This is a genomic window from Mycobacterium szulgai, from assembly GCF_002116635.1.
Lineage (GTDB): Bacteria > Actinomycetota > Actinomycetes > Mycobacteriales > Mycobacteriaceae > Mycobacterium > Mycobacterium szulgai.
Genome location: NZ_LQPW01000165.1, coordinates 57,672 through 171,392, shown reverse-complemented (window position 1 = coordinate 171,392; position 113,721 = coordinate 57,672). Strand labels below are relative to the sequence as shown.

At 65.8% G+C, this 113,721-nt stretch carries 111 protein-coding genes and 1 pseudogene (2 of these 112 running past the window's edge); 40 read left to right on the top strand and 72 right to left on the bottom strand.

Annotation, left to right across the window (positions count from 1 at the left end; all coding sequences use genetic code 11):
* The 3 genes in view from ilvD to AWC27_RS25665 are tightly spaced (at most 49 nt apart) and all read left to right on the top strand, a layout consistent with a single transcriptional unit that may run on beyond the window.
* Positions 1-1,010 carry the 3' portion of a dihydroxy-acid dehydratase gene (gene ilvD / locus AWC27_RS25675; protein ID WP_085673131.1) on the top strand. 685 nt of this gene lie to the left of the window's left edge, so only the last 1,010 of its 1,695 coding nucleotides appear in the window; the start codon falls outside the window, past its left edge; its stop codon occupies positions 1,008-1,010.
* Positions 1,011-1,059: 49 nt separating this feature from the next.
* Positions 1,060-4,422: a PE family protein gene (locus AWC27_RS25670; RefSeq protein WP_085673130.1), complete on the top strand. Its 3,363-nt coding sequence runs from the start codon at positions 1,060-1,062 to the stop codon at positions 4,420-4,422.
* Between the two features lie 11 nt (positions 4,423-4,433).
* Complete coding sequence (locus AWC27_RS25665) at positions 4,434-5,450, top strand: NAD(P)H-dependent flavin oxidoreductase (protein ID WP_085673128.1); 1,017 nt, start codon at positions 4,434-4,436, stop codon at positions 5,448-5,450.
* Here the strand turns inward: AWC27_RS25665 and AWC27_RS25660 are convergent.
* Entirely contained in the window at positions 5,410-6,102 is a 693-nt protein-coding gene (locus AWC27_RS25660; RefSeq protein WP_085673126.1) for an O-methyltransferase, read from the bottom strand. The two genes, AWC27_RS25665 and AWC27_RS25660, sit on opposite strands and share 41 nt — an antisense overlap.
* A 130-nt stretch (positions 6,103-6,232) precedes the next feature.
* On the opposite strand from AWC27_RS25660, the gene mymT reads away from it, so the two are divergent.
* The gene (mymT, locus tag AWC27_RS25655) at positions 6,233-6,379 is read left to right on the top strand and encodes a copper-binding metallothionein MymT (protein ID WP_085673207.1); all 147 of its coding nucleotides are present in this window, start codon (positions 6,233-6,235) and stop codon (positions 6,377-6,379) included.
* A 21-nt stretch (positions 6,380-6,400) separates the two neighbouring features.
* Here mymT and AWC27_RS25650 read toward each other — a convergent pair whose 3' ends face one another.
* The 4 genes from AWC27_RS25650 to AWC27_RS25635 are packed head-to-tail and all read right to left on the bottom strand — an operon-like array spanning position 6,401 to position 10,651.
* Positions 6,401-8,452 (bottom strand): glycoside hydrolase family 3 protein, encoded by a 2,052-nt coding sequence (locus tag AWC27_RS25650; RefSeq protein WP_085673205.1) that lies wholly within the window; start codon positions 8,450-8,452, stop codon positions 6,401-6,403.
* 59 nt (positions 8,453-8,511) lie between these two features.
* Positions 8,512-9,030 carry a TIGR04338 family metallohydrolase gene (locus AWC27_RS25645; RefSeq protein WP_085673124.1) on the bottom strand — a complete coding sequence of 173 codons (519 nt, stop codon included), beginning with the start codon at positions 9,028-9,030 and terminating at the stop codon, positions 8,512-8,514.
* A complete protein-coding gene (locus AWC27_RS25640) occupies positions 9,027-9,776 on the bottom strand; it encodes a DUF2786 domain-containing protein (RefSeq protein WP_085673122.1) in 750 nt (249 codons plus the stop codon). Before AWC27_RS25640 ends, AWC27_RS25645 begins: the two co-directional genes overlap by 4 nt.
* Before the next feature lie 35 nt (positions 9,777-9,811).
* Positions 9,812-10,651, bottom strand: a complete 840-nt coding sequence (locus tag AWC27_RS25635; RefSeq protein WP_083115295.1) for an alpha/beta hydrolase — start codon at positions 10,649-10,651, stop codon at positions 9,812-9,814.
* On the opposite strand from AWC27_RS25635, the gene AWC27_RS25630 reads away from it, so the two are divergent.
* Both AWC27_RS25630 and AWC27_RS25625 read left to right on the top strand, forming a co-directional pair.
* Positions 10,599-11,699 (top strand): sigma-70 family RNA polymerase sigma factor, encoded by a 1,101-nt coding sequence (locus AWC27_RS25630; RefSeq protein WP_085673120.1) that lies wholly within the window; start codon positions 10,599-10,601, stop codon positions 11,697-11,699. The two genes, AWC27_RS25635 and AWC27_RS25630, sit on opposite strands and share 53 nt — an antisense overlap.
* On the top strand, positions 11,696-13,042 hold the full coding sequence (locus tag AWC27_RS25625; protein WP_085673118.1) for an alpha/beta hydrolase domain-containing protein: 1,347 nt from the start codon (positions 11,696-11,698) through the stop codon (positions 13,040-13,042). The genes AWC27_RS25630 and AWC27_RS25625 overlap by 4 nt, the downstream gene beginning before the upstream one ends.
* 6 nt (positions 13,043-13,048) lie before the next feature.
* On the opposite strand, the gene AWC27_RS25620 is transcribed toward AWC27_RS25625, so the two are convergent.
* The 3 genes from AWC27_RS25620 to AWC27_RS25610 all read right to left on the bottom strand — a co-directional run bounded on the left by AWC27_RS25620 (position 13,049) and on the right by AWC27_RS25610 (position 15,094).
* Positions 13,049-13,525, bottom strand: coding sequence for a hypothetical protein (locus AWC27_RS25620; RefSeq protein ID WP_083115290.1), 477 nt, complete (start codon positions 13,523-13,525; stop codon positions 13,049-13,051).
* A gap of 65 nt (positions 13,526-13,590) precedes the next feature.
* Positions 13,591-13,890: an ESX-1 secretion-associated protein gene (locus AWC27_RS25615; RefSeq protein WP_245847518.1), complete on the bottom strand. Its 300-nt coding sequence runs from the start codon at positions 13,888-13,890 to the stop codon at positions 13,591-13,593.
* 55 nt (positions 13,891-13,945) lie between these two features.
* Positions 13,946-15,094, bottom strand: coding sequence for an EspA/EspE family type VII secretion system effector (locus AWC27_RS25610; protein ID WP_085673116.1), 1,149 nt, complete (start codon positions 15,092-15,094; stop codon positions 13,946-13,948).
* A 460-nt stretch (positions 15,095-15,554) separates the two neighbouring features.
* Here AWC27_RS25610 and AWC27_RS25605 point away from each other — a divergent pair, with 460 nt between their 5' ends.
* From AWC27_RS25605 to AWC27_RS25595, 3 genes are all read left to right on the top strand, one after another.
* Entirely contained in the window at positions 15,555-16,289 is a 735-nt protein-coding gene (locus AWC27_RS25605; RefSeq protein WP_085673114.1) for a pirin family protein, read from the top strand.
* Between the two features lie 27 nt (positions 16,290-16,316).
* Positions 16,317-17,783, top strand: a complete 1,467-nt coding sequence (locus AWC27_RS25600; RefSeq protein WP_083115283.1) for a YhgE/Pip domain-containing protein — start codon at positions 16,317-16,319, stop codon at positions 17,781-17,783.
* Positions 17,784-17,886: 103 nt separating this feature from the next.
* On the top strand, positions 17,887-18,984 hold the full coding sequence (locus AWC27_RS25595) for a phosphodiester glycosidase family protein (protein WP_139801824.1): 1,098 nt from the start codon (positions 17,887-17,889) through the stop codon (positions 18,982-18,984).
* Position 18,985: 1 nt separating this feature from the next.
* Here AWC27_RS25595 and AWC27_RS25590 read toward each other — a convergent pair whose 3' ends face one another.
* The 14 genes from AWC27_RS25590 to fadD5 all read right to left on the bottom strand — a co-directional run bounded on the left by AWC27_RS25590 (position 18,986) and on the right by fadD5 (position 34,512).
* Positions 18,986-19,684, bottom strand: coding sequence for a YoaK family protein (locus AWC27_RS25590; protein ID WP_083115280.1), 699 nt, complete (start codon positions 19,682-19,684; stop codon positions 18,986-18,988).
* A 13-nt stretch (positions 19,685-19,697) separates the two neighbouring features.
* Positions 19,698-20,462 (bottom strand): mammalian cell entry protein, encoded by a 765-nt coding sequence (locus AWC27_RS25585; protein WP_085673112.1) that lies wholly within the window; start codon positions 20,460-20,462, stop codon positions 19,698-19,700.
* Positions 20,429-20,980, bottom strand: a complete 552-nt coding sequence (locus AWC27_RS25580; RefSeq protein WP_083115305.1) for a mammalian cell entry protein — start codon at positions 20,978-20,980, stop codon at positions 20,429-20,431. The genes AWC27_RS25585 and AWC27_RS25580 overlap by 34 nt, the downstream gene beginning before the upstream one ends.
* A complete protein-coding gene (locus AWC27_RS25575; RefSeq protein WP_083115276.1) occupies positions 20,977-21,969 on the bottom strand; it encodes an RDD family protein in 993 nt (330 codons plus the stop codon). The genes AWC27_RS25580 and AWC27_RS25575 overlap by 4 nt, the downstream gene beginning before the upstream one ends.
* Positions 21,966-22,715 (bottom strand): Mce protein, encoded by a 750-nt coding sequence (locus AWC27_RS25570; RefSeq protein ID WP_085673110.1) that lies wholly within the window; start codon positions 22,713-22,715, stop codon positions 21,966-21,968. The genes AWC27_RS25575 and AWC27_RS25570 overlap by 4 nt, the downstream gene beginning before the upstream one ends.
* Positions 22,685-24,262, bottom strand: a complete 1,578-nt coding sequence (locus AWC27_RS25565; protein ID WP_085673108.1) for a virulence factor Mce family protein — start codon at positions 24,260-24,262, stop codon at positions 22,685-22,687. Before AWC27_RS25565 ends, AWC27_RS25570 begins: the two co-directional genes overlap by 31 nt.
* Positions 24,256-25,419 carry a virulence factor Mce family protein gene (locus tag AWC27_RS25560; protein ID WP_085673106.1) on the bottom strand — a complete coding sequence of 388 codons (1,164 nt, stop codon included), beginning with the start codon at positions 25,417-25,419 and terminating at the stop codon, positions 24,256-24,258. Before AWC27_RS25560 ends, AWC27_RS25565 begins: the two co-directional genes overlap by 7 nt.
* On the bottom strand, positions 25,419-27,026 hold the full coding sequence (locus AWC27_RS25555; protein ID WP_085673104.1) for a virulence factor Mce family protein: 1,608 nt from the start codon (positions 27,024-27,026) through the stop codon (positions 25,419-25,421). Before AWC27_RS25555 ends, AWC27_RS25560 begins: the two co-directional genes overlap by 1 nt.
* Positions 27,023-28,585 (bottom strand): virulence factor Mce family protein, encoded by a 1,563-nt coding sequence (locus AWC27_RS25550; RefSeq protein WP_085673102.1) that lies wholly within the window; start codon positions 28,583-28,585, stop codon positions 27,023-27,025. The genes AWC27_RS25555 and AWC27_RS25550 overlap by 4 nt, the downstream gene beginning before the upstream one ends.
* On the bottom strand, positions 28,582-29,622 hold the full coding sequence (locus AWC27_RS25545) for a virulence factor Mce family protein (protein ID WP_085673100.1): 1,041 nt from the start codon (positions 29,620-29,622) through the stop codon (positions 28,582-28,584). The genes AWC27_RS25550 and AWC27_RS25545 overlap by 4 nt, the downstream gene beginning before the upstream one ends.
* Complete coding sequence (locus tag AWC27_RS25540) at positions 29,619-30,935, bottom strand: MCE family protein (protein WP_085673098.1); 1,317 nt, start codon at positions 30,933-30,935, stop codon at positions 29,619-29,621. Before AWC27_RS25540 ends, AWC27_RS25545 begins: the two co-directional genes overlap by 4 nt.
* Before the next feature lie 4 nt (positions 30,936-30,939).
* Complete coding sequence (locus AWC27_RS25535; protein WP_085673096.1) at positions 30,940-31,809, bottom strand: MlaE family ABC transporter permease; 870 nt, start codon at positions 31,807-31,809, stop codon at positions 30,940-30,942.
* Between the two features lies 1 nt (position 31,810).
* Positions 31,811-32,614: an MlaE family ABC transporter permease gene (locus AWC27_RS25530; RefSeq protein ID WP_083115262.1), complete on the bottom strand. Its 804-nt coding sequence runs from the start codon at positions 32,612-32,614 to the stop codon at positions 31,811-31,813.
* A 257-nt stretch (positions 32,615-32,871) separates the two neighbouring features.
* The gene (fadD5, locus tag AWC27_RS25525; protein ID WP_085673094.1) at positions 32,872-34,512 is read right to left on the bottom strand and encodes a fatty-acid--CoA ligase FadD5; all 1,641 of its coding nucleotides are present in this window, start codon (positions 34,510-34,512) and stop codon (positions 32,872-32,874) included.
* A 159-nt stretch (positions 34,513-34,671) separates the two neighbouring features.
* On the opposite strand from fadD5, the gene AWC27_RS25520 reads away from it, so the two are divergent.
* Entirely contained in the window at positions 34,672-35,364 is a 693-nt protein-coding gene (locus AWC27_RS25520; protein WP_085673093.1) for a GntR family transcriptional regulator, read from the top strand.
* On the opposite strand, the gene AWC27_RS25515 is transcribed toward AWC27_RS25520, so the two are convergent.
* Both AWC27_RS25515 and AWC27_RS25510 read right to left on the bottom strand, forming a co-directional pair.
* Positions 35,357-35,794, bottom strand: coding sequence for an SRPBCC family protein (locus AWC27_RS25515; RefSeq protein WP_085673091.1), 438 nt, complete (start codon positions 35,792-35,794; stop codon positions 35,357-35,359). The genes AWC27_RS25520 and AWC27_RS25515 overlap by 8 nt on opposite strands.
* 23 nt (positions 35,795-35,817) lie before the next feature.
* Positions 35,818-36,282 (bottom strand): acyl-CoA thioesterase, encoded by a 465-nt coding sequence (locus tag AWC27_RS25510; protein ID WP_085673089.1) that lies wholly within the window; start codon positions 36,280-36,282, stop codon positions 35,818-35,820.
* Between the two features lie 14 nt (positions 36,283-36,296).
* Between AWC27_RS25510 and AWC27_RS25505 the strand changes: the two genes are divergently transcribed.
* Positions 36,297-37,409 carry an alcohol dehydrogenase catalytic domain-containing protein gene (locus tag AWC27_RS25505; RefSeq protein WP_085673087.1) on the top strand — a complete coding sequence of 371 codons (1,113 nt, stop codon included), beginning with the start codon at positions 36,297-36,299 and terminating at the stop codon, positions 37,407-37,409.
* Positions 37,410-37,422: 13 nt separating this feature from the next.
* On the opposite strand, the gene AWC27_RS25500 is transcribed toward AWC27_RS25505, so the two are convergent.
* The gene (locus tag AWC27_RS25500; RefSeq protein ID WP_169726865.1) at positions 37,423-38,616 is read right to left on the bottom strand and encodes an enolase C-terminal domain-like protein; all 1,194 of its coding nucleotides are present in this window, start codon (positions 38,614-38,616) and stop codon (positions 37,423-37,425) included.
* A gap of 399 nt (positions 38,617-39,015) precedes the next feature.
* Between AWC27_RS25500 and AWC27_RS25495 the strand changes: the two genes are divergently transcribed.
* Both AWC27_RS25495 and AWC27_RS33065 read left to right on the top strand, forming a co-directional pair.
* Positions 39,016-40,269: a YcaO-like family protein gene (locus tag AWC27_RS25495; RefSeq protein WP_085673083.1), complete on the top strand. Its 1,254-nt coding sequence runs from the start codon at positions 39,016-39,018 to the stop codon at positions 40,267-40,269.
* Positions 40,266-41,708 (top strand): annotated as a pseudogene (locus AWC27_RS33065) (TfuA-like protein); the annotation flags it as partial. The gene AWC27_RS25495 and the pseudogene AWC27_RS33065, both read left to right, overlap by 4 nt.
* Here the strand turns inward: AWC27_RS33065 and AWC27_RS25485 are convergent.
* The 11 genes from AWC27_RS25485 to AWC27_RS25435 are packed head-to-tail and all read right to left on the bottom strand — an operon-like array spanning position 41,700 to position 52,106.
* The gene (locus AWC27_RS25485) at positions 41,700-42,623 is read right to left on the bottom strand and encodes an alpha/beta hydrolase (protein WP_085673081.1); all 924 of its coding nucleotides are present in this window, start codon (positions 42,621-42,623) and stop codon (positions 41,700-41,702) included. The pseudogene AWC27_RS33065 and the gene AWC27_RS25485 overlap by 9 nt on opposite strands.
* On the bottom strand, positions 42,620-43,330 hold the full coding sequence (locus AWC27_RS25480; protein WP_085673079.1) for an SDR family NAD(P)-dependent oxidoreductase: 711 nt from the start codon (positions 43,328-43,330) through the stop codon (positions 42,620-42,622). Before AWC27_RS25480 ends, AWC27_RS25485 begins: the two co-directional genes overlap by 4 nt.
* 2 nt (positions 43,331-43,332) lie before the next feature.
* Positions 43,333-43,719, bottom strand: coding sequence for a nuclear transport factor 2 family protein (locus AWC27_RS25475; RefSeq protein ID WP_085673077.1), 387 nt, complete (start codon positions 43,717-43,719; stop codon positions 43,333-43,335).
* Complete coding sequence (locus tag AWC27_RS25470; RefSeq protein ID WP_085673075.1) at positions 43,716-44,450, bottom strand: HpcH/HpaI aldolase family protein; 735 nt, start codon at positions 44,448-44,450, stop codon at positions 43,716-43,718. Before AWC27_RS25470 ends, AWC27_RS25475 begins: the two co-directional genes overlap by 4 nt.
* Positions 44,447-45,415, bottom strand: a complete 969-nt coding sequence (locus AWC27_RS25465) for a zinc-binding dehydrogenase (protein WP_085673073.1) — start codon at positions 45,413-45,415, stop codon at positions 44,447-44,449. Before AWC27_RS25465 ends, AWC27_RS25470 begins: the two co-directional genes overlap by 4 nt.
* 1 nt (position 45,416) lies before the next feature.
* The gene (locus AWC27_RS25460; RefSeq protein WP_085673203.1) at positions 45,417-46,589 is read right to left on the bottom strand and encodes a cytochrome P450; all 1,173 of its coding nucleotides are present in this window, start codon (positions 46,587-46,589) and stop codon (positions 45,417-45,419) included.
* Between the two features lie 47 nt (positions 46,590-46,636).
* Positions 46,637-47,341, bottom strand: coding sequence for an NIPSNAP family protein (locus AWC27_RS25455; protein WP_085673071.1), 705 nt, complete (start codon positions 47,339-47,341; stop codon positions 46,637-46,639).
* On the bottom strand, positions 47,338-47,853 hold the full coding sequence (locus tag AWC27_RS25450; protein ID WP_085673069.1) for a hypothetical protein: 516 nt from the start codon (positions 47,851-47,853) through the stop codon (positions 47,338-47,340). Before AWC27_RS25450 ends, AWC27_RS25455 begins: the two co-directional genes overlap by 4 nt.
* A gap of 51 nt (positions 47,854-47,904) precedes the next feature.
* Positions 47,905-49,074 (bottom strand): CoA transferase, encoded by a 1,170-nt coding sequence (locus AWC27_RS25445; RefSeq protein ID WP_085673067.1) that lies wholly within the window; start codon positions 49,072-49,074, stop codon positions 47,905-47,907.
* A gap of 10 nt (positions 49,075-49,084) precedes the next feature.
* The gene (locus tag AWC27_RS25440; RefSeq protein ID WP_085673065.1) at positions 49,085-50,668 is read right to left on the bottom strand and encodes an HNH endonuclease signature motif containing protein; all 1,584 of its coding nucleotides are present in this window, start codon (positions 50,666-50,668) and stop codon (positions 49,085-49,087) included.
* Positions 50,669-50,720: 52 nt separating this feature from the next.
* Positions 50,721-52,106 carry an OFA family MFS transporter gene (locus AWC27_RS25435; RefSeq protein ID WP_085673201.1) on the bottom strand — a complete coding sequence of 462 codons (1,386 nt, stop codon included), beginning with the start codon at positions 52,104-52,106 and terminating at the stop codon, positions 50,721-50,723.
* Between the two features lie 159 nt (positions 52,107-52,265).
* Here AWC27_RS25435 and AWC27_RS25430 point away from each other — a divergent pair, with 159 nt between their 5' ends.
* Both AWC27_RS25430 and AWC27_RS25425 read left to right on the top strand, forming a co-directional pair.
* On the top strand, positions 52,266-53,399 hold the full coding sequence (locus AWC27_RS25430) for a phosphotransferase (protein WP_425437519.1): 1,134 nt from the start codon (positions 52,266-52,268) through the stop codon (positions 53,397-53,399).
* Positions 53,400-53,402: 3 nt separating this feature from the next.
* Positions 53,403-54,068 carry a DUF427 domain-containing protein gene (locus tag AWC27_RS25425; RefSeq protein WP_085673061.1) on the top strand — a complete coding sequence of 222 codons (666 nt, stop codon included), beginning with the start codon at positions 53,403-53,405 and terminating at the stop codon, positions 54,066-54,068.
* On the opposite strand, the gene AWC27_RS25420 is transcribed toward AWC27_RS25425, so the two are convergent.
* From AWC27_RS25420 to AWC27_RS25410, 3 genes are read right to left on the bottom strand one after another with little or no spacing between them, the layout of a single operon-like run.
* Entirely contained in the window at positions 54,044-55,207 is a 1,164-nt protein-coding gene (locus AWC27_RS25420; RefSeq protein WP_085673059.1) for an acyl-CoA dehydrogenase family protein, read from the bottom strand. The two genes, AWC27_RS25425 and AWC27_RS25420, sit on opposite strands and share 25 nt — an antisense overlap.
* The gene (locus AWC27_RS25415; protein WP_085673057.1) at positions 55,208-56,128 is read right to left on the bottom strand and encodes an LLM class F420-dependent oxidoreductase; all 921 of its coding nucleotides are present in this window, start codon (positions 56,126-56,128) and stop codon (positions 55,208-55,210) included. It abuts the gene before it with no gap.
* Positions 56,129-56,138: 10 nt separating this feature from the next.
* A complete protein-coding gene (locus AWC27_RS25410) occupies positions 56,139-57,020 on the bottom strand; it encodes an acyl-CoA thioesterase (protein WP_372516924.1) in 882 nt (293 codons plus the stop codon).
* A gap of 113 nt (positions 57,021-57,133) precedes the next feature.
* Between AWC27_RS25410 and AWC27_RS25405 the strand changes: the two genes are divergently transcribed.
* The 3 genes from AWC27_RS25405 to AWC27_RS25395 are packed head-to-tail and all read left to right on the top strand — an operon-like array spanning position 57,134 to position 59,318.
* Positions 57,134-57,952, top strand: coding sequence for an SMP-30/gluconolactonase/LRE family protein (locus AWC27_RS25405; RefSeq protein WP_085673055.1), 819 nt, complete (start codon positions 57,134-57,136; stop codon positions 57,950-57,952).
* The gene (locus tag AWC27_RS25400) at positions 57,952-58,776 is read left to right on the top strand and encodes a thioesterase family protein (protein ID WP_085673053.1); all 825 of its coding nucleotides are present in this window, start codon (positions 57,952-57,954) and stop codon (positions 58,774-58,776) included. Before AWC27_RS25405 ends, AWC27_RS25400 begins: the two co-directional genes overlap by 1 nt.
* A complete protein-coding gene (locus AWC27_RS25395; protein ID WP_085673051.1) occupies positions 58,773-59,318 on the top strand; it encodes a TetR/AcrR family transcriptional regulator in 546 nt (181 codons plus the stop codon). The genes AWC27_RS25400 and AWC27_RS25395 overlap by 4 nt, the downstream gene beginning before the upstream one ends.
* Here AWC27_RS25395 and AWC27_RS25390 read toward each other — a convergent pair.
* The 3 genes from AWC27_RS25390 to AWC27_RS25380 are packed head-to-tail and all read right to left on the bottom strand — an operon-like array spanning position 59,302 to position 62,505.
* The gene (locus tag AWC27_RS25390; RefSeq protein WP_085673049.1) at positions 59,302-60,636 is read right to left on the bottom strand and encodes an FAD-binding oxidoreductase; all 1,335 of its coding nucleotides are present in this window, start codon (positions 60,634-60,636) and stop codon (positions 59,302-59,304) included. The two genes, AWC27_RS25395 and AWC27_RS25390, sit on opposite strands and share 17 nt — an antisense overlap.
* A 21-nt stretch (positions 60,637-60,657) precedes the next feature.
* Positions 60,658-61,398, bottom strand: a complete 741-nt coding sequence (locus tag AWC27_RS25385) for a glucose 1-dehydrogenase (protein ID WP_085673047.1) — start codon at positions 61,396-61,398, stop codon at positions 60,658-60,660.
* Between the two features lie 18 nt (positions 61,399-61,416).
* On the bottom strand, positions 61,417-62,505 hold the full coding sequence (locus AWC27_RS25380) for an NAD(P)H-dependent amine dehydrogenase family protein (RefSeq protein ID WP_085673045.1): 1,089 nt from the start codon (positions 62,503-62,505) through the stop codon (positions 61,417-61,419).
* Positions 62,506-62,596: 91 nt separating this feature from the next.
* Here AWC27_RS25380 and AWC27_RS25375 point away from each other — a divergent pair, with 91 nt between their 5' ends.
* The 3 genes from AWC27_RS25375 (at position 62,597) to AWC27_RS25365 (ending at position 66,584) form a co-directional block, all read left to right on the top strand.
* A complete protein-coding gene (locus tag AWC27_RS25375) occupies positions 62,597-63,514 on the top strand; it encodes an alpha/beta hydrolase (protein ID WP_085673043.1) in 918 nt (305 codons plus the stop codon).
* 96 nt (positions 63,515-63,610) lie between these two features.
* Entirely contained in the window at positions 63,611-65,071 is a 1,461-nt protein-coding gene (locus tag AWC27_RS25370; RefSeq protein WP_085673041.1) for a PE family protein, read from the top strand.
* Positions 65,072-65,153: 82 nt separating this feature from the next.
* A complete protein-coding gene (locus tag AWC27_RS25365) occupies positions 65,154-66,584 on the top strand; it encodes a PE family protein (protein ID WP_085673039.1) in 1,431 nt (476 codons plus the stop codon).
* Positions 66,585-66,596: 12 nt separating this feature from the next.
* Here AWC27_RS25365 and AWC27_RS25360 read toward each other — a convergent pair whose 3' ends face one another.
* Positions 66,597-67,220 carry a TetR/AcrR family transcriptional regulator gene (locus tag AWC27_RS25360; RefSeq protein ID WP_085673037.1) on the bottom strand — a complete coding sequence of 208 codons (624 nt, stop codon included), beginning with the start codon at positions 67,218-67,220 and terminating at the stop codon, positions 66,597-66,599.
* A gap of 123 nt (positions 67,221-67,343) precedes the next feature.
* Here AWC27_RS25360 and AWC27_RS30555 point away from each other — a divergent pair, with 123 nt between their 5' ends.
* Positions 67,344-67,472, top strand: coding sequence for a hypothetical protein (locus tag AWC27_RS30555; RefSeq protein WP_211281713.1), 129 nt, complete (start codon positions 67,344-67,346; stop codon positions 67,470-67,472).
* Positions 67,473-67,489: 17 nt separating this feature from the next.
* Here AWC27_RS30555 and AWC27_RS25355 read toward each other — a convergent pair whose 3' ends face one another.
* Genes AWC27_RS25355 through AWC27_RS25340 form a run of 4 tightly spaced genes read right to left on the bottom strand, consistent with a single transcriptional unit; the run spans position 67,490 to position 70,853 of the window.
* The gene (locus AWC27_RS25355; protein WP_085673035.1) at positions 67,490-68,914 is read right to left on the bottom strand and encodes an NAD(P)(+) transhydrogenase (Re/Si-specific) subunit beta; all 1,425 of its coding nucleotides are present in this window, start codon (positions 68,912-68,914) and stop codon (positions 67,490-67,492) included.
* Positions 68,911-69,243 (bottom strand): NAD(P) transhydrogenase subunit alpha part 2, encoded by a 333-nt coding sequence (locus AWC27_RS25350; protein ID WP_085673033.1) that lies wholly within the window; start codon positions 69,241-69,243, stop codon positions 68,911-68,913. Before AWC27_RS25350 ends, AWC27_RS25355 begins: the two co-directional genes overlap by 4 nt.
* 2 nt (positions 69,244-69,245) lie before the next feature.
* Positions 69,246-70,346, bottom strand: a complete 1,101-nt coding sequence (locus AWC27_RS25345; RefSeq protein ID WP_085673031.1) for a Re/Si-specific NAD(P)(+) transhydrogenase subunit alpha — start codon at positions 70,344-70,346, stop codon at positions 69,246-69,248.
* 45 nt (positions 70,347-70,391) lie between these two features.
* On the bottom strand, positions 70,392-70,853 hold the full coding sequence (locus tag AWC27_RS25340) for a nuclear transport factor 2 family protein (protein WP_085673197.1): 462 nt from the start codon (positions 70,851-70,853) through the stop codon (positions 70,392-70,394).
* Positions 70,854-70,932: 79 nt separating this feature from the next.
* Between AWC27_RS25340 and AWC27_RS25335 the strand changes: the two genes are divergently transcribed.
* The 5 genes from AWC27_RS25335 to AWC27_RS25315 all read left to right on the top strand — a co-directional run bounded on the left by AWC27_RS25335 (position 70,933) and on the right by AWC27_RS25315 (position 77,989).
* The gene (locus AWC27_RS25335) at positions 70,933-72,144 is read left to right on the top strand and encodes an acyl-CoA dehydrogenase family protein (protein ID WP_139837213.1); all 1,212 of its coding nucleotides are present in this window, start codon (positions 70,933-70,935) and stop codon (positions 72,142-72,144) included.
* 1 nt (position 72,145) lies between these two features.
* Positions 72,146-72,979 carry a tyrosine-protein phosphatase gene (locus AWC27_RS25330; RefSeq protein WP_085673027.1) on the top strand — a complete coding sequence of 278 codons (834 nt, stop codon included), beginning with the start codon at positions 72,146-72,148 and terminating at the stop codon, positions 72,977-72,979.
* Between the two features lie 206 nt (positions 72,980-73,185).
* Positions 73,186-74,364, top strand: coding sequence for an acyl-CoA dehydrogenase family protein (locus tag AWC27_RS25325; RefSeq protein WP_085673025.1), 1,179 nt, complete (start codon positions 73,186-73,188; stop codon positions 74,362-74,364).
* Positions 74,365-74,486: 122 nt separating this feature from the next.
* Positions 74,487-76,130: a PE family protein gene (locus AWC27_RS25320; protein WP_264079378.1), complete on the top strand. Its 1,644-nt coding sequence runs from the start codon at positions 74,487-74,489 to the stop codon at positions 76,128-76,130.
* A gap of 173 nt (positions 76,131-76,303) precedes the next feature.
* Entirely contained in the window at positions 76,304-77,989 is a 1,686-nt protein-coding gene (locus AWC27_RS25315; RefSeq protein ID WP_085673021.1) for a PE-PPE domain-containing protein, read from the top strand.
* Between the two features lie 3 nt (positions 77,990-77,992).
* On the opposite strand, the gene AWC27_RS25310 is transcribed toward AWC27_RS25315, so the two are convergent.
* The 10 genes from AWC27_RS25310 to AWC27_RS25265 form a co-directional block, all read right to left on the bottom strand.
* On the bottom strand, positions 77,993-78,961 hold the full coding sequence (locus tag AWC27_RS25310) for an NADPH:quinone oxidoreductase family protein (RefSeq protein WP_085673019.1): 969 nt from the start codon (positions 78,959-78,961) through the stop codon (positions 77,993-77,995).
* Between the two features lie 4 nt (positions 78,962-78,965).
* Positions 78,966-79,826 (bottom strand): SDR family NAD(P)-dependent oxidoreductase, encoded by an 861-nt coding sequence (locus AWC27_RS25305; RefSeq protein ID WP_085673017.1) that lies wholly within the window; start codon positions 79,824-79,826, stop codon positions 78,966-78,968.
* A gap of 55 nt (positions 79,827-79,881) precedes the next feature.
* A complete protein-coding gene (locus tag AWC27_RS25300; RefSeq protein WP_085673015.1) occupies positions 79,882-81,315 on the bottom strand; it encodes an aldehyde dehydrogenase family protein in 1,434 nt (477 codons plus the stop codon).
* A gap of 87 nt (positions 81,316-81,402) precedes the next feature.
* The gene (locus AWC27_RS25295; protein WP_245847516.1) at positions 81,403-82,701 is read right to left on the bottom strand and encodes an MFS transporter; all 1,299 of its coding nucleotides are present in this window, start codon (positions 82,699-82,701) and stop codon (positions 81,403-81,405) included.
* Between the two features lie 51 nt (positions 82,702-82,752).
* Complete coding sequence (locus AWC27_RS25290) at positions 82,753-83,961, bottom strand: MFS transporter (protein WP_211281711.1); 1,209 nt, start codon at positions 83,959-83,961, stop codon at positions 82,753-82,755.
* Entirely contained in the window at positions 83,961-84,725 is a 765-nt protein-coding gene (locus tag AWC27_RS25285; protein WP_085673013.1) for a maleate cis-trans isomerase family protein, read from the bottom strand. Before AWC27_RS25285 ends, AWC27_RS25290 begins: the two co-directional genes overlap by 1 nt.
* 56 nt (positions 84,726-84,781) lie before the next feature.
* The gene (locus AWC27_RS25280; RefSeq protein WP_085673011.1) at positions 84,782-85,750 is read right to left on the bottom strand and encodes an SAM-dependent methyltransferase; all 969 of its coding nucleotides are present in this window, start codon (positions 85,748-85,750) and stop codon (positions 84,782-84,784) included.
* Entirely contained in the window at positions 85,750-86,682 is a 933-nt protein-coding gene (locus AWC27_RS25275; RefSeq protein ID WP_139837211.1) for a class I SAM-dependent methyltransferase, read from the bottom strand. The genes AWC27_RS25280 and AWC27_RS25275 overlap by 1 nt, the downstream gene beginning before the upstream one ends.
* Positions 86,683-86,857: 175 nt before the next feature.
* On the bottom strand, positions 86,858-87,487 hold the full coding sequence (locus tag AWC27_RS25270) for a TetR/AcrR family transcriptional regulator (protein ID WP_085673007.1): 630 nt from the start codon (positions 87,485-87,487) through the stop codon (positions 86,858-86,860).
* A gap of 2 nt (positions 87,488-87,489) precedes the next feature.
* Complete coding sequence (locus AWC27_RS25265; protein ID WP_085673005.1) at positions 87,490-88,452, bottom strand: pirin family protein; 963 nt, start codon at positions 88,450-88,452, stop codon at positions 87,490-87,492.
* 98 nt (positions 88,453-88,550) lie between these two features.
* On the opposite strand from AWC27_RS25265, the gene AWC27_RS25260 reads away from it, so the two are divergent.
* The gene (locus AWC27_RS25260; RefSeq protein WP_139837205.1) at positions 88,551-89,972 is read left to right on the top strand and encodes a chloride channel protein; all 1,422 of its coding nucleotides are present in this window, start codon (positions 88,551-88,553) and stop codon (positions 89,970-89,972) included.
* Here the strand turns inward: AWC27_RS25260 and AWC27_RS25255 are convergent.
* Positions 89,969-90,517: a Dps family protein gene (locus AWC27_RS25255; protein WP_085673001.1), complete on the bottom strand. Its 549-nt coding sequence runs from the start codon at positions 90,515-90,517 to the stop codon at positions 89,969-89,971. The genes AWC27_RS25260 and AWC27_RS25255 overlap by 4 nt on opposite strands.
* A gap of 41 nt (positions 90,518-90,558) precedes the next feature.
* Entirely contained in the window at positions 90,559-91,470 is a 912-nt protein-coding gene (locus AWC27_RS25250) for a DNA-3-methyladenine glycosylase family protein (RefSeq protein WP_085672999.1), read from the bottom strand.
* Between the two features lie 38 nt (positions 91,471-91,508).
* Here AWC27_RS25250 and AWC27_RS25245 point away from each other — a divergent pair, with 38 nt between their 5' ends.
* A complete protein-coding gene (locus AWC27_RS25245; RefSeq protein ID WP_085672997.1) occupies positions 91,509-91,892 on the top strand; it encodes a nuclear transport factor 2 family protein in 384 nt (127 codons plus the stop codon).
* A 4-nt stretch (positions 91,893-91,896) separates the two neighbouring features.
* On the opposite strand, the gene AWC27_RS25240 is transcribed toward AWC27_RS25245, so the two are convergent.
* Genes AWC27_RS25240 through AWC27_RS25225 form a run of 4 tightly spaced genes read right to left on the bottom strand, consistent with a single transcriptional unit; the run spans position 91,897 to position 94,627 of the window.
* Complete coding sequence (locus AWC27_RS25240; protein ID WP_085672995.1) at positions 91,897-92,277, bottom strand: DUF427 domain-containing protein; 381 nt, start codon at positions 92,275-92,277, stop codon at positions 91,897-91,899.
* Positions 92,278-92,305: 28 nt separating this feature from the next.
* Positions 92,306-93,088, bottom strand: a complete 783-nt coding sequence (locus AWC27_RS25235) for a class I SAM-dependent methyltransferase (RefSeq protein WP_085672993.1) — start codon at positions 93,086-93,088, stop codon at positions 92,306-92,308.
* 22 nt (positions 93,089-93,110) lie between these two features.
* Entirely contained in the window at positions 93,111-94,124 is a 1,014-nt protein-coding gene (locus AWC27_RS25230) for an NAD-dependent epimerase/dehydratase family protein (protein ID WP_085672991.1), read from the bottom strand.
* Positions 94,121-94,627, bottom strand: coding sequence for a nuclear transport factor 2 family protein (locus AWC27_RS25225; RefSeq protein ID WP_085672989.1), 507 nt, complete (start codon positions 94,625-94,627; stop codon positions 94,121-94,123). Before AWC27_RS25225 ends, AWC27_RS25230 begins: the two co-directional genes overlap by 4 nt.
* A 39-nt stretch (positions 94,628-94,666) precedes the next feature.
* On the opposite strand from AWC27_RS25225, the gene msrA reads away from it, so the two are divergent.
* Positions 94,667-95,182 carry a peptide-methionine (S)-S-oxide reductase MsrA gene (gene msrA / locus AWC27_RS25220; protein WP_085672987.1) on the top strand — a complete coding sequence of 172 codons (516 nt, stop codon included), beginning with the start codon at positions 94,667-94,669 and terminating at the stop codon, positions 95,180-95,182.
* A gap of 90 nt (positions 95,183-95,272) precedes the next feature.
* Here msrA and AWC27_RS25215 read toward each other — a convergent pair whose 3' ends face one another.
* Positions 95,273-96,601 carry a cytochrome P450 gene (locus AWC27_RS25215; protein ID WP_085672985.1) on the bottom strand — a complete coding sequence of 443 codons (1,329 nt, stop codon included), beginning with the start codon at positions 96,599-96,601 and terminating at the stop codon, positions 95,273-95,275.
* A 120-nt stretch (positions 96,602-96,721) separates the two neighbouring features.
* Here AWC27_RS25215 and AWC27_RS25210 point away from each other — a divergent pair, with 120 nt between their 5' ends.
* The 6 genes from AWC27_RS25210 (at position 96,722) to AWC27_RS25190 (ending at position 101,766) form a co-directional block, all read left to right on the top strand.
* On the top strand, positions 96,722-97,327 hold the full coding sequence (locus tag AWC27_RS25210) for a TetR/AcrR family transcriptional regulator (RefSeq protein ID WP_139837204.1): 606 nt from the start codon (positions 96,722-96,724) through the stop codon (positions 97,325-97,327).
* A gap of 44 nt (positions 97,328-97,371) precedes the next feature.
* Positions 97,372-97,584 (top strand): TOBE domain-containing protein, encoded by a 213-nt coding sequence (locus AWC27_RS25205; protein WP_085672981.1) that lies wholly within the window; start codon positions 97,372-97,374, stop codon positions 97,582-97,584.
* 3 nt (positions 97,585-97,587) lie between these two features.
* Entirely contained in the window at positions 97,588-98,631 is a 1,044-nt protein-coding gene (locus AWC27_RS25200; RefSeq protein WP_085672979.1) for a zinc-binding dehydrogenase, read from the top strand.
* Between the two features lie 177 nt (positions 98,632-98,808).
* Entirely contained in the window at positions 98,809-98,931 is a 123-nt protein-coding gene (locus AWC27_RS32935; protein WP_264079376.1) for a hypothetical protein, read from the top strand.
* Between the two features lie 53 nt (positions 98,932-98,984).
* Complete coding sequence (locus tag AWC27_RS25195; RefSeq protein ID WP_085672977.1) at positions 98,985-100,310, top strand: YcaO-like family protein; 1,326 nt, start codon at positions 98,985-98,987, stop codon at positions 100,308-100,310.
* A 226-nt stretch (positions 100,311-100,536) separates the two neighbouring features.
* On the top strand, positions 100,537-101,766 hold the full coding sequence (locus AWC27_RS25190) for a YcaO-like family protein (protein WP_139837203.1): 1,230 nt from the start codon (positions 100,537-100,539) through the stop codon (positions 101,764-101,766).
* A 1-nt stretch (position 101,767) separates the two neighbouring features.
* Here AWC27_RS25190 and AWC27_RS25185 read toward each other — a convergent pair whose 3' ends face one another.
* Positions 101,768-102,937 carry a sulfotransferase family protein gene (locus tag AWC27_RS25185; protein ID WP_211281712.1) on the bottom strand — a complete coding sequence of 390 codons (1,170 nt, stop codon included), beginning with the start codon at positions 102,935-102,937 and terminating at the stop codon, positions 101,768-101,770.
* A 97-nt stretch (positions 102,938-103,034) separates the two neighbouring features.
* Between AWC27_RS25185 and AWC27_RS25180 the strand changes: the two genes are divergently transcribed.
* The gene (locus AWC27_RS25180; RefSeq protein WP_085672970.1) at positions 103,035-103,610 is read left to right on the top strand and encodes a TetR/AcrR family transcriptional regulator; all 576 of its coding nucleotides are present in this window, start codon (positions 103,035-103,037) and stop codon (positions 103,608-103,610) included.
* Positions 103,607-104,749 (top strand): DUF1214 domain-containing protein, encoded by a 1,143-nt coding sequence (locus tag AWC27_RS25175; RefSeq protein ID WP_085672969.1) that lies wholly within the window; start codon positions 103,607-103,609, stop codon positions 104,747-104,749. The genes AWC27_RS25180 and AWC27_RS25175 overlap by 4 nt, the downstream gene beginning before the upstream one ends.
* On the opposite strand, the gene AWC27_RS25170 is transcribed toward AWC27_RS25175, so the two are convergent.
* From AWC27_RS25170 to AWC27_RS25155, 4 genes are all read right to left on the bottom strand, one after another.
* Positions 104,693-105,733, bottom strand: coding sequence for an LLM class flavin-dependent oxidoreductase (locus AWC27_RS25170; RefSeq protein WP_085672968.1), 1,041 nt, complete (start codon positions 105,731-105,733; stop codon positions 104,693-104,695). The two genes, AWC27_RS25175 and AWC27_RS25170, sit on opposite strands and share 57 nt — an antisense overlap.
* Positions 105,734-106,249, bottom strand: a complete 516-nt coding sequence (locus AWC27_RS25165; RefSeq protein WP_085672967.1) for an SRPBCC family protein — start codon at positions 106,247-106,249, stop codon at positions 105,734-105,736.
* A 43-nt stretch (positions 106,250-106,292) separates the two neighbouring features.
* On the bottom strand, positions 106,293-107,417 hold the full coding sequence (locus tag AWC27_RS25160; protein ID WP_085673189.1) for a fatty acid desaturase family protein: 1,125 nt from the start codon (positions 107,415-107,417) through the stop codon (positions 106,293-106,295).
* 87 nt (positions 107,418-107,504) lie between these two features.
* On the bottom strand, positions 107,505-108,581 hold the full coding sequence (locus AWC27_RS25155; RefSeq protein WP_085672966.1) for a flavin reductase family protein: 1,077 nt from the start codon (positions 108,579-108,581) through the stop codon (positions 107,505-107,507).
* 70 nt (positions 108,582-108,651) lie between these two features.
* Here AWC27_RS25155 and AWC27_RS25150 point away from each other — a divergent pair, with 70 nt between their 5' ends.
* A complete protein-coding gene (locus tag AWC27_RS25150; RefSeq protein ID WP_085673187.1) occupies positions 108,652-109,326 on the top strand; it encodes a TetR family transcriptional regulator in 675 nt (224 codons plus the stop codon).
* Positions 109,327-109,333: 7 nt separating this feature from the next.
* On the opposite strand, the gene AWC27_RS25145 is transcribed toward AWC27_RS25150, so the two are convergent.
* From AWC27_RS25145 to AWC27_RS25135, 3 genes are read right to left on the bottom strand one after another with little or no spacing between them, the layout of a single operon-like run.
* Positions 109,334-111,442: a catalase gene (locus tag AWC27_RS25145; protein ID WP_085672965.1), complete on the bottom strand. Its 2,109-nt coding sequence runs from the start codon at positions 111,440-111,442 to the stop codon at positions 109,334-109,336.
* A gap of 31 nt (positions 111,443-111,473) precedes the next feature.
* On the bottom strand, positions 111,474-111,839 hold the full coding sequence (locus tag AWC27_RS25140) for a hypothetical protein (RefSeq protein ID WP_085672964.1): 366 nt from the start codon (positions 111,837-111,839) through the stop codon (positions 111,474-111,476).
* Between the two features lie 49 nt (positions 111,840-111,888).
* The gene (locus tag AWC27_RS25135; RefSeq protein ID WP_085672963.1) at positions 111,889-112,494 is read right to left on the bottom strand and encodes a GNAT family N-acetyltransferase; all 606 of its coding nucleotides are present in this window, start codon (positions 112,492-112,494) and stop codon (positions 111,889-111,891) included.
* Positions 112,495-112,747: 253 nt separating this feature from the next.
* Here AWC27_RS25135 and AWC27_RS25125 point away from each other — a divergent pair, with 253 nt between their 5' ends.
* Positions 112,748-113,721, top strand: partial view of a F420-dependent hydroxymycolic acid dehydrogenase gene (locus AWC27_RS25125; protein ID WP_085672962.1) — the 5' portion only. 97 nt of this gene lie beyond the right edge of the window; 974 of the gene's 1,071 nt are visible here — the first part of the coding sequence; it begins with the start codon at positions 112,748-112,750; its stop codon lies off the right edge, out of view.

The following is a 113,721-nucleotide window of genomic DNA, read 5'->3' as shown; positions in this document are numbered from 1 at the left end:
CCCCGGCCACCGACCGCCGCCGCGACGGCTTCGCCCGCCGCAGCGGCCAGGCCGTCGTCGAGTTGCTGCGCCGCGGCATCACCGCCCGCGACATCCTCACCCGCGAGGCATTCGAGAACGCGATCGCGGTGGTGATGGCATTCGGCGGCTCGACCAACGCGGTGCTGCACCTACTGGCCATCGCCCACGAGGCCGACGTCGCGCTGACCCTCGACGACTTCAGCCGAATCGGCTCCAAGGTCCCACACCTGGCCGATGTCAAACCGTTCGGCCGCCACGTGATGTCGCACGTCGACCACATCGGCGGTGTCCCGGTGGTAATGAAGGCGCTGCTGGACGCGGGCCTGCTTCACGGCGACTGCCTGACGGTGACCGGCCAGACCGTCGGGCAGAACCTGGCGTCAATCGCACCGCCGGACCCGGACGGCAAGGTGCTGCGAGCGCTGGACAATCCCATTCATCCGACCGGGGGGATCACCATCCTGCGCGGCTCGCTGGCGCCCGAAGGTGCGGTGGTCAAGACGGCCGGTTTCGATTCCGAGGTGTTCGAAGGAACCGCAAGGGTTTTCGACGGCGAACGCGCCGCGCTGGACGCCCTCGAAGACGGCACGATCACCAACGGCGACGCGGTGGTCATCCGCTATGAGGGCCCCAAGGGCGGCCCGGGGATGCGCGAGATGCTGGCCATCACAGGCGCGATCAAAGGCGCCGGGCTGGGCAAGGATGTGCTGCTGCTGACCGACGGCCGGTTCTCCGGTGGAACGACCGGTTTGTGCGTGGGACACATCGCGCCCGAAGCCGTCGATGCCGGCCCGATCGCGTTCCTGCGCGACGGCGACCGGATCCGCCTCGACGTCAGCACCCGCACCCTCGACGTGCTCACCGATCCGGCCGAATTCGAGTCGCGGAAAAAGGATTTCACTCCCCCACCGCCGCGCTATAAGACCGGCGTGCTGGCCAAGTACGTCAAGCTGGTCGGCTCGGCCGCGATCGGGGCGGTCTGCGGCTAGCTAGCTGATTTCCAACCACGCCGTCAATTTCCGGCGATACCATCCCCGGGTGACTCATGTATTGGTCTCACCCGAGAGTATGGCCGCGGTGGCCGCCGACGTGCGTGGCATCGGCGCGCTGCTGACCAACGGGAACGCCGCGGCGGCCCGCACCACCACGAACCTCGCCAGCGCGGCGGCCGACGAGATATCCACCGCGGTTGCGGCCCTGTTCTCCCAGCACGCGACCAACTACCAGGCGCTGGCCGGCCAGGCCGCGGCCTTCCATGACCAATTCACGAATGCCCTACTGTCCGGAGCGAATTCGTATGCTTCCGCAGAGGCCACCAACGCCGCGGACGGATTGCTGGCGGTGATCAACGCACCCACCCAGGCTCTGCTGGGCCGCCCGCTGATCGGCAACGGTGCCAACGGCACCACCGTCAACGGTGTCGGGACGGCCGGTGGCGCGGGCGGCATCTTGTACGGCAACGGCGGTAATGGCGGGGCCAGCACCAACACCGGAGCCGTCGGCGGCGCCGGCGGGTCCGCCGGCCTGATCGGTAACGGTGGCATCGGCGGGCAGGGCGGGGGCGGCGCGACCGGCGGGGCCGGCGGCAACGCCGGGTTCTTGTGGGGAACCGGCGGTGCCGGTGGCGTCGGCGGCACCGGTGTCACCGGCGCGGCGGGCACCGTCGGCGGCACCGGCGGCGCTGGCGGCGCCGGTGGGGCCGCCAGCTGGTTGGGTGGGGCCGCCGGAGCCGGCGGGGCCGGCGGCGCCGGGGGCGCCGGCGGACAGGGCCTGGCCGGCCAGGCAGGCGGCACCGGTGGAGCCGGCGGCCAGGGCGGCGTCGGCGGCAGCGCCGGGCCGTTCGGCCACGCCGGCATCGGCGGTAACGGTGGCACGGGCGGCGCCGGCGGCGACGGCGGCGACGGCTTGCCCGGCGGCTTCAACAATCCGGCCCCCCGCGGCGGCGACGGCGGCACCGGTGGCGCCGCCGGGGCAGGTGGCAACGGGGGTGCCTTCGGCTTCAACGGCAACGGTGGCAGCGGCGGCGACGGCGGCGCCGGCGGTACCGGTGGAACCGGCGCCGCCCAGCTCGAAATCGGCCCTGGCAAGGGCGCCGGCCTGGGTGGGCACGGCGGCAACGGCGGCAACGCCGGCGCGGGCGCGGCCGCCGGCACCGGCGGGTTCGGCGGATCGGCCGGCGGCTACGGCGACGGCGGCCGCGGCGGCACCGGCGGCACCGGCGGGGCCGGGCTCAGTGGCGGGGCCGGCACCGGCGCCAACGGGACCGTGGCCGGGTCCGGGGGCCAGGGCGGAAACGGCGGCAATAGTGGTGCCGGTGGCACCAACGGCAACGGCGGCGACGGCGGCGCCGGTGGCGTGGGTGGCGACGGCGGCTCCGGCACCGCGGACACCGGCAGCGGCGGCGGTAACGGCGGCGACGGCGGGAAGGGCGGCCTCGGCGGCTTCACCGGCGCCGCCGGAACCGGCGGTAGCGGCGGGACCAACGGCACCGGCGGCACGGGCGGCGCCGGTGGGGCCGGCGGTGCCGGAGCCGTCGGCGCCGCCGAAACCGGACGCTCGGGCGGATCCGGCGGCCTGGGCGGCGACGGCGGCAACGGCGGCCCAGGCATCGCCGGTGGCACCAATGGCAATGGCGGGGCGGGTGGCGCCGGCGGCGCCGGCGGCGCCGGTGGTTCCGGCACGCCCGACATCGGCTCCGGTGGTGGTAGTGGCGGCCTCGGCGGCACCGGCGGCAGCGGCGGCAACGGCGGCTGGCCGGGCCAACGCGATGAACCGGCCAGTGGCATCGCGGGCATCGGCGGCGCGGGCGGGGCCGGCGGGGCCGGCGGGGCCGGCGCCGACGCCATCTCCGGGTCCGGCAATTCCGCCGGCTACGGCGGTGACGGCGGCTATGGCGGCTATGGCGGGTACGGCGGCAACGGCTGGAACGGCATCGGCGGCAATGGCGGTGCCGGCGGCGCGGGCGGTGTGGCAGGCCAGGGCGGCGTGTCCGGTTCCGGCGTCCGGGTTAGTTCCGGCTACGGCGGCACCGGTGGCGACGGCGGCGGCGGGGGCTACGGCGGGGCCGGCGGCATCGCCCAGCCGGGCTACATCGGCGGCGTCGGCGGCACCGGCGGCACCGGCGGTGATTCGGCCGGTGGTGTCGCCGGCAACGGCGGCAACGGCGGCACCGGCGGCGGTGGCGGTTATGGCGGTCCGGGCAGCGCATCCGCCGGCTACGCCGGCGGGATGGGCGGCACCGGCGGCACCGGCGGAGCCCCAGGCGCGGGTGCGACCCCGGGCGTCGGCGGCAATGGCGGCACCGGCGGCCAGGGTGGCGGTGGCGGCCAGGGCGACACGGGCGACGGCGGTGCGGGTTTTGCCGGCGGAATCGGCGGCACCGGCGGCAACGGCGGCGCCCCTGGTGCCGGCGGCACCGGCGGCAACGGCGGCACCGGCGGTTACGGCGGGCCCGGCGGCTATGGCGACGACGGCAACAACTCGGCCGGCTACGCGGGCGGAATGGGCGGTGCCGGCGGCACCGGCGGGACCGCCGCACCGGGCGGCATCGGCGGCAACGGCGGCGGAGGCGGCTTCGGCGGCACCGGCGGCGTCGGCGATGACGGCGACAACGCGGCCGGCTACGCCGGCGGGGCCGGCGGTGTGGGTGGTACCGGCGGTGTGGCCGGCCCCGGCGGCGCTGCCGCCGGTGGCGGTGGCCCCGGGGGTCTGGGGGGTAACGGCGGCTACGGCGGTACCGGTGGCACCGACCAAACCGGCTACCAGGGCGGAACCGGCGGGGCGGGCGGCGCCGGCGGCGCCGGCGGCGCGGCCGGCGCGGGCGCGGCCAACGGTGGTGGTGGCACCGGCGGCCAAGGCGGCGTGGGCGGCGGCGGCGGTGACGGCGGAACCAACGGCACCACCTACGACGGCTTGGCCGGCGGCCAGGGCGGCACGGGCGGCGCCGGCGGCGCGGCCGGACAAGCCGGCTCCGGCGCGGGCACCGCGGGAGCCGTCGGCGCCGGCGGCATCGGCGGCATGGGCGGCACCGGCGGCGTCGGCGGCACCGGTGACGATGCCGGCAACGGCGGCACCGGCGGCCAGGGTGGCACCGGCGGCGCGGGCGGCAACGGCGGCACCGGCATCGTCAACGGCCAGGCCGGCGGGGCCGGCGGGAAGGCCGGCAACGGCGGCACCGGCGGCACCGGTGGCAGCGCGTCAGGCTCCGGCAACGGCGGCAACGGCGGCACCGGTGGCGACGGCGGCGCGGGCGGCGTCGGCGGCAACGGCGTCGGCGCGTCCGGCGGCAAGGGCGGCACCGGCGGCCAGCCAGGCGGCGGCGGCCAGGGCACCGCACCCGGCGGCGTCGGCGGCGGCCCCGGAAACCTCGGCGCCGACGGCCTGGACGGACATACCGTCTAGCCTCGACAGCGATGGACCTTCTCGACCGGCTGCGGCTCGACGTTCCGGTCGGCCAAGCAGGTATGGGCGGTGGCCTGGCCGGCGCGCCGCTGGCGGCCGCCGTCGCCAACGCCGGCGGCTTGGGCACACTCGGGCTGGTCACGCCGCGCCAACTGCGCGCCGCGATCGACCAAATGCGCGCCGAGGCGCCCGGTCGCGCGGTTGCGGTGAACCTGCTGCTGCCCTTCACCACTCGCCGGCATGTCGCGGTCTGCGTGCAAGCCCGGGTCGACGTCGTCGTGCTGGCGTTCGGCGAGCCGCGCGGACTGGCCGAACGGCTGCGCGAGGCCGGGGCATTCGTCTTCGTGATGGTCGGGACCGCAGAGCAGGCGCGCGGTGCCATCGACGCCGGCGCCGACGGTTTGATCGCCCAGGGCCGGGAGGCGGGTGGGCATCTCGTCGGAACCGCGGCGGCCCTGGACTTTCTGCCCCGGGCCCTGGCCGTCGCGGGCAATCGGCCGGTGTTGCTCGCCGGTGGCATCGCCACCGCCGCCGACACCGAGGCCGCACTGGCCGCCGGGGCCAGCGGTGTCATCGCCGGAACTCGTTTCCTGCTCACCCACGAGGCCAACGCAAACCGTGCTTACCAGCGACGAGTTACGCAGGCGGACAAGACGATTGAGACCAATCTGTTCGGCGTCAGCTGGCCGCTGCGGCATCGGGTGCTGCCCAACGACGCCACCCGCCGGTGGTGCCGCGACGACGGGTGGGCCAAGGCGGTGCCCGGCGCGGTGAATGTGGCCAGCGGGCCCCTGTCGGCGCTGGGCTACCTGGATCCGGGCAAACTGGTCGGGCTGCAGTCTTCGCGGCTACCGATATTCACCCCGGCCGCGCTGCTTGCGACCATGCCCGATTCCTGGGTGGAGCGCGCGGCGTTGTATGCCGGTGAAACCGCGCTGCGTCTGCACGAGATCACGTCTGCCGCCCAGGCCGTCGCGGACCTGAGCCCTACTTCACCCTCGCGATCGCGAACCCGTCCCAGCCCTTGACCCCGACCGTCTGAATCGCCGCAGTGTCCAGGCGGGGATGTGAACCCATCGCGTGCAGCGTCTGCCGCGTCGCGGCGACCTTTGCTTTGTCGGTCTGCAGGTCGGTCTGCAGGTCGGTCTCCAGGAGCACCCGGCCGTTGCGGATGACGTTGTCCACCACGATCACCCCACCGGGCCGAGCCAGCCGGACCGCCCACTCCAGGTAGGCGAGGTTGTTCTCCTTGTCGGCATCGATGAATACCAGATCGAACGGGCCACCGGTCAGGGTCGGCAGTGTGTCCAGCGCCGCGCCGACCACCACCTGCACCCGCTCGGCCAGCCCAGCACGCTGCAGGTTCACCCGCGCGACCTCGGCGTGCGTGGGCTCGTACTCCAGCGTCACCACATGGCCCTGCGGTCCCGCGCCGCGGGCCAGCCAGATGGTGGAAAAGCCGCCCAGTGTGCCGATTTCGAGGATGCGGCGCGCCTGCATCGCCCCGGCCAGCAGACTCAGGAACTTGCCTTGCTGCGCCGAAACGGCGATGCGCGGCAATCCGGCTTCGTCGCTGGACTGCAACGCCGCGAACAACGCGGGATCCTCGCCCAGCAGGGTGGCGTCCAGAAACTCGTCGACATCCTTCGGGGAAGGTACGGAAGCTGAATCGCCCGACATGCCCGAAACGCTACGCCGCGGGCGATATCCGGTCCGGCCAGCCCTTTTACCAGATACCCGTATGGGGTATGGTGGGAAGTGGAATTGCCAACCGGGACTTGCTTCCCACGCAGAGATGAAGGTGACAAACATGGCGAACTACGAGGCCGGAACCCTGCTGACCTGCGGCCACGAAGGCTGCGGGTGTCGCGTTCGCATCGAGCACGAATGCCACTGCCCCTCAGAGGGGCAAACCTACCAATGCGCCTGCGGCGAGGAGCTCGTCCCGGTCGAGTGAGCCCGAGGCCGGTCGTGCGTGTCACCGCCCGAACGCACGACCGGCCAGCTCGGCCTCGGCCGTCAATTGGAGCGCGGCCGCCGATCCGCCCACCGCAACCCGATAAGTACCCGGCTCGATCCGCCAGCTTCCGTCGTAGTAGCGGGCGAGCAGTCGCGGATCGGCCTCGATCGCGACGCGACGGGTCTCACCGGGATCCAGCTCGACCCGCTCGAATCCCAGCAAGCGCGACCGGGGTTCGGTCAGATAGAGCTGTGGGACATCGCCGCCGGCCCGGTCGCCGGTGTTGACCACGGTGAAGCTGGCGGTGACGGTGTCGCCGCCACGCACGGTCAGGTCGCGGTACTCGAAGCTGGTGTAGGACAGGCCGTGACCGAATGCGAACATCGGATCCTGGCCCGTTCGCGCGAACCAGCGGTATCCGACTTCCGCGCCTTCGGAGTAGTCGATGCTGATCTCGGTGCCCCACGGGGCACCGAGATCGGGCAGCTCCGGCCGCGGCGTCTGCGCGAGATGAACCGGGAAGGTTATCGGTAGCCGCCCGGATGGATTGACCTGTCCGGCAAGGATTTCCGCGATAGCCTGGCCCCCGGCCTGGCCCGGATACCACGCCTGCACGATCGCGTTCACCGTGTCCCGCCAGGGCATGTCGGCGGGGTTGCCGGTCTCGAGCACGACTACGGTATTCGGATTGGCCGCGGCCACGGCGGCAACCACCGCATCCTGGCCCCACGGTAACGAGAGGTCGGGAATGTCGGCGCCCTCGGCTTCCACGCGTATCACGAAGACGATCACCAGGTCCGCCCGTCGCGCCGCCAGCACCGCCTCGGCTGGATTGACCCCTGGGTCGAACTCGATTTGGTTGTGGGGAAACAGCTTGCGCAATTCATCTAGCGGACTCGACGGCAGCAGGTAGAGGTTGCGCAGTCCGCCCGCCAGACCGGTTCCGCCGATGGGGATCACGTCTGCATAGCCGCCGGGGGGAACGACGGCGCTGGATCCACAGCCGATCGGCACCCCGCGTTGTGCATAGCCGCCGATGACCGCGATCCGTGCGCCGGGATCCAGCGGCAATGCACCGCGGTTCTGCAGCAGCACGATTCCCTGCCGTGCGATCTGTAGGGCAATGTCATTGTGCGCGGCCATATCCGGTGCCGGGGCGGCATCCCAGCGGTCGATTCCGATCGCGAACATCGAACGCAGGATTCGCCGGACCATATCGGACAGGCGCTCTTTGGATAGCCCGCCGTCGCGGTAGGCGGTCCGCAGCGCATCGCCGAATGCCTCCGACTGCCACAACAGGGCGTCGATCTGGGCACCGCATTCCTGGTCCAGGCCGGCGACCGCACACTCCCAGCCTGGCGTCCCGCCCCAATCGGACATGGTCCAGCCTCGGTATCCCCAGGCGCCTTTCAGGACGCCACCGATCAGCCCGGCGTTCGCGGCGGCGTACTCGCCGTTGATCTTGTTGTATGCCGTCATCACCGCGCCCGGTTGCGCTCGCTCGATGGCGATCTCGAAGGCCAACAGGTCGGATTCGCGGTGCGCATCTGAATCGATGATCGCGTCCAGCCAGTGCCGGTTAGTCTCGTTGCAGTTCAGCGAGTAGTGCTTGGTCGTCGATATGACACCTTCCTGCTGAATCCCGATGATCGATTCGGCAGCCATGGTCGCGCTCAAAAGCGGGTCCTCGGAAAGGTATTCGAAGTTGCGCCCATTGCGCGGGTCGCGGGCCAGATTGATGCCGCCCGCCAACAGCACGTTGAATCCGCGGCTGCGCGCCTCCCTGCCGATGGCCCGGCCAGAGGCGCGCGCGAGTTCGGGGTTGAAGCTGGCGGCCAGTGCCAGGCTGGCCGGCAGGGCGGTGGCGGTGTCGCCCGGCCGGAAACCGGGGTTGGTAACGCCGAGGCTGGCGTCGCTCATCAACAGTGCCGGCACGCCGAGCCGGGGCACCCCGGGTACGTACGCGGCGCTCATCGGGGTCCCCTGCGGAATGCGCTCGTCGTGTAGCCGCCACAGTTCGCCGACTCCCATCACGCCGACCAGTAGTGTGAATCGCTCGTCGTCGGTCATTTGAGCTTCGACTTCGCGGGCCCGGGCATCAGCGTCTAGGTCGGCGTCTAGGTCGGCGTCTAGGTCCTCCACCGCACCCCCTCTTTCGCATATACGACACGCAACACGTGGCCCAGCTCGGGTCCCATCACCAACTCCGTCAACGTACAGATCGTCGCCACGAACTGCGGCCCGTGCGGCGGCGGGACCTGGCACAGATGATGCGCCACTTCGTGCAGTACCACCAGCTCTCGCATCGCCCAATCGGCGGTGTCCCGGTCGGGAACCGCGATAATGCCAGTGCCATCACGGTTTTCGTAGTGCGCGGCGGTGGCGGCGCGGCGCGCCCGCACCCGCAGTGGCGCCACCTGCGGCCATTCCTCCCGCACGGCCGGCAGGGCAAGCACGTCGTCAACGTAGCGCTGCACGGAGGCCACCGACGCGAACCGCCCCTCAGGAGGCAACGTCAACTGAGTGCCGAAGAACTCCACCGCCGGCGTGCCGTGTTCGGCGGCGCGATCGAACAGGGTGCGCACAAATTCCTCGGCCGCATACACCCTGGCGCGCTGGGCATCCCGAGGCGTCTCGGCCTGCGTCACCGGCGCAGCGCGGTCCGCGCCCCGGGCAGCTCGGCACTGTTACCGAGCCGCGCTTGCTTACCGGCCCGGTCGCCCGCGCGCCGCGCCGCCGACGAATACCCCGCGGTGGCCCGATTAGCTTGCCAGGTACCGCGTGCCTTGGACGCGCTGCGATAGTGGTCACGCAGCTCGACCTCTTTGTCCCGCAACGCAATAGCGGTGCCCGGCGCGCGGCCGCGGTCCTTGGTGACCTCGCGCCGGGTCTGCTCGCGGGCTTCGGCCAGCCGCTGGCCCACCCGAACCCCGAACGCCAGCTGGAAATTGAGCCGGGCGGTGATCGTCGGCGTCGGCCGATGCGCACCCGAAGCCAGGTAGGCGTCCGACGCCCGCACCATCTGCACCACCAGGCTGGCGTACAGCGCGTGGCTGGCGTCGATGTCCTCGCCGAACCCGTAGGCATAGACGAACGTCGAGTTCGACGCCACGTCGCAGCGCACATCGTTGGCCGATGCGATGAGCACGAAAAGCTGTACGTAGGTCCGCAACCCGCGGGTGCCCGCCGCGCCGATGGTGATGGTGCGCTGCGTTGGGGCTTGGGCCGCTGAGCGTTGGGCGGAGTGGGAGCGGGCCACGGCCAGATCTATGGACGCCGCCGTGGCCAACCGTTGCGCCGCGCTCAGGAACGCATCGGACTCGTGCTGGTTGTCGGTGCCTTCGGCCTGACGCAGCAGCGCGGCAATGCGGGACAGCATCTTGTCGTCGGTCATGGCGCCAAAGTACCCAAGGGATACGACATCGGAAGTTACAGCCGCTTGCCGATCCACCCCACCACGTCGTCGAGCACCAGGTCGCGCTCCGGCTCGTTGAAGACCTCGTGGTACAGCTCGGGATATTCCTTCAGCGTGACGTCGGTGGATCCCACGCACTCGACCAGCTTGCGGCTGCCACCGATCGGGATCAGCCGGTCGGCGGTACCGTGCACCACCAGCAGCGGCGCCGTCAGGGCCGGTGCGCGTCGCGGCATGGTCTCGCCGACCTGCAGCAGCGCGCGACCCAGTCCGGCCGGCACGCGGCCGTGGTAGACCAGCGGGTCGTTGTTGTAGGCCTCCACCACCTCGGGGTCACGCGATATGGCGGTCAATTCGAGTTCCTGCACCGGTAAGCCAGGCACGACGACGCCCAGAACCTTGGCGGCCAGCGCCACCACCGGATTCACCAGGTCCTGTGCGGCCACCGCCGGCGCCGACAGCACCATCAGGTCATAGTTGTCCGGGCGTTCCACGCCGTAGGCGAAGACGATGCCGCCACCCATGCTGTGCCCGAGCACGATGCGCTTCAGACCGGGGTGGGCGCGCGAGGCGATCCCGACCAGGGTGTCGAAGTCGCCGGTGAACTCGGTGATGTCGCGCACCACCACTCGTTTACCGCCGGACCGGCCGTGGCCGCGGTGGTCGAGTGCGTAGGTCACCAGCCCGGCCTCGGCCAACCGTGCAACGACGTGGTCGTAGCGGCGCGCGTGCTCGCCCAGACCGTGTGCCAGCACGACTACCGCCTTCGGCGGCGTATCGGGTGTCCAGACGTCGTAGACGATGTCCACCCCGCCGACACCGTCGAACGTTCCTTCCGTGCGGGTGGTACTCATTACCGGCAGCGTAATGGCTCCTGCGCGGGGAATTTCAGAGACTCTGCGTAGGCTCGCTTGGGTGAGTGTGCTCGCACAAGATTCCCAAGATGAGCTGGGCGGCGACTTCTCCGCCCACGCCGAGCCCTACCGGCGTGAACTGCTCGCACACTGCTACCGGATGACCGGGTCCCTGCACGACGCCGAGGACCTGGTGCAGGAAACACTGCTGCGCGCATGGAAGGCCTACGACCGCTTCGAGGGCAAGTCGTCGGTACGGACCTGGCTGCACCGCATCGCCACCAACACCTGCCTGACCGCGCTGGAAGGCCGGCAGCGCCGGCCGTTGCCGACGGGGCTGGGGGCGCCCAGTTCCGACCCGACGGGCGAGCTGGTAGAGCGCGCCGAAGTGCCCTGGCTGGAGCCGCTACCGGACGTCTCGGGCGATCCCGCTGATCCCTCTGTGATCGTCGGGTCGCGGGAATCGGTGCGGCTGGCGTTCGTGGCCGCGCTGCAGCACCTCTCACCACGGCAGCGCGCAGTGCTGATACTGCGCGACGTGCTGCAGTGGAAGGCCGCCGAGGTGGCCGAGGCGATCGGCACCACCACGGTCGCCGTCAACAGCCTGCTGCAGCGGGCCCGGTCCCAGCTGGAGTCCGTCGGCCCCAGCAGCGAGGATCGGCTGGCCGCCCCGGAGTCACCCGAAGCCCAAGACCTGCTGGCCCGCTACATCGCGGCCTTCGAGAGCTACGACATCGACCGGCTGGTGGAGCTGTTCACCGCCGAGGCCATCTGGGAGATGCCACCCTTCACCGGCTGGTACGAAGGGGCGCACAACATCATCACCCTCATTCACCAGCAGTGCCCCGCCGAAACTGCCGGCGATATGCGGATGCTCCCGTTGATCGCCAACGGCCAGCCCGCAGCCGCCATGTACATGCGCCAGGGCGACCGGCATGTGCCCTTCCAGTTGCACGTGCTGGATATGTGCAACGGCCGGGTCTCGCATGTGGTCGCATTCCTCGACGGCGCACTGTTCGCTAAGTTCGGGCTGCCCGAGTCACTGTGACCCACGTCAGTCGCCCCGGCAAACCGCTTTTGTTGTTGGGCGCGTTCGACATTGACGACGTCGGTTACGTCGCCGAGGAGTTCTTCGTCTCGGGAACCGCCTCCTCCTTCGGCTCGGTCCCCGGCACCGCTGAGTACACCACCCGGATGGTGGTGCTGACGCCGTCCGACCCGGCGCGGTTCAACGGCACGGTACTCGTCGAATGGCTCAATGTCAGTGGCGGTATCGACGCTCCGGCCGTGTGGATGATGGCTCACCGCGAGATCATTCGCGCCGGGTACGCCTACGTCGCGGTCTCGGCGCAAAAGGTTGGCGTGGACGGCGGCGTCAACCTGCTCGGCATGGACATGTCGCTCAAGAGTCAGGATCCGGCCCGCTACGAGTCGCTCAGCCACCCGGGCGACGCGTTTTCCTACGACATCTTTACGCAGATCGGCGACCTTGTCCGAACCGGCCTGGACGGCCTGAGCCCGCACCGGGTGATCGCGCTGGGCGAGTCCCAATCAGCGATGTTTCTGACCACCTACGTCAACGACGTGGACCCGCACGCACAAAGCTACGACGGTTTCCTGGTGCACTCGCGATTCGCCGGCGCCGCGCCGCTGGACGGCGATTCGATTTTCTCCGACTCGCAGTCACCGGAGGCGGTGACTTATCGGCACGATCTGCGCGTCCCGGTGCTCACGCTGATCACCGAAACCGACCTGCTGGGCGGGGTGCGGCATGGCTATTACTTCGCCAGGCAGCCCGATAGCGAGCGGCTGCGAGTGTGGGAGATTCCCGGCGCCGCCCATGCCGACAACTACACGATCCAAGTCGCGCCAATAGATTCCGGACTCGCCCCGCTAGAGGCCATCGTCGCCGCCTACGCGCCGACCAACACCCTGATGGGTCAGCAGCTCGGGCACTACATCAATTTCGCGCCACAACACCATTACGTGGTGCAGGCGGCCATCTCCGCACTCAACAACTGGGTCACCAGCGGCGAGCCGGCGCCGTCGGCCACACCCATCAAAGTCGGCGACCCTGACCATTCACAGCTCCCGCCCGAGCCAATTCTCGACGGGAACGGAATCGCCCAAGCGGGGGTTCGGACTCCGTGGGTGGACGTCCCGGTGGCCCGAACGTCCGGCATCGGCGCGCACGACAGCGTGATGACCATGATCTTCGGCTCCGGCGAACCCTTCGACGCCGCCACCGTGGCCCGGCTCTACCCCGGCGGAGTCGCGGAATATCTCGACAGCTTCACCGCCGCGCTCGACAGCGCGATCGGGTCGGGGTTCATCCTGGCGGCCGACCGTGGGGAGATCCTTGAGCTCGCCGCCGCGACGTACCCCAATTAGGACTTGTCACCCTGCTGGGCACCCGTCGTCACGGCTGTATCGGGACCTGTAGTCAACGCCGTAGCGGGTGGTGAACACTTCTTCCCGGGTAGCGGCCGCCTCTTGGGGCGACGGCAACCGGAACGCCGTGCTCATGAACTCACGCAGCATGGCACTGCCTTTCGCGTCCGCGCCCGCCATTTTCTCCGCAATGAAGTTGTACTGGGCCGACTGTGCCTTTTGACGGGCAAGATCGGCGATCACTCGTATTTCTTCGGCAAGCCCCGCTTCACTCATGCTGCAGGCGCTATCGCGAAGCTGGACGTGATACACGCTGCCGTCCAGCATCGTTGACACCGACACCGAACCAGGCGGGTTGGTCACCACAAAAATCTCCACCTCGGCTTCTTCGTGCTGGTCGATTTCAGCGCCCTGAGATGTGGCGCCGATGATGCCCAGTGCCGCGAAATCGTCTCGGTCGTAATCATATTGGCGCGAATCCACGCGAGGGCCCCCTTTCGGGCACACTGGGATCTAGTCGCGGGCTGCAGCGAATGGGGCCGGCCAGATCAGGGCATCGTCTGGCCTACCGTGCCGGCCCATTGTTGGTCGGTGTCGAGATACAAACTGGCGGCGCTACGGAGATTTTCGGCGATTTGCGTAGCCAGCCCTTGCAGCGAGGCACCCGCGTTACTGCGGGTCGACTCAAACATTTGCAGGGCGCTGTTGAATTTCGAGCAATACGAACCGTGGGTGATCGAAACCGACTCACTCGTGCCGGCGGCCGCCTGAGTTGCGGTTTCCACATTCGTCGCGGCGTTGTCGTACCGCGTCGCCAGCGTATTGAGATATTCCGGCTGGACCTTCAAGCAGCCTGTCATGGATTGCTCCTTTCCTCGCTTGCCGCGTTATTGCGTTGACCGACTAGAGCTTTGGCTCACGTACGACTGCAACGGGCGCGCTCCGCATGGACCTTGGGCTCTCTGCACCAACACCGACGGGCGCTCGCTCGAGATCGTCACCTCCCGCGGCCGCGCCGTCGTCGTACTTTTTCGTCGTCCCTTTTCCGCCCGTCGACGACGGTTGCATGCCATTCATGCCCGGGGCCTGCGGCGCGCCCGGCTGCGGCGATCCGCCCAGCGGACCCGGACTACCGGCACCACCGACTTCCGGTGACACCGGACTCAGCCGGCCCAGAGCCGAACTCAGCTGCCCCAGACTCGGAATGCCAACCGCACCAGACCCGCGGCCGAATTCGGCCAACCCCGTCATTTGTGCCAACCGGCTCAAGTCCGGCGAACCAGGCGCGCCCGACGAGCCCGGCGAGTCCTCTGAGCCGGAGGGCCCGCCCGATTTGGCCATGCTGCCCAATTGCGACAACCCGCCCATGCCGAGCATTCCAGCCATGCCGGACAGGCCGCCCGCGCCGAACATGCTGCCGAATAAAGACTCCAGCTCCGCCAACCAGGCAGACAATTCGTTCCACAGATTGGAGATGACGTCCCAAATTACGTCGACGATGTCCGATATGACGTCTGAGACGATGGATGCCAGCAATTCGGCTAGCTGCGCAAGCAATTCGAGCAGCCGAATCGTGTCTTCCACCGTCTTCACTGTCAGGTACAGGAGCGCACCTCCGACGACCGCCATCGCGACTGCGCATGTTGCCGCCTGGAAATTTATCGACATGATCCAGCCGACGACCGGGACGTAGCTCATGTCGATGGCGATCTTCCGGGCGACTTTGAGCCCGGACAAAACGTCCGACAAGACGTCGCGCGTTCTGCTGACGGCTTCAGCCTGCGCCGCGATGAGCGACTCAATCTCGCTGTCCAGCTTGGCTAATTCGCCCAAGAAACTCTGTTGACGCTGGTTCTGGCCGGCGTAGCTGTCCGCGGCGGAACCTTGCCAATGGTTTCCGGGGCCGGCTGAGTTCAACTCGTTAGCTGTTTGACTGAAAAGGGAGGACGTGAAACTGAATACGCTTCCCCCGTCGGGGATGCCACTACCGAGCAATAATTCGAGGCTCTCGATGGTCCCGATCGCCGAATCGATGATGAGCGTTATACCCATGCGATGCATCCCTACGGTCGCCGTTTCCGTGTACCGGGAGCCTGCCGCTTTGGTCGTTACGCGGTAGGACTTTACCGTTGTAATACGCTAGGTCAACAATGTCAACAAGCAACAGTTGTCAAGATCACCAGAAGCAAAGCCCTTGTCGCACAACACCTCTGTGCGCTAGCGTATTGCCCCTTCGCGTCCGCCCCATAGCTTGACGAAAGAGGTTGCCGCTCGGCGGATCTTCGGATTCGGCACGAACGGCTGGGTCCGCGCGGCTTACCATCTCCCCACAATGCCGGCTGAATCGATCACGTTGGTACCGAACAGAATTGGCCAGGTAATTTACAAATGCCCGGGATTTGTCGGCACAATACTAAATCGCTTCGCCCGTCGCTATGCAGGCGTAGTTTGAAGGGCTCGCCACGAGAGCGCCGGCGCTCACGCCGCCAAATGCCGCGTTACCCTGAAATCCATGCCGGCCCACGTAGATATCAGGCGAGCCGACGAGCGTTCTGTCACCATCACGTCCTGGCTGAAGTCCAGACACTCGTTCTCGTTCGGCGACCACTACGATCCCGACAACACCCATCACGGTTTACTGCTGGTCAATAACGACGACATCGTCGCGCCGGGGGCGGGGTTCGATACTCACCCGCACCGGGACATGGAGATCGTGACCTGGGTGCTGGATGGCGTGTTGATGCACCAGGACTCGGCGGGCAATCACGGAGTGATCTACCCCGGACTGGCGCAACGCATGTCGGCCGGCAGCGGAATTCTGCACTCCGAGAAGAACGACTCCGCGACGGAGCCGGTGCATTTCGTGCAGATGTGGGTGATCCCCGACCAGACCGCCATCGCGCCCAGCTACCACCAACACGAGATCGATGACGAGCTGTTGAGCGGCGGCCTGGTGACCGTCGCGTCGGGCCTGCCCGGGCAGGATGCGGCCATCACCCTGCACAACCGCGGCGCAGCCTTGTACGCCGCACGGCTGCACCCCGGCGACACGACAACCCTGCCGGCGGCGCCCTATCTGCACCTATTCGTCCCACGCGGGCGGGTCACGCTGGAAGATGCGGGCGAACTCGGCGAAGGAGACGCGGTCCGGTTCACCGAGACCGATGCCCTGCGGCTGACCGCCCTCGACGCGTCGGAAGTCCTCGTCTGGGAGATGCACAGCAAGCTTGGAGGCGCCGCAACATAGAGTGGCCACGACAAGACAGGAGCCGGCATGTCTCAATCGCGGCCGCGCCACGCGGCACCCAACCCCAAGCGGAACATAAGGGCGGTTCGCACCGTGCGGTTCTGGGCGGCGCCCATCGTCATCACGCTGGCCCTGATGTCAGCGCTGGCTGCGCTGTACCTGGGCGGGATCTTGAACCCCACCACGAACCTGCGGCACTTCCCCATCGCCATCGTCAACCAGGACGCGGGGCCCGCGGGTAAGCAGATTGTCGACGGCCTGGTCGCCGGACTGGACAACAACAAGTACGACGTGCGGGTGGTGTCCAGGGACGAGGCGAAGAAGCTGCTTGACCGGGCCCAGGTGTATGGCCAAGCCGTAATTCCCCCGGGCTTCTCGTCGAGCCTGCGAGAGTTCGGGGCCAGCGCGGTGACGGCCAATCGGGTGGACCGCCCCGCCATCACCATCTCGACCAATCCGCGGGCGGGAACCCTAGGCTCCAGCATCGCCGGCCAGACCCTCACCCAAGCCCTGGCCGTGGTGAATACCAAAGTGGGCGAACGGCTTTCGGCGGAGGTAGCGGCGCAGACGGGTGGCGCACCGCTGGCCGGTGCGTCGGCGCTCGGGCTGGCCAGCCCTATCGACGTCAAGTCGACCATCTACAACCCATTACCCAACGGCACCGGCAACGGCCTGTCGGCGTTCTACTACGCGCTGCTGTTGCTATTGGCCGGCTTCACCGGCAGCATCGTGGTCAGCACGCTCGTCGACTCGATGCTCGGTTATGTACCAGCCGAATTCGGCCCCGTCTATCGCTTCGCCGAACAGGTCAACATTTCGCGGTTCCGCACCCTGTTGGTCAAGTGGGGCGTGATGGTGATACTGGCGTTGCTCACCTCGGGTGTCTACATGGCGATCGCGCACGGACTCGGCATGCCCATCCAGCTCGGCTGGCAACTGTGGGGTTACGGGGTGTTCGCGATCAGCGCGGTGGGCATCACGTCGAGTTCCCTCATTGCGGTGCTGGGGTCGATGGGATTGCTGTTCAGCATGCTGGTTTTCGTGATCCTCGGGTTGCCGTCGGCGGGTGCCACGGTGCCACTGGAGGCCGTGCCACCGTTCTTCCGGTGGCTGGCCGAGTTCGAGCCGATGCACCAGGTGTTCCTCGGAGTGCGGTCGCTGCTTTATCTCAACGGCCATGGCGACGCCGGCCTGTCCCAGGCGTTGCTGATGACTGCCATCGGTCTGGTGATCGGGGTGTTGGTGGGCGGCATCATCACACATCTATACGACCGCAAGGGATTTCACCGAATCCCGGGCGCGGTCGAGATGGCGATCGCCATGGAGCACCAAGCCCAGCACCAGGCGCGCGAAAAGGCCCGCGAAACGGCCCCGGAATCGGCAGCCGAGTCGGCCCCGGAATCGGCGACCGAGTCGGTGCCCGCGTCGACCCCGGAAGCCGCCGCGGAGCCCTACCCTGAGTCGGAGCCCGAAACTCCAAGCGAGAAAACGTAATTCCGGCGCGGCCTAACTGTCACGAGGCTGTTACTCAAATTGACAGTGTTATTGGTGTGGCTAATGTTGTGATAGTTGCACCGGGAGTCAGGCCGAAAGGGCTATCGTGCTGTCACCATCTGCCAGCCTCACCAAATTGGCGGGTCGGCTGACGGCTGGCTGCACGACGCTAGCCGCCTGCGCCACGCTCGCCTTCACGACGGGAGAGCCGGTGGCTCGCGCCGCCGATGCACGCGAGATGCTCGAGCAGGCCATCGCCACCACCAAGGGCTCTTACCTGGTTTACAACTTCGGCGGCGGCCATGCCATGCCGCTGCTCAACGGCGCCGGCAGCTGGTACGAGATGAACAACGGCGGCCATCTGATGGTCATCAAGAACGCCTCGCAACGGCTGCAACCACACCTACTGGTCGATAGCCACCAAGGAGATCAGGCACGCTGCGAGAACAACCCGGGCGCCCGTACCGGTGAAGGACTGTGGCAGGCATCGGAGATCTATCCGCCGCTGCAGGCCTGGCAACGGATGGGGCAACCGACCATCGCGATCAACGCCAACTTCTTCGACGTACGCCCACAGAAGGGCGGCAGTTGGCGAACGACCGGCTGTAGCTCACCGCTGGGCGCCTTCGTGGATAACACTCACGGCCAGGGGCGGGCCAACCAGGCGGTCACGGGGACCGTCGCCTATCCGGGCAAGCAGGGCCTGTCCGGCGGGGGTGAAAGCTGGAGCTCGCTGACCACCATGATAATTCCCGTCGGCGCAGCCCCATATGTGTTGCGGCCCAACGGCAGAGAGGATTACGACCAAGCCACCCCGGTAATCCAGGACCTGCTGAACAAGAACGCGAAGTTCGTCGCCGTGGCCGGGATCGGATTGTTGTCGCCCGGCAAGACCGGCCAGCTGCATGACGGCGGCCCCAGCGCGGCACGCACGGCGCTGGCCTACGTGAAGCAGCGCGACGAGATGTACATCTTCGAGGGTGGCAACTACACGCCGGACAACATGCAAGACCTGTTCCGGGGGCTGGGTAGCGATACGGCGGTCCTGCTCGACGGCGGTGGCTCGTCGGCGATCGTGCTGCGCCGCGACACCGGGGGCATGTGGGCCGGCGCGGGATCCCCGAAGGGATCGTGTGACACCCGCGAGGTGTTGTGCGATTCGCATGAGCGGGCGCTGCCCAGCTGGCTGGCCTTCAACTAGCTCAACTGGTCAGGGCCTCAGGCGTTTTGCGATCGGCCGGTCCGAACCGGAAGATCAGCAGACTGATCGCGATGACGGCGGCGGCCAGCGCCAGCACCGGGGCCACGATCACCTTGGACAGCGTCGCCCCGAGTATGGCGCCGCCACACATCGAAAGAATCACGCTGTACCGCAGGCCTTCTCGGTGACCGGAGCCGCCGGCAAGCCGGCTGTCGGCACCTATGGCAACGATGGTCGAGGTCAGGACCGTGGTGCTCAGTTCCTGAATGCCGAATTCGCGTGCCGAGGCGTTCTGCATGCCGAAGGTCACCGCAAGTCCGCCCAGCAGAAAGAGTTTGGTGTTGTCGTTGTAGTGCAGGATGCCGGCACCGGCCAGGCTGGACAGCACCACCAGGTTGATGACTTCGATGCCCAGCACCGTAGTGATCCAGCGCCGCGGCCGATGGCCGAGCGTGCGCAACAGCCGGCCGCCGATCACCGCGCCGGTGAGAAAGCCGGAGAAGGCCACCAGGCCGGCCGTCAGGTCGATATTCGACTTCACGAACCAGAAGCCGAGGAAGACCACGTTGCCCGTCATGTTGGCGACGAAGACGTGTCCCAGCACCAGCACACTGATCGCATCGGCCAATCCTGTTGCGAAGGTCAGCAGCAGGAGCGCGACGATCGTCAGGCGGTGGAATACCGGCGAACTGACTGCCATGGGACCCGGGTCGCTACAGGTGCGGCGTCACATCCAGCGAGGTTATGGTCGTCATCCTGGTCACCAACCAGCGACCGTTGTCGCGCTTCATGATCAGCCGGTAGGACAGGTACTTCATCGCCGGGATGTTCTTGGTCAGCGGGCTGGTGGTGGTGGTGTTCGTGTACACAATTGCAACGGCATTGGGACCCTCGAGCGATTCGACTGCGACGCCGGTGACCTCGGTGGTGTTGGTCACCTTGGCCTGTTTGTTGGGCGCCACGATGGCGTCGACGAACTTGCGGTACTGGGCACCGAAGTCTCCGCTGAGGTAGGCCGCCGCACGATCGGCAAGGCTGTCCATGTTCTCGGGCGTGTAGGTCCACAACGTCGTGATCGCGTTTGCCGCCGTCCGGGCCACCTTCAGTTTGACCGCTACGGTGGCGCGATCGGCCAGATAGGGCTGCACGGCCGCGCCCGCGAAGGCCGCCGAACCGATGAACAACGCGGCAATTAGCGCGGCCACTACCGGTACCAGCAGACGCCTCGACTTCTTCGTGGGCGCAGCTGTCTTGTCCTCGGCGGCTTCGGTGGCTTCGGTCTCGTCGGAGTCAGCGGCCCCGGTCTCTTCAGCGGCCCCGGTCTCTTCAGCGGCCCCGGTCTCTTCAGCGGCGTCGGTCTCCTCAGCGGCCTCGGTCTCCTCAGCGGCCTCGGTCTCCTCAGCGGCGTCAGTCTCCTCAGCGGCCGCTGTTTCCTCTTCCGCGGTCAGATCACCTGCATCAGGTTGCTGATCTTCCACTGATTCCCTTCCTGCTTGACCGTCGCCGTCCAGCGATTCGTGCTTTCAAACACCTGCTTCTCATCCGCGGACTTGGAGGTGACTTCGGTAGCCACCAGCACACTGGCGGTGCCGTCGTCGTTCCACCGTTCCACGCCGGCGTCAATGACGGTCCCGGTGGCCGGTTCCGCCCTGGCGACCTGGAGCAGGATCTCGTTCGCCCTATCGTGGTACTGCTTGGCGAAATCGCCTGTCGCCTGCGCCAATACCCGTTCTACATACGCGTTGGCGTGATACGGGTCCAGGGTGGTGAAGCCGGTCATGAACCATTTGACGTAGTTGACCACCTCGTGGTCGCGGCTGGCCGCACGTTCCCGAGATTCGTGGCCGATCAGCGACAGCGTGCACACCGTGAGCGCCGCCGCGATGACGGCGACGGTGACCGCCACCGCCAGTGCCAGCCCTGACGACCTCGGCGGAATCGCCTGTGCGACAAACAGTTGCCCCTCTCCGGGCCGAAACTTGCGGCGCGGACTCATTTTCCATTCCCAGGTGCTTTGGGCTTGGTCAGTACAGTGAGATCGTCAACGCGCCAGTGCTTGTCGCGGCCTTTCGCGAAGGTCACCCGAACGGTGGCGCTGATGTAGCGCTGCTCTGGCGGTACACCGCGCCGGCCCTGCATGAACAACAGCATGGTGGCGCGATCCGGCGACGCCGACTGGATCGAGCTGCCCGTCACCCAATACTCGTTGATGACCGGGTGGCCCTTCTCCACCGCCTCCTGCTGAGCCGCCAGCTGACCGCGATACCTGTCCGTGGTCAGCGACTGGGCACGGGCGAAGTCCTGCCGCAATGTCTGCGGGTCGTACGTCAGCATGTCAGCCGCGATTTTCGGCCCCTGTATCGCGATCTCGGCACGGGTCTGATCGGTGGCGCGATCGGGCGCGTACACCAAGGCGTAGCTCACGCCGGCACCGTCTAGACACAGCAGCGCCGCGAACAACAAGGCCGCCGCGGTCCACTGCCGTACCTTGACCGGCCGCGCGTGCGGTTCGACACGCCGTACTTCGGTGCGCAGCAGCAGATCGGCAAAAGTCCGGTGGCGAGAATCCCACAGCGGCCACAGCCAGCCCAGCAACACCGGCAACGTGTCGAGCAGGTGGGCCAGATCGCGCAGCAGTAGACCCCAGGTTCCGATCGCTTCGCCGTCGCGCCGCGTCACCGCGATGCCGTACAGCGCGCGTCCCAACGTCCAGCCGGTGATGGCCGGAAGCAGCAAGCGGTTGACCAGCACCAGCAGCACCGCGACCCCAAGCACGGACAGCGACACCCACCACCACGCGCTGCCCGACCTGACCGATAACGAGACCAACGCCATCGTCGCGATTACGGACATCCCGGGCAGGACGTCGATGGCGAATGCGCCGGCGCGGAAATGCCATGGCGCCAAGTCGTTTTCGGGTGAGACCCGGGTGGCCGCCGGGATGGTTCGGGTCTCTTCGACAGTCGGCTGGACCGCCACCGTCACTTCGTCACCTGGTCGAGCTTGGAAATCTTGTACTGGCCATCGGTCAGCACCATCCGCACGCGCAGACGGTAGCCGGTTTCCTGGCCCTGTACCTGATCGCTGTTGACCTTGACGCGCATCGCCACCAAGATGTCGACCGAACCGTCGGGGTTGTTGCGCTCGACGGCAGCCCGCATATCGGACACCTGAACGTGCACATTCGAAGCCTGATAGGCCTGCACCAGCATGCTGCTGTAGAGCAGGGCCTGAGTGCGGTAGGCATCGGTGCCACATTCGATGATCTTCTGCTCGCTGGCCTGCATCGAGTTGGTGTCGGGTGCCTGCGTCGCGGCCACGCAATCCTTCGCCGCCTGCAGCGCCTTTTCGTTGTACCGCGCGATTTCCTGCCGGTCCTGATGCGCCTTCAATGCGAAGTAACCGCCGGCGCCGATACCGCCGGCAAGCAGTAGCAGGATCACGCTGATGCCTGCCAGCCAGCCGCGGCCCAGCCGCGACGGGCGCCGCTCGACACCGGGCTCCGCGGCCTCGGGTTCTGGCGAATCCTCGGTGCTGGTCTGGTCGGCTCCGTCCTCGGATTCTTTCGAATCCTCGGTCGTCGCCTCCGGCGCCACCTCGGTGCTGGTCTGGTCGGCTCCGTCCTCGGATTCTTTCGAATCCTCGGCCGTCACCTCCGAAACCGCGTCGGGGTTTAGCGAATCATCCGCGTCGATGGGGTTCAGCCGGCTGGCGCCAGCATCTCCTTCCATCCGTCGTCTCCTGTTTTGGTCGAGTTTTCGACGGAATATTTGACCCCGTCGGGCCCTACCAGTTCACCGCTCTGGGGACTGTACACCGCAGTGGGAGGCCCGTTGGGAGTGTAAACGCAGGGGTTGGGCTGTTGTCCGTTGCACTGCACGCTACCTGAACCGGGTCGCTGCAATGGATCGCTGATCGGTGGTGGCGTCCCGCCGGGCGGCAGCCGGTCGGCCGGTGCCGGGTTCATGCCGTTGTTCACCGAAGGTGCCGGGATGACCATGCCCGGCCGCACCGACTGGTCACAGCGCGCCGCCGGCGCGGGGCAGGTCAGCAGCTGGTTCGGGTCGCCGTACCAGGGGTTGGTGCCCGCGGGTTCATACGGCTGGGTGGAACGGCACTCCCGCGGCGTCGCCGCCCTCTTTCCGGGAACGTCGACACATGGGATGTTGCGCGAACCGCGCACGCTGTTGGCCGGCGTTTCCATCGGGATCTTGCAGTACGTGCCGGTCGGCAACGGCACCACGCTGGTGTCGGCGGGCGAACGCCATTCCGACGCCGGAATGAAGCCGGTCAGACACGGCGGCGGCTGGTTGATCGACAGCGCAAGGTCCAGTGCGGCCATGTTCGGGAACGGCGCGGCCACCGTCTGCGCAATCGACGCGCCCTGCGGCAGGAACACCAGCACCTGCTCGAGGCCGGCGTGGTAGCGCTTCAGCAAGTCGAACACGACCTCGAGGTTCGCCAGCGTCTGCGGCAACGAATCCCGAACGTCGGTGAACACCTCGTTGACCTGGTCTGCGGTCGGTGCCGCCTGGGTCAGAATACTTTTCAGATTCTGGTCGTGCGCCGCGGTCTGGGCCGCCAGGGTGTTGAGGTTGTGTGCCCAGCGCTCAATCGCGTCACCCGACTTGACCTGGCTGTCCAGAATCGGCCCCGAGTTCTGGATGAGGTCGTCGATGTCTTTGATCTGGGTACGGAAATCCCCGACGATCGCCTGGGTGGCATCGGTCAGCCGTTGCAGGGCCGGCCCCAACCCGCCGACGGATTGGGCGGTCTCGTCGAGCAGCTTGCCGATCTTCTCTTTCGGCAACGCCTCGAGACCCCGGTTGGCGGTGTCCAGCGCCGGGCCGATCTCACTTGGCACCGTGTTCTTGCACTGGGGCCCCGGACCGCAGGTGATGGTCTGTCCGGACGCGTAGTACTTGCCGGGATTACCCGTCGAGACCAGGTCCAGGTACTGCTCACCGACTGCTGAAACCGAGTGCACATTCGCCGTCGCATCGATAGGGATCTTGTAGTGGCTATCGATGCTCATCGTTGCCCGGATGCCGCGCTCGGTCGGCTCGACGTCGGTGACCTTGCCGATCGTGATGCCGCGGTAGGTCACGTTGGCCGTCGGGTACAGCCCGCCGGATGCGGGCAGCTCAGCCGTCAGCGTGTACCGGCCGACGCCCATCAGGCTCGGGATCTGCAGGTAGTAGATGCCCAGGACCAGTAGCGCGATGACGGTCAGCGCCCCGAACAGGTACAACTGGCGCCTGATGAAGGGAGTCAGCATTGGCCTCGCTCCGCCCTCTCGACCAGCGGTCCACCGGGTGCGTCGTTGGGGTTCGACGTGTAGCGGACGTCGGGGATCATCGTCTCGGGGTCACGCCCGAATGACTGCTCGAGCGCGCGCAGCGCGCCGGACAATCCGGTACCTGTGAGGAACGCGTTGTCGATGGCGCTGTACGTGACGTCCAGAGTCAGCGACACATTCTGATAGTCACCGCGGAAGATCTTCGGCACGGTGTCGATGTCGAACGGCTGGGTGAGGATCAGCTTCAGCGCCCCGATCAGGTACGGCGAACCGCGGCCCAGCTCACGTAATGGACATTGCAGCGATTCGAGCGAGGTGTGCAGGCCGCTGCGCGCCTCGGAGAGGTACTGCCCGGCTTGCTGGCTGAGCCCGCCCACCGCCTGAATGGCGTTGATCAGCAGGTTCTGCGTCTCGGCGAAATGTTTGATCAGCGGCGGGAAGTCGGTCAGCACCCGGTCCAGCACGTCGGCGCGCTGCCCCACATAGACCAGCAGCCGGTTGGTGGAGTCGATCGCGTGGGTGATGTCGTCACGCTGCTCGTTGAGTTGCCTGGTGAACGTGTCCAGCTTGGCCAGGAATGCGTGGATCTGGTCGGCGCGCCCGTGGAAGATGTTGTAGACCTCGTTCTGCAGCACTTCCAGGTTCGGGATGCCGCCGCCGCGCAGGATCATCGCCAGGCTGGCCAGCGTCTGCTCGGTGTTGGGGAACGCCGACGAGTTCTTCAGCGGTATCGTGTCGCCGTTCTTGAGCAGCTGCGGCGACGGGTCGGGCGGCGCGGCCAGCTCGACATGCTGGGAACCCAGCAGACTGGTCTGTCCGATCTTGGCGGTGGCGTTCTTCGGCAGCTTGACGCCCTTGTCGATGCCCAGGGTCAGGGTGGCGACCCAGTTCTTCAACTCGATGCCGCGGATCGAGCCGACCGTCACGTCGGCGACCATCACCTTGCTGTTGCCGTTGATCGCCAGGGTGTCGGGCACCTGCACATAAATGACGTAGGAGCCCTCGCCACTGCCCGGGCCGCCCGGGATCGTCACGTTCGAAATACCGCGCCAGCCACAGGAACTCACCACCATCGCGACCACCAGCAGCACCAGCGCCTGCCAGCTGCGGTAGCGGACCATTCTCGCGATGCCCATCACTGCCCTCCTGCCTCAGCGGGCAATGGTGCACCTACCGGCGCCGGCGCCGGCCCGGGTGCGGGCGTCGGAGCCACGGGACCCGGCCTTACCTCGGGGCCCGGCGGCGGTGGCGGTATCGGCACCTGCGGAGCCTGCAAGCCGATCGGCGGCAGCACCGGGTACTCGTCGTACGCGTTCGGCGGCCCCGGCGGAGTCTGCAGGGTCGACTGGACGGGCTCGATGTCGGGCCCACCCATCAGCTCAGCCAGCGACTCCGGGGTCATCAGACCGGCGGTGATCGGTCCCACCTGGGTTCCCTGCATGCCCGGAGCCACGATCCAGCCCTGCTGGGTGTTGCGGTGCGACAACGGCGTGTCCGGCACCCAGATGCCCGGGACGGTCGTGTCCTTATATCCGTTCGGCGGCTGGAGCCGTGGCTCGGAGTAGGCGACCTGCTTGGGCAGCACCTCGGCGGTGCTGAACAGGTTCAGCCCGAACGGGAAGTAGTTGAACTTGATCGAATCCAGGATCGGTGCCAGGTACTGCGCACACAGCTCGGCGGACTCCTGATACCCCAGCCGGCTGCCGGCCTGGATCGAGCTGCAGATGAACTGCATCGGGTTGGCGAAGCTGGTGATCGCCGGGATGGCGACGACGGAGCCGTGCGCCGGGTGATAGATCTGGTTAACGTTCGCCGCGGCCGTCGGAAGGATGTGCAGCGCTGTCTCCAGCCCGTTCAGCGGTTCGGGCTGCAGCAGGGTGTTGGTCACCGTCGCCAGGTTGTTGACGTCCTGGGAGAGCACCTCGCGGTTCTTGTCCAGGAACGGGCGAACCGTAGTCAGCAGGCTGTCGAACTGCTGCAGCGCGTTGGAAAGATCCTGATCCGAATGCGTGAGCCGGGTGGTGAAGCTGGCCAGGTTCTCGTTGAGCGCCACGAACTGCTTGTCGTCCTGATGCAGCGCGTTAACGAACAGCGCCAGGCTGCGCACCACGGCGAAGAAGTCGCCTCGGCCCTCGTTCAGCGCTGTCAACGCCCGGGACAGGCTGTCCAGCGTGGTGTTGATCTGCTTGCCCTTGCCCTCCAGGCCATCCGCAAAGGATTCGATGACCTCACCGAACGGCCCCTTCGGCTGCTCCGGGGTGGGGCCGAGTTTGGAGATGATGTTGGTGATGCTGTTGCGCAGTTCGTCCCATTCCACCGGCACCCGGGTGCGGTCCAGCGGGATCACCGCGTTGTTGGCCAGCACCGGCCCGCCCTTGTAGGGCGGCTCTAGCTGAATGGTCCGCGAAGCCACCAGCGTTGGGTTGAGGATCACGGCCTGCGCGTTGGCCGGGACCTTGTACTTGTTCTGGTAGTGGAAAACCACCTTCATCTTGTCGCCGGCGGGTTCGATGCTGTCGATCTTGCCCACCTGCAAGCCCATGATCTGGACCTTGTCGCCCGGGTAGAGCGCGTTGGCGGCGGGGAAGTAGGCCGTGACGGTGTTGTTGGTGAGCTTCTGGTAAAGCTGCCAACCGACGAACGCGGCGACGAGGCCCAGAACCACCACCAGCGATCCGATGATCACCGCTGCCCGCGACATCCTGGGCAACTTGATGTTGCGGATGTCAAAGATGGTGCTCAATTCTGGCTACCTCCTTCCACACCGCTACCGCCGGTTCCACCCGGGTTGATGAACGGTCCGGGCAGCTGCGGGCCTGGCCCAGGGGGTGCGGGTGGCCCGGGCGGCAGGCCCGGTGCGAACGTCGACGGTGGTGCGGTCGGGCCTGCCGGCCCCAGCGGCTCGGTGCGAGCACCCGGCGGCGCGTTCGGCGGCAGCGGAACCGGCGTGCCCGGGGCGTCCGGTGCCGGGTCGCCCGGCCGGCCGGCGATCGGGATGCCCGGTGTCGGCGGCAGCCCGTTCGGGTTCGGCGGTGATGCCGCGACGTCCAGCGGCGCCGGGAATGCGGGACCACCGAACGGTCCGATGGCCGCGCCGGCACAGGGCAGCGGGTCCTCCGGCCGGGGCAGCGCACCCGCCGCCGGCGTGTACGAGCACGGCGATCCGGGCGGCACGGCCGGGCCGGGGTGCTCCGGGGTGCCTTCGAGTACCAGCGGTCCCGGCGGCGGCGCGCCATTGGGGAAGCGGGTGCCGTTGGGGTCGGGGAACCGGTATTCCGGCAGGCCGGCGTGGCGCCAGAATTCTTCGGGGTCCAGGCCGCGCTTCTTGAACGCGGCGTCGACGAACGGTTGCAGGATCTGGCCCGGAACCAGGTTGTGCAGAACGACTTTGAAGAACGGCCCGGAAGCGATGGACTCGTTCAGCGACGGCAGGAAGCCGCCGACCTGGACCAACCCCTTGGCCAGGTCGTCCTTGCGCTCCACGAGGATGCCGCTGACGGTGCGCAGCTGCTCGAGCACGTGGTTCAGGTTCGGGTTGTCGTTGATCAGCCCCTGCACCTGCGCCGAGAACGAGGCGACGTTGGCCAGCAATGCGTCGATGGCGCGCCCGCGCTCTTCGAAAGCGGCCAGCAGCGTCTTGGCATTGACCAACAGCCGGTCCACCTGGGCGCTGCGGTCGCCGAGAACGCTGGCGACCTGGTTGGCCTGGGCGAGGAGGTGCTTGATCTCCTCGTCACGCTTGCCGATCGTGTCGGAGAACTTGGCCACGCCGTCCAGTGCGGCGCTCAGGTGTGGGTAGGTCTGGTCGATGGTCTGCGACAACACGTGCAACGACTGCTTCACGGTGTCGATGTCCCAGCCGGTCGCCGCCTTGGTCACGTCGAAGAACGCGTCGTAGATCTGGTAGGGAGTGGTGCTCTGTCCCAGCGGCAAGGTGCCCCCGGGCCGCAGCGGCTGGTTCCCGCGCGCTTCGATCTCGAGGACCTTCTTGCCGAGGATGGTGTCGGTTCGGATCGCCAGCCGGCTCTCGGTGCCGATCGATTGGGTGCCGATCGAGAACTTCAGCAGGATGTGGTCGCCGTCGATGGAAATGCCTTCGACCTTGCCGACCTCCATGCCGGCGATGCGCACCTTGTCGCCCTTGTTGAGGCCGCCGGAGTCGGTGAACTGGCCGTAGTAGCTGGGCCGGGCCATCAGCATCGGCACGCTGGTGAAGCTCTGGCCGACGCCGATGACCAGGAGCGTCACCAGGATGCCCATGACGCCGATCTTGAGCCGGTTGGGGGGTTCCAGCGTTCTCATTGCGGCGTGCACCTACCCGTCGGCTGGTTGAAGAGCCGGACCGTGCGCACCGGGCCACCGGCCTGCAGCCCGTTGAGCTTGATCGTGATGTCGCAGGCGTAGAAGTTCACGAAGTCGCCGTAGGAACCGATGCCGCGCCCGATCATGTTCAGGGCGGTCGGGACCTTGTGCAGGAAGTCGTTGAGCTGCTCGCGCTGGTCGATGAGCGGCTGCTGAACAGCGTCGAGGTAGTTGATGGCCTTGTGCAGCGAAGCTCGGTCCTCGGCCAGCAGATCGGCTACCGTCCCGGCGGCGTTGCTGATGCGCGCCGTACCGCCGGCCAGCGTGTCGTCGTGGTTGCGCAGACCGGTGATCAGGACCTCGAGGTTGTTGACGGTCTGATCAAAGTCCTTGCGGTGCCGGACCGTTGTGTCCAGGACGGTGTTCAGGTTCTTGACCACCTCGCCGATCGCCTGGTCGCGCTCGGCGAGCTGTGACGTCAGCTGCGAGGTCTGGTCGAGGATGTTGTTGATCGTGCCGCCCTGACCCTGGAACACCGTGATCAGCGCCGAGGCGATGGTGTTGATCTTGTCCGGGTCCAGCGCCCGGAACAGCGGCTTGAAACCACCGATCAGCGCGTCGAGGTCCAGCGCTGGCGAGGTGCGGGACAGCGGGATCAGCCCACCGGGCGGCAGCAGCTTGTCCGCGCCGTCGCCGGTGCCGCGCTTGAGCTCGACGTAGCGGTTGCCGATCAGGTCGAGGTAGCGGATCTGCGCGGTCGTCGATTGGAACAACGGCACCGAGCGGTCGACGTCGAAGTTCACCCGGACCCGCTTGCCGCCGTCGATCAGCTCGACGTCCTTGACCTTGCCGATCTCGACGCCCGAGGCGCGGACGAATTGGCCCTGCCGCAGCCCGCTGACGTTGCTGAACTCCGCGGAGTAACTGTTGGTGCGGTCGAAGCGGAGCTGACCGAACACGATGATGATCATCACGCTGAAGAGCAGCAGCACCAGCGAGAAGATGCCGAGTTTGACGAGTGTGCCGGTGATTTTCATGGGTTGATCGTGTTATCCCCTACTTGACGGCCCCAGACGTACTCGATTGCGTACGGAGAACCGGTGTCCAAGTGGTTGTACGGCGCAATGCTGTTGCCGGAGTCCATCACCAATTCCGGCGCGGGCCACAGATCGCGGGTGATGGTCTGCCAACAGCCAGGCGCACCCCCGGGCCCACCGCGAGCGTTCACTCGGGGCAGATTGTCGGGATAGATATAGGGGTTCGGCGCACCGCCGACGACCCCGGCCAGCCCGCCGACCTGGGTGGCGAGCAGGGTGATCAAAGACAGCGGGTTGAGCATGAGCCCCAGCCCCGAGGTCAGGGCGGTGTGGCTGTTCAGCGAGTAACCGTTGCCGCCGAGGAACGAGGCGGCCTTGGGCTCGATGTCGTGGTAGTTGCGCAGCGTGCAGTACAGCTCCGGGCTGTAGGTGTCCAGCAGCTGGGCGGTGGGCACCAGGTCGTTGGCTCCCCGGGCCAGGTAGGGACCGCCGCGGGCGAAGATGTCCTCGCCGGTGTTGCCGAAGCCGGCCGCAGCCAACAGCGCTTCGTCCAGATTATGTTGCTGCTGGTTGATGGTGCGTGCCGCGGGAACCGAATTGTTAAGGAAGTCAAACAGATCCGGCGACGCGTTCGCGTAGACGTCGCCCAGGGCGGCCAGCTGCTGGATGTCCCGGCGCGCCTGCGGCATCTGCGGGTTGACCTCGTCGAGGATGGCGTTGCCGTTGACGACCGACTGTCCGAACCGGTCACCCAGCCCGGCCAGCGCTTGGGCGGCGGCGCTCAAGGTCAGGTTCAGCTTGACCGGATCCACCTTCTCCGAGATCGAGGTGATGGTTTGGAAAAGCGTGTTGATCTCCGTCGTCACCGCCGTTGCGTCGATCACGCTCTTGGGGGTGAGGTGGCCCTTGGAGACGATGTTTCCCTGCGCATCTCTGGGCGTCGTCAGGGAGACGTACTTGCCGCCGAAGACCGTGGTCGCCTTGATCTGGGCATCGACGTTCTCTGGAATCAGCGAAAGATATTGGGGATACACGTCGAGAGTGAACTTGGCCGCGGGCTTGCCGTTGCGGTCGATCTCGGTGATCTTGTCGACCCGGCCGATCTGAACCCCGTTGTAGGTGACCTTCGAGCCGGGATCCATTACCAGGCCGGCCCGATCCGACACCATCGTCAACTTGGTCTTGGCGGTGAAGTCCCCTTTGAACTGGAAGTACACCAACGCGAGTACCAGTACAGCCACCACGAACGAGGCGATTCCCACGACCTTGTACGGCGGCTTGCGAACCTTGTTGACCTTGCCTGGACTTGTCATGGCGCTACACCGTCAGGGCGAAGTTGGGGTTGACGCCGTACAGCGCCAACGCGGCACACAACACGACAACCTGAACCGAAACCAGCGAGAACCGCATCGATCTGCCGACCGCCTCACCGACGCCGACCGGTCCACCGCCGGCGTTGTATCCGTAGTAGCAGTGCGTGACCATCACGATGCCCGCGATGATGATCGCCTCCAGGAAGGACCAGAACACGTCGTCGGGACGCAGGAACGTCCGGAAGTAGTGCTCGTAGGTACCCGTCGACTGGCCGTACAGCACCGTCGTAACGATCTGCGGGGAAAGGAAAGACATGATCATCGCGAGCGCATACAGCGGGATGATCACCACCAGCCCGGCGATGATCCGGGTGGAGGTCAGGTAGGAGACCGACTTGATCCCCATCACCTCCAGGGCGTCGATCTCCTCGCTGATCCGCATGGCTCCCAGCTCGGCGGTGGCGCCGGCCCCGACCGTCGCCGCCAGCGAAATTCCGGTGACCACGGGACCTGCGATACGTACGTTGATCAGCGCGGAGAAGAACCCGGTGAAGGCCTCCACACCGATGTTGCCCAGTGAGGCGAAACCCTGGATGGCGACCAGCGAGCTACCGGACAAGGTCACGAAGCCGACGATCGCGGCGGTGCCGCCGACGACGGCCATCGCGCCGGTGCCCATACCGATCTGGGCGACCAGCCGCAGCGTTTCCTTGCGGTAGTAGTGCAGCGCGTGCGGAATCTGGCCGATGCTGGTGAGCATGAACCAGGCCAGCTGCCCGGTCTCGTCCAGACCCCGGGTGACGCTGCCCGCGTAACGATTGACGTTGGCGATTGCCCGCGGGAAGCGGGCGCGTACTACGGCGGCTGTCGACATGTCAGTGCCCCGTCCCGAATCGCACGCCGATCGTGGTCAAGATGACGTTGACCGCGTACAACGCGACCACGCACAGCACCACGGTCTCGTTGACGGCGGTGCCCAAACCTTTCGAGCCGCCGCGCACGGTCAGCCCGCGGTAGCAGCCGACCAGTCCGGCGATCAGGCCGAACGTCGCCGCCTTGACCATCGCGATGATCACCTCGGGCAGGCCGGTGATCGTGGTCAGCGTCGCCAGATAGGCGCCACCCGAGACGTTTTGCAGATAGACACCGAAGAGGTAACCGCCGACCAGGCCGACGGTGATCACCAAGGCGTTCAGCAGCGTCGCGACCAGAGTCGCCGCGATCACCCGGGGCACCACCAAGCGGTGAATGGGGTCGATGCCGAGCACTTCCATGGCGTCGATCTCTTCACGGATGGTGCGCGCGCCGAGGTCGGCGCAGATCGCGGTGGAGCCGGCGCCGGCCACCACCAGCACGGTCGTCAGCGGGCCGAGCTGGGTGACTGCACCGATCGCCGCACCCGCGCCCGAAAGGTCGGCGGCACCGAACTGGGCGAGCAAGACGTTGAGGGTGAAGATCAGCAGCACTGTCAGCGGGATCGAGACCATGATCGTCGGCAGCAGAGCGACTTTCATGATGAACCAGCACTGCAGGATGAACTCTCGCCATTGGAACGGCCTGCGGAAGAGTGCCCGTCCGGTGAGGACGCACATCCGGAAGAAGCCGCCGACCATCGTCAGCGGCGTCTCCAATTGATCGCGGAGATATCCGACCAGGTGCGGACGTGTAGACGTGGTCACCGGTACCCCTTCACGCCGATATCACAGGTCTCGTTCGTGTCTCGGAGTCGCGGCCGATCATGTCGCACGCCTCGCCCCCTCGCCGCTATGCGGCTGGGGGAACCCCCACCTTGCCGCGACCCAATATGTGTGACTATCGGCTCCCTACCCGCAGGTAGTAACGGAGACCACAGGAATGTACCTGATGGCCCGTCAGGTGTGAACCGCATCCTCACAATTAACCCTTCGTCAATAGCTGGCAAACGTTACGGGTCCGGTCAGCTCTCCTTAATCGGCGATAAATCGGTTGGAGCAGAAGGTCTTTGAGCTTCCTTTGAGCTTCCATAGCGCATCCGCAGTTCAGTCTTGAGCACCTTCCCGGCCGGGTTGCGGGGCAGCGCTTCCACAATCTCGAGCGCCTTGGGATGCTTATACCGCGCGAGCCGCTCGGTCAGGTACTCATCCAGCTCTTCGATTTGCAGGTGCCCTTCCGTTACAGCCGCGACGGCGATCGGCACCTCGCCCCACTTCTGGTCCGACCGGCCGATGACCGCGACCTCGACGATGCGGGGGTGACCGGCCAGAACGTTCTCCACCTCGGCGCAGTAGATGTTCTCGCCACCGGAGATGATCATGTCCTTCTTGCGGTCCACCACCCAGACGTAGCCCTCGGAGTCCATCCGCACCAAGTCTCCGGAATGGAACCAGCCGCCCGCGAACGCCTCCGCCGTGGCCTGCTCGTTGTTCCAGTAACCGCTCATCAATGTCGGTGCGCGATAGACGATCTCGCCGACTTCGCCGACGGGCACGTCATTCATGTCGTCGTCGACGACGCGGGCCGACACGGTCGGGATCACCTTGCCGACCGATCCGCGTTTGCGGATCGCGTCTTCACCGAGCAGCATGCAGGTCACCGGCGACATCTCGGTCTGGCCGAACGCCGCCAGTATCTGAGTTCCCGGAAAGACTTCCGACATCTGCCGCAGCAACTCGTCAGGCGCCGGGGCGGCACCCCACGACATCACCCGCAGCTTGAGGTCGCGGGGCCGTGCTTGCTGCTCGGCGCATACCGCCTGCCACTGTGCGGGCACCAGAAAGATGCCGGTGACCTTCTCGGCTTCCAGTACGTCGAGCAGCTGGCCGGGTTCGAATGCGCCCAGCGGATAGATCACCGTGGGCACTCCGAGCAGCATGCCGGTGAACAGGTTGCCGATCCCGGCGATGTGGAAGAACGGCACCCCGATGAAACCGACGTCGCTGTTGATGTTGGCGCCGCTGGTGTAGAGCGCCGTCATCGTCTGGCCGGTCAGGTTGGTGTGTGTCAGCACCGCACCTTTGGGGCGCCCGGTGGTGCCGGAGGTGTACATGATCAGGGCCGGCGAATCATTCGGGATGTCGACGAGTTCGGCGGCAGGGCCGGGCTCAGTGATGAGGTCCTCGTACCCGAGCACGTTATCGTCGGTTGAGCCCCCGGCTACCGCGATCGTGTCCACCAGCGGCTGGATGTCGCGGACGGCGATGGCCACCGGAGCCAGCACCGGCTCGGTGATCAGCACCCGCGCCCCGCAGTCCTCGACCAGGAAAGCGATTTCTGTTGGCGTGAGCCGGAAGTTCAACGGGACCGCGATGGCCCCGATCATGTTGGCGGCCAGCACCGACTCGACGAACTCGGTCCGGTTGAGCATCAGGACCATGACCCGATCGCCAAAGCCGACCCCGCGGCGGCTCAGCGCGCCGGCCAGCGCCGCCACGCGGCGCCGCAACTCGGCCCATGTCACTGTGTTGCCCAGGAACCTCAGCGCGGTCGCGTGCGGCTGCATCATCGCGTGCCGCTCGAGCTGGTTGACCCAGTTCTGCCGCCGAGCAAGGTAAGGCTGCTCGGTCAGCTGCGTCAGGTTGCTGGCCAGTTGCGCGGTCAACTATGCCTTCCCTTCACTTGCGCACCGCTTGCGCCACATTGATATTTGATAAAACATAGTGTTGTCTGGGTCACATTATGGCCTGGACGGCGCAAAGACAAGAGTTCGAAGTCGACCTGTTATGCACCCGCTAAGCCCCTGAAAGCCCTGGCAGGCCACGTGAACGCTCCCCTCTCCGCGCAGCCGCGCAGCCGCCGTCCGCTGCGCCGGGCGCAGTTGTCCGACGAGGTCGCCGGGCACCTGCGGGCAGCGATCATGTCGGGGAAACTGCGGCCGGGCACGTTCATCCGCCTCGACGAGACGGCGGCCGAGCTCGGGGTCAGTGTCACCCCGGTGCGCGAAGCCCTGCTGAAGTTGCGCGGTGAAGGCATGGTGCAACTGGAGCCGCACCGCGGCCACGTCGTGCTGCCACTGACCCGGCAGGACATCGCAGACATCTTCTGGCTGCAGGCCACCATCGCCCGGGAATTGGCCGTCACCGCCACCGGTCGGATCACCGACCTGGAGATCGCCGAGCTGGACCGGATCAACGATGCGATGGATCGGGCCGTGGGCTCAGGCGATGCCGAAACCATCGCGGCGCTGGAGTTTTCCTTCCATCGCGTCTTCAACCAGGCCAGCGGGCGGATCAAGCTGGCCTGGTTCCTACTCAACGCCGCGCGTTACATGCCAGCCCAGGTCTATGCCGCCGACCCGCAATGGGGTGCCGACGCGGTCGAAAATCACCGACGGTTGATCGCCGCGCTGCGCCGCCGGGACGCCGACGAAGTGGTTGAGCACACGGTCTGGCAGTTCACCGACGCCGCGGCGCGGTTGACCGAGACGCTGGACCGGAACGGGATCTTCAGCTAGCGAGCTGCTCGGCGCGCACCTTGACGGCCTCGGCGAGTTGCTCCAGCACAGTATTGAGGAGCATCTTCACCATCGGCGCCGGCACCGGCATGCTGGGCTCGACGTCGATGTCCACGGTCAGCAGGCTGTTGACGCCGCTTTCCACCACGCTGAACAACTGCTCCTGCTTGGCGAACAGGTCGCCCTGCTGCATGACGGTCTGAATCTGGTTCTCACCGGGGTAGTACACCGCGTGGATATAGACGCCTTCAAAACCTTGAATAGAGGTGTCGAGGCGCACCTGGCTGGGACGGCCGTCGTCGTAGCGGGCGAGCACCCAGGCGCCCTTGATTCCTTCATTCCATTCCGGGTACCGCTCGATGTCGCCGACGATGCCCATGATCGCCTCGGCCTGCGCGCTGACCTCGACTGTCTTGCTCAAAACTGGCATTGGCGAAGCATACTGGTGCCGTTTCAGCCGGCTACACAGGCGGTTGCGAGCAGTGTTCGGATCCCATCCGGGATCGGTACCGGTCGACGGGTGACCCGGTCGACATAGACATGCACCCAATGTCCGAGGGCGGTGATCGGTTGCGCCTGCTCGCTGGATTGATCGACCCGGAACACGCCCAGCCGATAGGTCACACTGCTGCGTCCCAGCCGCGTCACCGCCAAGCCCACCGCCAGGCTTTCCGGAAAATGCAGCTCCGCGAAGTAGCGGCACCCCGATTCGGCGACGATGCCCAGCTCCGCAGAGCTGAGCGGGTCCAGGCCGGTCGTGGTGTTGATCCACGCGTTGATCGCGGTGTCGAACAGTTGGTAGTAGACGGCGTTGTTGAGGTGACCGAACATGTCGTTGTCGGCCCAGCGGGTGAGCACCGGCCACAGCACCGGGAAGTCGCTGCTGGTGAGCTGCTCCGGGGCTGGTCCTGAAGTCATGGTTGTATTCGAACATGATCCACATCCGGGGTGCGGTGCTGGATCGGATCGGATCGCCCCGGCCGTACGCGCGGTCAAAACCGATCAGCGTGGTCGACCTCGAACTTGATCCACCCGGCAGCGACGAAGTGCTGGTCCGTATCGAGGCCGCCGGCGTCTGCCACTCCGACCTCTCGGTAGTGGACGGCAACAGGGTCCGGCCGGTGCCGATGCTGCTCGGTCATGAAGCCGCCGGAATCGTCGAAGTGGTCGGCGACGGGGTCAACGACTTAGCCGTCGGCCAGCGCGTAGTGCTGGTGTTCTTGCCCCGCTGCGGCCACTGCACGGCGTGTGCGACCGAGGGGCTGACGCCCTGCGAACCCGGCAGCGCCGCCAATGGGGCGGGGACCTTGCTCGGCGGCGGAATCCGACTGCACCACAACGGAAATCGCGTGTTCCACCACCTCGGCGTGTCGGGCTTCGCGACGCATGCCGTCGTCAACCGGGCCAGCGCCGTCCCGGTACCCGACGATGTTGGGCCCCAAGTCGCGGCCCTGCTCGGCTGCGCGGTATTGACCGGTGGCGGTGCAGTACTCAACGTGGGCAATCCGCGACCGGGCCAGTCGGTGGCTGTCGTCGGCCTGGGCGGTGTCGGCATGGCCGCGGTGCTTACCGCCCTGACCTATGCCGGGGTTCGCGTCGTCGGCGTCGACCGGTTGCCGGAGAAGCTGGCCGCGGCGCGCGCCCTGGGCGCCCACGAGACCTATACACCCGAACAAGCCGCCGAGGGCGGCATCAAGGCGGCCGTGGTCGTGGAGGCCGTCGGACATCCCGCGGCGTTGCAGAGCGCAATCGGCCTGACCGCGCCGGGCGGTCGCACGATCACCGTCGGCTTGCCACCGCCGGATGCCCGGATCACCTTGTCGCCGTTGGGATTTGTGGCCGAAGGGCGCTCACTGATCGGCAGCTATCTCGGCTCGGCGGTGCCCAGCCGCGATATCCCCCGGTTCGTGACGCTGTGGCGCTCGGGCCGGCTGCCGGTGGAGTCGCTGGTGTCCTCGACGATCCGGCTCGACGACATCAACACGGCGATGGATCACCTGGCCGACGGCACCGCCGTGCGTCAGCTCATCAGCTTTGACTCGTAATAGCGTTCGGGCGCTAGCGCGGGTGCAGTGGCGCGACCGGTTCCACCGGCGTCTCGGGTAGGCGGTGATCGTCGATATAGCCCCACCGGATTTGGTAGCCCAGGCCGGGCGCTTTCGGCAGGTCGACGAATCCATCCTGGCCAAGCGGGTCACCGGCGCTCCCGAGATAGCACGGCGCGGCGTCATAGCGGACGCCCGGCCCCAGCAGGCCACGCTCGTAGTACTCGCACACGTCTTCGCTCGTCGCGCCCAGGACTTGCAGGTTGCCAAATCCGCTCATGTGGATCTCGCAGCGCATTCCGACCGCCTCGCACATCCCGGCCAGTTTCATCACGCCGGTGATGCCGCCGCGCAGGACGTCGATGCGGCTGATGTCGGACGCGGTCCGCAGGATCCAGTCCGCCCGTGTGTAGATACCGCCGTCGGCGATTTCGGGTGAGCAGATTGGTATTTCGAGTTCGCGAGCCAGCTTCACATATGACTGCACCCGAAACTCTGGCATCGGATGCTCATACCAATAGAAGCCGAGCCGTTCGAGTTCCCTGCCGACCCGCAGCGCGTCTGCGTAGGTGTGGTAGGTACCCCACGGGTCGAACATCAGCACCATCTCGTCGCCGACCGCGGATCGAACAGCTCGGCACACCTCGATGTCGTCGTCCACATAGGACGGTCGTGGCAAGGCGGGCTGACGTGTCGCGGGGTTCCAGTAGTGATACGGATGGATTTTGTAGGCGCGATAGCCCTGGCGCTGGCACTCGACGGCGTGCGCGGCGTACTCGCCGGGACTCCCAAGATTGTTGAAACTGCTGGCATAGGCCTTGACTCTGTCCCGAGCGCCGCCCAGCAGCTTGTACACGGGCAGACCGGCAACTCGACCCGCCAAGTCCCACAGGGCCAGATCAATTACGCTGCAGACGTTTTCAGGCAGCTTGGCCGCCCAGAGCTGCCGCCAGATCTCGGCCCGGTCGAAAGGATCCTGGCCGGCTAGAAGTGGGCTCAAGAATTGAGCTATCAGTGCTCGGTCCCCGGGCAGCAGCCCGTCCTGGTCGCCGTGGAAGTGACCACCGAAGTAGTAGCCCTCCGCGCCCTCATCGGTGAGCACCTTGGTGACGGTCTGCACCACGCGGTAGTCCGTAAGCAACTGACCGAACGAGATTCGGTCGACGAACGTCTCGAACGGTATGACCTCGAGACCGGTGATCTTCACAACGGGATCCTCTCCAAAGAGCAGATTGTTCCGCGAAGGAGGCCGCTCGCAGTAGAGGCGAAGGTCATGTAGCCGCTGCAACAAGGGGTTGCAATGTTATCAATCAGTCGATAATATTTGCCGGACATAGTTGCACTAGGCAATCATCGTTATAGCCAGCCGCTTCACCCCGTATGGAAAGCAAGAGGGGAGGTGACATGACCCACGAACTTCTGTTCGGTGAGAAGGAGGCCGCATACTCCGCGGCGCTTCTGAACTACTCGGCCCACGACATCGCCGAGTAAGCAAACGCATCCACGGGAAGACACCGGCGGGGATCTCGTCATCACCGAATCCGAGTCTGAGATCCCCGCTGAATCCCCTCCCCACGTCCCCTGAGCAGCACGAAGCAGGTCAGAATTGCCTCACCCCGGCCGCAGACAACCGAATAGCGCGCCAGTCGGGCCGGATTGGTCTTATTGGCCGACAAGGGTTTTGGGGCACTGCGACCCCGCGACCCTCGGTCATCGGGCGAGCACCCATCGGGTCATCTCCCCCGCTGAAACGTGGGTGGCAGTACAACCGATGCTGGAAACGGCGGGCATTACCCGCGTCGCCGATCTGACCTGGCTCGACGATCTCGGAATTCCCACCTTCCAGGCGGTGCGGCCGGCCTCGCTGACGCTTTCGGTCAGCCAGGGTAAAGCCCCCACCCACCGTGCCGCCCAAGTCTCGGCCGTCATGGAATCCCTCGAGACCTGGCACGCCGAAAACGTCGCCCCCGACTTACTATTCGCGACTACCGCAGATCTTGGCCCCACCTTGACCTATGATCCCACGCGACTTCGCCAGCAGCCCGGCAGCCTTTACCACCCCGGCGCCAAGTTGGACTGGATGGTGGCGACGACGTTGCTGACCGGTCGCCGAACCTGGCTACCGTGGGCGGCCGTCGCGGTCAACATCGCCGTCGGCCAGCACTGGGGAGCGCCCATGTTCACGATGGATACCAGCGGATTGGCCTCGGGCAACAGCTATTACGAGGCCGCTCTGCACGCGTTGTACGAAATCATGGAACGCCACTGCCTGGCTACCGCCAAGCCTGGAATGACGCTCTTCGAGGTACCGCTCGACGACGTCGCCGACTCGGCCAGCGCCGAACTGGTCGAGAGGATTCTCCGGGCCGGAAGCCAACTGCAGATCGCCCGGATCGACACCTGGGACGATTTCTATTGCTTTGCCGCTGAACTGACTTCAGAGATGGCCGACGTCCCGTTCTGCGGCTTCGGGCTGCATCACGATCCCAACGTGGCGCTGTCGCGCGCCATCACCGAAGCCGCGCAATCGCGTCTGACGGCCATCAGCGGCGCCCGCGAGGATCTCTCGCCGGCGATCTATCACCGCTTCGCCCGGTTGCACACCTATGGCCCGGCCGCCAGACCTATGCAATCGATACCCGCCGCCCAGCCCACCCCGTGGCACATCGACTGCACTGACTCGCTGATTGACCTCATCGCTGCCGCGGCCACTGCCGTGGCCACTCGTTCAGGCACCGAACCGCTCGCGGCCGTATGCGACCTCGCCGACAGCTGCGTTCCGGTGGTCAAGGTCGTTGCCCCCGGCTTGACAGCGTCGGCACGCTCGCCCATCCGCACACCCTTACCGGAGTCCGCATGACCATCCCAGGCAGGGTCGTCGTCACCGCCGGCCCCACGATCGGAGCCGACGACATCCGCGCGATCGTCTCCAATGCCGAAGTGGTACCGCCGATTTCGTTTGGCGACGCCTTTCGCTACGGGCTAGGACCGGGCGATACGCTGCTGATCGTCGACGGACTATTCTTCCAGCATCCCTCGGTGCGGCACAAAGAACTGCTGACCCTGATAGCCACTGGGGTACGGGTGGTCGGCTCGTCGAGCATGGGAGCCCTGCGCGCAGCGGAGCTACACCCGTTCGGGATGGAAGGCTACGGCTGGGTCTTCGAAAGCTACCGCGACGGGGTCCTAGAGGCTGATGACGAAGTCGGCATGGTGCACGGCGATCCGGACGACGGCTACCCGATCTTCGTCGACGCATTGGTCAACATTCGCCAAACGCTGGCACGGTGTGTCGAATCCCGGTTATTGACAACCACATTGGCCAACCAGCTGATCGACGTGGCGCGCTCTCTGCCCTTTACCATGCGCACCTGGAATCGACTGCTCGACGAGGCCGGCGTATCCGAAATCCGGGGTCTGGCACGCCGATTGCGGTCACTGCGCGTCGACATCAAACATGCCGACGCCGTGCTCGCGCTGCAGCAGATCGCCGGTGGCCGCGCAAGCGCTGCCGTGCGGCCCGCGCCGCCGCCCACCATTTGGTCCCAGCACTGGCAGCGACTCTGGGCACCCGCGGCACCGGAGGCCGTAGCAACCGAACACAGCCACGAGACCGTGATCGAAGTTCGCGACTGGGACATCCTCTCGCTCCTGAGCGTGTGCGCGACCGACCGATGGGCCTATCTACCCGCCCTGGAACAAGTTGCCGCCTGGTACTGGACCTTGACCCACCCCTGGTACAACGGCAACGTCCGCCAACTAGCCGCGCTGGCCATCGCCGAGATATCCGCCGACAGCCCGGAAGCGGCGCTCGAGGCGATTGCCCACCGCTACGCCCTGGCGACCGGCATCATCGGTGAGTCCGGTTTTCCCAAGTCGGTCAGCTCCGCTTGGCTCACCGCCGAAGAGAACCGGACTCTGGGTGACGACCCGATCGCCGTATCGGCCCGAGTGGTAACCCGAACACTGTTTCTGCCACCTTCCCTACCCGCCGTCGACCACTTTCTCGACCTGCTTCGTGGTGACCCGCGGCTGCCGCAATGGCGCGCAATTGCCGCCCAAGCCTTGGCGATGCGCGACGAATTGGCTCGCCGTAAACCGCAATTGAACCTGCACCGGCCCAATCCCGAACATCTCAAGCACCTCTTTGCCCAGCGCTGGGGCACCGAGGTGAACCGCATTGAACTGGCCCGCCGGGGACTGATGACCGACGACGCGTTCTATGCCGCCGCCACCCGATTCGCCGTCGCGGCGGTCGATGATCAACTGCCCGCCATCACCGTGGGCACCCTAGGTCCGCAACGCCCTGGCCAGCGCGTCACCCTGCAGCGCGAAAAGGCGTTGGCTGGTAGCCCAGTCGGGCAGCAGCGAATCGAATCCGTGGCACACGCCTGGGAATACGTGCAACTCGGCGGACACCCCGGCGCCAAGTAGGCGCACCGCGTAATCCACCGCTTCGTCGCGGAACGGGTCGATCTCGTTGCAGGTGATCAAAGCCGGTGGCAAACCACCCAATTGGCGGCGCCTACCCGGGGCTGCGTCGGCTGATCCGGATTGGCCGGCCAGGTAGTGGCCCCACATCAGCTCTGCCCCCTCACCGTCGAACGCGGGGGTGGCCCGGAATTCCATCATGGATGCGCTGGGGCGGTCGTCGAGCACCGGCTGGTGCAGCATCTGGAACACGACCGGCGGCAGCGATCGGTCGGCGGCGCGCTGCGCCAGGCATGCGGCCAGGGTGGCGCCGGCGCTGCTGCCCGCGACGGCCAGGCGGGCTGGATCGATGCCGAGTTGCGCCGCATTGCCGGCCACCCAGTTCAGCACTGCCGTGGCGTCGTCCAGGGCAGCCGGATAGGGATGCTCCGGAGCCAGCCGATAGTCGACGGATACCACGGTGCACGGTACGCGGCGGGCCAGCTCCAGACACTGCCGGTGGTCGGTGTCGAGGTTGCCGAGCGCGAAACCCCCTGCATGGCAGTAGATCACGGCCGGCGCAGGTGATGTCTCGGCGCCGCGGTAGATACGCACCGGAACCGAGCCGGGTTCGGCGGCCGCGTGCCCGATGGCCACCCCGGTCGTTTCCTCGATGGTGTTACGACGGCGCTGGTTCATCGATTCGCGGATGAGCGGGATCGCCTCAGCCGTGAAGAGTGTTCGCGTCGTCGCAACGGCGTGCAGTGCCGGATCCAGCCGATTTACGGCGTCCAACTCGGTCATCGGATCTGCAGAGATTGGCCGCCGTCGACCACGAGTTCTGCACCGGTGATCAGCGACGCTTGTTCGGAGACCAGGAATGCGACGGCATCGGCGACCTCGCCCGGCTTCCCCAGCCGGCCGAACGTCGATACCGCGGCCAGCCGCGCCTGGGTGGCGTCGTCCAGCATCGGTGTCGCTATCGGCCCGGGGAATACGGCGTTGACACGTATGCCATCCGGGGCGAGTTCGGCCGCGGCGGTTTGCGTCAAGCCCCGAAGTGCCCATTTCGCCGATCCGTAGGCGCAGTGCTGCGGGAACGGCCGGATCGCCCCGGTGCTGCAGATATTGACGATCGCCGCGTGCTCGGCCTCCCGTAGCCGGCCCAGCACCGCGCGCATACCGAGGAAGGCGCCGAGACAGTTGACCCGCCAGGACTCCTCGAAATCCGCGGCGGTCTCGTCGGCCAACGCAGCCCGGTGCAGCACCCCGGCGTTGTTGACCAGGGTGGTCAGAGCCCCGAATCGGGCGACGACGTGGTCGACGGCTTGCGCCCACTGTGCCGCGTCGGTGACATCAAGCGTGATCTCGAGCACGTGGTCGTCGTCGAACCCACCGGCTCGCAGGTCGCAGGCGGCCACTGAGACGCCCTCGGCGCGTAGCCGTTTCACGATGGCGCCGCCCTGCCCGCCGGCGGCGCCGGTGACGAGTGCGACCCGGGGCGCGGCCATGGTCAGTGCACCTCGGGAGTATCGCTGAGGCCGTGGCTGGTGACGAATCGGCAGCGGCGCCGCCGAAACAGCCATTTCCCGTCTCGGCGGATCAGCTCGTCGTCGTAGAGCGCGGGGCGCAGGGCAAGGTCTCCAGCCCGGACGAATAGCACTTGGGAACGCGCGGTCGCGGTATCCCCGCGCATGTCGATCTTGGATACGCCGGTGAGATGCAGTCCGCGCGGTGCGTCCCGGAACATCCGGCCGATACCGTCATGGCCGGCAAAAGTCCGCCCGTAAACCAGAAATTCCGCGTCAGACGCGAAGAGCTGCACGCACGCGGCCACGTCGCCGCCGTCCAGCGCGAGCGCATATGCGGCGAGCAGCTCGCGGATTGCGGCGTCGGTCATGGTGCGGTCGCCTCCCGCAGGTAATCCGCCGCGCCGCGCCGCAACGCCTGCGATTCGGCGGCCAGGGTGATCATCCGAAAACCCAACCGTGCCATGTCGCGTCCCATCTTCCCGTCGCCGGCATGGATTCCGGTGATCAACCCGGCATCGGTGGCCGCACGATGAATTCGGCCTATCGCGTCCAAGACCTTGGCGTCTCGCAGGGCGCCGGCCACGCCCACCCCCATGGACAGGGCCAGATCCGCTGGGCCGACATATATTCCGGCAAGGCCGTCGACGGCGCAGATCTCGTCGATGCCGGACAGCGCCGCGGCCGTCTCGATCATGGCGAAGACGCCGGCCCGGGCTTCCAGGACGGCCGGATCGTGCCCGAGGCCGGTACGCAGCGGGCCGAAGCTGCGCACACCCGCCGGCGGGTAACGGGTGGCGGCCACCGCGGCGGCGGCCTCATCGGCCGACTCGATCATCGCAATGATCACCGCGTCGGCCCCCGCGTCGAGCACCCGCCCGATCGGTGCCGCGTCGGCGTTGGGTAACCGCACGGCGGTGGCGATCGGAACATGTTCGAGACGCCGCAGCAGGCCGGCGACGTCGGCGTCGTCGAGATAGCCGTGCTGGGTATCGAAACCCACGTAACCGTAACCGGCCCTGGCGAATTCCTCGGGGCCGAGCAACGTCGGCCCGGTGATCCAGCCTCCCCAGATCGGCATGTCGCGGTCGAAGACCCTCATCGCGTGATCGCGATCTTGACCCGTTCGGGAACCGGCCGGCAAGCCAGATCGAACGCGGCTTGTACGTAATCGACACCGAAGGTATGCGTGAGATAGACCTCGAGCAGGTCGGGGTGTGCGGCGGCGAACTCGCCGGCCAGCTCCAGCATTCGCCGCCGGTCCAGTGTCACACCGGATTTCAGCGTCAGGTTCTTGCGCAGCATGCTTCGCATGTCGATCGGATACGCATCGTCGTCGGCCACACCGCAGTAGAATACGGTCCCGCCCGGTGCGGCAGCGTCGATGGCATGCCGCAAAGTCGCCACTTGATGTCCGACGGCCTCGATGACGACGTCGGCGCGGTCGGCGGGGTGTAGTTGACTGACCCACCGATCGCTGGTGGCGCAGACGGCGTCGTCGACTCCGTATGCACGCGACAGGTTCTGCCGGTCAACGGGATCGACGCCGGTGACGTGCTGGGCGCCGGCCGCGTTGGCGACGTAGGAGAACAGCAGCCCGATCGATCCCTGGCCGATGATCGCCACGTGCCGCCCGGCCAGATCGGGCAGCTGTTCGCACGCGTAGAGCACACACGCCAGCGGTTGTAGGCCGATCGCCTGCGTCGGCGTCAACGCGGGATCGTAGGACGCCACACCGTCACCGTCGGTCACCACGCGTTCCATCAGCCCGTCGAATCCGGAGGCCCAGCCCACCACGAGATCGCCCGCACAATGATCGGGATGCCGGCTGGCGATGACCTCGCCGGCCACCTCGTGGATCGGAAAGCCGTCCTTCTCCGCGGCGCTACGACCGTCGTCGCCGGGGAGCCGGCCGCGGGCCCCACGGAAGGCCGGTAGGTCGCTACCACAGACGCCGGCGGCCGAAAACCTCAGCAGCACTTGGCCATCGGCCAACTCGTCCGGCTCCTTGTCCGGGATCGACGTCCGCTCGAACCGGTAGGGGGCAACGATCCGGTATGACCACACGTCAGACCTCCACCGGGATCTTGTTCCATCCCCATTGAAAGCTGGACGGCAATCGGGTGGCGTCTTGGCTTCGGATCGCGAAGTCGGGGACGCGCCGCAGCCATTCCTGCACCAGCACAGCCACTTCCAGCCTGGCCAGGTGGTAGCCGATGCAGAAGTGCTGGCCGCGCCCGAATGCCAGTGAGCGCCGGATGGGCCGGTTCCAGATGAACTCATCGGGCTCCGGATACTCCCGCTCGTCGCGACTGGCCGAAGCCAGCAGCGTGATAATGCGCTGGCCGGGCCGGATGGTTTCGCCGTGAATAGTGAAGGGTTTGCGGGCCGTTCGAGCGAACCATTGCGCGGGCGCGCAGTAGCGGATCATCTCTTCGCGCGCGACCGCGACATTGCCGGCCGGGTCCGCGCGCACGGCGGCCAGCTGGTCGGGCCGCTGGCTGAGCTCCCACAGCCCGTGCGCCACGATCTTTGGCACGGTTTCGGTGCCGCCGATGAAGATGCAGAGCATCTGGGTGGCGACCTCGACGTCGTCGAGGGCGCTGCCGTCGGGCAAGCGGTAGCCGAGCAGGCCGTCGACGACGGGAAGGTCCCCCTTGGGTTGAGCTCGCCGGCCCTGCACCACCGGCACCAGGAACTCCAGGTAGTTGGGCCGCGCCGCCGCGGTATCGACTCCGACGCCGGCCTCGGCCAGGCTGCCGGCGTTGACCGCGGCCAGCACTTGTGGCGCGAGATCTGGTGATATGCCTAGTAATTCGCATACGATGGCGGCGACGACGATGCCGCCGTAATCCTGAGTCAGGTCGAACGATCCTTGGGGCAGCAACATGTCGAGTCGCTCGTTGGCCAGCACGCGAATCCGGGATTCCAGCGCGGTAACCGACTTCGGCCGCAACGGCTGCGAGTGCGCGCGGCGGATCTCCCCGTAGAGGTCGACGTCGAAGACCGCGTGGAATGGCAACGGGTGCAGGGGCGGATCCTCGACCGGTCCGTCGTTGTGCCGGGCCAGCACCGACGCCGGTGGCAACGTTCCCTCCGAGGCGACGAAGGTTCCGTCGTTGACCTCGAGCACCTGCCAGATGTCGGCAAATCGGGCGAGCGCGTAGGTATCCCACTGCGGCAGGTAATACAGCGGATACTCGTCGCGCAAGACGCGGTAGTACGGCAGCGGGTTCGCCATCACCTGCGCGTCGAACGGGTCGTACGAGAATTCCGTCTCGGCCGCGTTCACTGCAGTGGCGACGGCGGTAGAGCCTGCAGGATCGAGTCTTCCCAGCCGTCGCGCAAAGCCGGCGCCACACTCATCCAGGTGACGATCTCGGCGGGCGGGCTCTCCTTCCAGGAGGGGTAGTGGTTGGCGAAGCACTCCCAGCCGCCTTCGAGCGCCCAGTAGTGAATAACCTCGTTGAAACGGAAGGTCGTGGTGAAAGAGCCGAGCCAGTGCTTGCCGGTGCGCTCCGACCACGGTACGTAGAGACGTTCCAGCTCGCGGATGTAGTCGTCCTGGCGACCGGGCTTGGTCTGCATGATTTCTTGAATCACCAGCGGTGCAGCGAAATCGGCTTCTTTGAGTTGGGCCAGGGTCTTGTTGCTGGGGCCGGGATACATGATGCGCCCCTCGCCCGAGGCGCCGATACCGGCCAGGAACGCGGCCCATTTGCCGGCCGCGGCCTCATGGCTGCCGCCGCGCGCCTGGGCGGCCCCGATCCTGGCGTAGTCGGCGAAGGCGTCGATCTCCCAGATGATCGTCACTTGCGGCCAGTGGCCGTTGTAGGAGGTGCACTCCCAGACGGCGAACAGCCGGGCGCCGAGCTCGGTCATCATCGGTTGATAGGTGCCGACGAAAACCTCGGTGAAGCGGTCACTTCGCCCCGACCCCAGCGCAATCGTCTCGTGCAGATACAGCAGCGTGTGGCCGTAGTACCTCTTCATGGCGTGTCGGTCAGCAGCGTCTCGGTGGGAGCGATTGACGGACAATGCATTCCGGCCGCTGCGAGCGCTTGCCCCTTGAAGGCGCGTGCGGCGCTGCTGAGCACGTGCTGCACGGCGGTCATCCGGCGATCCATGCCCAGCGGCCAGCCGTCGCCCCATAGGGCGACTTCGGTAAGCGGGTGATCGAGCGCCATCCGCACGCGTTCGCGAACACGATCGTCGGCCGCGAAGGCCGCGGCACTGACGGCCAGGGTTTGACTCGACGCGCCCAGCCCCGACTCCAGATCGCCCATCCGGACCCCGAGGATGCGCAGTGGCCGGCTGTCACAGTCATGTGGCAGTAGCACGGTGACTTCCCAGCCGGCCATCGCCCGGTCGTACAGCCACCCGCCGGCGGTATGCACGACGTCGATGGCATCAGCGGCGACGACGTCGAGTCGATAGCGCAGACACTCCCCGTCTGCGCGTCCTGGGCACGCAGCATTGACCCGGTAAGTCTGAAGACCGACCATCCGGACAGCGTGACACTTTTGCTGAAATTTGTAAAGCTTGGGTGGTGGTGGTCAGGGCTCGCGGCGTGCGACGAGCTCGGCCAGCACTTCTTCTGTGTGCTGGCCGAGTCCCGGTGCTGTAGAGCGCGGCGCAGATGGCGTGCCGTGGAAATCGGCGGGCGTGGCCACCATCAGGACGCTCGAGTCACCATCGGGCACGTCAACGAATCCGCCCGCGGCGTGAAACTGCTCGTCAGCCACGACGTCCTCGACCGTATTGATCGGCGACCAGAAGAAGTCGGGTTCGGAGGCGAAGGTTTCGGCCCATTCGTCGAGCGGCTTGGTCGCGAAGATCTCGTCCAATGCCGCGATGAGTCCCACCGCGTTGATGGCTCGGGTGCGGGCGTCGCTGTAGCGAGGATCGGTCAACCATTCGGGGTGACCGACCACGCGGCACAGCGGGGGCCAGTGCCGATCGCCCTCGAGGCCGACGATCCAGAAACGTCGCCCGTCGCCCGCGGTGTAGTTGTTCATGCACGGGTTGAACATCGATTCGCGCTGTCCGAGCATGATGGGCTGCCCGGTCATCAGATAGGTGTTGAGGTCGAAGCTGACCGTGTAGGCGCCCTGGCGATAGAGCGAGGTGCTGACCAGTTGACCGGTTCCGGTGCGCTCGCGGGCAAGTAGTGCCGCACACACCGCCGCGGCCAGCGTCATACCGGCCGAGTGGTCACCCATGCCACCCCGCTGGAAGGGGGGCGGGTGGCCAGGCTGGGTGAGCAAATCGGCAATACCGGCCCGCGACCAGAACGCGGCCACGTCGTAAGCGGCACGGTCGGCGTCGGGTCCGGTTTCGCCGTAGCCGGTGATCAGGCCGTAGACCAGGCGAGGGTTGCGCACCGCCACCGAGCCGAAGTCCAGACCGAGCCGGTCCAGCGCCCCCGGTCGTAGGTTGGTGACGAAAACGTCTGCATCGGAGAGCAATTCGAGGGCGGTGTCGCGGCCAGCGTCCGTGCTGAGGTCCAAGACGATGCTGCGCTTGGACCGGTTGTCCATTTCGAACGGGGGATTGACCCCCGGCTCGCACCCCAGCATCGGCCCGAACAACCGTCCCGGGTCGCCGGTGGGTGGTTCGATCTTGACGACATCGGCACCCCAGTCGGCCAGGATGGCCGCCGTCGCCGGAGCGGCCACCCAGACTCCCAACTCGACGACTCTGATGCCTGCTACCGGTCCACCCATGACTGGGACTCTAGAACGGCGGGTCGTCGGGTAGGGGAGCTGGCATGGGTTCGTTGGGTGTCCAGTCCGGTGGGAGTTCCTCGGGCTCGCGTGGATCGTTGACCCAGCGGCAGAATGGGCTGGTGCTCGGTGTGCGCTTGAACAGAAAGAGCATGTCGCGCATGTGGTTTCGGAACCGCCGGTCGGCGAGTTCGCGCTCGCGGGCGCGGGCCAGCCAGCGCTCGTAGGCGTTGACCGGGCGCTGTTCGCGGTTGTGCTTGCGCGCGCGGGTGATTCGGCTAGCGCGCTGCCGTGATCTGTTGCGCCGATTGGGTGTGGGCGGCGCGCACGGGGGTTTTCGCATCGGCCCGAACAAATCCACCCCGGCCGGGGCGGTGCGGTAGGTGTGCCCGGCCGGGGAGGTCCAGATCACGGTGCCATCGGCGAGTTGTTCGTCACGCCAACCACCGAAGGTTTTCAGCCGATGATGCTGACGGCACAGGCATTTGAGGTTTTCAAACACCGTCAAGCCACCGCCGGCGGGATCGGCATGGTTGAACGCGATGCTGTGGTCGAGATCGCAGATTGCCGCGGGCCGGGCACAGCCGGGGAAGCGACACGTCAAATCCCGACACCGCACCGCGCGTTCCAGCGCCGCCGAAGGTTGATAGCGCACAGCTTGCAGCGGGCTGGTCTCGGGGTTGATCACCTGCAGCGCGGCGGCGGCCACCAACTCACGCACCTGCCCGGCATCGATGACCCCGTAGCCCTCCAGGTAGCCCGGCTGGGTGCTGGTGCCATAGACGGTGTCGGCGCTGGCGACCACATTGATCACCACTTTGGCTCCCTGCCCAGCGCGCTCGGTGTCGCTGCGATGCGGACACTCCGGCCGCCCACACGCGCAACCCAGCCCTCGACTATCGCTGAGACAACCCAACGCATCGGCGCGCCGCTGATCCAGCGTCCGCGGATCACCGCGGCATACCTGCTTCGCCAACTGCGCCAGGCGCCGATCAAAAGCGGTGGCCACAGCGGCCTCCACCGTGCCGTACACCTCGGCCATCCCGTTGTCCAGCGCACGGATCCCAATATGGCGATCGGCGTGGGCGGCGGCCTGGCGCTCGCGGGCAGCATCGGGATCCAGGGTGCGCACCGCGGCATCCACCGCGTTGATGATGCGCTGGCGCGACCACCCCTGCCAGGCACCGATACGCTCGGCCAGCGACGCATCCAGACGCGCAACCAACTCCGCAGTGACCAACTCGGTGCGCCCAATGATCAAGCGCACCGTGCGCCAATCGGTACGCCCCTGCGCCAACAACGCCGCAATCGCCGGCAACCGCACATCCAACGCCTCAGCATCAGACACCAGATAACTGGCCGCCAGCGGCGACAGATTCATCGCCGCAGCCACCTCGGCCCTGGTCTGGTCAAACCCATCGATCTCGGCATGCTCCACCCGGCCCGCAACCCGCTCGGCCGCAGCCACCCGATCCCGCAGCAAGGCCGCCACCGCCGCCATCCGCCGCGCCACCAACATCGACTCCTGCCGATACGTCGCTTCAACCTCGGCCACCAACGCGGCGGGGCTCAGCCCCCCCAAGGATTCGAACATACATTCGACTGTAGCCGTGCCCACCGACACGCCACCAACTACCGCCAAATGGCTAGGTCGCGGCCCGCGTCGGCCACATGATGCGAGGAAATACGAAGGCGCGTTTCGGCTGCCGCAGATCGGGCCGACGCAGGAAAATCGACAAGACGGCAGCGCAGAGACCGACGGTTCCGGCGATGCAGAACGCCGCGCGGTACCCCCAGGTCTCGACCAGCACCGACCCCAGGCCGGCACCGATCAATCCGGACACCATCTTGGAGCTGTAGACCAGGCCGTAGTTGGCGGCATTGTTGTTCTCGCCGAAGTAGTCCGCGGTCATCGCCGCAAACAGCGGATAAACCGCCCCGCCGCCGAAGCCGGAGACCATCGACGCAAGCAGGAACAGCGGCAGATTGTCGATGGAGCCGGCAAGGTAGACCGCATACTGGGCCAGCCCGAGCACCACGCACACGAAGACCAGCGTCTCCCGGCGCCCGTAGCGATCGGAGATCCAGCCGATCACGCCGCGTCCGGTGCCATTGATGAACGCGTTGAGGCTCATGGCAAGCGCTACCACTCCACCAGCGAAACCGACGTCCTTACCGAACGGCACCTGCATGGCGATCCCGAAAATATTGATGCCCGCGGTGCACAGCAGGACGACCCACATGAGCGGCAGGATGCCCGTCTTGATCGCCTCCATGGGCGTGTACTGGGTGAGCGCTGGTGGATTCTTGCGCAGGCAACGGCCTATCCGCGCGTCATCGGCCACCCCAAGCGGATCGATATGCGGTGGCCACCAGTTCTTCGGCGGGTCCTTGAAGAAGAAGCCGCTCATCGCAACGGATCCGGCCAGGAAAATCCCGACCACCAGCAGCACGCCCCGGTAATTGCTCAGGTCGAGGAAGTTGGCGAATAGAAAGATGAAAGGCATTGATCCGTAAGCGAATCCGCTGTCGACAAAGCCCGTTTTGCCACCCTTGCGTTCGGGATACCACTTACCGACCATGGTGATGCAGGTGGCGTAGACCAGACCGGCTCCGCCGCCCCCGAACAACCCGAAGCCCACATAGGCCAGGACGACGTGTGGGGCGTACGCCAGCGATAGGTAACCCGATAGCGCGCCCACCGCGCCGAGCATCATGGCCGTGCGAGCCGGCAACCGTCCGCTTTCGCGCAGCCGGCCTGCCGGGAAAGCCACCGCGGCCTGGAAGAGGACCCACACCCCCAGCAGCCAGAAAATGTGAGCGCCGCGCCAACCGTGTGCTGCCGACAGCGTGTCCCGTGCCGAGGTAAAGGCATATTCGGACGAGCTGATGGCCATCATGGCGATCCACGGAAGCCATACCATCCACACGCGGGACCGCCCCAGGATGTCGCGATCGGTCTCCCCGATCCGATACACCCGGCCGTTCCCGTCTACCACCTCGTGATAGCTCGCTTGCGCTGGCGCATTCATGCGTGCCGGAACCCCTTCGAATAAGTGGAGGTTGACGACTTTTGCGCTCACGCCGGTGTGATCAATTAGTTGCGATTGCAATAGTAGCGTTAGGAACCTTTTTTTGCGAATTTGACTTCCTTTACACTATTTCGACGATTTGTAATGCAGAGGGGACCGGTGTCAGAGCAGCCCGCTAGCCGCGCCGTCGCGCTGACTCGCTTGACCACACATCTGGGCCGTGGCCTGCGACGAGTCGCAACGGATGCCGCCCTGGGCGGCGCCAGATCATTTCCGCGCCGAATTCAGGATCTCGACGCGGCCACGCTGTCGCGAATCATGGGGCGCACGGTGTCGTCCGTGAAGATCATCGGCGACACCAGCGGCACCACAACCCGCGCCCGGCTGGCGCTCTGCGCCGACGACGTGCCCGGTTCGGTATTCGTCAAAATGGCAGCGCAGACGACGGCAACGCGACTGATCGGTGAGCTGGGCCGGCTGGGCGAGACTGAAATCCGGTTCTACCGGCAGCTGTCGCCGCAGCTGGCCGCCGGGGTGCCAACCCACCTCGGTTCGGCGTTCGACACGCCCACCGGACGTTTCGTGCTGGTCCTCGAAGACTTAGCGGCCCAGCGGTGCGAGTTCCCGGATACCCTGCACCCCTTCAATAAAGACCAAGCCTGCCTACTAGTGGAGCTGCTCGCCCAACTGCACGCCGGTTTCTTCGGCCGGCTGAGCGACCGACCATACACATGGCTTTACTCGGGTTCCACCGATCCCAGCGTCCCGCTGGTACCGGCCATGCTGCGAACGTCGTTGCGCCGCTTGGTAACCCGCACCGACATCCCCGTTCACGAAGGCGACTTCATCGTCGAGCAGTACCCCACGGTCGCCCGCATCATCGACACACCACCGCATACGGTGCTGCACGGCGATGCACACCCGGGCAACACTTATTTCCGTGCCGGGACGGCGGGCCTGTTGGACTGGCAAGCCGTCCGGCGCGGTCACCCCATGCGCGACATCGCATACACCCTCGTCACCAGCATGACCACCAGCGACCGGCAAGCCTGCCAGCGCGACTTGCTGGAGACCTATCGGCGCGCCCTGGCCGCGTGCGGCGGTCCCGAGCTTGAATCCGAACAACTATGGCTGCGCTACCGGCAAGCCGCTGCCTACACGTACGTCGCCGCAGCGGTCACCGCCGGACTTGGCGGCATGCAGACCGAAGATATCGCGCAGGCGGGGTTGCGGCTGGCGGTCGCGGCGCTGGGCGACCTGGAGACCGAGGCGGCCCTGCGAAAGGGGTTGTGACACATGAGTTTGGTAGCCGGACGCGGTCCACTCAGCAACGATCCCGCCGGGTGGTTCACTCCCCCGATATCCGGCGAGGTGGTCTATATCGAGCCGCATCCGCGCCGCATCCAGGCGTTTCGGAACGGCCGGCTGATGATCGACACCGAGCGGGCGCTGTTGATACACAGGCGAAATCAGCCACTTGGCTATGTATTTCCCGACGGCACGGTCGTCGGCTTACCGGCCGAGCCTGAACCAAATGCGCCCGGATACGTCCGGGTGCCATGGGACGCCGTCGACACCTGGTTCGAGGAAGGGCGCAAGCTCGTACACTATCCACCGAACCCGTATCACCGCGTGGACTGCCGCCCGACCAAGCGGCGGCTACGGGTCAGCATCGGCACCACCGTGCTCGTCGACACCGACGACACCGTCATCGTTTTCGAAACCGCGCTAGCACCAAGGCTTTACGTAAATCCCGCGCACGTGCGCACCGACCTACTACGACGCAGCGACACCGAGAGCTACTGCAACTACAAAGGTGTGGCGACGTATTGGTCTGCGACTCTGGCAGATATCGAGGACATCGCCTGGAGCTACGACGATCCGCTACCGGAAAGCGTTGTCATCAAAGGGTTTCTGAGTTTCGACACCGACCGCGTTCAGGTGGCCGCCGAGCTGCCATAGCTCGGGCGTCCCAACCCGAGCGCGTGCTGGGCGATCATGTTACGGAATACCTCCAGGGTGCCGCCGTATATCCCCATCGGCAGCGCCAGCCGGAAGAGGTATTCCGCCGCGCCTTCTCCGACGGATCCAGCGGCATCGGAAGGCAGAGCGGCTTGCAGCCCAACGATATCCATCAATTCTCCGGAGATATCGCGCATCGTCTGCCCGATCGCTACCCGGCCGAACATCCCGGGAGTCGACAGCGCCGCCTCCATCCGCGCGAAGCTGCGCCCCAGCCGGTACTTGACCGACTCGTCGGCCACCTCCCCCACCAGTCCGGCAACCGTGTCCACTGCCTCAGCCATCAACATGCCGTGGCCGGCCATCGCCGCGACATCGCGCAGGCCATGGTCTTCGGCGTCGACGAGGCCGTGTTCGGCATCCAGCGCGGCGCGCATCACGGTCCACCCCTCGTTCACCTCCCCGATCCGGTACAGATCGTCGACTCGCACGTCGCTGTAGTAGACGATGTTGGTGCGGTCGCCGTCCAGCGTCCGGATTGGCCGTATTTCGATGCCCGCCGAATCCAGTGGCACCAGAAACATGGTCAAGTTGCGGTGTTTGCGCCCTTGGGGATCGGTGTTGGTAAGCAGAAAGACGTACTGGGCATTCTGCGCATTCGAGGTGAACATCTTGGAGCCGTTGATAATCCACACCGAACCATCCCGAACGGCCCGCGTCTTACAGGTGGCCACATCCGAGCCACCCTCCGGCTCGGTGTAACCCAGGCACAGCCGGATCTCCCCGGACAGCACTCCCGGCAGCACTGCGCTCACCAACTCCGCAGCCGCGAACTGTGCTACCAGGCGCGCCACCACAGAGGTGGTTCCCCAGTGATACCAAGGCGTATGGGCCCGGGCGATCTCCAGGGCGAAGATACGCCGGCGCACCGCGTCGAACCCGCCTTCGGACTCGAGTTTCCAGTCTCCGGCCAGATATCCTGCTGCGCCCAGCGCCGCATGCACGCCTTCGTCGAAGTTCTCACCGGACTCCCGATCCCGGCGGCGCACCTCGTCGGTGACATGTTCGGTCACGAACGCACGGATCTGTTCGAGGAATTCCTTGTCCTCGGTGCAGAGTTCGACTCGTGCGAAGTCCATCTAGATCATGTCCAACACCGACGCGCGGAACCTGTCGATGCTCTCCAGCGCGTGTACCAGGCTGTCTCCGGGCAGGCTGACCTGTACCCAGGTAACCCCCACCGCCGCAAGCTTTTCCAGCCCGCAAAGGTAGGCGTCGGCGTTGAACGCGTCGCCGGCCGGGCTGCCGCCCTTGAAGTTGGTGAAGGTGACGTCGACGCCCGACCAATCCTTGCCGGCCGCGTCACATCGACGTCGCAAGTCGTCGATGCCCGCTACCAGACCATCCACCGAATCGATGACGGCGGTGCCCGCGGTGCGTGCCAGACCAGCCGGTGCCGGGAACGGGCACCAGCCGTCGCCGTATTCAGCGACCCGCTGGCGCGCGGCCCCGGTATTGCCCCCTATCCAAATCGGCGGATGCGGCCGCGAAACGGGCAGCGGGTGTGCGGTGATACCGCGAGCGCTGAAATGCCGCCCCTCATAAGTGATGTCGTCGGTGGTCCACACCGCGCGAATGACCGCCAAAGCTTCCTCGAACAACTCGGCACGCTCGTCATAGTTGACGCCCAACGCGGCGAATTCCCGCTTGAGATATCCCACGCCCACCGCAAGGGTGAAGCGCCCGCCGGACAGCAGGTCCAAGGTTGCACCGGACTTGGCCACCACGAACGGATTTCGATAGGGCAGCACCACGATGTTGGGAATCAACCGCAAAGATGTGGTCCGTGCCGCCGCAAAGCCAAGCGCCACAAACGGATCCAGTGCGTCATGCCCGCCGGCTTCCAGCCACCGCTGCGACGGGGCGGGATGGTCGGTGAAGCCGAACCCGTCGAACCCGGCCGCCTCGGCCGCCGCCGCTACCGTCGCTATGCCGGATCCACTCGCCATTTCCGGGTTGTAGGGATGGGTGTGCATGGGATGAGTAATGGTGAAGCGCATGGCATTTGGCCTAGAACCGCGACCGGGCGTCGATCGTCGAGTCGGTGCTGCGCAGTGGCCGGATGAGCGCCTCTTGGGCGAACGATGCCAGCAGCTCGCCCTCTTGCGTGTGCACAGTGCCGCGCACGTACGACATGCCGGCGCCCACCTGAGTGCTTTCATGGGTGTAGAGCAGCCAACCGTCCCAGCGCACCGGCTCATGGAAGGCGACCGAGATCGTCATCGGCGCGGTCGACACCGTTAAATGCGCCTGACTGGTGCCGATGCCGGCATGTGCGCGCATAGTAGTGGAAATCCCAAGGTGCCCAGTGAAATACGCCACCAGCGCCTTGGCCAAGTCGTCACGGACGGGAATGGGATCGTAATGCAGCCACGCGTACAGCTCCGGCGGCCCCACCTCGTCGGGGCTATTGACATCGACCACGTCGACGAGGCGCAGCTCCCGGCCCCGCATCGGCATCTCCGACGGGTGGGCCTGCTCGGGTGGGGCTACGTCCGGGCGCGGCAGATGATGGCGGATCACGTCACCCGACGGGACGTCGGCCAGCACCGTCACACTCAAGCAGCGACGGCCGTTCTGCTGCACGCCGACAACAGCCGTGGCCGTCGACCGCCCTTCGTGCACCACATCGATCACGAACTCCACCGGCGGCCCGACGGTAACGGCGCGGGAGAACACCGCGTGCGCCGAGCGCACCGACTTGCCCTGGAACCGCTGGGCCACGGCGACAATCGCCTGTGCCAGAACCTGGGTGCCTTCCACAACCTGCCGCTCGTCCTGGCCCGCCAGGCCGGTGCCGGCGGTAAACCGATCGGGCCCGTCGGCCTGCACTTCGAACAGTTCGAGTAGGCCCTCGACAGACCACTGGGCCTGCTCAGATTCCGTGGTCACACGGCCCAGCGTGACATTTTGCACAACATTTGTAAAGCGAGCGGGCAACCGCGCCCGCGTTGACAGCAACGCCTGAGATGCATGACACTTTTGCGGTGATTTGTAAAGGCACGATGACCCCGACGCCGTTGGCCGACGACTTCTGCTTCGGCGAGGGTCCGCGCTGGTTCGAAGGACTGCTCTGGTTCTCCGACATGCTCGGCGAAGCCGTGCACACCTCAGACATGCGTGGGTCCCTGACCACCCTGCCGCTGCCCGGCCACTCCCCGTCCGGCCTTGGCTTTCGGCCCGACGGGTCGCTGTTGATCGCCTCGGCCGAAGACCGGCTGGTACTGCGCTACGACGGCGAAAGCGTGGTCACCATCGCCGACCTGCACACGCTGGCGCCGGCGAACCTCGGTGACATGGTCATCGACCACGCCGGGCGCGCCTACATCGGCGCCCAGGCATTCAGTGGTGGTGTCATCATCCGCCTCGATCCCGATGACACCGCCACAGTGGTCGCCGAGGATCTCGACTTTCCCAACGGGATGGCGATCACACCGGATCACCGGACCTTGATCGTCGCCGAGTCCATGGCCCGGCGGCTGACCGCCTTCACCATCGCGGACAACGGCGCGCTCACCGATCGCCGCGTCTTCGCCGACGGCCTGGACGGCCCGCCCGACGGCATCGCGCTGGACGCCGAGGGCGGCGTGTGGACGTCGATGACGCTGGCTCACCAGTTCGAGCGGATCACCGAGGGCGGCGAAGTCACTGACCGGATCGACATGGGTGACCGGGTCGCCATCGCCTGCACCCTGGGTGGGCCCGAGCGCCGCACGCTGTTTTTGCTGTCCAGCACCGACGCCTACCCCAAGCGCCTGATCGGCACCAAGCTCTCCCGGCTGGACGCCGTGCTCGTCGAAGCCCCGGGCGCGGGGCTGCCGTAATGACCGACTCTTACTACGAATTGATCGATAACGCGGACACACGCGGCGAGAAGTTCTTGGCGACCGATCTGGCGCGCGGCACCTGGTCGGCCGCGATACAACACGGTGGGCCGGTGTCGGCGCTGCTGGTCCGCGCCCTGGAACGCTGCGAGCAGCGCAACGACACCCGGCTCAGCCGGGTGGTGGTCGATCTCTTGGGCCCGGTGCCCGTCGAGGGTGACCTCTGGGTGCGCCCGCGATCCGAACGCAGCGGCAAACAGATCGAGCTGGTGACCGCCGAAATGCTGGCACTGGGTCCCGACGGGCAACCACGGCCGGTGGCCCGGGCCAGCGGATGGCGGTTGCAGCAGCTGGACACCGCGGCCATCGCGCATGCGGCCGCACCACCACCGCGGCCGCTGGCTGAAGCGCGTGACCGCAACCTCAAGGCCCGAATGTGGGACCGCAACTATGTGCACAGCCTGGAGTGGCTCTGGCTGACCGAACCGCTGACACCAGGTCCGGGCGAATCCTGGATCAAGCCGACGGTCGACCTGGTCAGCGGCGAGGGCATGACCCAGCTGGAACGGCTGTTCGCGGTGGCCGACTGCGCCAACGGCATCGGCAGCAAGCTGGACATCACCAAGTGGACCTTCCTCAACACCGACCTGGCCGTGCACGTGTTCCGAATTCCCGAAGGTGATTGGATCGGTATTCGAGCAGAAACCAGCTACGGCCCGGACGGCATCGGAACGACAGTTGGCACGCTTTACGACGAGCAGGGGGCGGTCGGCGCCATCCAGCAATCCGTGCTGGTGCGCCCCCGTCCGGGGAGACAGACATGAGCCAGCCGGTGCAGGCGACCGACGCAGCCGACGACACCTCGACTCGCCAGCGGATCCTCGCGGCCACCGCGGAGGTGTTGGCCCGCAGCGGCAAGACCAAGCTCAGCCTCTCGGAGGTCGCCACCCAGGCCGGTGTGTCCCGCCCCACGCTCTACCGCTGGTTCGCCTCCAAAGAGGAGTTGCTGTCGGCGTTTTCCAGCTATGAGCGCCAGGTCTTCGAAATCGGATTGGCGAAGGCAACCGCGGGCCTCAAGGGTGTGGACCGCCTCGATGCGGCACTGCGGTTCATCGTCGACTACCAGTACTCGTACTCGGGCGTGCGGATGGTCGACATCGAACCAGAACATGTCCTGGCGCAGATGTCCGGAGCCATCCCGGAGATGCGCGAGGGTCTGCAGCGGCTGCTGCCCGGGCCCAATGCCGCGGTCAAAGCGGCGACGGTGATCCGAATTGCGATCTCGCACTACGTGGTTCGAAGCGACGACGCCGAGCAGTTCCTGGCCCAGTTGCGGCACGCGGTCGGGATCAAGGGGACGGACTGAACAGCACCGCGGGATTCAGGAACCCTGTCGGATCCAGCGCCGCCTTGATTGTCCGCATCGCGGCAATATCGGCCGGATCCCGGGACATGCCCAGGTAAGGCCGTTTCAGGGTGCCGACGCCGTGCTCGGAGCTGACATTGCCGCCGGCGCCGGCGATCAGCGCCATCATCTCGGGGTATAGATCGGCTTCCCGCTCCAGCGGGAAGCGCAACACGTTGAGGTGTAGGTTCCCCTCACCGACGTGGCCGAACAGTACCGGCAGCGCGTCCTCGCCGTGCGCCAGCACCAATTCGACCGCGTCCCTGGCGAATTCGGCAACAGCAGCCAGCGGCAGGCAAACGTCGAACTTCAGCGGCGGACCATAGCGGCCCAGCGTCTCGGCCAGCGATTCGCGTACCCGCCAAAGCCGTTGCTGCGCGGCAACATCCATTCCCACCGCAGGCTCCCCGCACAACTCCACACCGTCGAGTAGCTCCGCCAGCCGTTCGGTCTGATCGTGATCGGCGGCAAGTTCCACCAACAGCAGCCAGTCACCCGGCACGGGGCGCTCTCCGGTCAGCAACGCGGCACGGCCGTCGATCAGCTCCAGCGCGGCGATGCCATCCACGTCACGGAACACCCGGCCGGCGTCGACCAGCGCGGAGAGATCGGCGAAGCCGCACACCGCCGTCAGCCGATGCGACGGCGCCCGGTGCAGCCGCAGATCCAGCGCGGTGATGACACCCAGGGTGCCCTCGGCGCCGACGAACAGCGCCGGCAAGTCATAGCCGGTGTTGTCGCGGCGCACCGGGCTGTGCCGGTGCAGCAGGGAACCGTCGGGCAACGCCACATCCAGCCCGACGACCTGCTCGGCCATGTTGCCGTAGCGCACCGTGCGCAATCCGCCGGCATTCGTCGACGCCATACCGCCCACCGTCGCACTGTCGCGCGCTGACAGGTCCACCCCGAACAACAGACCGGCCGTCGCAGCCGCGTGCTGCACGGCGGCCAAGGTGGCACCAGCGTCCACCGTGACCCGCCGTTCGACACGATCGACATCGCTGACGACACATAGCCTTTCGGTGGACAGCAGCACGTCGTCGTGCTCTGGTACCGTGCCGGCAACCAGCGACGTGCGCCCGCCTTGCACGGTGACGAACGCCCCCGCCTCCCGGCACACCCGCAGCACCGCGGCAACCTGATCTGCGCTACCGGGCCGAACCAGCGCGCTGGCCCGGCCCCGATAACGGCCGGTGTGGTCGATGCTGCGGGCCGCCAGCACATCGGCGTCGGTGACGACGTGGTTCGAACCGACCACATCCGCCAGACTGCGCAGCATGTTCGCGGTTATAGCACCGCCTTAGAACTGCTTGTGCGGCACGTCGGTCACCAGCCCGCCGTCCATGATGAACTCACTGCCAGTCGCGTATGACGCGTCATCGCTGGCCAGGAACACCACGAAGGTGGACACTTCCCGCGCCTCGGCGGGACGGCCCAGCGGAATGGTGACCATGTCCTCGGGCAGGTGTGCGGTCATCGGGGTGCGGATGAAACCGGGATGCAGCGAGTTCACCCGGATGTTCAGCGGCGCCAACTCCAACGCCGCCGACTTGGTGATGCCGCGAACCGCCCACTTGGAGGCGACGTAGGGATGCACCATCGGCGCGCCGCGGATGCCCTCGATAGAGGACACGTTGATTATCGACCCGCCGCCGGCCGCGGTCATCGGGTCGACAGCCACCCGCATCCCCAGGAAGGTCCCGGTCAGGTTGACGTCAATCACCTTCTGCCACTTGTCCATCCGGAATTCCCGCAGCGGTCCGGCGGCGACGATGCCGGCGTTGTTCACCAGCACGTCGAGTTTGCCGAACTCGCCGGTCGCCGTCGCGACGGCGGCCTCCCACTGCTCGAGCTGCGTCACGTCCAGGTGCACATAGCGGGCCGTACCACCGATTTCACGGGCAAGGGCTTCTCCCTCCTCGTCGAGAATGTCGCCGATCACCACCTTGGCGCCTTCGGCCACCAGCAGGCGTGCATGTTCGGCGCCCATCCCGCGGGCACCGCCGCTGATCAGTGCAACTTTCCCGTCTACCCGGCCCATGCAGCGGGCTCCTTTCGGTTAGGTGGCCACCAAATCGGTTGGTGCGTAAAGGCCTTTCCCGGTGACCAGCGGCAGATCCAGCGTGGTTCTGATGCCCGGTGGCGCGGCGACCACCGCCGGTATGGCGTTGACGATGCGGCCGGCCGCACCGACGATCGCCGCGTGATTGTGGTCGCCCTTGCGGCTGCTCGGCACGATGTCCACGGCGTAGGACGGCTCACCGGTGATCTCGACGCGGTAGGAGCCGCCGCCGGCTGCCGGTTGCGGCCAGTCCGGCCGCAGGTCGGGACGCAACCGGGTGATGTGCTCGATGACGATGGCCGGCTGCCCGTTGACCATGCCGCGGATCTCGAACTGCAGGGCGGCTTGGGTGCCCTTGGCGACTCGTCCCACCGCGATGTCGAAGTCGTCCGGCGCCGGTTCACGTTGAATCGACTGGGTGATCTCGTCGACGTCGATGCCCAGTCCGGCCGCCAACTGACGGATCGCCGTCCCCCAGGCGAAGGTCAACACGCCCGGTTGCAGCAACATCGGCACCTCGTCCAGCGGCCGGCCGAATCCCATGTAGGACATGACCTCGGAGCCGTCGTAGGACGCGTAGTCGGCGATCTCCATGCAGCGCACCCGTTCGATGCGCTGACAGGTGCCGGCCAGCGCGAACGGAATGAGGTCGTTGATGAATCCCGGGTCCACGCCGTTGACGAAGACACTCGAATTGCCCCGTTGCGCAGCATCTTCCACCCGCGCGATGTACTTCTCCGGCATGACGCCCCAGGGGTATTGCAGCAGCCCGGGCGAGGACCCCACGACGTTGATACCGGCCGCCAGAATGCGCATGACGTCACGCATTGCGTCGGGCAGCCGGGTGTCGCCCATCGCGCAGTAGACGACGCATTCGGGTCGGGTTGCCAGTACGGCATCGAGGTCGTCAACGGCCTTGACGCCGGTGTCCCGGTCTACCCCGCACAGCTCGCCGGCGTCGCGGCCGACCTTTTCGGGCGTGGACACACAGAGGCCGGTCAATTCGAACGCGGGATTGGTGAGGAGTTCGACAAGGGCCAGTCGTCCGACATTTCCGGTGCCGACATGAGCGACGCGGATCGCCATGGGTGTTCTCCGTCCCGGTGTGCAGCGCTGCAACGTTTCTAGACACTAGTCCTCAATTTGCGACGCCAGCCGGGCAGGCAGAATTGGCGCTATGGCACCGCGTGAGGACGTTACGTTCAGCTCCGGCCCGACCTCCGGTAGCGACCGGATCAGCGCCTGGCTCTACCGGCCCACGGGCGAGGACGACGCGCCGTTGCTGGTGATGGCGCACGGCCTCGGGGCGGTACGCACCATGCGATTGGATGCCTACGCCGAACGGTTCAGCGCGGCCGGCTACGCGTGCCTGGTGTTCGATTACCGCAACTTCGGCGACAGCGAGGGCGAGCCGCGTCAGCTTCTCGACATCCGGATGGAGCTGGCCGACTGGGCCGCCGCCGTCGCCTACGCACACACCCTGCCCGGCATAGATCACAGCCGAATTGCCGTGTGGGGCACCTCTTTTGGTGGCGGCCACGTGATCACCACCGCCGCCCGAGTGCCGGGCATTGCCGCCGCCATCGCGCAGTGTCCCTTCACCGACGGCATCGCGTCACTGCGAGCCATCAACCCGGTGACCGTCGCCCGCCTCACCGCGGCGGCGGTGCGCGATCTCGTCGGCGGGTGGGCGGGACGGCCCCCGTTGCTGATCGCCACCGCCGGTAAGCCCGGCGAGCTTGCAGCCATGACCGCACCCGATGCTTACCAGGGTTACCTGAGCCTGGTGCCGGCAGGCGCCCAGCTGCGCAACGAAATCGCCGCACGCATTGCGCTGCAGGTCGCCATGTACCGCCCGGGCCGCCACGCCAAGCAGGTTTCGTGCCCAATCCTGTTCTGCGTGTGCGAGAACGACTCGGTGGCACCGGCCGGCCCAACCCTGCGGTATGCGGCCCAGGCTCCCCGCGGCGAAGTCAAGAGGTATCCCGAAGGTCATTTCGCCATCTACCTCGGCGACGCCTTCGAGCGGGTGATCGCCGACCAGATCAGCTTCCTCGAGAAATACCTGAAACCGGCGCCTGCCAAGGGCGCCTAAGAAGGTTGCCCAAACCCCGGACGTACCAGCCAGGCGCGCTCTACTCTCGGTAAATACCTAATACCCGCGGTAGCGGGTCGGGGAAGGACTGGGGAGATGTCGCAGTTGCTGGTTGCCCCTGAGCTATTGGCGTCCGCCGCCGGTGATGTGAACGGAATTTCAGCGGCGCTCCGTGCGGCCAACGCTGCCGCCGCCGCGCCGACATCCTCGCTAGTGGCCGCTGCCGGCGACGAGATATCGACCGCCACGGCCGCATTGTTCAGCGGCTACGCCCAGGAGTACCAGGCCGTGCTCAAGCAGGTGGGCGCTTTTGAGTTCGAGTTCGCCCAGGCGTTGGCCGCCGCCGCCAGCAGCTACACCCAAGCCGAGGCCGCCGCAGGCGCGGCCCTGGCCGGCGCGTCGAACGCGGTCAACGCACCGATCCAGTCGCTGTTAGGCCAAGCCGCAACCGGCGGCGGCGCTCCGGTGGCGGCCGCGACGACCGCGCTGATCATGGGCGGCACCGCCAACCCGCTGCCCGACCTCTTCTACATCGCGGACGTAAACAAGAACTACATCCAGAAGCTATTTCTCGGGGCCATCCCGCAGGGCCTGTTCACACCCGAGCAGTTCTGGCCGGTCACCCCCGACCTCGGCAACATGACCTACAACCAGTCCACCGCCAAAGGCGTTGCCATACTTGACGCCGCGATCAAGCACCAGATCGTCGATCTGGGGAACAAGGTGGTCGGGTTCGGCTACTCGCAGAGCGCCTCGATCGTCAACAACGAAATCCTGGCGCTCATGGCGGCCGGCTCGCCATACCAGGGTGACCTGTCCTTCATCATGGCCGCGGCCGGCAACAACCCCAACGGCGGTCTGCTGGCGCGATTCCCCGGCTTCTACCTCCCGTTCCTGGACGTGCCGTTCAATGGCGCTACTCCGGCGAACAACCCTTACCCGACCCAGATCTTCACCGCCCAGTACGACGGCATCGCCCACACCCCGCAGTACCCGCTGCACATCCTGTCCGACATCAACGCCGTCATGGGCTACTTCTACGTGCACCCGAACTACCCGACTTTCCCGGCCACCGATGCGGTGCCGTTGCCGACGTCCCCCGGCTACACCGGCAACACCCAGTACTACATGTTCTTGACTCAAGACCTCCCGCTACTGCAGCCGATCCGCAATATCCCCTATGCCGGTCCCCCGATAGCCGACTTGTTCCAGCCGCAGCTACGGGTGCTGGTCGACATGGGTTACTCGGACTACGGCTATGCCGACCTGCCCACTCCGGCCGGGCTGCTGTCGATACCCAACCCGATCAACATCGGCTACTACCTGATCAAGGGCACCCTGCAGGCGCCGTATGCCGCCGCGGTGGAGATCGGGGTGGAGGCCGGATTCTGGGGACCAGAGTATTTCCCGGACACCTATCCGTGGGTTCCATCCCTCAACCCCGGGCTGAACATCTACCTCGGCCCGGCCCTCAGCCAGCCCCCGGTGACGGCACTGTCGCTGCTCAGCGGCGGGCTCGGCGACGTGCTGCACATCATTCCGCCCATCTTCAACTGACGCAGCTGAGGATTGCAAAATGCCGGGTCTCCCGGCCGGCGCGCACTATGCTCTCAAAGCCCCGCGTCGAATAGGAGATTAGATGTCCTACGTGCTGGCGGCCCCCGAGACGTTGGCGACGGCGGCCGCAGACATCGACGGAATCAGCTCGGCGATCCGCGCGGCCAGCGCGTCTAGTGCGGCCCCGACGACAGGATTGCTGGCGGCAGCCGCCGACGAGGTGTCGGCCGCCACCGCGGCGCTGTTCAGCGACTACGCGCTCGAGTATCAAGAGGTCCTCAAGCTCGCTACGGCGTTCCACACCGAATTCACCCAGCTGCTGGCCGCCGCTGGGGCCGCCTACACACAGGCCGAGGCCGCCGCTGCCGCCTTGTTGTCGGGCGGCATCTTGTCGGGCGGCACCGGAGCCGGCGTCGCCACCGGCACGACGGCTTCAATTCCCGCGCTGTCCGGGAATCCCATAACCACCTTGATGATGGGCGGTACCGGTCAGCCCATACTCAGTGATCCCATCTTGGCCATCATTGACAGCGCATACATCCGCCCGCTATTCGGGCCCAACAATCCGATTGCCCAGTACACGCCCGAGCAGTGGTGGCCGTTTATCGGGAATCTGACACTCGACCAGTCAATTGCCCAAGGTGTCACGCTGCTGAACAACGGAATCAATGCGCAACTCCAAAGCGGGCACGACGTAGTCGTTTTCGGATACTCGCAAAGCTCCTCGGTTGCCACTCAAGAAATACGCGCTCTCATGGCGCTACCAGCCGGCCAGGCGCCGGATCCCAGCCGGCTCGCCTTCACGCTGATCGGTGATATCAACAACCCCAACGGCGGCATCCTGGAGCGTTACACCGGCCTGTACATCCCGTTCCTGGATATGTCGTTCACCGGCGCGACCCCGTCGAATTCGCCGTACCAGACCTACATTTACACCGGCCAGTACGACGGGTATGCGCATAATCCGCAGTATCCGCTGAATTTCTTATCGGACTTCAACGCCTTCCTTGGCATCAACGCGGTGCACAACGCCTATCCCTTCACCACCGCCGAAGTTGCCAATGCCATTCCATTACCGACATCTCCTGGGTATGCCGGCAACACCCACTACTACATGTTTTTGACCCAGAATCTGCCGCTGCTCGGACCCCTGCGCGCCATCCCATTGCTTGGGTCACCCATTGCCGAGCTGATTCAGCCTGACTTACGGGTGTTGGTTGACTTGGGCTACGGGTACGGCTACGCCGATGTGCCAACCCCGGCCAGTCTGTTGCCGCCGATCAACCCCTTCGCGGTGGCCTCCGCCCTGGTGAATGGGACAGTACAAGGCCCCCAGGCCGCCTTGGTCGACCTCGGATTGCTACCGCAGTCCTCGTTGCCCACCACGTATCCGTATCTCCCGTCGACGAATCCGGGGCTGATGTTCGACATCGGCCAGTCGAGTGTGACGGGGCTGTCGTTGCTCAGCGGAGCCATCGGTTCGGTGACGAGATGGATTCCGCCGATCAACTAGCTTCGGGTTCGCTTATGGCCCCAGTGGAGACGTCGTGCGAATCGCCTCGTCGCGGATCAGGCCGCGCAGCAATGCAGTGCTGAACTCGGCCGCGATCTCCTTGGCCGTGCGCCGCCCGCTTGGCCGCAACCAGCGGTAGCTACCCAGCGTCATGCCGATGTAGCCGAGTGCCACCACATGCGAGTCGCACTCGTAGAACTCGCCACTGGCGATGCCGCGGTCGATCAGGCCGTGCACGTGTTCGTAGACCTGCTGTTCCTTTTCGCGGACCTCGGCAACCTGGTCGGTGGTGAACCACTCGGTGATGTAGGGCTGCTCCTGGAAATAGACCGCGGCCCGTTCGGGATTGCCGGCGATACCCGTGAGCAGCCGGACGGTGTACTGGTACAGAGCTTCACGGGCCGTCCAGGTCGGGTCGTCATGCACTGCGGCCAGCGTGCCCTCGGCCGCCTGGCGGTAGATGTCGAACAGAATCAGCGCCTTGCTGGCGTAGTAGTGATAGACCGTCGCCTTGTTCAGCCCGATCACATCGGCGACGTCGTCCATCCGGGTGCCGTGATAGCCGCGCGCCGCGAACAGTTTCGTCGCGACGGCCAACAGCTCCTCACGGCGCGAAAGCCCAGTTTCGGATGGCATGGGTACTCACTATCGTCGCTTAGACCGGTTATCAATCAACTGGTTGGACAGTTTAGGCAAGGCACACGCTGGGTGTTGCACCGGAGCGGGTGCGACTAGACTCGCCAAAGAACGAAAGGTGGCCTGATGGATCCGAGCCCGGACTACGACGGAAGCGACGAGATCGAGTGGTTCATGCGGTACCTGCCGTGGGGGTTGCGCGGGGTTGAGGACGGCAACGGATACCCGCCGCCGGCCTACCCGCCCGTCTAGATTCGCGCGCTTTAGGGTTAGAGCGCCTTCAGCTCCTCGGCAACCTCGCTTACCGATTTCTTCGCGTCCCCGAACAGCATCGTGGTGCCCTCCCCGTAGAACAACGGGTTGTCGATGCCCGCGAACCCGGAGTTCATTGAGCGCTTCAGCACGATCACCGATTTAGCCTTGTCCACGTTGAGGATTGGCATGCCGTAGATCGGGCTGGATGCGTCGTTGCGGGCGGCCGGGTTGGTGACGTCGTTGGCGCCGATGACGATCGCGACGTCGGTGCGGGCGAATTCGTCGTTGATGTCGTCCATGTCCTTCATGGCGTCGTAGTCGACCTCGGCCTCGGCCAGCAACACGTTCATGTGCCCGGGCATGCGGCCGGCGACCGGGTGGATGGCGTACTTCACCGCCACCCCCTTGTCCTCCAGCAGCGACGCCATGTCCTTGACCGCGTGCTGGGCCTGGGCGACGGCCAGCCCGTAGCCCGGCACCACGATCACCTGGTTGGCGTAGGCCATCTGGATCGCGGCGTCGGCGGCCGAGGTGGCCTTGACGTGCTTGTCGCCGCCGCCGTCGCCGCTGGGCGCCACGCCGCCACCGCCGAAACCACCCGCGACGATCGCTGGGATCGAGCGGTTCATCGCCTTGGCCATCAGGTTGGTCAGGATCGAACCGGATGCGCCGACGATCATGCCGGCCACGATCATGGCGGTGTTGTTCAGTGCCAGACCCGCCGCCGCGGCCGACAGGCCCGTCATGGCGTTCAGCAGCGAGATGACCACCGGCATGTCGGCGCCACCGATCGGCAGCACCACCATCAGGCCCAGTACGCCGGCTGCGGCCAGCAGGCCGATCATCCACCACAGCGACACCCCGCCGGAGCCGGGGTGCGCGTCCAGGCCGATCACCACCGCGGCAACCACGGCCCCGGCCAGCAGCAGCAGGTTGATCGGCTGCTGAGCCTTGCCGAAGCCGATCGGCGCTCCGGAGATGATCTCCTGCAGCTTGCCGAACGCGATGATCGAACCCCAGAACGAGATCGACCCGATGATCGCGGCGAACAACGAAGCCACCACGATGTGAACGGTCGGCGACTCGCCGTGCTGGAACGCCGAAAAGCCGCGGGTCTCGATGAACTCCGCCAGGGCGATGAGTGCGACGGTCCCGCCGCCCACGCCGTTGAAGAACGCCACCAGCTGCGGCATAGCGGTCATCTTCGTCAGCCGGGCCGGTGGCACGCCCAGCACGACACCAACCACCAGGCCGGCGATGATGAGCACCCACTGGTCGGTGTGCCGGATCTTGATCAGGGTGGCCGCGACGGCCAGCGTCATGCCCACCGCGGCGATGAGGTTGCCGCGCACGGCGGTCTTCGGACCGGTTAGCCCCATCAAGCCGTAGATGAACAGGGCGAACGAGATGATGTAGAGGCCGATCACCAAGTAGTTCATTTGGCCGCCTCTTCGGATTTGGCCGTGGCAGGCAACGCCTTCTTCTTGCCCTTGAACATGCCCAGCATGCGGTCGGTGACGATGAAGCCGCCGATCACGTTCAGCGTGCCGAACACCGTCGCGACGAACAGGATGATCTGCACCGCGAGCGAGGGGTGTTCGACCGTGCCGAACACCACCAGCGCGCCGAGCACGACGATGCCGTGGATGGCGTTGGTGCCTGACATCAGCGGGGTATGCAGCGTGTTGGGCACCTTGGAGATCACCGCGAACCCGACGAACCCGGACAGCACCAGGATCGCCAGGTTGGCGAGAAGTTCGTCGTACATTTCTATGCTTTCTGTTCGCGGGTAACGCACGATTCGGCGATGACCTCGTCGTCGAAGTCCGGCGCCAACTTGCCGTCCTTGATCAGCAGGTCGAGCAGCGCGGTGATGTTCTTGCTATAAAGCTCGCTGGCGTGCTCGGGCATCGTCGCCGGCAGGTTCAGCGGCGAGGCGATCGTCACGTCGTGCTTGACGACGGTCTGCCCCGGCTCGGTGAGCTCGCAGTTGCCGCCGGTCTCGCCGGCGAGGTCCACCACCACGCTGCCAGGCTTCATGGCTTCCACCGCAGCGGCCGTCACCAGCCGCGGCGCCGGACGCCCGGGCACCAATGCCGTGGTGATCACCACATCGAAGCCGCTGATCGCCTTTTCCAGGGCTTCCTGTTGCTGGGCGCGTTCTTCGTCGGTGAGTTCGCGGGCGTAGCCGCCCTCGCCGGCCGCGTCGATCCCGACGTCCAGCCATTGCGCCCCCACCGAACGCACCTGGTCGGCGACCTCAGGCCGCACGTCGTACCCGGTGGTGCGGGCTCCGAGGCGTTTGGCGGTCGCCAGCGCCTGCAGTCCGGCCACGCCGACGCCCAGCACCAGCACCGTGGCCGGCTTCACCGTTCCGGCCGCCGTCGTCAGCATCGGGAAGAACCGCGTCGATTCCGACGCCGCCAACAACACGGCCTTGTAGCCAGAGACGTTGGCCTGCGAGGACAGCGCATCCATCACCTGCGCCCGCGAGATCCGCGGGATCGCCTCCAGCGCGAAGGCCTGCACACCGGCTGCTTTCAGCGCGCCGATCGAGTTCTCGGCGTTGCGCGGTGCCAGGAAGCCGATCAGCGTTTGCCCGCTGCGCAGCCGGCTCACCTCGTCCTTGGTGGGCGGGGCCACCTTGACCACGATGTCGGCGTCCCACGCGTCTCCGATGGTGGCCCCGGCGGCGGTGTACAGCTCGTCGGGAAGCAGCGCCCCCTCGCCGGCGCCGGCCTCGACTACGACCGCCACCCCACTGTTGACCAGGGAGGAAACAGCCTTCGGTACCAGCGCAACGCGCCGCTCGTCGGGCCCGGACTCGGCCACCACCCCGACCCTGGTGGCGTGGGTCTGCGGATCTGTCATGGCGCGTACATCTACTTTCTTACCTGGCCGGAACTTGACCGGGCGTTACCAGAGGGGCAATTCCCGGCCGTGCTCCGTTGCTGGACGGGGTCCGAAGTGTCGTCGCTCGGTCTCGGCGATCGGCACATCATTGATACTTGCTTCGCGGCGTGACATTAACCCGGTCGGGGTGAATTCCCAAAGTTCGTTGCCGTAACTGCGGTACCACTGGCCGGTGTGATCACGGCATTCGTACTGGAACCGAACGGCAATTCGGTTGTCGTGGAAGTCCCAGAGGCTCTTGCGCAGGGAGTAATCGAGTTCACGCTGCCACTTGCGAGTAAGAAATGCCACTATTTGGTCTCTGCCGACGATGTGCTCGTCGCGGTTTCGCCAGTGGGAGTCGAGCGTGTAGGCCCTGCTCACCTGCTCTGGGTCGCAGGTGTTCCAGGCGTCCTCCGCCGCCTGCACTTTCTGCATCGCGGTTTCGAGGGTGAACGGCGGGAACGGTGGCTTGGACTCGGTCATGCGGTCCATCGTGCGCCCAGGGCAACCTGATAAGAAGCCGCCCAGACCGTCGCCTATCGTGGCGGACATGGACTTTGCGATGTCGCCCAAGGCCATCGACTACCACCAGCGGCTGTCCGACTTCATGACGGAATACGTATTCCCCGCGGAAACCGAATACGACAAGTACCGTCACGGGGCCGGCCCGAATGACCACACCGTGCCGCCGGTCATTGAGGAACTGAAAACCAAAGCCAAAGCAGCCGGCCTGTGGAACCTGTTTCTGCCGGCCGAGTCGGGTCTGACCAACCTGGAATACGCGCCGCTGGCCGAGCTCACCGGCTGGAGCCTGGAGATCGCGCCCGAGGCGCTCAACTGCGCAGCGCCCGACACCGGCAACATGGAAACCCTGCATCTGTTCGCCACCGAGCAGCAACGCAAGCAGTGGCTCGAGCCATTGCTCAACGGCGAGATCCGCAGCGCCTTCTCAATGACCGAGCCCGCGGTCGCCAGCAGCGACGCCCGCAACATCGAGACCTCCATCGTCCGCGACGGCGGCGACTATGTGATCAACGGCCGCAAGTGGTGGACCTCGGGCGCATCCGACCCGCGCTGCAAAATCCTGATCGTGATGGGCCGCACCAACCCCGAAGCGGCCAGCCACCAGCAGCAGTCCATGGTGCTGGTGCCGATAGACACACCCGGGGTGACCGTCATCCGCTCGACGACCGTGTTCGGTTACCAAGACCAGCCCGGGCATTGCGAGATCAACTACGACAACGTCCGCGTACCGGTCACCAACCTGCTCGGCGAAGAGGGCGGCGGCTTCGCGATCGCCCAGGCCCGGCTGGGGCCCGGCCGCATCCATCACTGCATGCGCGCGCTCGGCGGAGCCGAACGCGCGCTGGCCCACATGGTGGACCGGGCGCAAAACCGGGTGGCTTTCGGCCGGCCGCTGGCCGAGCAGGGCGTGGTTCGCGAATCTATTGCCAAGTCCCGCAACGAAATCGACCAGGCCAGACTGCTCTGCGAGAAGGCGGCCTGGACCATCGACCAGCACGGCAACAAGGCCGCACATCTACTGGTTTCACAGATCAAAGCCGTCGCTCCGCGAGTTGCCTGCGATGTGATCGACCGCGCCATCCAGGTGCACGGCGCGGCCGGCGTCAGCGAGGACACCCCGCTGGCCCGAATGTATGGCTGGCATCGGGCCATGCGGATCTTCGACGGACCCGACGAGGTGCATATGCGGACCATCGCGCGTGCCGAGATCGGCGCCGAGAAATCCGCTTTCGCGGCGGCGGTCACCTGACATGCCGGTCCGGGATCTGCCGGGCGCGTGGAACTTTCGTGACGTCTCAGAAAGCACCGCAGCACTGCGGCCCGGACGGCTGTTCCGGTCCAGCGAACTGAGTCGTCTCGACGACGACGGCCGCGCAACATTGCGCCGGTTGGGCATCACCGACGTCGCCGACCTGCGGGCGGCCCGTGAGGTCGCCCGGCGCGGACCGGGACGGGTTCCCGACGGCGTCGACATCCACCTGTTGCCATTCCCGGACCTCGGTGACGATGGGGCGAACGCCGACGATGAAGCACCGCACGAAACCGCATTCCGGCGACTCCTCACCGGCGACGGATCCGACGAGGCCGACGAGTCCGAAGAAGCCATCAATGACGCCGCCGCGCGCTATATGACCGACGAATACCGCCAATTCCCCACCCGCAACGGCGCACAACGCGCCGTGCATCGGGTATTCACACTGCTCGCGGCGGGGCGCCCGGTGCTCACCCACTGTTTCGCCGGCAAGGATCGCACCGGCTTCGTGGTTGCCACCGTGCTGGAGGCGGTCGGCGTGGAACGTGACCTCATCGTCGCCGACTACCTGCGCAGCAACGACGCGGTGCCCGAACTGCGAACCCGGATCTCAGACATGATTGCGCAACGGTCCGACACTGAACTGACGCCGGAGGTGCTGACGTTCACCAAGGCCCGGCTTTCCGACGGGGTATTAGGCGTTCGTGCTGACTATCTGGCGGCGGCGTGGCAGACCATCGACGAGAGCTACGGATCTCTGGACAACTATTTGCGGGACGCGGGTATCACCCCCGCTGACGTGGACCGACTACGCACTGCGCTGCTGGTCTGAGGCCTGCTGGAACCGCGGATGTGCACATCCGTTATTTGCTGATGAGTCACGGGACCGTGTGCATATAGATTTCAATCACTTTCGGTCGTTAGCCTTACTGCCGCGCCCGTAGATCGGCACGGACGCCACTCGCCTTGCAGTGCTGAATCTGCTGCGCCGCAATGCAACTCACTCAGGATCTACATGGCAGGAAGGAGACCAGCCCGATGATCGAAGAGACATTGCAGGACGTCGACCTTGTCGAGAGGGTGCGTGCGGTTCTGCCTTCCATCGCCGCACGCGCAGCCGAAACCGAGTCGCTGCGCCGCGTCCCTGTGGAAAACGTCGACGCGTTACGCGAGGCCGGTTATCTGAGTGCGCTGGTTCCCGCCAAGTACGGCGGTCTGGAGCTCAGCCTCACCAAAGTCGGCACAGCCACCCGTTTGATTGCCAGGGCGTGCCCGTCGACCGCGTGGGCCATGGGTCTGCTGATGCTGCACTGTCACCCCATCGCAAACTTCAGCGAGCAGTTGCAGCACGAGATCTGGGGCAGCGGGGCCCAACCCCTCATCTGCTCTTCTGTTGCGCCAGTAGGTAAAACCACAAAAACCAAGGGCGGCATTCGGCTGAGCGGCCGCTTCAGCTTTTCCAGCGGATGCGAGCACGCGGGCTGGGCGATCCTGGGCTTCTCTTTGCCCAACGCCAACGGCGACGCCGAGCCCCACTTCGCCGTAGTGCCTCGGCACGACTACTCCATCGATGACGTTTGGTTCGCAATGGGATTGAGAGGTAGCGGCAGCCAGGACCTCGTGGTCGAGGACGCGTTCGTTCCGCACCATCGCTACGAGAAGATGTGGTTGCTTAACACCGGCCAGGCCAGCGGATTCGCCAGCCATCCGGCCCCGGTTTATCGGTTGCCGTTCGCGCCGGTGAATTCGTTGACCTTTCCCGCTGTCGCCCTCGGCGCCGCGGAGGCCTTGCGCGATCTGTATCGGGATCGGATCAGCACCCGGGTTCGCTCATACACCGGAGCAAAGGTGGTGGAGTCATCTCCGGCCCTGATGCGGCTGGCCGAGTCCAGCCACGAATTGGATGCCGCGGCCCGGATTCTGGACGGCCACTGGTCGGACATGGACGCGCGTTCGCAATCCCCCGACATCGCCGGTATGGACGAATGGGTCACTTGGCGTACCGGACAGACTTACGCCACTCGGCTGGCCGTACGTGCCGCCGATCGCCTGTTCGAAGCCGCCGGCGGCGGCGCGATTCGCAATGACAACCCCATTCAGCGGTACTGGCGCGACATCCACACCGCGGCATCCCACGCCTACTGCGATTACGACGTCGCCGCCCAGATGTTCGGGTCCTATTTGGCCCAAGTGGCTCCGCCGGCCGGCGTATTTTAAGAACATATGGGGTCGGCTCAAAGGCCAGACATAAACGCGAAATCCCTTTAGGCTCCAACGAGTACCGGCTTGACGGGCGAACATCCTGGCCCGTCGCCAGGAGGGATTAGGCGTTGTCGTACGTGTTCGTGCAGCCACCGATACTGTCCGCGGCGGCTACGGAGTTGGCAGGTATCGGCTCGGCGCTCAGCGAAGCGACTGCGGCCGCGGCGGGTCCGACTACGGGCATCGCGGCGGCGGCTGCCGACGAAGTCTCGACGGCACTGGCGAACATGTTCGGCGCGTTCGGCCAGGAGTACCAGGCCATCAGCGCACAGCTTTCCTCGTTCTACGCCGACTTGACCCAGCGACTGACCGCGACGGCCAATCTCTATATCAATAGCGAGGCCATAAATATCGCGACGCTGGTCCAGGGCGCAACGCAAGGGCTTTATACGCCGACATCGCCGACTGCCGTGCCGCCCGTATTCAATGACCAGGTCGCCATTGCCATGGGTGGCACCGGAATGATGATTCCTACACCCACTTACCTCAAGGGTGTCACCGACTTATACATTCACCACCTGTTCCCGGGCATTCCGGTGAAACCGCTGAATACTCCCGAGCAGTTGTATCCCATCACCGGCGTGAAATCGTTGCCCTTCGCGACCTCGGTGCGGGAGGGCGTGCAGATTCTCGACACGGCGATCTGGCAAGAGCTGCATGCCGGAAACCACGTGACGGTGTTCGGCTATTCGCAGAGCGCCGTGCTGGCGTCGCTGGAAATACAGCATTTCCTTTCACTGGGCCCGAATAAGCCAGACCCCAGCATGATTAACTTCATTTTCACCGGTAATGAGATGAATCCCAATGGCGGCATCCTCGCCCGTATCCCCGGTATTAACATAACCACTGTCGGTTTACCGTTCTACGGGGCGACTCCGGACAACCCGTATCAGATGACGACCTACACGATTGAATATGACGGTTTCGCAGATTTCCCGCGGTACCCATTGAACATAGTGTCCGACATCAATGCCATTTTCGGCATACTGACCGTGCACACCACGTATGCGAGCCTCACCCCCGACCAGATAGCGTCTGCCACGCTGCTGCCCACGGAGGGCCCGACGACCGGCACGTACTACATGATCAGCCACCCGCATCTGCCGCTGTTGGATCCGCTGCGGGCCATCCCGGTCATCGGAAATCCGCTAGCCGCTCTCATCGAGCCGAATCTGAAGGTGATTGTCAATCTGGGCTATGGCGACCCGAACTTCGGCTATTCGACGAGCGCCGCCAACGTACCCACACCCTTCGGCTTGTTCCCAGACGTGCCGCCGCACGTCATCGGCGACGCTCTGTACAGGGGAACCAATCAGGGAATCACCGACTTCATCGCGGCCCTGCCGACCGCGCTGACCACCGCGCCCACCATGCCGACGCTCGCCTTCCCGCCATATATCGACACGATCATGCCGCCGCCACCGATCCCTACACCGCCCACGCTGCAAAACGTCGTCGGAGTACTCGCCTCCGTGGCCTCCACTGGCTACTCAGTGTTGCTTCCGACGGCGGATCTGGCCGTGGCTATGGCCACCATTCTCCCGGCCTACAACGCCAACCTGTTCGTGAGCTCGCTGCTGCAGGGGAACCTGAAAGCTGCGATCGAGCTCCCCTTGGCTGCCACCTTTGGATTGGGAGCCTTGGCCGGAATGATCGAATTCATCGCGGTTGTCGAAGCGACGGCCGAAATCATTCAGGATTTGCAGAGTCTCGGCTTGTAATAGAGCCTCATTCCCTAACGCGCACGGGCGATTTCGCCGTACCGGCCATCCGGCGGACGACACCCATCTAGGCTTAGCGATACCGGGCCCCGCGATGGTCGGGTTCGCCGGGTCATCGGTATCACAGCATCGTCGGTTTACGACGCAAAACCCTGGGTGAAGGGAACTGCTCGATGTCATATGTAACGACGCAACCGCAGGTGATCGCGGATGCCGCGGCTAGTCTGGCGCAGATTCGTTCGGCTATGGCGTCGGCCAGCGCGGCCGCGGCGAGTCCGACGACAAGCCTGCTGGCGGCGGCCCAGGACGAGGTCTCCGCGGCCGCCGCGGCGCTGTTCGGCTCATACGCCCAGGAATATCAGGCGGTCGTCAGCCAGGCGTCGCTGTTTCACGACGAATTCGTCCGGGCGCTGACCGGCGCCGGGAATGCGTACGCGGTGGCCGAGGCCACCAACGCGGCACCGGCCCTGCTGGCGGATCCCTTTGTCGCACTGATCATGCAGGGCAGCGGTATCTCCATACCGACGGTCCCCTACATGAAGAGCGTCGAACCCTACATTCGGCACCTATTCGGTACGCCCGCCGATCTGATTCCGTTGACCACCCCCGAGGGGCTGTATCCGCTGACCCAGATCAAGGACCTGCCACTCAACCAGTCGGTGTCTACGGGGGTCCAAATACTCGACAACGCGCTGTACGGCCCCCAAGGACTGATCAGCCAACAACATTTGAATGTCAACGTTTTGGGGCTTTCCCAAAGCGCTGTCATCACTTCGCTGGAAATGCGGCACCTGGCGTCCCTGGGCAGCCCGAACACGAACAATTTGTCCTTCACGCTGCTGGGCAATCCAATGAATCCCAATGGCGGCCTGATGTCTCGCTTCGCCGGCCTGCAGCTACCGAGCATCGGCCTGGACTTCTATGGTGCGATGCCCACCCACACCGGCTACCAAAGCAACACCTACTCGTTCATCTACGACGGGTACGCCGACTTCCCCAAGTATCCGATCAATTTGCTGGCTGACATCAACGCTTTTGCCGGTATCCAGTACGTGCACGGCAACTATCCCGATCTCGATCCGGCGCACCTACCCACCGGATATCAGCTTGTACACCTGCCCACGACCGATCCGAACAACAACTTCTACATGATCACCTACTCGAACCTGCCGATCCTGGAACCGCTGCGTGCCCTGCCGATACTCGGCAATCCGCTGGCCGACCTGATCCAGCCGGATCTGACGTACCTCATCAACCTGGGTTACGGCGACCCGCACTACGGCTATTCGCTCGGGTATGCCGATGTGGCAACACCATTCGGCCTCCTTCCGTCGGTCGACCCGGTGAGCTTCGCCGGCGATATGGTCACCGGCGCGCAGCAGGGCGTCGGCGCGTTCGTCAGCGACATCAGTGCGATGAGCGCGCCATCGCCGGCCGGTCCGGGCGGCCTGTTGGGCTCGCTGACGTCGACGTTCAGCTCGGGCGGGACGGGCGGCACCGGCGGGCCCAGCTTGCTGCCGTCGCTGTCCCTGAACTTCTCACCAGACAACTTCATTCACACGCTGAAGACGCTCAATACCGATATCACCAACACGATCACCAACACGTCGGCGAATCTCTACGCCATCGGGCTGCCCACAGCCGATATCGCCAATGCGGTGCTGACCACGCTTCCGTCCTACAACCTGAACCTGTTCCTCGACGGAGTCCAGCAGGTGGTCGACGGCGACCCGGTTGGCGGGCTCAGCTACGCCTTCGGTGCGCCGATCGCCGCTGACACCGCACTGCTAACGCTCGCAGGCGGTTTCGAGCTCAACGTCCTACTCAATGCCATCGGAGAGATCGCCGGCGGCGACTGAGGATCAGGGTTCCAGGACGAGCTTGCCCAACACACCGCCGTCGTCAAGGGCCTGCAATGCGGCCCTGGCTTCGGACAACGGATAGCGCTGTGGCGGGGGCGGTCTCAGGCCGAGGCATACCAGTTGGTTGAGGCCCCAGGAGAACAGGTCGGCCGATCCGGGGACCTTGTTGAGGTACTCGCCCCACGCCACACCCACCACGCTGATATTGCGCAGCAACAGGCGGTTGACCTGGAGCGTGGGAATGCTGCCGGCCGCGAAACCGATGACCAACAGCTTGCCGTCGATAGCCAGCACACGCAGCGCGTCGTCGAATGTCGGACCACCGATGGGATCGACCACGATATCCACGCCTTTGCCGTATGTGTGCTCGAGCACCTGCTCGGCCCAGGCGTCGCTCAGCGGCAGCACCACGTCGGCCCCCAGCGAGGCGACGTAGTCGATCGCACTCTCCCGGTGCACCACAGCCAAGACCTGGCTGGCGCCCATCGCGCGGGCGAGCTGGACGGCGGCCGTGCCCACTCCGCCGGAAGCGCCCAGCACCAGCACTGTGTCACCCGGGCGCATGGTGGCGCGCCGGGTCAGGGCGAAGTACATGGTGTTGTAGTTGACCAGCAGCGACACCGCTTCGGCATCGTCGAGCTCCGCCGGGCTGCGCACCACGTTGGCCACCGGCACGGCCACCTGTTCGGCATAGCAGCCGAGCACACCGAACGCCGAAACACGTTCGCCCACACGGAACCCCGAATCCTCGGGTGCCGATAGCACAACGCCGGCGGTCTCCATGCCGGGCACAAAGGGCGGCGGCAACTTCAGCTGATACTCGCCCTTGCTCAGCAGCAGATCCGGATAGCACACTCCGGCGGCGCGAACGTCGATGACGATGTTTTCGCCGTCATCGACCACGTCGTCGATATCCGTATAGACTATGCCGGACGGGCCGGAAAGCTCTTGTACGACACAGGCTTTCATCTAGTTACAACTTGAATCCAGCTTTTTGCGCGCCGGACAGATCAGTGATCTGCGACCACTGCTCGGCGACATCGGCCACCGACGGCGGCTTGTCGAAGCTGACCCCGTCGTTCTGGAACAGCGCAACGCGCTGCACCTTGCCCCCGCCGACGACGAACACCGACGCATTGTCGTCGGATTCCTCGGTGCACAGGTAGGCGACGATCGGCGCCACGAACTCCGGTGTCAGCTTCTCCAGTACCTCGGGCGGCAGAATGTCCTCGGTCATCCGGGTGGCTGCGACCGGAGCGATCGCGTTGGCATGGATGTTGTACTTGGCCCCCTCCAGGGCCAGCGTGTTGATCAGTCCGACCAGACCGAGTTTGGCTGCGCCGTAATTGGTTTGGCCGAAATTGCCGAACAGCCCACTGGTGGAGGTGGCGACCACGACCCGGCCGTAACTCTGCTCGCGGAAATGCGGCCACGCCGCGCGGATGACGTTGTACCCGCCGTACAGGTGCACCTTGAGCACGGCGTCCCAGTTCTCCGACGTCATCTTGTGGAAGGTGCCGTCGCGCAGGATCCCGGCGTTGCTCACCACACCGTGTACGGCGCCGAACTCGTCGAGCGCGGTCTTGATGATGTTCGCCGCGCCGTCCTCGGTGGCGACGTTGTCGTAGTTGGGAGCTGCGCGACCACCCGCGTCGCGGATCTCGGCGACGACGTGGTCGGCCATGTTGTGGCCGGCGCCGGTGCCGTCACGGGCTCCACCGAGGTCGTTGACGATGACGCTGGCGCCTTCGCGGGCGAGGGTTAGCGCGTATTCGCGGCCCAGTCCCCCACCGGCTCCGGTCACAACGACGACGCGATCCTGCACTCCGGGCATCAGTTTCCTCTCTGCAGTTATGAAAAGTCTTGGCTGTTATGGGATTTGGAATGGGTCAGAACAGCCGGCGAGCCAACTTGAACGCCCGCTCGGTGTAGGGCGGGTAGATCATCTTCGAGAAGTCGGGACGGGTGGGTTTGGTCAGCACCGACTTGCGGTGGCTGAACTCGTCGAAGCCGTATTTGCCGTGGTAGGCACCCATGCCCGAGGCGCCGACGCCGCCGAACGGCAGCTTGGCCGTCGATACCTGGAAGGCCAGGTGGTTGACCAGCATGCCGCCTGCGCTGACCTCCCTGATGACCCGCTCGCGGGTGGCTCGCGCCTTGGTGAACAGGTAAGCCGACAGCGGCTTTGGCCGGGCATTGACGAAGCCGATCGCGTCATCGAGGGACTTGACGGTGACCACCGGCAGGATGGGACCGAAGATCTCGTTGGTCATCAGCGGCCCGTCGGGATCGGGGTCGACGACCACTGTCGGCTGGATGCGCAGCGTGGATGCGTCACATCCGCCGCCCACGGCGACGTTTGCCGTGCCGTCGTCTTTAGCGGCGGATATGTAGCTGCTCAACCGGTCGAACTGACGCTGGTTGACGATGCGCAGCCCCTTCGGGTCGTCTTGCGACCGGAACTTGGTAAGGGCAGCACCGATCTTGCTGACGAGTTCGTCGCGAATCGTCGCGTCGGCCAGCACATAGTCGGGTGCGACGCAGGTTTGGCCGCCGTTGAGCAGCTTGATCCAGGCGATCCGCTTGGCCGCGACATCAACGTCGGCGTCGGCGGCCACGATGACCGGGCTCTTGCCGCCCAGCTCCAAGGTGCACGGAGTCAAATGCGGCGCCGCGCCTTCGTACACCTTGCGGCCGATCTCGGTTCCGCCGGTGAACATCACCCGGTCCAAGCCCTGAGCGATCAGCTCCTGGCTCACCGAGCCGTCACCCTCGATTACCGCAATAGCGTCGTTGTCGAGGTAGCGCGGCACCAGCTCGGCCATCAGCCGAGACGAAGACGCGGCGATTTCCGAGGGCTTGAGGACGACGGCGTTTCCGGCGGCGATCGCCCCGACCGCCGGACCCAGCGTCAGGTAGAACGGGTAATTCCAGGCGCCGATGATCAGCACGGTGCCATAGGGCTCGTACTCGATCCAGCCGCGCCCGGGCAGCTGCGGCATCTCGAGCAGCAGGTACTTGCGCCGGGTCCACTTGCGCAGCTTCTTTGCCGCGTACTTCGCTTCGCCCGCGGTGGTCGCGATGTCGGCGATGAATGCCTCGACCGCGTTGCGGTCGAGATCTTCGGCCAGCGCCTTTGCGATCGCGGCCTCGTTTTCCTCCACCAGCTTCGCTAGCTGAAGGAGTTGCTGTTTGCGCCACTCGATGCTGCGGGTGCGCCCGCTGGCGAAGGTCTTGCGCAGCCGGGCGACCGTCCCGGCGACGTCGGTCGATTGGGGGGCGCCAGCAGTGGGCGCGACTTTGGGTGGGGATTCGGTGGTCATCGTTGTCCTTCCTGTCCCGAATCTGTCCCGAGGCAACCACGGCTAAGTGCGCGCGGTCGTTTCAACGGGCGATAACCGCGATCCTAATCACCCGGCTGAAGCAGCAGTAGGACGCGTTGGCAAAGCCGGCCGTTCAGCGCGGAACGCCGGTATGGCGGCTATGGCGCTCAGCAAGGCCACCGCGGCGAAAACGGCGAACGCCGCGCGGAAGCCGAAGGGCAGCAGAATCGCCTGGAACGCAAGGCTGCCGATTCCCATGCCGGCCCACAGCATGCAGGAATTGAGCCCGATGGCTTGCCCACGGTTGCCGGGCAGATCGGTGACGATGCCGACCAGGGGTGGCTGGGTCATGTCGTAGCCGAGGGACAGGGCGACCACGGCGGCCTGAACCAACCCCAACGCAGGCTCGACCGCAAACACCGCCGTGCACACTCCGGCCAGGGCCAGCCCGAGCGGAATGATCCGGGCGCGGCCGTAGTGATCGGCCAGGTGTCCGATAGCGGGGCCCAGCAGCAGGCCCGGAATGCCGTAGCCGAGCAGCACCAGCCCGATCTGCGTCCCGTCCAGGTGGGCCGACTGCTGCAGATACACCCCGAGCCAGCTGTAGATGCCGGCGTGCAGCATCGCGTTGATCAGCACGAAGCCGTAGGTCCGGCGGGCCCGCGTAACACGCAGCAGTCCGGCGAACCCGGAGAGGATCTGACGAATCGGCTGGGCCACGTGCGTCGCCGGGGTATCCGGGATCAACCAGAGGCTCAGTGCGAACAACACCCACGCGATCACGGTCACCACCACGAAGAGCCCACGCCAGCCCAGCAACGGCTCGCCCAGCGCACCGCCGGCGGCACCCAGCGCAGTACCGCCGGCCATCCCACCGAACAGCCAGCCCAGGACACGCCCTCGGCGCTCATACGGCACTAAATCCCCGACTAGCGCAACGCTGATGGGCACCACACCACCGGCCCCGACGCCGGTGCCCAACCGCAGCGCGATGAATTCCGCCGCATTGCCGGCCAACGGGGTGGCCGCGACCATCGCAACGAAAATCGCCAGCGAGACCAGGATTACCGGGCGCCGGCCCAATCGATCCGAGAGCGTGCCCCACAGCAGCACCATGGCGCCGTAGGGCACCAGAAAGGCCGGGACGCCGAGGCCGACGATCCCTGGAGAAGTGGAGAAGTCCCGGGCCAGCGTAGGCAGGATCGGCGCGACCATGAAGATCTGGGCGAAAAGCACGAATGCGATGGCCGTCGTGAGTGCTACGGTCGCCGGCCACGGGGGAGTATCGGCGCTCGAGCCGCCTGTCAGCCTGGGCAGGACGGCCTTGACCGCATTCCTGAATCCCCACTGAGGTGGGTGGTGAAATCCGGCACTTCCAACCGCCACGGCTGCACCTGCCTTTTGACCAGCAGAAACCTCATGTTAACCAAACACATGTCAGATAACAGTCACTTTGAGCGCAGGACGTTCGACGCGGAACAGCCGCACCGCGGCCAGGCCGAACAACAGGGCCACGCCGGCGAATACCCAAAACGCCGCGGCAAAGCCCGCGGGAAGCAGCACGGCGCGAAATGCGAGACTGCCCAAACCCATGCCGACAAAGAGCGTGCAGGCGTTGAGACCGATGGCTTGACCGCGGTTGCCGGGCAGGTCGGTGACGATGCCGGCCAGCGGCGGCTGGGTCATGTCATAGCCCAGTGAGAGGGCGATGATCGCCACCTGCACCATTGCCAGCGGAGGCTCGATGGCCAGCAACGCCGCGCAGGCCGCAGCCATGACCAGACCGGGCGGGATGATCAGAGCCCGGCCGTGGCGGTCGGCCCAGTGTCCGATCACGGGTCCGAGCAGCAGCCCGGGGATGCCGTAACCGAGCAGGACCAGTCCGATCTGAGTTTCGTTGAGCTGGAAGTGCCGGTACAGGTACACGCCGAGCCAGGTGTAGATCCCAGCGTGCAGTACCGCATTGACGAGCACATACAGATACGTCCGGCGCGCTCGCGAATTGCGCAGCAGGCTCACGTAGCCGGCTACCAGCTGGCGCGCCGGAAGCGAAGTACGCGGACCCGTGGCCCTGGGGATCAGCCGCAGGGCCACGATGAACAGCACCACCGCGACGACGCTGACCACGCTGAACAGCCCGTCCCAGCCCAGCACGGGTTCACCCAGCGCCCCGCCGGCGGCACCGAAAGCCATACCCCCGGCCATGCCGCCGAACATCCACCCCAGCGCGCGTCCGCGCCGCTGATAGGGCACCAGGTCGCCGATCAGCGCCAAGCCGATGGGCACCACCCCGCTTGAGCCCACCCCGGCGGCGAGCCGAACGCCGATGAATCCCGCCGCATCCTCCACCAGCGGCGTAACAGCCGTCAGGATGGCGAAAAGCGCCATGCAGCACAGGATTACCGGGCGACGACCCCAGCGGTCCGAGAAAGTCCCCCACACCAGCACCATCACTCCGTACGGCAGCAGAAAGGCCGGCACGGCGAGGCCGACCACAGTCGGCGTACTGGCGAATTCGCGGGCCAGTGCTGGCAGGATCGGCGCGACCACGAAGATCTGCACGAATACCAAGAAAGATGCCGCCGTGAGCAACGCCAGCATGCCCCGCGGTGGTCCGGCATCCACGGCCGGGGCGGCCGGCCGCATCAGGCGGCCGCTCTGAACAACGCCCCCGAGCCCTCCGCGACCGCAGGCAGCCCAAGCGTCCGCAGGATCTTCCAGGAGGTCGCGGTCGCTGCGGTGATCACCGGCACCCCGAGCGCCCGCTCGACTTCCGGGATCGCCGAGAGCGAGGGCATTTGCACACACGCGGAAAGCACCACGGCGTCCACACCTCGTGTGTCCAGTCGGCCGGCGATTTCCGGCAGCCGACGTGGATCGAGCCGTCCCACCGCCAGGTTGTCGTCGACCTCGAGACTGATCGCGTCGTGCACATGCACGCCGGCGGCGTCGATGTAGTCGACGACCAGCCCGGTGAGGTCCTTGACGTATGGGGTGACGATTGCCGTCCGGCTGACACCGAGGTGCCGCAGGGCCTCGATCAGGGCACCCGCGCTGGACACCACATCGATGCGATCCCCTGCCGCGGCTGCGGTCGCGGTGGCGGTCAGCCGGGACTCGATCTCGCAGTGCGCGCCCGCACCCAGGGACATGATGGCTACCAGACAGGCATAGGCCATCACGTCGACGCCGGCGTCGGCCAGTTCGGTGGTGGCGCGCTCGGCGTCGGCGTTCATCGACTCAAGTTCTTTGGCGGCAACGGTTTTCATCCGCATCCGGGCCGCGTGGAAGGTGAACTGCGCCCCGGAAACGGCACTCGTACGCCGCAGCACCTCTGGCACTTCGGCTTCCATGGTGGTGTTGGAACTGGGCACCAACAGACCGACGCGACGGCTGGAAAGAAGATGCATGCGCATATCTTCGCCGGTGATGTGAGCTACGTCACTACCTAAATTTTACGGGTGCGTCAGCCCTTGGCTGCCGTGACAAACCTGTTCGCGAACGGACGTTCCGTCGATTGCGGCGGCCGGCCCAGTCGTGTGGCTTCGTCGTGTGAGCTCACCGTCTGCGCAGACCAGCCGTGCGCGGCGAACCAGTCGGCGGGCTCGGGGCGGCCCTCGTCGTCAAACCACAGCTCGAACGGGTTGAACGAGGTGTCTTCGCCGCGAGCCGCGCGCCGCGCGCGCAGACGGGCCCACTTCTCTTCGGCCTCTTCCCGCTTGTCTTCGTCCACGCCGAACATCTCCACGGCCACCCGACTGCCCGGCCCGCTCAGCGAGTCGATGGCGGCGAACATCGCTTCCTGCGCAGCCGCGGGTAGGAACGGCAGCAGCCCCTCGGCCAGCCAGGCCGTTGGCTGGATCGTGTCGAAACCCTTGTCGCGCAACGCCTTCGGCCAGTCATGGCGCAGGTCGACTGGTACCGCACGCCGGTCGGCCACCGGGGTGGCGTTGTGGCCGGCAAGGGTCTGCTCCTTGTACTCGAGCACCTTGGGCAGATCGATCTCGTAGACGGTGGTGCCGGCCGGCCAATCCAGCCGGTACGCGCGCGAATCCAGACCCGCGGCCAAAAGCACGACCTGCCGGATGCCCGCCGCCACCGCGCCGGCAAAGTACGCGTCGAAGAAATGCGTGCGTACGGCCTGGTAGTCGATCATCTGCTGGGCATCGACGCTGAAGGCGTCGTCTTCTGAGTCTTCTGAGTCTTGTGAGTCTTGGGAGCCATCGTCGGGCCCGTCCGGCTCGGGCGCCCACCAAGCGGCAACCTGATCGCGCACCTTGGCCAGTTGCGGGGTGGAAACCAGCGGCTCGGCGAATTCGTCGCGGATGAGCGGGTTGTCGCTGGCGGTCTCAGCGGCACGCGCCAGCGCGACCATTACCGCGGTCGCCCCGACACTGGTCGCGATGTCCCAGGAATCGTCCGCGGTGCGGGCCACTACAACCGCTCCGCGGTCACAAAGTCGGAAAAGGCTTGCCTGTCGTCGGCCATCGGAACGCCCTCGACCCACCGGCCCACCCGGCGCATCTCGTCGATGGCGTTTTGTGCCGCGGCCCGCCACCCGTGGTCGTTGAGCCAGTCGCCGAGTGCGGCGCGATCCTCGTCGCGGTAGATCAGCTCTCCCACGTCGATGGTCTGCTCGAGGCCGAGCGTCTCGGAGACCTTCTTGAACCGCTCGCGCATCTGTTCGCGCCGCTCGTCGGAATGATTGCCCGCCGTTTCGGCCGCGATCCGGCTGCCCGCCGGGCTCAGCTCGCCGATCTGGGTGAATAGCCGATCCTGTGCCTCAGCGGGCAGGTACATCAACAGGCCCTCGGCGAGCCAGGCGGTCCGCGCCGTCGGGTCGAAGCCGGCCGCACGCAACGCCGCCGGCCAGTCCTGACGCAGATCGATCGCCACCTCGCGACGTTCGGCGGCAGGCGTCACGCCGTTTTGGGCCAGCGTCTCGGACTTGAACGCGAGCACCTGGGGTTGGTCGATCTCGTACACCGTGGTGCCGGCCGGCCAGTCCAGCCGGTACGCCCGGGAATCCAGTCCGGACGCCAGGATGACGATCTGCCGAATTCCGGCGGCGACGGCGTCGGCGAAGTAGGTGTCGAAGAAATTCGTCCGCACCGCCTGGTAGCTGCGCATGTGCTGGACGGTGGCGGCCGTTTCGGCGTCGAGGGCCTCCACCTTCGCCACCATGTCTTCGTCGAGCATCGCTTCCCAGATGACGCCCGCCTTGGCGTTGGTCACCAGCAGTTTGGCGTACGGATCGCGGATCAGCGGTTCGGCCTGCTCGGTTTCCACGGCGCGGGCTGCGGCCACCATCACCGCGGTGGCGCCGACGCTGGTCCTGATGTCCCAGGTGTCGTCATGGGTGCGCATTGTGCTCATTGCATGCTCCCGCTCTCGGTAGGTTTCCGTGAGGTGTCGCAGGGGCGCACCTTCAGCAGATTTCGGAACGGCCAGAGATCAGTCATGGCGCCACCATCGTATCTAGTAAGTTAGGCAATCTATACGCTTTGTGCGCCAGGTCACTCGAAGACTGCAAGCCGCGGGTCTACTTCCGCCAGGCCGTGCCGGACAGCAGCCGCGCCAATGACTCGGTGAGGGCTTCCATCTCCTGATAGCTGCCGACAAAGCCGGCATAGAAACCCACACCGCACAACACCACCAGCAGTGTCTCGGCCATCGAAGCCGCGTCGGTGCCGGCCACCAGCTCACCGCGTTCGATCGCATCCTGGACCGCCCACGTCAGAAAGTGACGGCTGATGCTGACGGCGTCGTTGTCGCCCCGATTGAGTTCCGGGTGCCGCTGAGACTCCAGCACAGCGGTAGCCAGGAAGGCCGCCGTGGACGGATTCTTGGCGTCGGCCTCCAGCGCCACGGCCATGAATGTGGAGATCCGGGCCAACAGTGAGGTCTCGCGGCGGGCCCGTTCGATGCCCGCGGCGACGACGAGTTCGTTGGTCTGGTCCACCACCTCGCGATACAGCACCCGCTTGCTGGAGAAGTAGTGGTTGATTGCCGGCCGCGTCAGATCGGCGCGGATGGCGATCGCCTGAAAGGTCGCCCCGTCGTAGCCGCGTTCGCTGAAAACCTGGCGGGCGGCGCGCACGATGCGCCTGCGCGTCTCGTCCGCCTTTGCCGCCGGGGGACGACCTGGGCCACGACTGGCCGTAACCTGCATTTTTAAAGTGTGCCACCGCCATGGTTCGGCATTAGCGCGTTCGGCGGGATGCTACGGAACTTCCCAGCTTGATAGTCCTCGAGCGCCTCGATGACTTCGGCCCGCGTATTCATCACAAAGGGCCCATAATGGAAGACCGGCTCCCGAATCGGCCGCCCCCCGAGGATCAACACATCGAGGGTCGAGCCGGATGCGGCCAGGGCGATCCGGTCGCCATGTCCCAATACGGCCAGCTGGCCTTGCCGAATCGGATGTGCGGCCGGCCCCACCGACCCCTGTCCGGACAGCACGTACACCAGCGCATTGAAGTCCCGCCGCCACGGAATATCAAGGCGCGCAGCCTTTTCCACCGTGGCATGAGCCAGCGTGATCGGCGTGTGGGTGACGCCCGGCCCGCGATGGCCGTCGATCTCACCGGCGATGATACGGATCAGCGCCCCGCCGTCCCCGGATGCGAGCAGGCCGACGTCGCCACCTTCGATGGCCTGATACCGCGGCGGAGCGAATTTGTCTTTCCTCGGCAGATTCACCCATAACTGGATGCCATGAAAAACACCCCCGCTGTTTACCATCTCGACAGGTGGCGTCTCGATATGTAGGATGCCTGATCCGGCAGTCATCCACTGTGTCGCGCCGTCGGCGATCAGCCCGCCACCACCGTAAGAATCCTGGTGCGCGAACTTCCCGTCGATCATGTAGGTAACGGTTTCGAAGCCACGGTGCGGGTGCCAATCGGTCCCCCTGGGCTCGCCGGGCTGATACTCCACCTCACCCATCTGGTCCATGTGCACGAACGGATCCAGCGCGGCGGCGCTGACCCCGGCGAAGGCGCGGACCACCGGAAAGCCCAGGCCTTCGTATCCGCGCGGGCCGGTGGTGATCGACCGGACCGGGCGTTCGGCGTCGGCGGGAGCCGACAAACCGACCCGTGGCAATGTCAGTGTGTCTGCGGTAACGGCAGGCATATCTACCTCCTGATTTGAGAGCTCTCGACGAGCTATCGATCTAACCGGCTATAACCGGACCGCAGTCCGGTTATTCCCAGTTGCCTTAGGATGGCGTGGTGGACGAACCGGAGCCGCGCGAAGCGCCACCCGAATCCGCAGGCGGACGGTTCGGCGCATCGATCCGAAACGCGGGCTACCTGCGTAAATGGTTTCTACTCGGCATCACCATCGGCGTCATTGCCGGCCTGGGAGCCGTGGTCTTCTACCTCGCGCTGAAATACACCGGCGAGTTCCTGCTCGGTTATCTGGCGGGCTACCACATCCCGAGACCCGTCGGCGAGGGCGGTAGCCACGGGTCGGCGGGCTTCGTCCGGCCGTGGGCGATCCCGCTGGTGACCACGGGCGGGGCACTGCTGTCGGCATTCATCGTCGCCAAGCTCGCCCCGGAGGCCACCGGCCACGGCACCGACGAAGCCATCGAGGCCGTGCACAGCGATCCGCGCGCCATTCGCGCCCGCGCGGTCCTGGTGAAGATGGTGGCCAGCGCGCTCACCATCGGCTCGGGCGGCTCCGGCGGCCGCGAAGGGCCGACGGCGCAGATCTCGGCCGGCTTCTGCTCGCTGCTGACCCGACGGCTCGGGCTGTCCGACGAGGACGGCCGCACCGCGGTAGCCCTGGGTATCGGCGCGGGCATCGGCGCCATCTTCGCCGCGCCGCTCGGCGGGGCGGTGCTGGCCGCGTCGATCACCTACCGCGACGACTTCGATTACCGCAGCCTGTTGCCGGGTTTCATCACCTCCGGGACGGCCTACGCGGTGCTGGGCTCGTTCCTGGGATTCGACCCGCTGTTCGGCTACATCGACGCCGAGTACCGCTTCGAACGGGCATGGCCGCTGCTGTGGTTCGTGGTCCTCGGCCTGATCGCCGCGGCCGTCGGCTACCTGTATGCCCGAATCTTCCACGCGTCGGTGGCGCTGACCCACCGGCTGCCCGGCGGGCCGGTCCTCAAGCCGGCGATCGGCGGGCTCCTGGTCGGACTGTTGGGGCTGCTCATCCCGCAGGTACTCAGCAGCGGCTACGGCTGGGCGCAGCTGGCCGCCGACCGCGGGTCGCTGATGGCGATTCCACTGTGGATCATCATCGTGCTGCCGATCGCCAAGATCATCGCCACCTCGCTGTCGATCGGCACCGGCGGATCCGGCGGATTGTTCGGGCCAGGCATCGTCATCGGCGCGTTCGTCGGCGCCGCGATCTGGCGCCTCGGTGAGCTGACCGGACTGCCCGGGGTACCCGACGCGCCGGGCATCTTCGTCGTGGTCGGCATGATGGCGTGCTTCGGCAGCGTCGCGCGGGCGCCGCTGGCGATCATGATCATGGTCGCGGAGATGACCGGCTCATTCTCGGTGGTGCCCGGAGCCATCCTCGCCGTCGGGATCGCGTCGCTGCTCGTGTCGCGCACCAACGTCACCATCTACGAGGCGCAGCGGCTCAACCGGGAGACCGCCGCGGCCGAACGCGCCCGCAACGCCGACGACTAGGACTTGCGTTTCGCGGTTTTAGCAGCGGCCTTCTCGGTGTTCGACCCTTCGTGGGCCAACTTGCCGCCGGAGTTCTCCAGGTGGGCGCGGGCAAACCACTGGAACTGCTCGAGGTTTCCCGCCTGGCCGATCAGCATGTCCTGGGTGACCGGATCGAGCTCCTCGGTCTCCTCGATGGACTTGCGGATGTCTTCGATCACCCCGGTGTAGACCACGTCGAGTGCGGCCAGGTGGGCCTGCACTGTGTCGCGGCCCACCGAATAGTCGTCCCACTCGCGATCGCTGATGATCGCACCCGGTGTTCCCTGCGGCGACGCACCGAGGGCCGCGATGCGCTCGGCGACTGCGTCGGCATAACCGCGCACCGCGTCCACCTGCGGGTCGATCATCTCGTGCACGCCAATGAAGTTCGGGCCCACCACATTCCAATGAATGTGTTTGAGCGTCAGGTGCAGGTCGTTGTAGGTACTCAGTTGCTTCTGCAGCAGCTCGGCGAGCCGCGCTCCCTGCTTGTCGGTCAATCCCGGAATGGTGAACTGTGTCATTTCCGTTGGGTACCCGAAGTGTCCGGCCTCAAAAGCGCCGGCTAGATCTTGCGGATCTGCTGCACCGGCAGCCGCGCTCCGCGGCGCGGTTCGTAGGCCAGCCCGCTGGCCTCGAGTAACCGGACCACCCGGTGGCGATGGGGCCGCATCGGTTCCAGCAGTTCAAGCATGCTCGCGTCGTCGACCGGATGGCCCAGCAACGTCCAGCCGATCATCTTGGGAATGTGGTAGTCGCCCACCGACAGCGCATCGGCGTCGCCGAAGGCACGCTGGGCGGTCTCGGCCGCAGTCCACACGCCAACCCCCGGCAGCGACGTCAGCGCCTCGCGCGCCTGCGCCGCCGGCAGCGAGACCAGCCGCTCCAGCGACGACGCCCGTTGCGCGCAGCCCACCACCGTCTGCGCGCGCCGCGGATCGACGTTGGCGCGGTGAAACTCCCAGGAGGGGATGTGACGCCAGGCCTGCGCCGACGGCATTACGCGCATCCCGCTGGGCGCCGGTCCGGGCGCCGGCGAGCCGTACTTGGTCACCAGCACCCGCCAGGACCGGAAGGCGTCTGCGCCTGGTACCCGCTGCTCGATCACCGCCGGCAGCAAAGCTTCCAGCACCTGCCCGGTTCGGCCCAGCCGCAGATGCGGCAGGCGGCGATGTGCGGCAGCCACCGTCGGGTGCTGCGGCACGAAATCAGAGGCGTCGTCGTCGGCGCCCAGCATCGCCGGCAACAGCTCGACGAACTGTTCGGCGCCGCCGCCCCACGCTTCACAATGCGCCGCGTCCGGGCCGGCGCGGCTGATGCACGCGGTGACAGGCCCGGTGGTCAGCAGGCTGGTCCGCCAGATGGTGCCGTCGCCGGGCATCCGAAAGCAGGGATCGCCGGGGCCGCGGCGTAGCGGCGCCAAAGTGTGCCCGAAGCTGGCCACTCCGGGGAGTGTGACGGTGCGTGCGGCCTTCACCCCAACAACTCTCCACTATCTGAAAGGATGGCGATGTGATGACGCCGTTCGACGACCCGCAAGCCGAACTGGCCTGGATGTTCATGCAGAGCATGAGCGAAGGCGGGGATCTGGACGAAGGGTTCGAGTTGCTCAGCGAGGACTTCACCTACTGGAGCATCGTCACCCGTGCCGAGATCGATAAAGCGACACTGCGGCGCGCGGTCGAGCGCCGCAAACGAGTCTTCGAGGTCAACATCGATCTGCTGCGGTGCCTCAACGAGGGAGAAACGGTGGTCATCGAGGGGCAGGTCGACGGTGTCACCGTCGAAGGCGCCAAGTACGACAGTCCGTTCGTGTGCATCTTCGACACCCGCGACGGCCTGATCGTGTCGATGCGCGAGTACAGCGACACCCAATCGCTGGCCAAGGTCTATCCCTAGTGTCCTAGGGCACTACCGTGATTTCCGCCTTGTTCGGATAAAACGCGACATGGCCGGCAATGGCCGCGACCGCGGGATAGGGCTGCTCGTAAGTCCAAATGACATCGGCGACGGTGTCGCCGGCCGCGGTGGTCACGCTGTAGTAGCTCGCCTCACCCTTGAATGGGCAGTAGCTGCTGGTCTCGGTGCGGGTAAGCCGCTCCTGCACCACATCTGTCAGCGGAATGTACTGCACCACAGGCAAAGTGGCTTCCCGCAATTGCAACGCCGCGGAGGTGTCCGCTATTAGTTCGCCGTTGACGCGAACCTCTACTCGTCCCGGGGTGGGCTCGATGGTGATCGGGTGTCCGGCACTGGGCTCTAGGACTGGGGGGTGACTACTCATGCTTATCTCCAACGTCAGTGGTCATTCATCATTCCCGGCCGAACGCATACCGGTGATATTGCGCCATCGTGCGCAATACCGGTATTACCGCCATCGCTCGGCCCAGCCGTCGAAACACCGGCGACACCAGGTCAAACGTGTCGCTGTCGAACACCGATTCCCACGCCAGCAGACGCACGCCCGGCACCGCATCGAGGATGTCGCCGGGACCGTTGATGCCCCAGTGCAGGGTGGATCCCGAGCGGCGGACCACGGAGTTGGTCACCTGAGTCCGGATCCCCAAGGTGTTGAACGCATCGAACTGCAGCTCGCCGCGGGCGAATCGATCGACGACCCGGCGCAGTAGCGCCAATCCGTCGTCCTTGGTCAGGTACATGGTCAGACCCTCGGCAAGGAAGAGTGCAGGACGGTCGGCTGGGATTTCGGCCAGCCAACCCGGGTCGGTCACCGATGCCGACAGCAGCCGATAGTGCTCCCGCTCCGGGTACACCTGCTTGCGCAGCGCGATGACGTCGGGATAGTCGACGTCATACCACCGCACACCGGCCGGCGGATCGAGCCGGTAGACACGGGCATCCAGACCACAACCCACGTGCAGCACGACGGCTTGCGCATGTGCGGCCAGGAACTGGCGCGCCCAATTGTCGAAATGCGCGGTGCGCACCGCTACTGAAGGCGCTCGCCGGGGCGTGATAGTCGTTGCGGCCCAGTCGTATTCGATGCGGTCCACGGCGGCTTTGGCGTACTGGTCGTTCAGGATCGAACGAGGCGCATCGGCGTCGAGTGCCTTGGCGTACAGGGTCGCCAGCATCGTCTGCGGGGGACCCTGAAGGTCAACGCGAACGCGTTTCACTCTTAGCGGCCTCCCGCATCGCGACCCAGAATCGGGCGGCCTCCCGGATCGATTCCTCGACCGGCCTTGGCTGCCAGCCCAATTCGCGGACCGCTTTGCCGTGGTCGAGGTCGGCTTCGGCACGCATCATCCGCACCGACTGCAGGCTGAGCTCGCTGTCTTTGCCGGTGAGCCGGGCTCTCAGACTGCCCAACGCCCCCAGGGCGTACAGCATGGGTATCGGGATCGACCGTTGCGGCGGGCGAACACCGGCTTCGTCGGCCGCGATCCGGATCACCTCGTTCAACGGCATCATCCGCTCGGAGATGAGGTAGCGTTCGCCGCTGCGTCCGCGTTCGGCGGCCAGGATCATGGCGCGGGCGGCGTCGTCGACACCCACAACTTCCAGTTGCACGTCCTTCATCCCGAAGGGCAGTTTGCCGAAGACCGCGCCGGCGATGAACGCGCCGTGTGGCGTGCCACCCCAGTCACCGCCGCCGTACGTCGTCGAGACGCACATGGCCACGGCGGGCAAACCGAATTTCGCGACGTACTCCATCACCAGGTTCTCGGCCTGCACCCGGGACTTGACGTAAGGAGTCACGCCGCTGGTGTCGATCACGTCGTCTTCGGTCGCCACACGCCCATGCCGCCGGCCCACAGTGGCGTAGGTGCTGGTGAAGACGAACCTGTGCAGATTTGCGTCTTTGGCCACATCGAGGACGTTGCGCAGGCCCTCGACGTTGGTGCGAAACAGCGGAGCCGGGTCGCGCAGCCAGGCGCGGGTGTCGACGACGCAGTAGTAGACGTCGTCGCAACCAGCCATCGCCGCACGCAGCGCGGTGCTGTCGAACACGTCGCCGTGAAATCTGGTCACTTCCAGGTCGTCGATGGCGCGGGTATTGGCGTTGGGCCGCACCATCGCCCGCACGTCTTCGCCGTCGGCTGCCAACAGCCGGGTCACATGGGAGCCCAGGAAGCCGTTGGCGCCGATAACCAGCTTGGGTGCGCTCATCGCGTTCCTCCGTATTGCTGCATCCAGCGCGCGGCGTCCTCGTCAAGGGTGCCCAGCGCCTGTGCCTTTTGGCACCACTTCATGCCTGCCTTCAGGAAGCGCAACGGGTTGTAGATGTCTTCTTGGCGACGCCATTGACCGTCGCCGGCGTAGGTGATGATCGAAATGTTGGTTGCGCTGATGACGCTGCCGTCGCCGGGGTCGGCCATCGGGTTGTCCAGTTCGGTGATGATTCGCCCGGTGGGTTCGTCGATCACCGACCACAGCGACGGGAACGCCACCATATGGCTGCCCGGAAACGTCGTCATCGTGCGCTGAATCCAGTCGCGCACCTGCTCACGTCCGCGCATCGTGCCCGCCGCATGTTCGACGTATTCGACGTCGGGGGTGTAGTGCTCGACCCAGGCGTCCCAGTCCCGCGTCTGGGCGGCGCGGGCGACGGTCTGCTCGAACTTTTCGAAGGCTGCGGCCAGTTCGCTGCGGGTGAACTGCGGGCCGCTCACGAACCGTTACACCTCACGGGCGGAGTGTAGCCTGGGCCCATGGCTGACAACCAAAGGGCGATCCTGGCCGGCGGCTGCTTCTGGGGAATGCAGGACTTGATCCGCAAGCAGCCCGGTGTGGTCTCGACTCGCGTCGGCTACAGCGGTGGCGACGTCCCCAACGCCACGTACCGCAACCACGGTACGCACGCCGAAGCCGTCGAGATCGTCTTCGATCCCACCGCTACCGATTACCGCACGCTGCTGGAGTTCTTCTTCCAGATCCACGACCCGACCACCAAGGACCGCCAGGGCAACGACCGCGGACCCAGCTACCGCTCGGCCATCTTCTATGTCGACGACGAGCAGAAGCGCATCGCCCTGGACACCATCGCTGACGTCGAGGCATCCGGCCTGTGGCCGGGCAAGGTAGTCACCGAAGTCAGCCCGGCCGGCGATTTCTGGGAAGCCGAACCCGAGCACCAGGACTACCTGCTGCGCTACCCCAACGGGTACACCTGCCACTTCGTTCGGCCCGGCTGGAAGCTGCCGCGGCGTGCGGCAGCTAGCCAATGAATGTCCGCATTGAGTGGGTAACCACGTAGCTGCGCAGCCGATTCTCCCGCCCCACGTACACTTTCGAAGCCGTGGCCGCACTTGACGGCGTTAGCGCCGGCGGTGGACCGTGATCCGGCCGCCGTTCTTGGGAATGAACGCCACACCGCGGTTGTGCGAACGCTCTCCCGGCGCGGTGGTGGTGTCGATGGTGAACTCGCGCAATACCGTTCGCAGTACCACGTCCATCTCCATGTTGGCGAACGCGGCTCCAACGCAGCGCCGCGTTCCGCCGCCGAACGGGATCCAGGCCAACGGCGAGGGTTTGCTCTCGATGAAGCGCCGCGGGTCGAAACGGTCCGGGTCGGGGAAGATCTCCGGATTGCGGTGCATCCGCGAAATGCTCACGATGATGGAGTATCCGCGGGGAATGGCGTAGTCGCCGAGCCGATACAGCGGTGAGAACACATGGCGCGGGGCGAAATCGATGACGTTGCCCACCCGCTGGACTTCCAGAATCGTCGCCTGACGCAGCTCACCACCGCCGGCGTCTGCTTCCCCGACCAAGGCCTGCAGCACCTCGGGATGGCGGGTCACCCGCTCGAAAGCCCAAGCCAGGGTGGAGGCCGTGGTCTCGTGGCCGGCGGCCAGCAGGGTGAGTAGTTCGTCGCCAATATCCTTGCGCGACATGGCCGAACCGTCTTCGTAGGTGCTGCGCAACATCAGCGCGAGGACGTCGGTGCGATCGGCGAAGTTGGGATCGGTCCGCTCAGCGGCGATCAGCCTGTCGATGACGACGTCGTACTGGCGCCGCCACTCGGCCAGCCGGCCCCATGGGCTGAATCGGCCGTAGTCGCGCTGGGCCTGTGGCATTAGCGCCATCTTCGAGCCCAGCGTGACCCACGGCGGGATGATTCGGCGCAGCTCGTCCAGGTCGGCACCGGCGGCCCCGAAGACGGCACGCAGGATGGCGTTGAGCGTGATGTGATTCATCGCCGGCAAGGTCGGAAACGACTGGCCTTCAGGCCACTTCGCCGTCTCGCGCAGGGTCTCCTCTTCGATGATGGCCTCGTAGTTCTTCATGCTCTTGCCGTGAAACGGTGGCGCCAGCAGCCGTCGTCGCTGGCGGTGCTCGTCACGGTCGAGCGCGAACACCGAGCCGGACCCCAGCAGCCGGCTCAGGTTGGGCTTGATATTGCCCAGCTCGTCGGGGCTGCTGGTGAATATCCGTTTGGCCAATTGCGGCTCGCACACCACCACGACGTGTCCGTAGACCGGGATGTGCACGGTGAAAACGTTGCCGTAGCGACGTACCAACCGATCGAAGTACCGCCGTCGCGCGAAGGCAAATCCCAAGCCCTGCAACAGTTTCGGAGACCGCACCGCCGGGGGCAGCCGAACGTCTGTCGCTGCGGATGGGGCGGCGAGCACTTCACTCATGGAGGCATGACTCCCAACATCTTCGTTGGTACTGCGGCGTACCGGCAGCCTTTTCCCGTACGGTACTCTGTGGTACCAACCCTGACAAGTGGCCCGATAATTGCGGAAGGGGATTCGGTGGTGACGGCGGTAGCTGGCAGCGCGATTCAGGTTGAGCCTGATCCGTTTCGGCTTCGGCTGCTCGACGGCCTCGCCGCCTCCATCCGGGAGCGCGGATACCGCGCCAGCACCGTCGCCGACATCGTCCGTCACGCACGGACTTCGAAGCGGACGTTCTACAGCCAGTTCTCCAGCAAGGAAGAGTGCTTCCTGGAACTGCTGGAGGTGGAGATCGCGATCATGGCCAACGACATCCGGAACGCGGTTGATCCCGAGGCCGACTGGCACGACCAGATCCGTCAGGCCGTGCAAGGCTACGTCGGCAATATCGAGTCGCGCCCGGCCATCACCCTGAGCTGGATTCGCGAGCTTCCCTCTCTGGGTGACATCGCGCATCCCGTCCAGCGTCACGGGCTTGAGCTGCTGACGAGCCTATTGGTCGACCTGAGCGGCAGTCCGGGTTTCCGCCGCGCCCAGCTACCGCCGCTGACTGCGCCATTGGCGGTGATCCTGGTGGGCGGCCTGCGTGAACTGGTGGCGCTGGCCGTCGAAGACGGCAGACCGGTCCGCGAAATCGTGGAGCCGGCGGTCGATGCGGCGATCGCGTTGCTCGGTCCGCGTCACTAGTTAGGCTCAGTGGGGCCAACCCGACTATCACCTGGAGGACCGCCATGCGCCTGTCGACTCGCAACCAGCTGAAAGGAACGATCACCGAGGTCGACCTCGGCAGCGTAATGGCAATCGTGAAGGTGCGACTCGACGGCGGCGACCAGGTGGTCACCTCCTCGGTCACCAAGGATGCGGCGGTGGAGCTCGGCCTTGAGGTGGGCCAGCCCGCGACGGTATTCATCAAATCGACAGAAGTGACGATCGGCGTCGAGTAACCCATGCCAGCCACCATGCGCGCCGAGCGCTTCTACGCCGACGCCAAAAGGGTTGTGCTCGAAGACGTTCCGATACCGGAGCCGGGCCCCGGTGAGGTGCTGGTCAAGGTGGCGTTCTGCGGGATCTGCCACTCGGACCTAAGCCTGATCAATGGAACGTTCCCGGCATTGCGGCCGGTGGTGACCCAGGGCCACGAGGCGTCGGGGACCATCGCCAAACTGGGCCCTGGCGTGAGTGGGTGGGCCGAAGGCGACCGCGTGGTGGTGGCCGCCGGCCGGCCCTGCCAGCAGTGTGCCAACTGCCGGCGCGGCGACATTGTGAACTGCACGCAGATCCAGCTGATGGCCTTCGCCTATGACGGCGCGTGGGCGGAATACACTGTGGCCCAGGCCGCCGGCCTGACCCGCGTTCCGGACAACGTCTCAATGGAGCAGGCCGCACTCCTGGCCGACGCGGTGTCCACCCCGTTCGGGGCAGTGGTGCGTACCGGCAAGGTGGCCGTCGGCGAATCGGTCGGGGTGTGGGGCGTCGGCGGGGTGGGGACCCACATCGTGCAGTTGGCCCGATTGGTGGGCGCGGCGCCGGTGGTCGCGGTCGACGTCAACCCCGCGGTGCTGGATCGCTCGCTGGAAATCGGCGCCGACTATGCGTTCAACTCGCGCGACGACGGGTTGCACGACAAGATCGCAGAAGTCACCGGCGGCCGGATGTTGGATGTCACCTTCGATACCGTCGGCGTTAAATCGACCTTCGAGCAGGCTTTTGCCAGCCTCACCGGCGGCGGACGGCTGGTGGGCGTCGGAATGAGCCAGGATGCACCGGCTTTCGGCTCCACGGCGATGCTGGTGTTGACCCGCAAGCAAGTGCTGGGGCACCTCGGCTATCAGAACGTCGATATCGGGACCCTGGCGAAGCTGGTTTCTCTTGGGCGCCTTGATCTTTCGCGGTCGGTTAGCGAGATCGTCGCGCTGGAAGACGTCGCATCGGGCATCGAGAAGCTGGAACGCCAAGAGGGCAATCCGATCCGCATTCTGGTCCAGCCCTAAGTAGCTGCCTACCCGGGTAAATCATCTGCTCGACGAATTGTCAATGGGTATGTTGTCGGCGCCTTCTCGCAACGGCGCTACCGGCGTCCATCGCTGATCATCCGCCTTGCTTGTTACCGTCGCGGCACGGCGCAAAACCTTGTGCCGCAACGTCACCGTGAAGCGAGGAGACAGCAAGTGAAGCCAGCCACGAAGAGTCCGTTCTGGGGTGGCGCGAAGGCCGGCCTCATTGTGCAAGGCGGCGCGCGGCTCACCGAGGCCGAGCGGGCCGTGCTGGCCCAGGCTGGACAGTCGCGGTAGGCCAACTGTGCTGTCCTGGAACAAGATACGGCCACCGAGAACGACCCGTGAAAATGACGACATTGCAAAGTGCGGCCGTACAGCGCAGTGAGCGGGAGTACTCCCTTGCAGACGCCGCTCACCGGGCGCTGACGGCGATCGGCGAATTGGGCTTGAACACCCGCCTGGAGTACTACGGCGGCAATCCCACAGTGTGGCGCTGTCAACTGTTGGACCGCCAACAACAACCGGTGCCGTCGGGTCTCGGCTACGGCAAGGGCGATATTCAAACGGCCCGCGTGGGGGCGATATACGAGGCTCTGGAAGTCCTTCTGGCTCAAGAATTTCGACCAGACACCCTGCAGTTGCGCTCATGCGCAGATGTCGCGATGTCACCGCTGGCGGGCGAGGCGTACGCCGATCTACTCGCCATGCAACCTGAGCAGCGGATTGCCTGCCGGATCTATAGCCAAATCAACGGCGACAATGAACTGGCGGTACCGCTGTTCTTGTCCAACATCGGATGGGCCGAAGACACCGCGTCACCGTTGCGGGCGCAGATCGGCGATACCACCGACTACGAATCGCTGGCGAGGTACTCCTCCAACAGGGGCAGCGCGATCGGCGGCAGCTTCGCCGAGGCGGCGGTGCATTCGCTCAACGAGGCCATTGAACGCGATGCCATATCACTGTTCCTCATCCAGACCTTCCTGGCCGCACAACCGACCGCGCCGGCCTTCTTGGATCCCCAGACGCTGCCCCATGACCTGCGCGAGTTGCTTGGGCTTGTACAGGAACGCCTTTCACGTCAGGTCTGGCTGATAGACATCACCAGCGACCTGGACGTGCCTGCCACGCTGGCATACGCATCCGCGCCGGGCGGTGGCTCGCGGCGCGGCTACGGGGCATCACTGTCGCGGCACTACAGCGTCTACCAAGCGCTGACCGAACTGCTGCAGGTTGAGCTGACCCACGAGAGCGAGGCAGATCGCCTGCGCGCCATCGAGCTGCTTGCCGAGTATCCGACCCTGCAGGCCTGCGCCGCATGCGAACTGCCGGCTCCCTCCAGGCCTGCAGAGACGTCGGCCTTCGTGCCCTATATCGATACCGACGCCCCGTCGTCGCCCTCCGAACATCTGAGCCGGGTGGTCGACAAACTCGCCTGGCATGGGTACAGCGCCTACCTCCACGAGGTTCATACCTCGAGCAACGGCGTCACCACCGTGCACACCCAGGTTCCGGACCTGGAGAACTTCTATATGATCGCCGGTGGCTCGGCCGTCGTGCCGGGTCGCCGCGGCATTCGCGCGATGCAGCAGCCAGCGTGGCCGCGTCGAGAGCAGCAAATCAACGATTTGTCAATAGGCACTTCGTCCATTTGCTCTGATGGAAACGCGTGATCGTCCATCGATCGCACCTGCGCTGCTTGTTACGGTCCGCCGCGGTATGCAAAACCGTGTGCCACACACCACAGTTAATCGAGGAGACAGAACATGAATCCACGTAGGTTGCGTTGGGGAATATCTTTCGCAGCGGCTGGCCTCATTCAGCAGAATGTGATCCTGACCGAGGCGGAGCAAGCCGTACTTGCCCAGGCTGGGCTGCAACGGTAGTTGTCTGACAACGATGCAGAGTACGGCTGTACAGCGCGGTGAGCGGGAGTATTCCCTTGCAGACGCCGCTCACCGCGCGCTCTCGGCAATCAGCGAATTGGGCTTCACCGTGCGATTGGATTACTACGGTGGCGATCCCACGGTGTGGCGCTGCCAGCTGTTCGACGGACAGCAACCGGCGCCAGGAGGTTCCGGCTACGGCAAGGGCGCCGTGGACACCGCCCGTGTCGGAGCGCACTACGAGGCGCTGGAACACTTTCTGACTCAACAACACCGGCCCGAGACCGTGCAGCTACGTCGCTGCGCAGAGCTCGTCGAGTCGCCGTTGGGCACCGAGTGCTACGCCGCCCTTCTCGCGATGCAGCCCGACCAACTGATCGCCTGCCGGATCTACCACCAACTCGGCGGCACCAATACCCTGGCGGTGCCGCTGTTCCTGTCCAACGTGTTGTGGGCGGACGACGCGGCGGCGCCCTTGCGCGCCGAGGTCGGCGACACCACCGACTACAGGTCGCTGATCAGATACTCCTCCAACAATGGCAGCGCCATCGGCGGCAGCTTGGCCGAGGCAGCGGTGCATTCGCTCAACGAGGTCATTGAGCGCGACGCGGTATCACTGTTCCTAGCGCACACGTTTCTGGCCACGCCACCGGCCCGGCCGGCGTTCTTGGCTCCCGAGACGCTGCCCGTCGACTTGCGCGAGCTGCTCGAGGCCGTGCAGCAACGTGTTTCGCGCAAGGTGTGGCTGGTCGACATCACTACCGATCTGGGCGTCCCGGCCACGCTGGCGTACGCGGCTGGACTGCCCGGCTGCTCTCGGCGCGGTTACGGGGCTTCGCTATCGCGCCACTACAGCATCTATCGAGCGCTCACCGAACTGCTAGAGGGCGAGCTGACCGACGATCGCGCCGAAGATCGCCGTCGCGCCGTGGACTGGCTTGCCGACTATCCGGCCCTGCAGGCGTGCGCCGCATTCGAATTACCGCCCCCGACAACCTCTTCGGACTACGTTCCATATGCTGACACCGAGGTTCCGCCGTCGCCCGCTCAGCACCTGAGCTGCCTGGTGGACAAGCTCGCCGAGCGAGGATACAGCGTCTACCTCAATGAGTTCCACGCCTCGGCCAACGGTGTCACCACCGTGCACATCCACGTACCGGAGCTGGAGCGGTTCAATATGATCGCCGACGGGCCCTCGGCCGTGGTGCCTGGCCGCCGTGCCCTCCGCGCCCTACAGGGGTAGCTCACGCCTGAGTCAAGAACCGCTGCACATACGGCTCGAACCTGGAGCGTAGGTCGCCCTCATCGAGACCGAACATCTCGCAACTTGTTTCGACGCTGCCCAGCCGGCCGCGCCGGTGGCCGGCGAGATAGTCGGCAATCGCCGTGCGCGCCTCGTCGGTGAACGGTTCGCCGGCCAGGCCGTATACGTGTTCGGCAGTGCCGACTTCATCGACCATGAACTCGTCGAAACGGACGTCGACGGAACGGTCCGGGCCGATGGTGTCGCGATCGCGGATGAGCAGGGTGAGCATGCGATCGAGGCGGTCGATCCAGTAGTGCGCGATCTCCTGCACCGGGACTGGTGAGCGATGCATCCGCGCCGCGTAGGTGACCATCGCGATCATGGACAGGGCCACCGGCACCGGATCGCGGTGCGTGAAAACCACAATGCTGTCCGGGAATACGTGATTCAGTACCGGCACCTGCTCGAGATGCTGGGGCGATTTGAGCAGCCAGCGCCGCCCACCGCGCAGGAATTGCATCGCCTTGAGTTGGGTGGCGAGGTGTTGGTAATGCGGCGTCTGGTCGTGGGCCTGGTAGTAGTCGCGCCAGCCGGGCACGTGGCCCAAAGTCTCGAAGAGCATCGTCGAAACGTCGTTGGCCAGCAACTGAATCTCTTCGTGGACATGATCGGTGGTCATCTCGTGCATGAGCGGGAAATATGGCATCACGGTGTTGAGCACCGCGACTGCGACATCGGTGCGGGCACGCCGCGGATCCGGCTCGACGCCAACCTCTTTCGGCAACGGAAACGGTTCGACGCTCTCCCAGTACGGCATGGTGCGGAAGGTGGGCGGCGCCGCCAGCAGGTTGTGCAGGTGAGTGGTGCCGGTGCGCGGCAGGCCGGCGATCACCACCGGAGGTCGCAGTTCGATCTCCTCGATCTCGGCATGCCTGCGCAGTAGGTCGGTCAACAGCAGCCGGTTCTTGAGCACCTGCAGGAGTTGCCCGTAGAAACTGACCACTCCCGCCGGGTGCAAGCCGTCGATATCCCGAAGCGCGGCGAGGTAGACCTCGAGCCGTTCCCGGTAGTCGTCGGAACCGAAATCGATGAGCCCGGTGTCGGCGCGGGCTTGGGCGTGTAGCGCGTCGGCGTCCAGGGGGCAGCTCGGGGCCATCGTCGCCATCATCTCCAGGATCTGCTGGGCCTCGACGCTGAATACCGGATTGGCTAGGTCTTCGAGACGAACTTGGGTCACGGCGACTTATGTTACCCTGAGTTACGTAATGGTAGAAGACTCCGGCCGGCCTCGGGACCCACGTATCGACGCTGCGGTGCTGCGCGCGACCGTGGAACTGCTGGCCGAGTCCGGTTACTCCAGGTTGTCAGTCGCCGCCATCGCCCACCGTGCCGGCACCAGCAAGCCCGCGATCTACCGGCGCTGGCCCAGCAAGGCGCACCTGGTGCACGAGGCGGTGTTCCCTATCGGCGCCGCAACAGAGATCCCGGATACCGCAGCCGTCGCCGCGGATTTACGCGCAATGGTCTGCCGCACAATGGCTTTCCTGACAACCCCGGCCGCCCGGGCGGCGCTGCCCGGGCTGGTCGGCGAGATGGCGACGGATCCGACGTTGCATTCGGCGCTGCTGAAGCGATTCTCCGGCATCTTCACCGAAGGTCTCGCGCAGTGGCTGCGGGCCGCCGCGGACCGCGGCGAGGTGCGCGCCGACGTGACCGCCACCGAAATAGCCGAAGCCATCGCCGGCATCACGCTGCTCGGCCTGCTCACCCGTGGCGCCGAACTCGACGACACCTGGGTCGATCGCACCACCACGTTGCTCCTGAAAGGAATCCGCGCATGACACACGAGTCGACCACGGCCTGGCGGGAGTTGCTGGAAATCCTTGGCAACGTTGACCGTTCGTTCCTGGAAGGCGACCGTGCGGTTACCGACGACCGCCACATCGCCGACGGCTACCGGATGCTTGGAGCCACCCTGGGGGTGGCATTGGACACCTACTTGTTCAATGAGCCCGGCCGGCCACAGTTCGTCGCGGTCAACACCCCGTTCCGGCGGGATCGGCGCTGGGGCGGCGACAATACCGACGCCTATTACTACATCTGTCCGGTCGATCCGGCCCGGCGCTACCGCATCAGCGGCAATAGGGGTGACAGCGTGTACTTTTCGTTGACCGCTTACAACGAACCGTCACCGGGTGCATGGTCGGACCGGATCGTCGCGATAGTGCGCGACACCGATCTCGACATCGACGCCGACGGCGACTTCGCTTTCGAGTTTCCCGCGACGCCCGGCGCGGCGGTGCTGATGACCCGCGACTACCAGGCCGAGCCGCTGACCGGACGCCCGGTGGTCTGGAATATCGAGGCCCTCGACGGGCCCGAACCGATCCACCACGGCGACGCGGAAACTGCCGCCCGGCTGCGGGCGACCACCGCTTGGCTGCGCACCATATTCGCCACCGTGCCGCTCCCCGTCGGTGGTCGCACCGACAGCGAGCATTCCTTCGGACACGCGGCCGACTACTCGGCAAACCAATTCGCCGACCCTTATCAGGTGCCCGACGCCAACTTCGGCTGGTCGGCCCGCGATGCGTGCTATTCCTACGGCAGCTTCGTGCTCGCCGACGACGAAGCGCTCGTCATCACGCACCGGCCACCGGCATGCCGATTCTGGAACCTGGTGGTGTGGAACCAGTTCATGGCAACGTTCGGCGCCGCGGAGGGCCCCGACGTCCGGTGTTCGGTGAACGGCCACAGCGCCGTGCCCAACAGCGACGGTTCGGTGACGGTCGTCTTGTCCCGCGATTTGACCGCCCATCCGAATTCGCTTACCACACTTGGTTATCCGCGCGGCATCCTAGCCTTCCGCTGGTTCTTGGCCGATGCGGTACCGGCGTGCCCCGAGGTCAGACTTGTGAACGTGTCAGATATCGCGGACCAGCTCGATGGCCCGGCCCAGGGTGGCCAGCCGGGCATCTAGCGTGTCGCCCGCCGGGTAGAGCCGCACGGTGTTCACCCCGGCATCGCGCCAGACCCCGAGGCGCGCCCGGACCATCTCCTCGGTTCCGATCAGCGTGGTGGCCAGCACCATGTCGTCGGTGACCAGGCCGGCCGCACCGTCGCGGTCACCGGCCTGCCAGCGTTCGCGCACCGCCGAGGCCACATCGGCCCAGCCCTGCCGGCTGTAGGCCTGGTTGTAATAGTTCGTGCTGGCCGAACCCATCCCGCCGAGACTGAACGCGAGCTCTTTTTTCCGCTCGGCCACCATGGTGCGCAGTTCGTCCTCGTCGGCGGCGAACGCAACCTCGGCGCCCTGGCAGATGTCGATATCAGCACGCGTGCGACCGGCCGCGGCCAGCCCGTCGTCAAGGTGGGCGAAGTAGGCGTGGGCGGCACCTTCCGGTACGAAGCTGGTACCCAGCCAGCCGTCGGCGATTCTCCCGGTCAACCGCAGCATCGCCGGCGAGAGCGCGGCCAGGTAGATGGGAATGGCGTATTCGGGGCGTGCCGACAGCCTCATGGGCACCGTCTCCCCGCCGGGACGCGGAATCTGAAACTCCTTGCCGGAGTGGCTGATCTTGCCACCGGTGAACGCCTGCCGCACGATGTCGACGGTCTCGGCAACCCTGGCCAGTGGCCGGCTGAACGACACGCCATGCAGGCCCTCGATCACCTGCGGGCCGGATGCGCCCAGTCCGAGCAGGAAGCGCCCCGACGACAGGTTGGCCAGCGTGATCGCGGTCTGCGCAATGAGGACCGGTGATCGGGTGCCGGCTTGGATGACGCCAGATCCCAGCAGCATCCGCTGGGTTCGCGCGGCGATGTAGCCCAATGCTGACGGGGCGTCGGCGCCCCAGGCCTCGGCGACCCAGCAGACGTCCAGGCCAAGCTTTTCGGCCTCAACGGCAAAGGTCACTATATCGGTTGCACCACTTGATAATTCGACCGTGGTTGCGGTCCGCATTCAACGCACTCCGTGTTCGGCCAGCCGCTTGATGGCCGCCAGGGTCTTGTCGATAGCGGCCTCGAATTCGCGCAGCCGCACGAAAACGATCTTCTGTTCCCTATCCGGCATCGCGTCGATGGCCGCCGACAAGCCCGAGCGGCCCGGCCCCATTTGTGTCCAGTAGCTCAAGGTGGTGCCGCCGTCGCGCGGGGTCAGCTGGAAGCGCCACGTCGCCGCGGGTTGCGCCGGATCCCCGACCGCCCAGGCGAACTCACGCTCTTCATCACACACGACGATCTGAGATGTCGTGCTCCATTCACCGAACGCCTCGTGCGAGTTGTGCCCGACGAACCGGGCACCGACCCGGGCGACGTTGGCTCCGTCGGCCCACTCCACGGCTTGCAGCTCATTGCTCAGGCTCGGCATCAGCTCGATGTCGGACACCAGGCTCCAGACCCTCGCCGGATCGGCGTCGATCCAGGTCGAGGCTGCCACGGTTGGGTTGTCCGCATAGCGGGCGCCGGTCCATTCCACCAGCCCATTGTCCCCCCGCTGGGCTGGTGGTGCGCCCGCCAGTTTATGCCGCTGCAGCCTCGGCGAGTGCCTCGCGACGGGCTTGCTTGCTGCTCTTGGCGTTGCGCAGCGTCGACCAGGAGTCTGGGAAGGTCAGCTTGACGATCTTGCGGACGACGGTGGCGAACTGATGGGTCAGCGGCCCCTTGTTGTACGGAATGCCGTAGCGTTCGCAGATCGCCTGCACCTCGGGCGCGACCTCGGAGTACCGGCGGGCCGGCATGTCCGGGAACAAGTGGTGTTCGATCTGGTGGGACAGGTTGCCCGACAACAGATGGAAGATCTTGCCGCCGGTCAGATTCGCCGAGCCCAGCACCTGGCGGAAATACCACTGGCCGCGGGATTCGCCCTGAGTCTCTTCTACGGTGAACTCCTGAGTGCCGTCGGGGAAGTGGCCGCAGAAGATGATCATGTACGACCAGACGTTGCGCATCAGGTTGGCGGTGAGGTTGCCGGTCAGGACGAACGGCGCGAACGGGCCGGCCAGTAGCGGGAAGGCGACGTAATCCTTCAGCGTCTGGCGGCGGGTCTTCTTCCAGATGGCCTTGAGTGTCGCGCGCTTGTCGCGCAGCTTGATCTCACCAGAGCGCAGGCGCTCGGTTTCCAGCTCGTGCAGCGCCACGCCGTACTGGAAGAGCACCATCAGCAGGAAGGCGTACACCGGGTTGCCCCAGAAGTACGGTTCCCAGGGCTGGTCGTCGCTCATCCGCAGAATGCCGTAGCCGATGTCGCGGTCCATACCAACGATGTTGGTGTGGGTGTGGTGCATGTAGTTGTGCGAGTGCCGCCACTGATCGGCCGGGCAAGCTGTGTCCCACTCGAAGGTGCGGCCGGAGATCGTCGGGTCACGCATCCAGTCGTACTGGCCGTGCATGATGTTGTGCCCGATCTCCATGTTGTCCAGGATCTTTGCGATGCCCAGCATTCCGGTGCCCAATAGCCACGCCGGCGGCAAGAACAACAGCACGCGTCCGCCTACTTCGAGTGCCCGCTGAGTCTTGATGACGCGGCGGATATAGTCGGCGTCTTCTTCGCCTAGGTCTGCCATCACGCGCTCTTTGATGGCGTCGAGTTCCGCGCCGAATGCGTCGGCCTGGTCTTTGGTCAGGGCGATCTTGTTGTTTGTCATGGCTTTTCCTCCCGGTTCTATCTCGAGTGTGAATCTCATGCCGCGACACGCCGTCCGGCCGTCGCCAAATTCACACTCGCGCTTTTGTTAAAGGGCTAAGTCGACGTCGCCGACGGGAACGGACACACAGATCTGCACGTCGTCGTCGGGTGCGGTCGATACGGCACCGGTGATCAGATTGCGCACCGTGCCGGAGGTCTTGCGCCGGGTGCAGGTGTGGCAGATACCCATCCGGCAGCCGCTCTCCGGTGCGAGACCGGCCGATTCGGCTTGTTCGAGCAGCGAGCGCCCGTCGTCGACCACGTCAACGGCGCTGTCGGCGAATGTGATTCGGCCGCCCGACGGATTTTCCGGCATGTCAAGCACCGGCGGTATAAAGCTCTCGTGGTAGACATTTGTGCAATGCTCACGTACCGCCTCGACCAAAGATGCTGGGCCGCACACGAACACGGCATCGGCCCCGGACGGCATGGCCGCGGCAAGGTGGTCGGCACCGAAGCGGCCGACGAGATCACCCGAGCCCGACCGGGTGAAGCCGTACAGCACCCGCACGCCGCGCATGGCCGCCAGCTCGTCCCGATAGCAGGCTTCCGCGGCGCTTCGCGCGTAGTGCACGAACGCGATCTCACCGCCCCGGTATCGGACATGACGCTCGGCCACCAGTGTGCGCAGCATCGCCATCACCGGAGTGATGCCGCTGCCGCCGGAAACGAACAGAATCCGTCGCGGCCGCTGCACCGGCAGCACGAAGTCTCCGCCGACGCCGTCCAGCCCGACGACCATGCCGCGACGGGCCCGCTCGTACAGGTAGGTCGAGACCAAGCCGCCGTCGTGCACCCCAATGGTCAACTCGAGCTCGGCGCCGCCTTCGACATTGGCCGGCGAGTAGCAGCGCGAGTGCATGCGACCGTCGATTTCGAGCGTCACATTGACGAACTGCCCAGCCCTGACCGTGTAGCGATCGGTGAAGGCGGCGTTGGGTGCAAGTGTCAGGGTGACGCTGCGCGGCGTGGTCCGCCGCACGTCGACGATCTTGGCGCGGGCTTCGCCCAGCGTCCAGGTGGGCGCGACGAGTTCTGTGTAGCGGTCGACGCCATGTGGGCCAGTGAGTAGGTCGACCAGGTTGGAACCCAGGACCCGCTTCTTCAAAGTTTGAGTGAACATATGTACACCCTGCGACGCGGTGCTGCAGGTCGTCAAGGTTTTTTTGCAGCTCTGTGGTAGGGTTCACACAGTGAACGACCGTACTCCTAGCTCACGTTCGCACCGCTCCGGGCGGGACCGTTCCCGCGACACGCCATCGCGCGAGGAGCGCAAGGAAGCAACCCGGCGCGCGATCATCGCGGCCGCGCTCAAATTGCTCAACGACCGCAGCTTCAGCGGCTTGAGCCTGCGTGAGGTGACCCGAGAGGCCGGGATCGTGCCGGCGGCGTTCTACCGGCACTTCGAGTCGATGGAGGCTCTGGGGCTGGTCTTGATCGACGAGTCATTTCGTACATTGCGCGACACGTTGCGCGGTGCGCGGGCCGGCAAATTGGACCCAAACCGGGTGATCGAGTCCTCCGTGGAGATCCTGGTCGCCAGCGTCGCCGAACGACGCGAGCACTGGCGGCTGATCGGCCGGGAACGGTCCAGCGGCGTGACGGTGCTGCGCTATGCCATCCGCACCGAAATCCGGTTGATCACTTCGGAGTTGGCCACCGACCTGGCCCGCTTCCCCGGGCTGAACGCCTGGAGTACCGAGGATCTCAACGTCCTGGCAACGCTTTTCGTCAACGCGATGATCGTCATCGCCGAGGCCATCGAAGACGCCCAGAGCGCCGATGCGCTGGAAGAGATCAGGCGGATCGCGGTAAAGCAGTTGCGGATGATCGCAATCGGCGTCGCCGGCTGGAAAAGCAAACCCTGATCGCTGGTTACGCCGGTACGGCGTCGGTCTCCCGTTCCCAGGCGCGGTGCTTGGCCAAGGCGGCGGCGAAGCTTTCCATGAACTCCTCGGAAAGATCATCGACCGCCGCGGCTGTCGAGACAACGCCTTTGGCCACAACGACATTCGTGTCTTCGGCAAGGCGCTCATCCACGCCCGCCTTGCGCAGCAGGTCGACACCCGCGCCGAACGCCGCGACTGCCTTGAGGTGCTTGTATGCCTCGGTGATGAAGTGCATGGCATAGCCGTCCGCACCGAGTGTTGCTACCGAATCCGGTCCGCACGGCACCACGACCGCGTCGTAAAGCACCGACGACATCGTGGTGATCGCGCGGTCGACGGCAAGTTCGCCGCCGGATCCTCCGGCCAGGGTGCCACCCGCCTTCGGAGCCAGCACTTCGGCTATGGCGCCGCGTTGGCGCATCGCTTCAATGAACCGCTCGGTGCCGACGACGTCGACACCGTCGGCGGCCAGCACGGCGATCTTGCGCGATTCGATGCTGTCGGTCGCGGTGTTCAGTTGTGAAAGTGCCGGAGATTCGGGCAATTTGTCGTCGACGGGCTGCTCGTCGGGTGCGGGGAGGCCCAGTTCGGCGGCAACCTGAACCGCTAGATCGTGGTCGACGAAGTTCAGCTGATCGACTACGCGGGAACGGATTTCGGATACCTCCACCTTGCCCAGCTCGAAAGCGTATGCGGCGACAATGTGTTTGGCCTCCACCGGCGACATGCTCTTCCAGAACATCCGGGCCTGGCTGTAGTGATCCTTGAAGCTTTCGGCGCGCTGGCGGATCTTGTGACCGTCGATTTTCTCGGTGTAATGCCGGAAGACGTCCTCGTCGGCCAAGGCGGGGCAACCGCCGCCGATCGTATTCTTGAAATAGCTGGATCTGCCTTTTGGAATGGCGAATTGGCCATAACCGTCGTGCTGGTTGGTGTGCACGTCGGCCACCGGCCGATTGACTGGAAGTTGGGCAAAGTTCGGGCCGCCCAACCGGATCAGCTGAGTGTCGAGGTAGGAGAAATTGCGGAACTGCAGTAGCGGGTCGTTGGTGAAGTCGATGCCCGGCACCACGTTGGCGGTATGAAAGGCGACTTGCTCGGTCTCGGCGAAGAAGTTGTCCGGGTTGCGGTTGAGCACCATCTTGCCGACTGGGCGCACTGGAACCTGTTCCTCGGGAATGATTTTCGTGGCGTCGAGCAGATCGAACTCGAAGTTGAACTCATCGCTTTCCGGAACCAGTTGCACCCCGAGCTCCCATTCCGGGTACTGGCCGGCTTCAATGGCTTCCCACAGGTCGCGCCGGTTGAAGTCGGGGTCTTTGCCGGCGACCTTCTGACATTCGTCCCAGACCAGTGAGTGCACACCGAGGCGGGGCTTCCAGTGAAACTTCACGAATGTGCCGGTGCCCTCGGCATTGACGAGGCGGAATGTGTGCACGCCGAAGCCCTGCATCATCCGGTAGCTGCGCGGCAAAGCGCGATCTGACATCAACCACATGATCGTGTGCAGCGTTTCCGGCTGCAACGAAACGAAATCCCAAAGCGTGTCGTGCGCCGACTGCGCCTGCGGAATTTCGTTGTGCGGCTCGGGTTTAACCGCGTGGACGAAGTCGGGGAACTTGATGCCGTCCTGGATGAAGAAGACGGGGAAGTTGTTGCCGACCAAATCGTAGTTGCCTTGCTCGGTATAGAACTTGGTGGCAAAACCGCGTACGTCACGCACGGTATCGGCCGAGCCCCGCGAACCGGCGACGGTTGAGAACCGGACGAAGACCGGGGTCTGTTGACCCGGTGTGGTGAGGAACTTCGCGGCGGTGTACTCGGCAAGGGAATCGTCATAGGGCTCGAAGTATCCGTAGGCGCCCGCGCCGCGGGCATGTACAACTCGTTCGGGAATGCGTTCGTGGTCGAAGTGGGTGATCTTCTCGCGGGCGTGGAAGTCTTCGAGCAATGTGGGGCCGCGCTGGCCGGCCGACAGGGCATCGTCGGTGTGGTCGACGCGGACACCCTGTTGAGTGGTCAGGTAGCCGGTTTCTCGGTGTACCCGGTAGTCGTCGAGTTGTTGCTGCTTGCGATTTCGATCTTCGGATGCCATTTGTCCTCCTCCTTTGGTCCCGATTCGGCCCTCACTCATCGACGACGTCGAAGAGCGATTCCCCGTCCTCGGGGGAGTCGTCGATCTGGCCGTGATGCGCGCGGCCCGGTATCGAATCTGCCGAGTCGCCGGCGGCGTCGTCGGCTGGGACCGAGCGTTCGGTTACCTCGGGTTCCTCGGCAGCGAGCCGGCGATCGAGGGGTTCTCCTTCGCGCGCTTCCCGCCCGGTGATGCCAAACTTGTCGGCTTCGCTCCAGCCCTCTGGGGGGTCGACGACGATGTCACCGTCGTCGTTGCGCACCTCGTCGGAGTCGCTGGACTCGCTGGGGTTCAACGTGTCGCCTGGGCCGCCTTCTTCGGGCAAGTCGGCGGGATCGGCCAGATCGCCAGTAGCCATCCGCCACGGTTGCCCGCGGGACTGGGCGCCTAAACCCTGGCCGCGTCGGTTACCGCGGTGGGCGCCACATCGGCCACATTGACGGTCCCCCATCGGGCAGTACGATCTCGCCCGTCACATCGAAGCCGAATCGCTGGTAGTACGGAACATTTTCAGGTTTTGTCGACTCCAGGTAGGCAGGGGCATGTTCGGCGTCCACGCGGTCCAGGCGCGAGCGAAGCAAAGCCTGACCGAAGCCTTTGCCCCGCACGTTCGGGTCGCTGCCGATGGCCGCGAGATACCAGTGCGGTTCTTCGGGATGCGCCCGCTTCATCAGCTCCTGCACGCTGCGCGCCGCCGCCGTGTGCAGGCCGAACACCCGCAGAAACGCCGGCGTCTGCGCCAGTTGCGACCAGCGTGATTCCTGCCATTTCCCGGGCGGATCCCACAGTGCCGCCGCCCCGATAGCAGGCCCATCGCACGCCACCTCTACTCCCCCGCCGCCCAGATGGTGGTGGCGAGTGATGGTCGCAAACAAACGGCGCAGATGCGCTAGCCGGGTGTTGTCGTCGGGAAGTATCCACATCATGACGGGGTCGTCGTAGAACGCGCGGCCCATGGTTCGTGACAGTTCGCGGATATCTGCTTTGTGTGCGGGTCGCGCCTGCGGTCTCACACAGGAGAGGCTAGTGGCGATCGCAAGCGCGGCGCAGCCGGGCGAAGCGGATCGCCACCATCTAGCACTAGTGGCGATCGTAAGTGCGGCGCAGCCGGGCGAAGCGGATCGCCACCATCTAGCACTAGTGACGATCGTAAGTGCGGCGCAGCCGGGCGAAGCGGATCGCCACCATCTAGCACTAGTGGCGATCGCAAGCGCGGCGCAGCCGGGCGAAGCGGGTCGGATAGTTCGCGCAGGGTACTAATAACTGGTGACCGGTATCTCGCGGCGAGCACTCGGCCGTATGGCGGCAGGAATCGGCGTGGTCACCGCTGCCGGGCCATCCAGCGCCTGCACGAACGAGCCGGGAATGCCACCGGTCAAACCCGTCGGGCTGGTATTGGCCCACGAGCAGTTTCGCACCGATCAGCTCGTGGCCCAGGCCCAGGCGGCCGAACGGGCCGGTTTCCAATACGTGTGGGCCAGCGACCACCTCCAACCCTGGCAGGACAACCAAGGCCATTCGATGTTTCCCTGGCTGACCCTGGCTTTGGTGGGTAACAGCACCAGCCGCCTCTTGTTCGGCACCGGAGTGACCTGCCCCAGCTACCGCTACCACCCGGCCACCGTCGCCCAGGCGTTCGCATCGCTGGCCATCTTGAGTCCGGGCCGGGTATTTCTCGGCCTGGGCACCGGCGAACGGCTCAACGAACAAGCTGCCACGAACACTTTCGGCGCGTACCCCGAGCGTCACGACCGCCTGATCGAGGCCATCCAACTGATTCGGCAATTGTGGAGTGGTGAACGAATCTCGTTTCACGGCAAATACTTTCAGACCGAGGCGCTGCGACTCTACGATGTTGCGCCCACCCCGCCGCCGATCTTCGTGGCCGCCAGCGGACCCAAGAGCGCCACCCTGGCCGGCCAGTACGGCGACGGCTGGATCGCACAGGCGCGGGACATCAAGGACGCTAAACTGCTCGCCGCATTCGGCGCAGGCGCGCACGCCGCCGGGCGTGATCCCGCGCACCTGGGCAAGCGCGCCGAGCTCTTCGCAGTCGTCGGCGACAGCTCTCAAGCAAACCGCGCCGCGAGCCTGTGGCGGTTTACCGCCGGGGCGATCGACCAGCCCAATCCGGTCGAGATCCAGCGCGCGGCCGAGGCCAATCCCATCGAGAAGGTGCTCTCCAATTGGACCGTCGGCACCGACCCGGCAACCCATATCAGTGCGGTACAAGCGGTGCT

Bases quoted from the DNA above. Each gene is read 5' to 3' on its own strand.
- AWC27_RS25395 (WP_085673051.1), top strand. From the start codon at position 58,773: ATGAGCCAGCCGGTGCAGGCGACCGACGCAGCCGACGACACCTCGACT.
- AWC27_RS25300 (WP_085673015.1), bottom strand. From the start codon at position 81,315: ATGACCACCGAATCCCCACCCAAAGTCGCGCCCACTGCTGGCGCCCCC.
- AWC27_RS25405 (WP_085673055.1), top strand. From the start codon at position 57,134: ATGACCCCGACGCCGTTGGCCGACGACTTCTGCTTCGGCGAGGGTCCG.
- AWC27_RS25255 (WP_085673001.1), bottom strand. From the start codon at position 90,517: ATGACACAGTTCACCATTCCGGGATTGACCGACAAGCAGGGAGCGCGG.
- AWC27_RS25305 (WP_085673017.1), bottom strand. From the start codon at position 79,826: ATGCCCGGAGTGCAGGATCGCGTCGTCGTTGTGACCGGAGCCGGTGGG.
- AWC27_RS25600 (WP_083115283.1), top strand. From the start codon at position 16,317: ATGTCTCAATCGCGGCCGCGCCACGCGGCACCCAACCCCAAGCGGAAC.
- AWC27_RS25650 (WP_085673205.1), bottom strand. From the start codon at position 8,452: ATGACCGACGACGAGCGATTCACACTACTGGTCGGCGTGATGGGAGTC.
- AWC27_RS25485 (WP_085673081.1), bottom strand. From the start codon at position 42,623: ATGACCGAGTTGGACGCCGTAAATCGGCTGGATCCGGCACTGCACGCC.
- AWC27_RS25160 (WP_085673189.1), bottom strand. From the start codon at position 107,417: ATGACAAACAACAAGATCGCCCTGACCAAAGACCAGGCCGACGCATTC.
- AWC27_RS25570 (WP_085673110.1), bottom strand. From the start codon at position 22,715: ATGGAAGGAGATGCTGGCGCCAGCCGGCTGAACCCCATCGACGCGGAT.
- AWC27_RS25420 (WP_085673059.1), bottom strand. From the start codon at position 55,207: ATGGACTTCGCACGAGTCGAACTCTGCACCGAGGACAAGGAATTCCTC.
- AWC27_RS25660 (WP_085673126.1), bottom strand. From the start codon at position 6,102: ATGTCGGGCGATTCAGCTTCCGTACCTTCCCCGAAGGATGTCGACGAG.
- AWC27_RS25180 (WP_085672970.1), top strand. From the start codon at position 103,035: ATGGTAGAAGACTCCGGCCGGCCTCGGGACCCACGTATCGACGCTGCG.
- AWC27_RS25565 (WP_085673108.1), bottom strand. From the start codon at position 24,262: ATGCTGACTCCCTTCATCAGGCGCCAGTTGTACCTGTTCGGGGCGCTG.
- AWC27_RS25535 (WP_085673096.1), bottom strand. From the start codon at position 31,809: ATGTCGACAGCCGCCGTAGTACGCGCCCGCTTCCCGCGGGCAATCGCC.
- AWC27_RS25240 (WP_085672995.1), bottom strand. From the start codon at position 92,277: ATGAGTAGTCACCCCCCAGTCCTAGAGCCCAGTGCCGGACACCCGATC.
- AWC27_RS25230 (WP_085672991.1), bottom strand. From the start codon at position 94,124: ATGAGCGCACCCAAGCTGGTTATCGGCGCCAACGGCTTCCTGGGCTCC.
- AWC27_RS25470 (WP_085673075.1), bottom strand. From the start codon at position 44,450: ATGAGGGTCTTCGACCGCGACATGCCGATCTGGGGAGGCTGGATCACC.
- AWC27_RS25175 (WP_085672969.1), top strand. From the start codon at position 103,607: ATGACACACGAGTCGACCACGGCCTGGCGGGAGTTGCTGGAAATCCTT.
- AWC27_RS25630 (WP_085673120.1), top strand. From the start codon at position 10,599: ATGTCCACCCCGCCGACACCGTCGAACGTTCCTTCCGTGCGGGTGGTA.
- AWC27_RS25270 (WP_085673007.1), bottom strand. From the start codon at position 87,487: ATGCAGGTTACGGCCAGTCGTGGCCCAGGTCGTCCCCCGGCGGCAAAG.
- AWC27_RS25425 (WP_085673061.1), top strand. From the start codon at position 53,403: ATGAGTTTGGTAGCCGGACGCGGTCCACTCAGCAACGATCCCGCCGGG.
- AWC27_RS25445 (WP_085673067.1), bottom strand. From the start codon at position 49,074: ATGGGTGGACCGGTAGCAGGCATCAGAGTCGTCGAGTTGGGAGTCTGG.
- AWC27_RS25140 (WP_085672964.1), bottom strand. From the start codon at position 111,839: ATGGCTACTGGCGATCTGGCCGATCCCGCCGACTTGCCCGAAGAAGGC.
- AWC27_RS25550 (WP_085673102.1), bottom strand. From the start codon at position 28,585: ATGAGAACGCTGGAACCCCCCAACCGGCTCAAGATCGGCGTCATGGGC.
- AWC27_RS25435 (WP_085673201.1), bottom strand. From the start codon at position 52,106: ATGAATGCGCCAGCGCAAGCGAGCTATCACGAGGTGGTAGACGGGAAC.
- AWC27_RS25170 (WP_085672968.1), bottom strand. From the start codon at position 105,733: ATGCGGACCGCAACCACGGTCGAATTATCAAGTGGTGCAACCGATATA.
- AWC27_RS25415 (WP_085673057.1), bottom strand. From the start codon at position 56,128: ATGCGCTTCACCATTACTCATCCCATGCACACCCATCCCTACAACCCG.
- AWC27_RS25540 (WP_085673098.1), bottom strand. From the start codon at position 30,935: ATGACAAGTCCAGGCAAGGTCAACAAGGTTCGCAAGCCGCCGTACAAG.
- AWC27_RS25390 (WP_085673049.1), bottom strand. From the start codon at position 60,636: ATGCTGCGCAGTCTGGCGGATGTGGTCGGTTCGAACCACGTCGTCACC.
- AWC27_RS25370 (WP_085673041.1), top strand. From the start codon at position 63,611: ATGTCGCAGTTGCTGGTTGCCCCTGAGCTATTGGCGTCCGCCGCCGGT.
- AWC27_RS25335 (WP_139837213.1), top strand. From the start codon at position 70,933: ATGTCGCCCAAGGCCATCGACTACCACCAGCGGCTGTCCGACTTCATG.
- AWC27_RS25185 (WP_211281712.1), bottom strand. From the start codon at position 102,937: ATGATGGCGACGATGGCCCCGAGCTGCCCCCTGGACGCCGACGCGCTA.
- AWC27_RS25245 (WP_085672997.1), top strand. From the start codon at position 91,509: ATGACGCCGTTCGACGACCCGCAAGCCGAACTGGCCTGGATGTTCATG.
- AWC27_RS25665 (WP_085673128.1), top strand. From the start codon at position 4,434: ATGGACCTTCTCGACCGGCTGCGGCTCGACGTTCCGGTCGGCCAAGCA.
- AWC27_RS25360 (WP_085673037.1), bottom strand. From the start codon at position 67,220: ATGCCATCCGAAACTGGGCTTTCGCGCCGTGAGGAGCTGTTGGCCGTC.
- AWC27_RS25310 (WP_085673019.1), bottom strand. From the start codon at position 78,961: ATGAAAGCCTGTGTCGTACAAGAGCTTTCCGGCCCGTCCGGCATAGTC.
- AWC27_RS25365 (WP_085673039.1), top strand. From the start codon at position 65,154: ATGTCCTACGTGCTGGCGGCCCCCGAGACGTTGGCGACGGCGGCCGCA.
- AWC27_RS25580 (WP_083115305.1), bottom strand. From the start codon at position 20,980: ATGAGTCCGCGCCGCAAGTTTCGGCCCGGAGAGGGGCAACTGTTTGTC.
- AWC27_RS25325 (WP_085673025.1), top strand. From the start codon at position 73,186: ATGATCGAAGAGACATTGCAGGACGTCGACCTTGTCGAGAGGGTGCGT.
- AWC27_RS25235 (WP_085672993.1), bottom strand. From the start codon at position 93,088: ATGCTGGCGACCCTGTACGCCAAGGCACTCGACGCCGATGCGCCTCGT.
- AWC27_RS25190 (WP_139837203.1), top strand. From the start codon at position 100,537: ATGCAGAGTACGGCTGTACAGCGCGGTGAGCGGGAGTATTCCCTTGCA.
- AWC27_RS25455 (WP_085673071.1), bottom strand. From the start codon at position 47,341: ATGAAGAGGTACTACGGCCACACGCTGCTGTATCTGCACGAGACGATT.
- AWC27_RS25350 (WP_085673033.1), bottom strand. From the start codon at position 69,243: ATGTACGACGAACTTCTCGCCAACCTGGCGATCCTGGTGCTGTCCGGG.
- AWC27_RS25195 (WP_085672977.1), top strand. From the start codon at position 98,985: ATGACGACATTGCAAAGTGCGGCCGTACAGCGCAGTGAGCGGGAGTAC.
- AWC27_RS25330 (WP_085673027.1), top strand. From the start codon at position 72,146: ATGCCGGTCCGGGATCTGCCGGGCGCGTGGAACTTTCGTGACGTCTCA.
- AWC27_RS25480 (WP_085673079.1), bottom strand. From the start codon at position 43,330: ATGGCCGCGCCCCGGGTCGCACTCGTCACCGGCGCCGCCGGCGGGCAG.
- AWC27_RS25200 (WP_085672979.1), top strand. From the start codon at position 97,588: ATGCCAGCCACCATGCGCGCCGAGCGCTTCTACGCCGACGCCAAAAGG.
- AWC27_RS25505 (WP_085673087.1), top strand. From the start codon at position 36,297: ATGATCCACATCCGGGGTGCGGTGCTGGATCGGATCGGATCGCCCCGG.
- AWC27_RS25510 (WP_085673089.1), bottom strand. From the start codon at position 36,282: ATGACTTCAGGACCAGCCCCGGAGCAGCTCACCAGCAGCGACTTCCCG.
- AWC27_RS25315 (WP_085673021.1), top strand. From the start codon at position 76,304: ATGTCATATGTAACGACGCAACCGCAGGTGATCGCGGATGCCGCGGCT.
- AWC27_RS25290 (WP_211281711.1), bottom strand. From the start codon at position 83,961: ATGCGGCCGGCCGCCCCGGCCGTGGATGCCGGACCACCGCGGGGCATG.
- AWC27_RS25145 (WP_085672965.1), bottom strand. From the start codon at position 111,442: ATGGCATCCGAAGATCGAAATCGCAAGCAGCAACAACTCGACGACTAC.
- AWC27_RS25515 (WP_085673091.1), bottom strand. From the start codon at position 35,794: ATGCCAGTTTTGAGCAAGACAGTCGAGGTCAGCGCGCAGGCCGAGGCG.
- AWC27_RS25275 (WP_139837211.1), bottom strand. From the start codon at position 86,682: ATGCGCACCCATGACGACACCTGGGACATCAGGACCAGCGTCGGCGCC.
- AWC27_RS25380 (WP_085673045.1), bottom strand. From the start codon at position 62,505: ATGGCGATCCGCGTCGCTCATGTCGGCACCGGAAATGTCGGACGACTG.
- AWC27_RS25375 (WP_085673043.1), top strand. From the start codon at position 62,597: ATGGCACCGCGTGAGGACGTTACGTTCAGCTCCGGCCCGACCTCCGGT.
- AWC27_RS25155 (WP_085672966.1), bottom strand. From the start codon at position 108,581: ATGTTCACTCAAACTTTGAAGAAGCGGGTCCTGGGTTCCAACCTGGTC.
- AWC27_RS25285 (WP_085673013.1), bottom strand. From the start codon at position 84,725: ATGCATCTTCTTTCCAGCCGTCGCGTCGGTCTGTTGGTGCCCAGTTCC.
- AWC27_RS25355 (WP_085673035.1), bottom strand. From the start codon at position 68,914: ATGAACTACTTGGTGATCGGCCTCTACATCATCTCGTTCGCCCTGTTC.
- mymT (WP_085673207.1), top strand. From the start codon at position 6,233: ATGGCGAACTACGAGGCCGGAACCCTGCTGACCTGCGGCCACGAAGGC.
- AWC27_RS25205 (WP_085672981.1), top strand. From the start codon at position 97,372: ATGCGCCTGTCGACTCGCAACCAGCTGAAAGGAACGATCACCGAGGTC.
- AWC27_RS25400 (WP_085673053.1), top strand. From the start codon at position 57,952: ATGACCGACTCTTACTACGAATTGATCGATAACGCGGACACACGCGGC.
- AWC27_RS25560 (WP_085673106.1), bottom strand. From the start codon at position 25,419: ATGGGCATCGCGAGAATGGTCCGCTACCGCAGCTGGCAGGCGCTGGTG.
- AWC27_RS25610 (WP_085673116.1), bottom strand. From the start codon at position 15,094: ATGGGTATAACGCTCATCATCGATTCGGCGATCGGGACCATCGAGAGC.
- AWC27_RS25440 (WP_085673065.1), bottom strand. From the start codon at position 50,668: ATGTTCGAATCCTTGGGGGGGCTGAGCCCCGCCGCGTTGGTGGCCGAG.
- AWC27_RS25345 (WP_085673031.1), bottom strand. From the start codon at position 70,346: ATGACAGATCCGCAGACCCACGCCACCAGGGTCGGGGTGGTGGCCGAG.
- AWC27_RS25385 (WP_085673047.1), bottom strand. From the start codon at position 61,398: ATGGGCCGGGTAGACGGGAAAGTTGCACTGATCAGCGGCGGTGCCCGC.
- AWC27_RS25340 (WP_085673197.1), bottom strand. From the start codon at position 70,853: ATGACCGAGTCCAAGCCACCGTTCCCGCCGTTCACCCTCGAAACCGCG.
- AWC27_RS25545 (WP_085673100.1), bottom strand. From the start codon at position 29,622: ATGAAAATCACCGGCACACTCGTCAAACTCGGCATCTTCTCGCTGGTG.
- AWC27_RS25590 (WP_083115280.1), bottom strand. From the start codon at position 19,684: ATGGCAGTCAGTTCGCCGGTATTCCACCGCCTGACGATCGTCGCGCTC.
- AWC27_RS25605 (WP_085673114.1), top strand. From the start codon at position 15,555: ATGCCGGCCCACGTAGATATCAGGCGAGCCGACGAGCGTTCTGTCACC.
- AWC27_RS25640 (WP_085673122.1), bottom strand. From the start codon at position 9,776: ATGACCGACGACAAGATGCTGTCCCGCATTGCCGCGCTGCTGCGTCAG.
- AWC27_RS25215 (WP_085672985.1), bottom strand. From the start codon at position 96,601: ATGAGTGAAGTGCTCGCCGCCCCATCCGCAGCGACAGACGTTCGGCTG.
- AWC27_RS25265 (WP_085673005.1), bottom strand. From the start codon at position 88,452: ATGCCTGCCGTTACCGCAGACACACTGACATTGCCACGGGTCGGTTTG.
- AWC27_RS25450 (WP_085673069.1), bottom strand. From the start codon at position 47,853: ATGGTCGGTCTTCAGACTTACCGGGTCAATGCTGCGTGCCCAGGACGC.
- msrA (WP_085672987.1), top strand. From the start codon at position 94,667: ATGGCTGACAACCAAAGGGCGATCCTGGCCGGCGGCTGCTTCTGGGGA.
- AWC27_RS25475 (WP_085673077.1), bottom strand. From the start codon at position 43,719: ATGACCGACGCCGCAATCCGCGAGCTGCTCGCCGCATATGCGCTCGCG.
- AWC27_RS25460 (WP_085673203.1), bottom strand. From the start codon at position 46,589: ATGGCGAACCCGCTGCCGTACTACCGCGTCTTGCGCGACGAGTATCCG.
- AWC27_RS25635 (WP_083115295.1), bottom strand. From the start codon at position 10,651: ATGAGTACCACCCGCACGGAAGGAACGTTCGACGGTGTCGGCGGGGTG.